General features: G+C 48.4%; 107 protein-coding genes, 5 tRNA genes and 1 pseudogene (1 of these 113 running past the window's edge). 46 read left to right on the top strand and 67 right to left on the bottom strand.

The window, feature by feature from the left end; genetic code table 11:
* A protein-coding gene (locus EJO50_RS16790; protein WP_125976100.1) for an HD-GYP domain-containing protein crosses the window boundary here: on the top strand, positions 1–480 show its final stretch. The gene continues 627 nt to the left of window position 1, outside the view; only the last 480 of its 1,107 coding nucleotides appear in the window; its start codon lies beyond the left edge, outside the window; its stop codon occupies positions 478–480.
* Positions 481–714: 234 nt separating this feature from the next.
* On the opposite strand, the gene gntU is transcribed toward EJO50_RS16790, so the two are convergent.
* The 3 genes from gntU to EJO50_RS16775 all read right to left on the bottom strand — a co-directional run bounded on the left by gntU (position 715) and on the right by EJO50_RS16775 (position 4,004).
* Positions 715–2,052, bottom strand: a complete 1,338-nt coding sequence (gene gntU / locus EJO50_RS16785; RefSeq protein WP_125976099.1) for a gluconate transporter — start codon at positions 2,050–2,052, stop codon at positions 715–717.
* 6 nt (positions 2,053–2,058) lie between these two features.
* Positions 2,059–2,601, bottom strand: coding sequence for a gluconokinase (gntK, locus tag EJO50_RS16780; protein WP_125976097.1), 543 nt, complete (start codon positions 2,599–2,601; stop codon positions 2,059–2,061).
* A 401-nt stretch (positions 2,602–3,002) separates the two neighbouring features.
* The gene (locus tag EJO50_RS16775) at positions 3,003–4,004 is read right to left on the bottom strand and encodes a substrate-binding domain-containing protein (RefSeq protein ID WP_125976095.1); all 1,002 of its coding nucleotides are present in this window, start codon (positions 4,002–4,004) and stop codon (positions 3,003–3,005) included.
* Positions 4,005–4,321: 317 nt separating this feature from the next.
* Between EJO50_RS16775 and dbpA the strand changes: the two genes are divergently transcribed.
* The 4 genes from dbpA to EJO50_RS16755 all read left to right on the top strand — a co-directional run bounded on the left by dbpA (position 4,322) and on the right by EJO50_RS16755 (position 9,847).
* Positions 4,322–5,707 (top strand): ATP-dependent RNA helicase DbpA, encoded by a 1,386-nt coding sequence (dbpA, locus tag EJO50_RS16770; protein WP_125976093.1) that lies wholly within the window; start codon positions 4,322–4,324, stop codon positions 5,705–5,707.
* 439 nt (positions 5,708–6,146) lie between these two features.
* On the top strand, positions 6,147–7,826 hold the full coding sequence (locus tag EJO50_RS16765) for a DEAD/DEAH box helicase (RefSeq protein ID WP_125976091.1): 1,680 nt from the start codon (positions 6,147–6,149) through the stop codon (positions 7,824–7,826).
* Positions 7,827–8,007: 181 nt separating this feature from the next.
* Entirely contained in the window at positions 8,008–8,727 is a 720-nt protein-coding gene (rquA, locus tag EJO50_RS16760) for a rhodoquinone biosynthesis methyltransferase RquA (protein WP_125976089.1), read from the top strand.
* Between the two features lie 763 nt (positions 8,728–9,490).
* A complete protein-coding gene (locus EJO50_RS16755) occupies positions 9,491–9,847 on the top strand; it encodes a glutaredoxin family protein (protein ID WP_125976087.1) in 357 nt (118 codons plus the stop codon).
* A 102-nt stretch (positions 9,848–9,949) separates the two neighbouring features.
* Here the strand turns inward: EJO50_RS16755 and EJO50_RS16750 are convergent, their stop codons facing one another.
* The 7 genes from EJO50_RS16750 to EJO50_RS16720 all read right to left on the bottom strand — a co-directional run bounded on the left by EJO50_RS16750 (position 9,950) and on the right by EJO50_RS16720 (position 17,707).
* Positions 9,950–10,486: a Dabb family protein gene (locus EJO50_RS16750; RefSeq protein WP_125976085.1), complete on the bottom strand. Its 537-nt coding sequence runs from the start codon at positions 10,484–10,486 to the stop codon at positions 9,950–9,952.
* 544 nt (positions 10,487–11,030) lie between these two features.
* Positions 11,031–12,986, bottom strand: coding sequence for a GGDEF domain-containing protein (locus EJO50_RS16745; RefSeq protein WP_125976083.1), 1,956 nt, complete (start codon positions 12,984–12,986; stop codon positions 11,031–11,033).
* Positions 12,987–13,781: 795 nt separating this feature from the next.
* Positions 13,782–14,465 carry a Crp/Fnr family transcriptional regulator gene (locus EJO50_RS16740; RefSeq protein ID WP_125976081.1) on the bottom strand — a complete coding sequence of 228 codons (684 nt, stop codon included), beginning with the start codon at positions 14,463–14,465 and terminating at the stop codon, positions 13,782–13,784.
* Between the two features lie 39 nt (positions 14,466–14,504).
* Complete coding sequence (locus EJO50_RS16735; RefSeq protein WP_125976079.1) at positions 14,505–15,257, bottom strand: hypothetical protein; 753 nt, start codon at positions 15,255–15,257, stop codon at positions 14,505–14,507.
* Positions 15,254–15,682 (bottom strand): DNA polymerase III subunit chi, encoded by a 429-nt coding sequence (locus EJO50_RS16730; protein WP_125976077.1) that lies wholly within the window; start codon positions 15,680–15,682, stop codon positions 15,254–15,256. Before EJO50_RS16730 ends, EJO50_RS16735 begins: the two co-directional genes overlap by 4 nt.
* Positions 15,683–15,957: 275 nt before the next feature.
* Positions 15,958–16,200, bottom strand: coding sequence for a hypothetical protein (locus tag EJO50_RS16725; protein WP_125976075.1), 243 nt, complete (start codon positions 16,198–16,200; stop codon positions 15,958–15,960).
* Between the two features lie 37 nt (positions 16,201–16,237).
* Complete coding sequence (locus tag EJO50_RS16720; RefSeq protein ID WP_125976073.1) at positions 16,238–17,707, bottom strand: leucyl aminopeptidase; 1,470 nt, start codon at positions 17,705–17,707, stop codon at positions 16,238–16,240.
* A 113-nt stretch (positions 17,708–17,820) separates the two neighbouring features.
* On the opposite strand from EJO50_RS16720, the gene lptF reads away from it, so the two are divergent.
* The 3 genes from lptF to galE all read left to right on the top strand — a co-directional run bounded on the left by lptF (position 17,821) and on the right by galE (position 21,025).
* Positions 17,821–18,849: an LPS export ABC transporter permease LptF gene (gene lptF / locus EJO50_RS16715; protein WP_164521546.1), complete on the top strand. Its 1,029-nt coding sequence runs from the start codon at positions 17,821–17,823 to the stop codon at positions 18,847–18,849.
* A 1-nt stretch (position 18,850) separates the two neighbouring features.
* Entirely contained in the window at positions 18,851–19,930 is a 1,080-nt protein-coding gene (gene lptG / locus EJO50_RS16710; RefSeq protein WP_125976070.1) for an LPS export ABC transporter permease LptG, read from the top strand.
* Between the two features lie 75 nt (positions 19,931–20,005).
* Positions 20,006–21,025: a UDP-glucose 4-epimerase GalE gene (gene galE / locus EJO50_RS16705; protein ID WP_125976068.1), complete on the top strand. Its 1,020-nt coding sequence runs from the start codon at positions 20,006–20,008 to the stop codon at positions 21,023–21,025.
* Positions 21,026–21,115: 90 nt separating this feature from the next.
* On the opposite strand, the gene EJO50_RS16700 is transcribed toward galE, so the two are convergent.
* Positions 21,116–22,807, bottom strand: coding sequence for a DUF2813 domain-containing protein (locus EJO50_RS16700; RefSeq protein WP_125976066.1), 1,692 nt, complete (start codon positions 22,805–22,807; stop codon positions 21,116–21,118).
* Positions 22,808–22,963: 156 nt separating this feature from the next.
* Here EJO50_RS16700 and EJO50_RS16695 point away from each other — a divergent pair, with 156 nt between their 5' ends.
* The 6 genes from EJO50_RS16695 (at position 22,964) to EJO50_RS16670 (ending at position 28,485) form a co-directional block, all read left to right on the top strand.
* On the top strand, positions 22,964–24,262 hold the full coding sequence (locus EJO50_RS16695) for an oligosaccharide flippase family protein (RefSeq protein WP_164521545.1): 1,299 nt from the start codon (positions 22,964–22,966) through the stop codon (positions 24,260–24,262).
* A gap of 192 nt (positions 24,263–24,454) precedes the next feature.
* Positions 24,455–25,471 (top strand): glycosyltransferase family 2 protein, encoded by a 1,017-nt coding sequence (locus EJO50_RS16690; RefSeq protein WP_125976062.1) that lies wholly within the window; start codon positions 24,455–24,457, stop codon positions 25,469–25,471.
* A 144-nt stretch (positions 25,472–25,615) separates the two neighbouring features.
* Positions 25,616–26,716: a glycosyltransferase gene (locus tag EJO50_RS16685; protein WP_125976060.1), complete on the top strand. Its 1,101-nt coding sequence runs from the start codon at positions 25,616–25,618 to the stop codon at positions 26,714–26,716.
* Positions 26,717–26,763: 47 nt separating this feature from the next.
* Positions 26,764–27,609, top strand: coding sequence for a 23S rRNA (adenine(2030)-N(6))-methyltransferase RlmJ (locus EJO50_RS16680; protein WP_125976058.1), 846 nt, complete (start codon positions 26,764–26,766; stop codon positions 27,607–27,609).
* 133 nt (positions 27,610–27,742) lie between these two features.
* Positions 27,743–28,312: a sigma-70 family RNA polymerase sigma factor gene (locus tag EJO50_RS16675; RefSeq protein ID WP_125976056.1), complete on the top strand. Its 570-nt coding sequence runs from the start codon at positions 27,743–27,745 to the stop codon at positions 28,310–28,312.
* Complete coding sequence (locus EJO50_RS16670; RefSeq protein ID WP_125976054.1) at positions 28,309–28,485, top strand: zf-HC2 domain-containing protein; 177 nt, start codon at positions 28,309–28,311, stop codon at positions 28,483–28,485. Before EJO50_RS16675 ends, EJO50_RS16670 begins: the two co-directional genes overlap by 4 nt.
* A 199-nt stretch (positions 28,486–28,684) precedes the next feature.
* Here the strand turns inward: EJO50_RS16670 and EJO50_RS16665 are convergent, their stop codons facing one another.
* From EJO50_RS16665 to EJO50_RS16610, 12 genes are all read right to left on the bottom strand, one after another.
* Positions 28,685–28,933 (bottom strand): hypothetical protein, encoded by a 249-nt coding sequence (locus tag EJO50_RS16665; RefSeq protein ID WP_125976052.1) that lies wholly within the window; start codon positions 28,931–28,933, stop codon positions 28,685–28,687.
* Positions 28,934–28,947: 14 nt separating this feature from the next.
* The gene (locus EJO50_RS16660) at positions 28,948–29,136 is read right to left on the bottom strand and encodes a hypothetical protein (protein WP_125976051.1); all 189 of its coding nucleotides are present in this window, start codon (positions 29,134–29,136) and stop codon (positions 28,948–28,950) included.
* Between the two features lie 8 nt (positions 29,137–29,144).
* Positions 29,145–29,921: an MBL fold metallo-hydrolase gene (locus EJO50_RS16655; RefSeq protein WP_125976049.1), complete on the bottom strand. Its 777-nt coding sequence runs from the start codon at positions 29,919–29,921 to the stop codon at positions 29,145–29,147.
* Positions 29,918–30,688, bottom strand: coding sequence for a TatD family hydrolase (locus EJO50_RS16650; RefSeq protein WP_125976047.1), 771 nt, complete (start codon positions 30,686–30,688; stop codon positions 29,918–29,920). Before EJO50_RS16650 ends, EJO50_RS16655 begins: the two co-directional genes overlap by 4 nt.
* Positions 30,689–30,877: 189 nt before the next feature.
* Positions 30,878–31,243 (bottom strand): PilZ domain-containing protein, encoded by a 366-nt coding sequence (locus EJO50_RS16645; RefSeq protein ID WP_125976045.1) that lies wholly within the window; start codon positions 31,241–31,243, stop codon positions 30,878–30,880.
* On the bottom strand, positions 31,240–32,259 hold the full coding sequence (gene holB, locus EJO50_RS16640) for a DNA polymerase III subunit delta' (protein WP_164521544.1): 1,020 nt from the start codon (positions 32,257–32,259) through the stop codon (positions 31,240–31,242). Before holB ends, EJO50_RS16645 begins: the two co-directional genes overlap by 4 nt.
* A gap of 8 nt (positions 32,260–32,267) precedes the next feature.
* A complete protein-coding gene (tmk, locus tag EJO50_RS16635; RefSeq protein WP_125976041.1) occupies positions 32,268–32,906 on the bottom strand; it encodes a dTMP kinase in 639 nt (212 codons plus the stop codon).
* Between the two features lie 114 nt (positions 32,907–33,020).
* Positions 33,021–33,095: transfer RNA gene (locus EJO50_RS16630), tRNA-Glu, on the bottom strand.
* A gap of 9 nt (positions 33,096–33,104) precedes the next feature.
* Positions 33,105–33,181: transfer RNA gene (locus EJO50_RS16625), tRNA-Arg, on the bottom strand.
* A gap of 20 nt (positions 33,182–33,201) precedes the next feature.
* A tRNA-Glu gene (locus EJO50_RS16620) sits at positions 33,202–33,277 on the bottom strand.
* A gap of 47 nt (positions 33,278–33,324) precedes the next feature.
* A tRNA-Ala gene (locus tag EJO50_RS16615) sits at positions 33,325–33,400 on the bottom strand.
* Positions 33,401–33,472: 72 nt separating this feature from the next.
* Positions 33,473–34,276, bottom strand: coding sequence for an outer membrane protein assembly factor BamD (locus EJO50_RS16610; RefSeq protein WP_125976039.1), 804 nt, complete (start codon positions 34,274–34,276; stop codon positions 33,473–33,475).
* On the opposite strand from EJO50_RS16610, the gene rluD reads away from it, so the two are divergent.
* The 5 genes from rluD to EJO50_RS16585 all read left to right on the top strand — a co-directional run bounded on the left by rluD (position 34,275) and on the right by EJO50_RS16585 (position 39,604).
* Positions 34,275–35,324: a 23S rRNA pseudouridine(1911/1915/1917) synthase RluD gene (rluD, locus tag EJO50_RS16605; RefSeq protein ID WP_125976037.1), complete on the top strand. Its 1,050-nt coding sequence runs from the start codon at positions 34,275–34,277 to the stop codon at positions 35,322–35,324. The genes EJO50_RS16610 and rluD overlap by 2 nt on opposite strands.
* A 13-nt stretch (positions 35,325–35,337) precedes the next feature.
* A complete protein-coding gene (gene pgeF / locus EJO50_RS16600; RefSeq protein ID WP_233702297.1) occupies positions 35,338–36,063 on the top strand; it encodes a peptidoglycan editing factor PgeF in 726 nt (241 codons plus the stop codon).
* Between the two features lie 49 nt (positions 36,064–36,112).
* Complete coding sequence (locus tag EJO50_RS16595; protein WP_125976034.1) at positions 36,113–37,042, top strand: ZIP family metal transporter; 930 nt, start codon at positions 36,113–36,115, stop codon at positions 37,040–37,042.
* A 281-nt stretch (positions 37,043–37,323) separates the two neighbouring features.
* A complete protein-coding gene (locus tag EJO50_RS16590) occupies positions 37,324–39,390 on the top strand; it encodes a carbon starvation CstA family protein (RefSeq protein ID WP_125976032.1) in 2,067 nt (688 codons plus the stop codon).
* A complete protein-coding gene (locus EJO50_RS16585) occupies positions 39,383–39,604 on the top strand; it encodes a YbdD/YjiX family protein (protein WP_125976030.1) in 222 nt (73 codons plus the stop codon). Before EJO50_RS16590 ends, EJO50_RS16585 begins: the two co-directional genes overlap by 8 nt.
* Positions 39,605–39,706: 102 nt before the next feature.
* Here EJO50_RS16585 and EJO50_RS16580 read toward each other — a convergent pair whose 3' ends face one another.
* The 10 genes from EJO50_RS16580 to EJO50_RS16535 all read right to left on the bottom strand — a co-directional run bounded on the left by EJO50_RS16580 (position 39,707) and on the right by EJO50_RS16535 (position 46,511).
* Entirely contained in the window at positions 39,707–39,901 is a 195-nt protein-coding gene (locus EJO50_RS16580; protein ID WP_125976028.1) for a hypothetical protein, read from the bottom strand.
* Between the two features lie 58 nt (positions 39,902–39,959).
* Positions 39,960–40,751, bottom strand: a complete 792-nt coding sequence (folE2, locus tag EJO50_RS16575) for a GTP cyclohydrolase FolE2 (RefSeq protein ID WP_125976026.1) — start codon at positions 40,749–40,751, stop codon at positions 39,960–39,962.
* A 129-nt stretch (positions 40,752–40,880) separates the two neighbouring features.
* The gene (fliR, locus tag EJO50_RS16570; protein WP_125976024.1) at positions 40,881–41,678 is read right to left on the bottom strand and encodes a flagellar biosynthetic protein FliR; all 798 of its coding nucleotides are present in this window, start codon (positions 41,676–41,678) and stop codon (positions 40,881–40,883) included.
* Positions 41,678–41,947, bottom strand: coding sequence for a flagellar biosynthesis protein FliQ (fliQ, locus tag EJO50_RS16565; RefSeq protein WP_099398820.1), 270 nt, complete (start codon positions 41,945–41,947; stop codon positions 41,678–41,680). The genes fliR and fliQ overlap by 1 nt, the downstream gene beginning before the upstream one ends.
* A 3-nt stretch (positions 41,948–41,950) precedes the next feature.
* Positions 41,951–42,694, bottom strand: coding sequence for a flagellar type III secretion system pore protein FliP (gene fliP / locus EJO50_RS16560; RefSeq protein WP_125976022.1), 744 nt, complete (start codon positions 42,692–42,694; stop codon positions 41,951–41,953).
* The gene (gene fliO / locus EJO50_RS16555; protein WP_125976020.1) at positions 42,691–43,011 is read right to left on the bottom strand and encodes a flagellar biosynthetic protein FliO; all 321 of its coding nucleotides are present in this window, start codon (positions 43,009–43,011) and stop codon (positions 42,691–42,693) included. The genes fliP and fliO overlap by 4 nt, the downstream gene beginning before the upstream one ends.
* A 103-nt stretch (positions 43,012–43,114) precedes the next feature.
* Entirely contained in the window at positions 43,115–43,528 is a 414-nt protein-coding gene (gene fliN / locus EJO50_RS16550; protein WP_125976018.1) for a flagellar motor switch protein FliN, read from the bottom strand.
* Positions 43,521–44,540, bottom strand: a complete 1,020-nt coding sequence (gene fliM, locus EJO50_RS16545; RefSeq protein ID WP_125976016.1) for a flagellar motor switch protein FliM — start codon at positions 44,538–44,540, stop codon at positions 43,521–43,523. Before fliM ends, fliN begins: the two co-directional genes overlap by 8 nt.
* Before the next feature lie 145 nt (positions 44,541–44,685).
* Entirely contained in the window at positions 44,686–45,219 is a 534-nt protein-coding gene (locus EJO50_RS16540) for a flagellar basal body-associated FliL family protein (protein ID WP_125976014.1), read from the bottom strand.
* Between the two features lie 185 nt (positions 45,220–45,404).
* A complete protein-coding gene (locus tag EJO50_RS16535) occupies positions 45,405–46,511 on the bottom strand; it encodes a flagellar hook-length control protein FliK (RefSeq protein ID WP_125976012.1) in 1,107 nt (368 codons plus the stop codon).
* A 144-nt stretch (positions 46,512–46,655) separates the two neighbouring features.
* On the opposite strand from EJO50_RS16535, the gene flhB reads away from it, so the two are divergent.
* The 11 genes from flhB to rpmG all read left to right on the top strand — a co-directional run bounded on the left by flhB (position 46,656) and on the right by rpmG (position 59,075).
* Entirely contained in the window at positions 46,656–47,792 is a 1,137-nt protein-coding gene (flhB, locus tag EJO50_RS16530) for a flagellar biosynthesis protein FlhB (protein WP_125976010.1), read from the top strand.
* A 64-nt stretch (positions 47,793–47,856) separates the two neighbouring features.
* The gene (flhA, locus tag EJO50_RS16525) at positions 47,857–49,941 is read left to right on the top strand and encodes a flagellar biosynthesis protein FlhA (RefSeq protein WP_125976008.1); all 2,085 of its coding nucleotides are present in this window, start codon (positions 47,857–47,859) and stop codon (positions 49,939–49,941) included.
* A 167-nt stretch (positions 49,942–50,108) separates the two neighbouring features.
* Complete coding sequence (flhF, locus tag EJO50_RS16520) at positions 50,109–51,647, top strand: flagellar biosynthesis GTPase FlhF (protein WP_125976006.1); 1,539 nt, start codon at positions 50,109–50,111, stop codon at positions 51,645–51,647.
* Positions 51,625–52,527 (top strand): MinD/ParA family ATP-binding protein, encoded by a 903-nt coding sequence (locus EJO50_RS16515; RefSeq protein ID WP_125976005.1) that lies wholly within the window; start codon positions 51,625–51,627, stop codon positions 52,525–52,527. Before flhF ends, EJO50_RS16515 begins: the two co-directional genes overlap by 23 nt.
* Positions 52,528–52,742: 215 nt before the next feature.
* A complete protein-coding gene (locus EJO50_RS16510) occupies positions 52,743–53,492 on the top strand; it encodes an IS5 family transposase (RefSeq protein WP_125971449.1) in 750 nt (249 codons plus the stop codon).
* A 337-nt stretch (positions 53,493–53,829) separates the two neighbouring features.
* The gene (locus EJO50_RS16505; protein ID WP_125976002.1) at positions 53,830–54,570 is read left to right on the top strand and encodes an RNA polymerase sigma factor FliA; all 741 of its coding nucleotides are present in this window, start codon (positions 53,830–53,832) and stop codon (positions 54,568–54,570) included.
* Positions 54,571–54,579: 9 nt separating this feature from the next.
* On the top strand, positions 54,580–55,320 hold the full coding sequence (locus EJO50_RS16500) for a flagellar motor protein (protein WP_125976000.1): 741 nt from the start codon (positions 54,580–54,582) through the stop codon (positions 55,318–55,320).
* Positions 55,321–55,525: 205 nt separating this feature from the next.
* Complete coding sequence (locus EJO50_RS17210) at positions 55,526–55,669, top strand: hypothetical protein (protein WP_164521543.1); 144 nt, start codon at positions 55,526–55,528, stop codon at positions 55,667–55,669.
* A gap of 245 nt (positions 55,670–55,914) precedes the next feature.
* On the top strand, positions 55,915–58,254 hold the full coding sequence (locus EJO50_RS16495) for a DNA translocase FtsK (RefSeq protein ID WP_125975998.1): 2,340 nt from the start codon (positions 55,915–55,917) through the stop codon (positions 58,252–58,254).
* Positions 58,255–58,668: 414 nt separating this feature from the next.
* Positions 58,669–58,902, top strand: a complete 234-nt coding sequence (gene rpmB, locus EJO50_RS16490; protein WP_082752868.1) for a 50S ribosomal protein L28 — start codon at positions 58,669–58,671, stop codon at positions 58,900–58,902.
* Between the two features lie 17 nt (positions 58,903–58,919).
* Positions 58,920–59,075, top strand: a complete 156-nt coding sequence (rpmG, locus tag EJO50_RS16485) for a 50S ribosomal protein L33 (protein ID WP_125975996.1) — start codon at positions 58,920–58,922, stop codon at positions 59,073–59,075.
* Between the two features lie 128 nt (positions 59,076–59,203).
* Here rpmG and EJO50_RS16480 read toward each other — a convergent pair whose 3' ends face one another.
* Positions 59,204–60,091, bottom strand: coding sequence for a LysR family transcriptional regulator (locus tag EJO50_RS16480; protein WP_125975994.1), 888 nt, complete (start codon positions 60,089–60,091; stop codon positions 59,204–59,206).
* A 237-nt stretch (positions 60,092–60,328) separates the two neighbouring features.
* Between EJO50_RS16480 and EJO50_RS16475 the strand changes: the two genes are divergently transcribed.
* The 9 genes from EJO50_RS16475 to uvrB all read left to right on the top strand — a co-directional run bounded on the left by EJO50_RS16475 (position 60,329) and on the right by uvrB (position 70,888).
* The gene (locus tag EJO50_RS16475) at positions 60,329–60,637 is read left to right on the top strand and encodes a DUF485 domain-containing protein (RefSeq protein ID WP_125975992.1); all 309 of its coding nucleotides are present in this window, start codon (positions 60,329–60,331) and stop codon (positions 60,635–60,637) included.
* Complete coding sequence (locus EJO50_RS16470) at positions 60,634–62,442, top strand: cation acetate symporter (RefSeq protein ID WP_164521542.1); 1,809 nt, start codon at positions 60,634–60,636, stop codon at positions 62,440–62,442. The genes EJO50_RS16475 and EJO50_RS16470 overlap by 4 nt, the downstream gene beginning before the upstream one ends.
* A 397-nt stretch (positions 62,443–62,839) precedes the next feature.
* Complete coding sequence (locus EJO50_RS16465; RefSeq protein ID WP_125975990.1) at positions 62,840–63,619, top strand: bestrophin-like domain; 780 nt, start codon at positions 62,840–62,842, stop codon at positions 63,617–63,619.
* A 291-nt stretch (positions 63,620–63,910) separates the two neighbouring features.
* Positions 63,911–64,621, top strand: coding sequence for an aspartate/glutamate racemase family protein (locus EJO50_RS16460; protein ID WP_125975988.1), 711 nt, complete (start codon positions 63,911–63,913; stop codon positions 64,619–64,621).
* Positions 64,622–65,048: 427 nt separating this feature from the next.
* Positions 65,049–67,019, top strand: coding sequence for an acetate--CoA ligase (gene acs / locus EJO50_RS16455; protein ID WP_125975986.1), 1,971 nt, complete (start codon positions 65,049–65,051; stop codon positions 67,017–67,019).
* 746 nt (positions 67,020–67,765) lie between these two features.
* Positions 67,766–68,062, top strand: a complete 297-nt coding sequence (locus tag EJO50_RS16450) for a type II toxin-antitoxin system Phd/YefM family antitoxin (protein ID WP_125975984.1) — start codon at positions 67,766–67,768, stop codon at positions 68,060–68,062.
* Positions 68,016–68,324, top strand: a complete 309-nt coding sequence (locus EJO50_RS16445) for a Txe/YoeB family addiction module toxin (protein ID WP_125975982.1) — start codon at positions 68,016–68,018, stop codon at positions 68,322–68,324. The genes EJO50_RS16450 and EJO50_RS16445 overlap by 47 nt, the downstream gene beginning before the upstream one ends.
* A gap of 16 nt (positions 68,325–68,340) precedes the next feature.
* On the top strand, positions 68,341–68,544 hold the full coding sequence (locus EJO50_RS16440) for a hypothetical protein (protein WP_125975980.1): 204 nt from the start codon (positions 68,341–68,343) through the stop codon (positions 68,542–68,544).
* A 328-nt stretch (positions 68,545–68,872) separates the two neighbouring features.
* Positions 68,873–70,888, top strand: a complete 2,016-nt coding sequence (gene uvrB / locus EJO50_RS16435; protein WP_125975978.1) for an excinuclease ABC subunit UvrB — start codon at positions 68,873–68,875, stop codon at positions 70,886–70,888.
* 231 nt (positions 70,889–71,119) lie between these two features.
* On the opposite strand, the gene efp is transcribed toward uvrB, so the two are convergent.
* The 6 genes from efp to ilvB all read right to left on the bottom strand — a co-directional run bounded on the left by efp (position 71,120) and on the right by ilvB (position 78,636).
* A complete protein-coding gene (efp, locus tag EJO50_RS16430) occupies positions 71,120–71,680 on the bottom strand; it encodes an elongation factor P (protein WP_125976591.1) in 561 nt (186 codons plus the stop codon).
* A 51-nt stretch (positions 71,681–71,731) separates the two neighbouring features.
* On the bottom strand, positions 71,732–72,859 hold the full coding sequence (earP, locus tag EJO50_RS16425; RefSeq protein WP_125975976.1) for an elongation factor P maturation arginine rhamnosyltransferase EarP: 1,128 nt from the start codon (positions 72,857–72,859) through the stop codon (positions 71,732–71,734).
* Positions 72,859–74,655: a monovalent cation:proton antiporter-2 (CPA2) family protein gene (locus EJO50_RS16420; protein WP_125975974.1), complete on the bottom strand. Its 1,797-nt coding sequence runs from the start codon at positions 74,653–74,655 to the stop codon at positions 72,859–72,861. The genes earP and EJO50_RS16420 overlap by 1 nt, the downstream gene beginning before the upstream one ends.
* A gap of 636 nt (positions 74,656–75,291) precedes the next feature.
* Positions 75,292–76,308, bottom strand: a complete 1,017-nt coding sequence (gene ilvC / locus EJO50_RS16415) for a ketol-acid reductoisomerase (protein WP_125975972.1) — start codon at positions 76,306–76,308, stop codon at positions 75,292–75,294.
* A 57-nt stretch (positions 76,309–76,365) separates the two neighbouring features.
* Entirely contained in the window at positions 76,366–76,857 is a 492-nt protein-coding gene (ilvN, locus tag EJO50_RS16410; protein ID WP_125975970.1) for an acetolactate synthase small subunit, read from the bottom strand.
* Positions 76,858–76,869: 12 nt separating this feature from the next.
* Complete coding sequence (ilvB, locus tag EJO50_RS16405; protein ID WP_125975968.1) at positions 76,870–78,636, bottom strand: biosynthetic-type acetolactate synthase large subunit; 1,767 nt, start codon at positions 78,634–78,636, stop codon at positions 76,870–76,872.
* Positions 78,637–79,086: 450 nt separating this feature from the next.
* Between ilvB and EJO50_RS16400 the strand changes: the two genes are divergently transcribed.
* Complete coding sequence (locus EJO50_RS16400; RefSeq protein WP_125975966.1) at positions 79,087–79,611, top strand: RDD family protein; 525 nt, start codon at positions 79,087–79,089, stop codon at positions 79,609–79,611.
* 104 nt (positions 79,612–79,715) lie between these two features.
* Here EJO50_RS16400 and lnt read toward each other — a convergent pair whose 3' ends face one another.
* Both lnt and EJO50_RS16390 read right to left on the bottom strand, forming a co-directional pair.
* Positions 79,716–81,194 carry an apolipoprotein N-acyltransferase gene (gene lnt / locus EJO50_RS16395; protein ID WP_125975964.1) on the bottom strand — a complete coding sequence of 493 codons (1,479 nt, stop codon included), beginning with the start codon at positions 81,192–81,194 and terminating at the stop codon, positions 79,716–79,718.
* Between the two features lie 147 nt (positions 81,195–81,341).
* The gene (locus EJO50_RS16390; RefSeq protein WP_125975962.1) at positions 81,342–82,214 is read right to left on the bottom strand and encodes a CorC family transporter; all 873 of its coding nucleotides are present in this window, start codon (positions 82,212–82,214) and stop codon (positions 81,342–81,344) included.
* A gap of 565 nt (positions 82,215–82,779) precedes the next feature.
* Here EJO50_RS16390 and EJO50_RS16385 point away from each other — a divergent pair.
* Positions 82,780–84,177: a diguanylate cyclase gene (locus EJO50_RS16385; RefSeq protein ID WP_125975960.1), complete on the top strand. Its 1,398-nt coding sequence runs from the start codon at positions 82,780–82,782 to the stop codon at positions 84,175–84,177.
* A gap of 9 nt (positions 84,178–84,186) precedes the next feature.
* Here EJO50_RS16385 and EJO50_RS16380 read toward each other — a convergent pair whose 3' ends face one another.
* Positions 84,187–85,230, bottom strand: a complete 1,044-nt coding sequence (locus tag EJO50_RS16380; RefSeq protein WP_125975959.1) for a GGDEF domain-containing protein — start codon at positions 85,228–85,230, stop codon at positions 84,187–84,189.
* Between the two features lie 36 nt (positions 85,231–85,266).
* Here EJO50_RS16380 and mpl point away from each other — a divergent pair, with 36 nt between their 5' ends.
* Together mpl and EJO50_RS16370 are read left to right on the top strand one after the other, a co-directional pair.
* Positions 85,267–86,631, top strand: a complete 1,365-nt coding sequence (mpl, locus tag EJO50_RS16375; RefSeq protein WP_125975957.1) for a UDP-N-acetylmuramate:L-alanyl-gamma-D-glutamyl-meso-diaminopimelate ligase — start codon at positions 85,267–85,269, stop codon at positions 86,629–86,631.
* Positions 86,632–86,787: 156 nt separating this feature from the next.
* Positions 86,788–87,645, top strand: coding sequence for a PIG-L deacetylase family protein (locus EJO50_RS16370; RefSeq protein ID WP_125975955.1), 858 nt, complete (start codon positions 86,788–86,790; stop codon positions 87,643–87,645).
* A gap of 103 nt (positions 87,646–87,748) precedes the next feature.
* Here EJO50_RS16370 and EJO50_RS16365 read toward each other — a convergent pair whose 3' ends face one another.
* Positions 87,749–88,801, bottom strand: coding sequence for a glycoside hydrolase family 18 protein (locus EJO50_RS16365; protein WP_125975953.1), 1,053 nt, complete (start codon positions 88,799–88,801; stop codon positions 87,749–87,751).
* A 265-nt stretch (positions 88,802–89,066) separates the two neighbouring features.
* On the opposite strand from EJO50_RS16365, the gene EJO50_RS16360 reads away from it, so the two are divergent.
* A complete protein-coding gene (locus tag EJO50_RS16360; protein ID WP_125971014.1) occupies positions 89,067–90,050 on the top strand; it encodes an IS110 family RNA-guided transposase in 984 nt (327 codons plus the stop codon).
* A 15-nt stretch (positions 90,051–90,065) separates the two neighbouring features.
* On the opposite strand, the gene EJO50_RS16355 is transcribed toward EJO50_RS16360, so the two are convergent.
* The 21 genes and pseudogenes from EJO50_RS16355 to rpsU all read right to left on the bottom strand — a co-directional run bounded on the left by EJO50_RS16355 (position 90,066) and on the right by rpsU (position 111,347).
* Positions 90,066–90,416: a RidA family protein gene (locus EJO50_RS16355; RefSeq protein WP_125975952.1), complete on the bottom strand. Its 351-nt coding sequence runs from the start codon at positions 90,414–90,416 to the stop codon at positions 90,066–90,068.
* 290 nt (positions 90,417–90,706) lie between these two features.
* The gene (locus EJO50_RS16350) at positions 90,707–91,894 is read right to left on the bottom strand and encodes a DesA family fatty acid desaturase (protein WP_125975950.1); all 1,188 of its coding nucleotides are present in this window, start codon (positions 91,892–91,894) and stop codon (positions 90,707–90,709) included.
* A 72-nt stretch (positions 91,895–91,966) separates the two neighbouring features.
* On the bottom strand, positions 91,967–92,938 hold the full coding sequence (locus tag EJO50_RS16345) for a mechanosensitive ion channel family protein (protein WP_125975948.1): 972 nt from the start codon (positions 92,936–92,938) through the stop codon (positions 91,967–91,969).
* A 116-nt stretch (positions 92,939–93,054) separates the two neighbouring features.
* Entirely contained in the window at positions 93,055–93,255 is a 201-nt protein-coding gene (locus tag EJO50_RS16340; RefSeq protein ID WP_125975946.1) for a hypothetical protein, read from the bottom strand.
* Positions 93,252–93,746: a D-glycero-beta-D-manno-heptose 1-phosphate adenylyltransferase gene (rfaE2, locus tag EJO50_RS16335; RefSeq protein WP_125975945.1), complete on the bottom strand. Its 495-nt coding sequence runs from the start codon at positions 93,744–93,746 to the stop codon at positions 93,252–93,254. The genes EJO50_RS16340 and rfaE2 overlap by 4 nt, the downstream gene beginning before the upstream one ends.
* Before the next feature lie 807 nt (positions 93,747–94,553).
* A complete protein-coding gene (locus EJO50_RS16330; protein WP_125975943.1) occupies positions 94,554–94,901 on the bottom strand; it encodes a hypothetical protein in 348 nt (115 codons plus the stop codon).
* A 247-nt stretch (positions 94,902–95,148) separates the two neighbouring features.
* Complete coding sequence (locus EJO50_RS16325; RefSeq protein WP_125975941.1) at positions 95,149–95,889, bottom strand: hypothetical protein; 741 nt, start codon at positions 95,887–95,889, stop codon at positions 95,149–95,151.
* Between the two features lie 175 nt (positions 95,890–96,064).
* Positions 96,065–96,268: a hypothetical protein gene (locus tag EJO50_RS17855; protein WP_444542842.1), complete on the bottom strand. Its 204-nt coding sequence runs from the start codon at positions 96,266–96,268 to the stop codon at positions 96,065–96,067.
* 337 nt (positions 96,269–96,605) lie between these two features.
* Complete coding sequence (locus EJO50_RS16320) at positions 96,606–96,920, bottom strand: hypothetical protein (protein ID WP_125975939.1); 315 nt, start codon at positions 96,918–96,920, stop codon at positions 96,606–96,608.
* A gap of 380 nt (positions 96,921–97,300) precedes the next feature.
* Entirely contained in the window at positions 97,301–97,618 is a 318-nt protein-coding gene (locus EJO50_RS16315; RefSeq protein ID WP_125975937.1) for a hypothetical protein, read from the bottom strand.
* Positions 97,615–97,803: a hypothetical protein gene (locus tag EJO50_RS16310; RefSeq protein ID WP_125975935.1), complete on the bottom strand. Its 189-nt coding sequence runs from the start codon at positions 97,801–97,803 to the stop codon at positions 97,615–97,617. The genes EJO50_RS16315 and EJO50_RS16310 overlap by 4 nt, the downstream gene beginning before the upstream one ends.
* 207 nt (positions 97,804–98,010) lie before the next feature.
* A protein-coding gene (locus EJO50_RS16305; protein ID WP_373280519.1) for an IS3 family transposase occupies positions 98,011–99,572 on the bottom strand; the annotation gives its coding sequence in 2 pieces (ribosomal slippage) (positions 98,011–99,101 and positions 99,101–99,572; 1,563 coding nt in all).
* Between the two features lie 161 nt (positions 99,573–99,733).
* Positions 99,734–100,225 (bottom strand): M23 family metallopeptidase, encoded by a 492-nt coding sequence (locus EJO50_RS16300; RefSeq protein WP_125975933.1) that lies wholly within the window; start codon positions 100,223–100,225, stop codon positions 99,734–99,736.
* Between the two features lie 19 nt (positions 100,226–100,244).
* Positions 100,245–102,878: a type VI secretion system Vgr family protein gene (locus EJO50_RS16295; RefSeq protein WP_125975931.1), complete on the bottom strand. Its 2,634-nt coding sequence runs from the start codon at positions 102,876–102,878 to the stop codon at positions 100,245–100,247.
* 131 nt (positions 102,879–103,009) lie between these two features.
* Positions 103,010–104,785: a hypothetical protein gene (locus EJO50_RS16290; protein ID WP_164521541.1), complete on the bottom strand. Its 1,776-nt coding sequence runs from the start codon at positions 104,783–104,785 to the stop codon at positions 103,010–103,012.
* 327 nt (positions 104,786–105,112) lie between these two features.
* Positions 105,113–105,865 (bottom strand): annotated as a pseudogene (locus EJO50_RS17580) (site-specific integrase).
* A gap of 388 nt (positions 105,866–106,253) precedes the next feature.
* Positions 106,254–106,330: transfer RNA gene (locus tag EJO50_RS16280), tRNA-Ile, on the bottom strand.
* Between the two features lie 15 nt (positions 106,331–106,345).
* On the bottom strand, positions 106,346–108,298 hold the full coding sequence (rpoD, locus tag EJO50_RS16275; RefSeq protein ID WP_099399841.1) for an RNA polymerase sigma factor RpoD: 1,953 nt from the start codon (positions 108,296–108,298) through the stop codon (positions 106,346–106,348).
* A 201-nt stretch (positions 108,299–108,499) separates the two neighbouring features.
* Positions 108,500–110,455, bottom strand: coding sequence for a DNA primase (dnaG, locus tag EJO50_RS16270; RefSeq protein ID WP_125975927.1), 1,956 nt, complete (start codon positions 110,453–110,455; stop codon positions 108,500–108,502).
* A 72-nt stretch (positions 110,456–110,527) separates the two neighbouring features.
* Complete coding sequence (locus EJO50_RS16265) at positions 110,528–110,971, bottom strand: GatB/YqeY domain-containing protein (RefSeq protein WP_125975925.1); 444 nt, start codon at positions 110,969–110,971, stop codon at positions 110,528–110,530.
* A 163-nt stretch (positions 110,972–111,134) separates the two neighbouring features.
* The gene (gene rpsU, locus EJO50_RS16260) at positions 111,135–111,347 is read right to left on the bottom strand and encodes a 30S ribosomal protein S21 (protein ID WP_046350429.1); all 213 of its coding nucleotides are present in this window, start codon (positions 111,345–111,347) and stop codon (positions 111,135–111,137) included.
* A gap of 175 nt (positions 111,348–111,522) precedes the next feature.
* On the opposite strand from rpsU, the gene tsaD reads away from it, so the two are divergent.
* Positions 111,523–112,536 (top strand): tRNA (adenosine(37)-N6)-threonylcarbamoyltransferase complex transferase subunit TsaD, encoded by a 1,014-nt coding sequence (gene tsaD, locus EJO50_RS16255; RefSeq protein ID WP_125975923.1) that lies wholly within the window; start codon positions 111,523–111,525, stop codon positions 112,534–112,536.
* Positions 112,537–112,598: 62 nt separating this feature from the next.
* Here the strand turns inward: tsaD and EJO50_RS16250 are convergent, their stop codons facing one another.
* Positions 112,599–113,249 (bottom strand): fumarylacetoacetate hydrolase family protein, encoded by a 651-nt coding sequence (locus EJO50_RS16250; protein ID WP_125975921.1) that lies wholly within the window; start codon positions 113,247–113,249, stop codon positions 112,599–112,601.
* A gap of 159 nt (positions 113,250–113,408) precedes the next feature.
* On the bottom strand, positions 113,409–114,335 hold the full coding sequence (locus EJO50_RS16245) for a CobD/CbiB family protein (protein WP_125975919.1): 927 nt from the start codon (positions 114,333–114,335) through the stop codon (positions 113,409–113,411).
* 304 nt (positions 114,336–114,639) lie between these two features.
* On the opposite strand from EJO50_RS16245, the gene EJO50_RS16240 reads away from it, so the two are divergent.
* Complete coding sequence (locus EJO50_RS16240; RefSeq protein WP_125975917.1) at positions 114,640–115,233, top strand: superoxide dismutase; 594 nt, start codon at positions 114,640–114,642, stop codon at positions 115,231–115,233.
* The last annotated feature ends 110 nt before the right edge of the window (positions 115,234–115,343 follow it).

Raw genomic sequence — 115,343 nt, 5'->3', positions numbered from 1 at the left:
GCCTTAGCCACAAATAAAGCGGCTGGTGGTGTAGTTTCAAGCACCCAGCTAGAAGCCGCCGTTTATATGCACGATATCGGCATGATGTTTTTACCCGAATCGCTCTGGTTAAAAGTAGAAAGAATGACGGACAATGAGCGGGCACAGCTGGTTGATCACCCCGCCTGGGCTGCTGGCCTTTTAGCCAGAATGGATGGCTGGCAGGATGCATCAACCATGTGTTTGCAGCACCAAGAAAATATCGAAGGCACGGGCTACCCCAATAAACTCAGCGGTAATGATATTGTGCCGGGTGCAAAAATTCTGGCGCTAGTGGATGCTTTTGAGGCCGTAATGCTCAAACACAGCCATCGTGGTCAGAATAAATCCGTGCTGCGGGCTATTGCCGAGGTCAATGCGTCCGATCAGCAATTTGATCCGGACTGGATCGAGCCATTTAATCGGGTAATACGCACCATGATGGAAAACGGCGGCCTATAAACCGCCATAGTCTCTTCGAACACGCAAGGGTAAAGCGTTATGGCTTAAACCAGGTTTTACTTCCCGGGTAGCAGCTGGGGTAAGTCATTAATGGCTTCTCCGCCACCCCACCCAACATAGCCCAACACTCAAAATCCCGGAGCCAGCTTACCGCCTCCGGGATAAACAACACTTTCCGAACTTGCGAGCAAGCCCTGCCATTAATTCAGGCAGGGCTTTTTTAGTGCCTATTCATTACAGCAGAGTGAACGCCAGCATCCCGACCAACGCACCGGTTGTACCCAAAATGGTTTCCATTACCGACCATGTTTTCAAGGTTTGCAGCTCTGTTGCGCCGGTGAATTTACCAAACAACCAAAAACCAGAGTCATTCACATGGCTCAATACGATAGAACCACCGGCAATACAAATCGACAATGCCGCCAGCTGCGCGCCCGAATAACTTGCCAGCTCGATCACCGGCAGCACCAGACCCACGGTGGTTAAACACGCTACGGTCGCCGAGCCTTGAATGACCCGCACCATCGCAGCCAGTACAAAGCACGCCACAGCAATCGGTAAACCCGCTCCGATCAGGGCATTACCCAGAGCCGGGCCAACGCCCGAATCCACCAGTACTTGTTTAAACACGCCACCGGCACCGGTGACCAGCAGGATAATCCCGGCAGGTTGCAAGGCCGCGCTACAGACTTCCATCACCTTGTCTTTGCTCATCCCACGGCGCAGTGCCAGGCCATAAATCGCCACCAAACAAGCCGCTAAAATAGCAATAAAAGGATGACCAATCAGCTGCAGCCATTGATAGGCCATGCCTGTCGGATCTACAAAACGCGCCACGATGGTTTTCATTCCCACCAAAACCAGCGGAAACAGCACCAATGCCAGACTAAATCCAAACGAAGGCATCTGGCCCTTGCCCAGACTAGGCTCGCTCACATCTGCTGGTAATTCTAAGTGCACATATTTACTGATAAAATTACCGAAAACAGGGCCTGCCAGCAACATGCCGGGAATGGCAGCGGCCAGACCCAGCACGATCATCCAGCCAAAATCAGCCTTCATTTGCGAAGCCAATAGCATGGCAGTGGGCCCTGGCAAAAGAAAAGCAGCCGCTGCGGCCACGCCGGCAAACAGAGGAATCGCCAGCTTAACCACATTGCCACCAGTACGGCGCGCCACGGCAAACACCACACCAATCAACAGCACCACCGCCACATCAAAAAACAAAGGCAGCGTACAAATCAGCCCGGCGATCCCCAACGCATAGTTGGCGCGGCTTTGGCCAAACAGGGCCAGCAACTTAACGGCAATCTGATCCAGCGCACCAGTTTCGTGCAAGATTTTGCCGAACATTGCGCCCAGCGCCACCACGATGGCTAAAAATCCCAAGGTGCCGCCCATGCCTTTTTGCATGGTGTCGGCAATTTTATCCAGCGGCATGCCCGAGCCGATACCGGCCGCAATCGACACCAGCATCAGCGCCACAAAGGCATGCAAACGCGCTTTCATCACCAAAAACAATAGCATCAGCACCGAGCCAATGGCGGTGACCAGTAAGGTTAATGTATCCATGTCTGCTTACTCCTGAGCGGTTTTGGTGCGGATATGTTGCACAGCAGCAGCAACGACTTCTTCCAGGCTTTGGTCGATATCAATATGCACAACATCTGGCTCATCACTGCCCGGCACTTCAAGTGTGGCAAATTGAGAAACCAGCATTTTTGGCTTTTGAAAATGCCCTTGCCGCGCCTTTAAACGAGACTCGATCAGCTCGAATGTGCCACCCAGATAAATAAAGGAGAGATTAGGATTTCCATTACGCAAAATATCGCGGTAGGCTTTTTTTAGGGAGGAACACACAATTACCGAAACCTTCTGAGTGCGTTGCATGGCATAAGCAGCGGTGCTTAATGCGCCTAACCAGGGCGCTCTGTCATCATCATTTAAAGGCTGGCCAGAAGCCATTTTGTCGATATTGGCACGCGGATGCAGAAAATCACCATCCAGAAAACCACAGTCCAGCACGCGGGACACTGCGCTGCCCACTGCAGATTTGCCACTTCCTGAAACACCCATTACAACAAAGACTTGGTGTGGTATAGCTTGATCGACCTGACTCATTGAATCGACTCCTGATTTGTTTTCATCTGGTTTTTTATCTTAAATGTTACTGGTAACATTTTGTAGTCACAGTATCTCTCGCAATAAAAAAACTGCCAAGCAATAAATTTGTTGCAGATCAAAAAAGAGGCGGATGTTACACAAGGAAAACCCAAGTCCGGAACCGCGAAGGCCTCAGAGAGTACGAAGATCAGCGAAGCGCAGCAGACGATGTACCGCATCGTTAAGCAAAGCGCAGTGCACCTTGCGATGAGGGCTTAATGATTGACTATTTTCGGGGGAATGGCGCACTGCGCTTCGCTTCGCTTCGAGGGCGCCTTGCAATGTTCGCGGCGGGAGCACCCTGCAACGATTTATGCTTCGGGTGGGTCTTACAATCAACGCAGATATGCTCTAAGCCTTCACAAACTCTGCCCCAGAAAAATCTCGTAAGACATATCCAGAACCTTATCCGGATAGATCTTTCCTTCCATTCTGCCAATCAAACGCTCGGCGGCAACACGGCCAATCGCCTCACGCGGGGTGATCACACTGGCAAGCTGCGGGGCAAGGGCGTGGCCAATATCAAGAGCGTTAAAGCCAGCCACGCTGATTTGCTCTGGCACACAAAGCCCTAATGCCTGACAGGCAAGCAATGCACCAGCAGCAATGTCATCATTGGTGCAAAATATACCGTCCAGATCTGGCGCAGCCTGCAGAGCATCGCGTAATAGCTGGCCGCCCAAAGTAAAGCTGGAAGGCTGATCGGTATGAATCAGTACCGGTGTCAGCCCTGCCCCGGCCAGTGCAGCCAAGTATCCCGCTTCACGCTGACGGGTACGATGATCCAAACGCGCAGCTAAATAGGCAATCCGCCGCCGCCCCTTGCCAATCATCAGGCCGACCATTTCTTTGGCCGCGACCGCATGATTCAAGCCTACCGCCAGATCAATCGGATGCTCCGGCAACTCCATCACTTCCAGTACAGGGATGGCGGCGGTTTCCAGCATGCGTAAGGTGCGATCGGTATGTTGAGTTTCAGACAAAATCAGCCCGTCTACGTGAAACGACAACAATTGCTCAATCTGTTGCTCTTCCCGCTCCATGCTGTAGCCATAGTGCCCATAGAGTGCATGCAAGCCTGCCGGGCCGCTTACCGATTCGATACCACGCACCACACTGGAGAAAACCTGATTCGACATCGAAGGCAATAACACGCCAATCGCACGGCTTTTGGCATTGGCCAGCATATCCGGCACGCGGTTATGGATATAACCCAGCTCTTCCATCGCGACAGCAATTTTCTTTGCCGTTGCCTCTGCTACCTGCTGCGGCTCGCGCAAATAGCGGCTCACCGTCATTTTGGACGCGCCTACTTTATCCGCCACATCCTGCAAAGTGGGGCGGCGTACTTTGTGATTCATTGGATTCCTTGTGTCTTCAAAATGCGGGGATCGCCCACGGCAGCTATATTACTAGCTGAGGTTACGCAGCGGAAACCTAAATATTGAACCACGGGGCCACAGAAGAACACGAAGTTTCACGGAGAAGAACAAGACTTGAAATAAGCATAAATAAATACGGGGTAACATCCAATACTCACCTAATATGCAGCAACCGTCATCAGCCTGAAAAATTCCCCTGATAGCTTTCCAGGCGGCCCCCTTCTGTAGTGATAGCTGGCTCTAAAGCGCTTCCCCTGTTAGACTACTGCCCCTTTCGGCCAGCGAGTTAAGTCATTGTGAACACTACATCTTTTGCCAATCTCCCCCTCTCGCCGGCCATGCTGCAAAACCTGGATAGCCTGGGTTACCTCGAAATGACGGAAATTCAGGCACAAAGTCTGCCGCTGATTCTGGCGCGGCGCGATCTCATTGCCCAGGCAAAAACCGGCAGCGGCAAGACCGCAGCCTTCGGGATTGGCATGCTGCATAAGCTTAATCCCAGCTATTTTGCGATTCAGGGCCTGGTGATTTGCCCTACGCGCGAGCTGGCCGATCAAGTAGCTAAAGAATTACGCCGTCTGGCCCGCTTTACTGAAAATATCAAAATTTTAACCCTGTGCGGCGGCACACCAATGGGGCCGCAAATCGCTTCTCTGGTGCACGGTGCGCATATTATTGTGGGCACGCCGGGCCGTTTGCGCGATCACCTTGGCCGCGCTTCGATTGATTTATCCACCGTACAAACCTTGGTACTGGACGAAGCCGACCGTATGGTTGATATGGGCTTTTACGACGAGATCGCAGGCATTGTGAGCGCCTGCCCGACGCGCCGCCAAACCCTGCTGTTTTCGGCCACCTATCCCGACAATATTCGTAAAGACAGCGCAAAGTTTCTGAAGCTGCCTGCCGAAGTAAAAGTAGAGGCGCAACATGCTGACAGCCAAATCGAACAACGTTTCTACTCCGTTGCCCACGAGGAACGTAACGCCGCCGTGGCGCAGTTACTCAATCACTACAAGCCCGTTCAGACACTGGCCTTCTGCAATACCAAGATCCACTGCCGCGAACTTGCCGCAGAGCTGCGAGATCAAGGTTTTAGCGCCCTGGCGCTCTACGGCGAGCTAGAGCAACGCGAGCGCGACGAAATCCTGGTGCAGTTTTCCAACCAAAGCTGCTCAATTCTGGTCGCCACCGATGTAGCCGCGCGTGGTCTGGATATTCAAAGTCTGGGTGCAGTTATTAACGTTGATGTATCCAAAGACACCGAAGTGCATATCCACCGCGTTGGGCGCACTGGCCGTGGGCACGACAAGGGCCTGGCGCTAAGTCTGGCCGCACCGAACGAAAAGAAATGGGTCACACTAATTGAGGAATATCAGGGCGGGCCGGTACGCTGGTTTGATCTGGAAAAACTAGAACCTGCCGAAGGCGGCCCTCTGCGCCCGCCGATGGTAACGCTCTGCATTATGGGCGGCAAAAAAGACAAACTACGCCCGGGTGATTTACTTGGCGCGCTCACCGGCGATGCGGGCCTGACCAAAGAGCAGGTTGGCAAAATCAATGTATTTGAATTTTTAACCTATGTTGCCATCGACAGGCGCGTTGCCAGCAAGGCCTTTAACAGCCTAAGCCAGGGTAATATCAAAGGCCGCAGCTTTAAGATGCGATTTATGGGCGAGTAATGAGCCTGAACGGGACATCAAAGCGCCAATACATATCGGCCAAGTGCTTCATCCAGGACAGCAAAACCCGCGTGCAATGCCAGACGCGGGTGCACCTGCAGGAGCACGAAGGCTTCACAAAGACAAAAAAATACCCCTTCCCTGCCAACTGGCAACGGTATTGCGCACTAATTAACGATTGCTTCACACAACACGGCAAGTACACGGGTATAATGCCGCCGGTGAGTGCGTTACCCAGTCTCCGCGCTACACCATCCAAGTACGCCATCAAGCGCCCAAGCTCAATCCGTTGAATATAAATCGCAGCCAGTCTTGGCTGTATGCGGCTGAATGATCTATCTTGATGCCATATCTGGCTAAGGTTTCTAAATACCTACCCCATCTGCCTTTGACTGGCGCCACTCTTGGCGACAGGCCGATACTCGTCTCTGGAGTTTGAATGAGTTTTTCCGCCCTAGGGCTTGCGGACGATATCGTCCGCGCCGTTACTGAACTTGGCTACACCACACCAACCCCTATTCAGCTGCAGGCCATCCCTGCCGTGCTATCCGGTGGTGATCTGCTTGCCGGAGCACAAACCGGTACAGGTAAAACCGCAGGCTTTACTTTACCTTTGCTACACATCCTGAACAGCAAACCTGCAGCCAGCAAAAAAATTCGTGCACTGATTCTGACCCCTACGCGTGAATTGGCTGCTCAGGTTGAAGAAAGCGTGCGCGACTATGGTAAATACCTGCCGCTGAAATCCATGATGATGTTTGGTGGCGTCAGCATTAATCCGCAAATCAAAATGCTGCGTGGCCAGGTTGATATTCTGGTCGCCACTCCGGGCCGTTTGCTTGACCATATCTCACAAAAAACCGTTGATTTAAGCGGCGTTGAAGTGCTGATTCTGGACGAAGCCGATCGCATGCTGGATATGGGCTTTATTCGCGATATCAAAAAAGTGCTGGCCCTGCTGCCGGCTAAGCGTCAGAACTTACTGTTCTCCGCTACTTTTTCTGACGAAATCAAAACACTGGCCGACGGCCTTTTGGATAACCCTGCGCTGATCGAAGTAGCCCGCCGCAATGCAACGGCCGAAATGATTACGCAAAAGGTTTACTTTGTTGATCGTGAGCGTAAACGTGAGCTGCTCACCAAACTCATCAAAGACAAAAACTGGTTCCAGGTGCTGGTGTTTACCCGCACCAAGCATGGCGCAAACCGCCTGGCCGAGCAGCTGACTAAAGACGGCATAAACTCGCTGGCCATTCACGGCAATAAAAGCCAGGCCGCACGCACCCGTGCGCTGGCCGAGTTTAAATCCGGCACACTGCAAGTGCTGTGCGCCACTGATATCGCTGCCCGCGGCATTGATATCGAGGAATTGCCCCATGTAGTGAACTTCGAGCTGCCAAATGTGGCCGAAGATTATGTGCACCGCATTGGCCGCACAGGCCGTGCGGGATCGGAAGGCGAAGCAATTTCACTGGTTTGCGTGGATGAACACAAGCTGCTGAACGATATCGAGCGGCTGATCAAACGTGATATCACCCGTGAAAGCGTAGAAGGCTTTGCTGTTGATCCAAGCATCAAGGCCGAACCGATTTTAAATGGCCGCAATGGTGCGCAGCGCAGGCATGATCCACGCAACCCCAATAGCGGCCGTCCGCCACGCGGGCATAATCGTACAGACCGTGTAACTGGTGATGCACCACGCCCGGCACGAAATCAGGAAGAGCGCACACCACGCAGCAATGAAGAGCGAGCGCCCCGCCCGGCTGCCCGCTTTAACCCAGACGAAGGCCGTTATAATACGCGCGACGAAACACGCAACCCTCGCCCTGCCGGTGAAGGCCGTTTTAATAACAACCCGCGCGGTGAAGCCCGCACGGCAACACCCCGCCCAGCTGGCGAAGGCCGCGCACGACCGGAAGGCCGTAGCGATTCACGCACACCGCAGGGCCGGGCTTCGCAAGATCGCAGCTATTCGGATCGCACACGTAATGATACTCGTAGCAGCTCACCACGCCCGGCGGGCAAACCGCGTGGTGATCAACAACCGCTCAGCAATGAAAATACCCCGGTTGCCGCACTATTTGCACCGATTAAACGCTCTGGTGGTCGCCATCATTAAGTGGTTTTAATTGTTTAACCCAAAACGGTGCTTAGAGTACCGTTTTTTTATGCCTAAACATATGTCTGCAATTACGGGCTTATTCGATTAGTGAATATGTTGTACGTAAATCTTGGCCCAGCTCAAAACAGCTGTCATTCAATGGATTTAAGCTGAAAGCCATTATTCAGGAAGCGCCACTATGACAAAAAATCATCCCAAACTGCCTGAGAACCCTTATTACGAAGGCGTTCCTGACTATATGACCGAAGTCTACGACTGGGCTTATGTCAATCCGGGGCGCGTTGACCAGCTAGACCACAATCTGGTTGTTAAAGTACTGTTGTTTGGTAACGATCAGCGCCTGATGCGCGCCTATTTGGATGAAATCCAGCCCGGCATGAAAGTCTGGCAAGTGGCCCATGTTTATGGTGATTTAGTGCGTAAAGTGGCACAAAAAGTGGGACCGGGCGGCTGCTTTCATCTCACCGATATCACCCCTGCACAAATCGAGCATGGCCAGCGCAAACTTGCCATCTACCCCTGGGCCAAAGTCACCCGCGCAGATGCGGCTACTTATCAGAGCGATAAATCATTTGATCTGATTTGCAGTTTCTTTCTATTGCATGAAGTGCCTGATAATAAAAAACGCATGATTGTTGACCACATGCTGAACAATATGCCCGCGGATGGTAAAGTATTATTTGTTGATTACCACCGGCCATCACTCTGGCAGCCAATTCGCTGGATCCTAAAATGGGTCAATGCCAAATTAGAGCCCTTTGCCGATGCGCTCTGGCAAAATGAAATCAGCCATTACGCCAGCCACTCCGATCCGTACGACTGGCAAAAACGCACAATCTTTGGTGGGGTTTATCAAATTGTGACGGTTAAACATAAAGCCCTTTTACAAGACCTCTAGCAAATCCCTGCACCCAGTTCTACGTGGTCATGTACTCGTTTGGTAAACAATTCCGGTCTATTTTTTTGCTGATGCTTTAACGTCTCAGCCGTTAAAAAGCACCCCGATGCCTTTTGCAGAGACTTTAAGGCTTCAGTAACCTTTTTAAATGTTTTAGCAAGCCAAGCTTGGCTTTATCAACCAGAATGAGCATATTGAGATACTTACTGATGTCAGAATGCGATACCAACTCATATGACAAGCGGCAAGATTGATCATTTTTTGGGGATAATAGTCATGTCCCCAAGGCAAACGGCACAGCTTCTTCACGATGACTTCCTGCTTAAATAATGAGTGTGGTGCGCAAAGTAAGCGGCCTTGATGAGCTCATATTGTTTTTTTGGGATAGCATGCATCAATCAAAAGATATTTTCAGTGCAAACGCAAAGTACTATGCGTACTTAAAAATGGATTTTATTTCTATATCTGGGGTAGCCATCAAATAGCTTAATCAAATGCTGCAGACACCCTTGAAAAGCAGGGAAAAATTACGCATCGGAAGATAATGCCCCAAACCAAAAAAACCATACAAAACTACCCGCCGTAATCAATTAAGAGCATAACAACAAATATAAAATCTCTTTTATGCAAATATACTGTTTGCATAAATTACACCCAAGGCCGTAACATACAAATACTTCAAGCCACCACCTGAAATATTTGTACATCCGGGAATTCGATCGAATTTAATACACGCACAACTTTAAGTACAGGACACAGCCAAATGGCTCGTTTAATTACACTTTTAATCATTGTTGGTGCGCTGCAATTTGCCTGGAAGCATTATTCAAACAATCAAACTGATATCGAATACGAGAATATAAACCAGCTAGCCTCATTAGTAAGGCCAGGTGAAATCACAATGTATTCCACTACAGAATGCATTTACTGCACCAAGGCCAAATACTGGTTAAATAAAAATAACTTTATCTTTACCGAATGCAATATGAGTATTGAGCAGCGCTGCCAGCAAGAATTCAGTGCCTATGGTGCAATGGGCACACCCTTTCTGATTGTGCGGGGATATCAGATGAAAAATGGCTTTGATCCAGATGAATTTTTACGTGCTTTAAAAATATAGCCATTTCTCATCAAAAAAATATCATGTAGAAAATAAAAAACATATAAATACTGGATAAAGGAATACATTGCCAATTAGTAAATAATATAAGATCTATATCTTTTACTTGGTTTTACCGTTTATCACATAATCAAAAACTAAAGCACCTTGAGGGGCAAGCAATGGCCCGACAAACACTTTAAAATCCTGATGTGCCAAATCAAAATACTGGGTATCAGTCACAATAGGCTCCCCTACATAAAAATTGCGGTCCCCTTCCGAATTAAACGTAACCAGAAATGCCTGCTCAAAGCCATGATCAGCGCCCTCGCCACTGTTTTGCAAACCTTCTTCAATAGAAACAATATAAGGTTTATTATTTCTGAGTGATTTACTTAATGCCAAAAAGCGTTTTGACACTTCCTGACGCTGCTCTGCGCTTACGGAAGGCTTGTAACGAAACAAAACAATATGCCGAAGCGGGCCCTTTTTATAATCAGAATGAGTAAAACGCGCAGCGCCCACATTGCCCAAATCCTGTTTCAATTGCTGCTGATTAATCACAGTAGCGCCCTCCAAAGAAGTTGCGCCCAGCACAGGCAGGGAATAACAAGCCGTTATCATAGTGATCAATGATAATATCGGTTTTAAATTTAGCATAAAAACAATTCCTTATTTAAACAAATTTATAACGAATCAAAGTCGCACAAACTAGTCACCAGCAGAACAATAATCGGTTAAATTAGCTGTCAATACAATAAGAAAAATCTCATTTTTATAAAAAATAACAAATTAAAACCAATACAAAAAAAACACACGCAGAGTGCACAAATGCCATTTTATGCAATATCAATTTAACCCAAAAATAAGAATGCGACAGCAACAAACAAGTTTTATTCATCACTTGGCAAACCACCCATAATAGATTATTTTTATAATTTATCACCAACAAACCAAGATTAATATTAACTGAATAGCATTTTATTATAAACTGTATTATTTTATCGATACAATCAGCATTTAGTTCGATAAAAATAATGAATCAAATACAATGAACTATATAGCAGCCCATAAAATACTAACTTCATCAGAATAAGTACTTCCAGCCCAAAACAAATAGCTTTTTATTCCAGCATAGACATAATAACCAGCCAGAGTTTGTTAACACGGGATATTCAAGCCCGCTTTTTAAGGCAAACTTTGCTCAATTTTGCAGTGCAAACACACTCACTTTATTGCCTCCCGAAGCCTTGGCCTGATACATCGCAGCATCAGCGCTTTTTGCCAGCTCTGCCACGTCTGTACCGTGATCCGGAAATAAAGCAATACCGATACAGGATGAAATAGTGAGATGCTTGTCGGCAAGAAAAAATGTTTGTTTCAACGACTCACGTATTTTCTCGGCCACAGCACAGGCATCGTTTACATGATTGATTTCCGGTAGGAGCACCATAAATTCATCACCACCAATTCGGCCCACGGTATCCGAATCCCGCAGACAGCCCGACATCCGTTTGGCTGATTCTTCCAGCAATAAATCGCCAATGGCATGGCCATGAAGATCGTTAATAGGTTTGAATTTATCCAGATCAATAAACAAGATGGCAAGCTTAGTCTGATTACGCTTTGCCCTGCTCAATGCCTGGCTGATTCTTTCGAATAAAAGAATACGATTGGGCAGCTGGGTCAGCATATCGTAATGAGCGGAATGTGCGAGCCGCTGATGAATTTGCTTACGCTCATTAATATCCAGCAACACCGCCACAAAATGAGTGATCGCCCCACTGCCATCCTTTACCGGCCCCACATGAGCCTCTTGCCAATACGGCTCTCCGGACTTACGCCTGGTTACCAGCTCGCCAATCCAGCGCTGGCCGCTAATCAGTGCACTCCACATTTCTGTATATGCTGCGTCATCAACCTCTTCCGCGCGCAAAAAACGGGGTGTTCTACCAAGCACTTCATCCGGTAAATAACCCGTTTCTTCAGAAAACCTGGGGTTTACATACTGAATCACCCGATCCGGGCCGGTAATGAGGACCGGGGTCGGACTTTGCTCAATCGCAGTTGAAAATACTTTCAAACGCTGTTCGGTCAGCGATCCTTCAGCCAGCGCTTTTGCCAGGCGGCCATTCAGATAATGAATATAAAGGGCAATGGCTCCTACCAGGGCCAGCAAACCTAACGCGATACCCAGCAGGCTGTAAATCCAGGAAACATCAGCCTTCGGGTTTGCTTCATACAAAAAACCATCCAAAGAGAAGCCATTGGGCAGCATACCAATCTCGGCATAGGTGTCAGCAATATGCCGCCACCGGCCGGGGTTCATATAACCCACAGCAACAAGATCAGTACGCATCAGTGACGCCATTTGTGCGGCCTCAAACTCAAGCTGGGCCCGGCTTTTGGACTTAGCGTATTTCCTTAAAATCATTTGGATGATTTCATCAGGATTAGCCATTGCATATTCCCAACCACGCAGGCTGGCGGCACGAAATGCTTTTACCCGCTCCGGATGCTGGCTTATTTCACGCTCGCTGGTAAACAGATTATCACCATAAAAATCAATACCCGCAGAGCGCGGGGTATAGGTTTGATACTTAACACCAGCCTGATCAAGAATAAATGGCTCATTGGTCAGATATGCAGAAATCGCATCGACATCGCCCCCCTTCAGCGCGTCTGTTTTAAAGTTATGCGCCACCAGCTTTAACCGGTCCAGCTCGATGCCTTCCCGTTTTAAATAGGCGAGTAATTCTTCCGAGAGCGGCTCAACCATGATCCGCTTATCGTTTAAATGGTGAATACTTTGTAAAGAAGATTTCTCAAGAGCAATCAGTACATAGGGGGAGTGCTGTAAAATAACGGCGAGAACAACAACGGGTTTCCCCAGCTTGCGTGCCAGTAAAAGGCTGCTGGTACCCGTAGCAAAATCAGCCCGGCCAGATACAACCTCCATCATGGCATCAACCCCGGGCTGGGCTGCTTTAATTTCTACGTTCAGGCCCGCCTGCTCGTAAAAACCCATTTCCTTGGCAGCATAGTAGCCAGCAAACTGAAAGGCATGCTCCCACTTTAATTGCAGCGTCACCTTCTCGTTTGCCCACACGGAAGACACAGTAACCAGCAAACTCAGAGAAATCACTAACAGGCATTTCATACGCTATTTCACACTAAAATTTACACAATAAAGAATACTTTAAAAAACAATCCAATCCTGAAATCTAGCCTAATTACAGACAAAAATCATCATAAAAAAACTGACAAATCAATTATCAAATAAATAACAGTAGTCAGATCTGTAAAAAATTAAATTCTAATATTTAAATAACAGGTAAGCTGCTTATTGTACTTTCAACAAATAAATAAAATGAGGCTCCAAGCCGTCATTAACCGGCAATCCAAGATAAATTATTAGCATTAAATAGCAACAAGTCTCTTTTTAAAGGACAAAAAAAACCCGCATCATCGCGGGTTTCAACTTTATCAATTAATATACTCACCCTATTAATTCAAAGTTTTTTACTGCCATAACAAAATCCGGGGGAAAATAAATACACTATTTCTCAGACCTTTTACCCCAAATCCTGGCTGCCAGGTATCATTAGCTATCACAACGCGGCATCCACCACGACCAGGGAATCCGGATCTGTTTTAGATTACAAATCAATTACGTTCCCAAATTTTTGCCCTGTTTTATACCCATTCATAAAAACACTGATTCCCTTTATTTATCAAGTGAGTCAGCCATGGTTTTAACCATTTCTAAAACCATATCCACAGATTTATCTGCTTATTTTTCATGCCATTACATAAGATACAAAAATGCTGTCGTTGCAGCGACAGCAGGCAATAACACCTATGTCTTTAGGTTTCATACATATAAAAGTCAGGCAATATTAAAGGGCATGCAGCCTCAAAGAACAGCCCTTGTGCGATTTCACACATAAAGCGGCTAAAAATGAGCAGGCAAAGGTTTAATAATCCGAAAATGCCCGCGCTCATCCAAAGAGATATACCCCCCCTCCTTCAACCCTGCCAGCATCCGGTTAACCATTTCCCGGGACAAGCCAATACGGGCCGCAATATCCTGCTGACTTAGTTTTAAACCAAACTGGTTCGGGGACATAGCAGCGCGCCTGTCCAGCCAGAGTAATAGAGTGCGTAACTTTTTATAGCCATTTGTATTGGCAAGCAAATTGACAAAATTCAGTAAAAACTTTGTGCCAACGGCCAGCTCTTTTGCACAGATTTTCCATGCAGGCGGATGCTGATCTAAAGCGGCACTGAGCCTGTCCAGTGGAACAAGCAAATAATGGCTATCTTGCAAAGCACTTAAACAAAATTGTGTTTCACTTTCTTCAAATAAAGCATGTAAGCCGGCAATTGACCCTGCGGGCATTAAGCCATACAAAAAAGAGCGTTTTCCCATCTCCGTATTCGACATTGCCGATAAGGCTCCATCAGACAAAAACAATACCGTTTCAATAGGAAACCCTTCATCCCAGATAATATCTCCCTTCAGAGCCAGATGTTGCGAGCCACTCTGAATAAGCGCCGCCCGTACTTCATCCGGCAGAGCACTGAGCAAAGGAAATAAAAATGGCAAAAAAGGAGGAAGCCCGATATCTGTAGTCATAACCGAAAATCTATTAGAAAAAAATGAAATACCATTCACCTACTCATAATGTTTATACAGCTCCTTTTTTACTAGTTCTTCTACTCGCGGCAAAAGCTTCTGCTCGATTTCTATGGTCATATCACTCATCAGGCGTTGCAGCGTATCTTCGTAAAAAGTACTCATTAAACGGGCAAAATGCTGGCGTGTTAGCTGCTCAACCTCAGTGGCAATTTCAACACCAAGCTGCGCTGCAACCGTTGCACTTAATTCTGCAATGGCCTGCTCGCTACGCTCCGGCACTTCCGGCACAGCCTCTAACAGCGCTTCTGCTAACTCCTGCTCTGGCGGACTAAAAAGTGGCTCATCTTCCCAGTCCGCCTCATTATCAACGCTCACCAGTAAAATGGACGTCAGACTTTCATCGGGAGTTTCTTCATCAACCGGTAAATCAGGCGCTTCCCAGCCACCACCCCAGGGGTTTGCCTGTGACAACGCATTTAAGTCAAGTAGCGGTAAATCCAAAAACTCCACCACAGGCGCAGCGGACACTACGGGGGGATCTGGCTCAAAAGGCTGAACTTCTGCTATCTCCTCCTCCTCAGCAAAAAACATTTCGGGAGGAAACATTAAAATATCATCAAAAACGGCAACTTCATCAGAGGCTCCATCCACCGTCTCGGTTAGCACAGGGATATCGTCTGCCTCATCCCTTAAGACAGGAATAGCCCCGGCCGAAGGACCACCACGATGACGCGCCAGCAGCGCGTCCATTTTATCGAATAAAGGACTGGATTCAGACTCGTGGCTCATCCCGCTCTATCCATCATATCGAAAGAAGTAGGCTTAAAGCCCTGTGCCACATAAGCTTTCCAGCGTTCGCGAGCCAATATACGAGCCTCCTCATCAATAGGAACAACTTCAACAACCCGCTGATAACGCTCAAAACCCGCAGGCAAACCATTTGTCCAGTTAAACAGCAATTGCCGGGCAGGCAAAAGCTCGGGGCGGTAATCCAGCACAATCGGGGTGTCTGCCACAATGGCATCATCTGCAGCACAATGCGGTAAGAAACCCGTCTGTGGTACTTCCCACAGCAAGCCATCCAGCGCAGTAGCAGCGGCCTGGCTGTCTGCAAGGATATTGATACTTAAACGCTTTGCCAGAGCCTTACCCACCAGCTGGCAAAGAGCATGCTCACGATTAGGTACATTGAAGTAGAAAGAAATTTCAGTCATTAGGCTTTTAGTAAACCGTATTTTGTATTTAATCCCGGAGGATTAATCTAAATGCTAAAAAAATATCGTTGTAATCAGTCCATACCAGTAAGTATAACAGCCCACTTTTAGCTTTTTATTTAAAAAACCAGCCGCCTGCCTGTGCAAAAAGGCCTTTTCTTTTATCAAAGTACCAGCAATTTGAAGTAAGTAAAGCCCCAAAGTAACAAAGAATACCGCTGCCTTTAGGAAATTTAAAATAAGCCGTGATTTCTTTGGATAGCATTACCGGTTTTTTAATTTTCTCTACTTATCTTAGGCCAGTAACAAATCAATTTGACTTTCTTATCACGAATTGCAAAAGCCGGTTCTCCCTTGATTCTCATCAGATCGCCTGAGCATTTCCCAATCAACTCATAAGCAGGAAACTGAACAGAAATAGCACAGCGGGCTAATACAGCGCTCCACTTTAGCAGCATACGCATCGGCTTTATCGGATCAAAAGATAAATGCAATAAATCACCGGCCCGCTCAGGCATAAATACACCTGAGCGGGCTATTTAACAGCAAACTAAATTATTTCTTTTTAGCTGCGGCGCGCTGAGTTAAAAACTCGACCAGCAATGGCACAGGGCGGCCTGTTGCGCCTTTTGCCGCGCCAGACTTATGCGCCACACCCGCGATATCCAGGTGAGCCCATGTGTATTCCTTGGTAAAGCGGCTAAGAAAAGCAGCAGCAGTGATTGACCCCGCAGCACGGCCACCGATATTGGCCATATCGGCAAAGTTGGATTTCAACTGCTCCTGGTAATCATCCCACAGCGGCATGCGCCATGTTTTGTCACCGGTTTCATTTGAGGCTTTGATTAAATCATCGGCCAGTTGATCATTAGTGGTAAATAAACCGCTGGCGACATTGCCCAGACCAATAATAATGGCACCGGTCAGAGTGGCGATATCAATGACCAGCTCTGGCTCATAACGCGCAACGTAAGTCAGCGCGTCACACAGAATCAGACGGCCTTCAGCATCGGTATTGAGGATTTCAATCGTCTGGCCGCTCATCGAAGTAACAATATCACCCGGTTTTACTGCTTTACCAGAAGGCATGTTTTCGCAAGTCGGGATCACACCAACCACGTTGATCGGCAAGCCTTGCTCGGCAATAGCGCGAATCACGCCCATTACGGTAGCAGCGCCGCACATATCAAACTTCATTTCGTCCATATCAAGGCCGGGCTTGAGCGAGATACCACCCGAATCAAAGGTAATACCTTTACCCACCAGCACCACAGGCTTTTCTGATTTCTTACCGCCCTGGTATTCAAGGCAAATCAGCTTAGGCGGCTCAATGCTACCCTGAGCTACAGATAAGAATGAGCCCATGCCGAGTGCTTCCATTTCTGGCTTTTCCAGCACAGTGCATTTCATTTTGTAGCTGGCCGCCAGTAAATGAGCAGCATTAGCGAGATAAGTCGGTGTGCAAATATTGCCAGGCAAATTGCCCAGATCACGGGTTAGATTCATGCCGTGGCCAAGCGCAACGCCGGCTTGCAGGCCGTGCTCGGCTTTTTCTACTTCGGATTTCTTGCTTACGGCAATATTTACAGCCGTCAAAACAGGAGCAACTTCCGGTTCGGATTTAAACTGCACGAATCGGTAGCTTTCAAAAACCAGAGCCTGAGCGATAATAGCAACCGCATCTTTCAGGCCAAGCGTTTTTGCCGCGGCAATGGCCAGAAAAATATCTGCAGAAGTAGATTTACCCGCAACCAACGCTTTGGCCGCAGCCAGCGCGGCCTTGCGCAGGGCGTCTGCATTCAGCTTTTTTTCGTCGCCAAGCTGTACTAGTAAAACACGGCGGCCAGGCAAGGGAATATATAAAGTGGAGCCAACGCTATCGCCCAATTCATTGCAGGTTTCTGCCAACCAGCCGTCTTTGTCCAGGCCCGCTGCAAGTGTAGAAAGTTGTGTACCAAAAACCGGCAACACCAAACAATCCGCTGCAGTTTTTTCGGGGACAGATAGATTTATGCTAAATTCCATTATTGCTTCCTATTGCTAAGTTTAAAGGCCGCGAAAATTTCGCTCGATTATTTCCTAGTCCCCCCGCAAAGTCAAAAACGCCCATGCTGTTTCGTAAAAGCCTAATTCAGGAAATGTCCTGGGTCGCCCTTGGGACCTTCTTCGTGTTGCTCATGCTGATTATGACAACGCAAATTGTACGCCTGCTCGGCCAGGCCGCCATTGGTGCTCTCGCCAGCTCTGCAGTCTGGGCCATGATGGGTTTTGCTGCTGTGCGCTATTTACCCATTCTTTTGTCGCTCATGTTGTTCTTTTCCATTCTGGCGGTGCTTACCCGGCTTTGGAAAGACCATGAAATGGTCATCTGGTTTGTCAGCGGGCGCTCGATCATGAGCTTTATCCGCCCTATTCTTGAATTTACCATACCTGTGGTGATCCTTATTGCGCTGTTATCTATGGTGCTTTCCCCCTGGGCCCTGGAAAAAGGACAGGAATACAAAGAAAAATCGCTCTCACGTCAGGAAGTTACCCAGGTTGCCCCCGGTGTATTCAGAGAATCTCCTGCGGCTGATCGTGTTTATTTTGTTGAAAACTTCACCGGAGGTAATGGTAACAATGTGTTTGTACAATTACGCCGTGATGAAAAACTAACTGTCATTCTGGCAGAAAAAGGCGGCCTCTACCTCGATAGCGACGGCTCTCGCTGGCTATGGCTTGCCAAAGGCAGATCTTACGAGGGCTTACCCGGTACTGCTGCCTATGAAACACTGGAATTTGAAAATGCCCGGTTGCGTATCGAAGCGGGCGACCCACCCCGCTCCAGCACGTCCACTCGAGCGACCAGCACCATGGCGCTCTGGAACAGCGCACTGCCCGAGCACAAAGCCGAATTAGCCTGGCGCCTGGCGATTCCTGTCTCTGCCCTGATTCTCAGCCTGGCGGCTATTCCACTGGCATTTTTTAACCCCCGGGGCGGGCGGGCTTCCAACTTATTGGTCGCCGTTTTTGCCTATTTCTTTTATTACAACTGCATCAATATTGCACAGGCCTGGCTGAGTGATGGAAAAATCTCGCTCATGCTGGGTATGTGGCCGCTGCACGCGGCAGCACTATTAATTACACTGGGTCTTTTTGCCTGGCGCAGCAAGTTGCGAGGAAGTTGAAATGAGTCTCCTGTCTCGCTATTTAATGCGCGAACTCTCACTTTTTATTCTGTTTGCGCTGATCGGTCTCCTGGGTCTTTATACTTTTTTCGATTTAATTGCCGAGCTTACCGATCTGGGCATAGGTGGCTATCGCCTAAGCGACGCGCTGATTTACGTCGCACTGCGTGCGCCTGCCAATGCCTACGAATTACTCCCCATTGCAGTACTGATTGGTGGCATTTTCGGGCTATCACATTTATCCGGCTCATCAGAGCTTACGGTTATCCGTGCTTCCGGCGTATCACTCAAACGGCTTTTACTCTGGCTTTGTCTGATTGGTGCATTTTATGGTCTCATCACCCTACTTCTGGGCGAATACATTGCGCCTGCGGGCAAACGCATGGCTAATCAGCACCGGCTGGCGGCCACCCAATCCATGCTTGTTGGTGATTTCAGATCTGGAGTCTGGATTAAAGATGGCAAGCAAATTGTAAATATCGCCGAAATGCTGCCCGATTTAACAGTTGTTCATGCACGTATTTATGAATTTGGCAAAACGCTTACCCTGGAAAGAGTGATCGAAGGGCACAACGGCCGTTTCCAGAGCAAGGGGAACTGGACTTTACAAAAAGCCACAGTGACTCGGTTTTTGCCCGAACACGCCGGTGTTGCACTCAGTAAACCCGCCGTTTTCAACTGGCAAACATCAATTTCACCCGCCATGTTAGCCGTACTGCTGGTCGAGCCTGCCCAGATGTCGGCAACCTCTTTACTGAGCTATATCGATCACTTAAAGCGCAATAAACAAAAGACATCCCGCTATGAGCTGGCCCTGTGGGGAAAATTATTTTACCCGCTGGCCTGCTTATCCATGGTCCTGATCGCCCTGCCCTTCGCCCAAAGTCAGCGCCGTAGCAGCAATGCTGGCGTACGGGTCTTTATTGGCATTGCTTGCGGGCTAATATTTCATTTTTCCAACCAGATTGTGGTTTATCTGGGCGATTTATATAACTGGCCTCCACCTGTTGTTGTTTCTATTCCTACTCTGCTTTTTCTGTCTGCAGCCGCCTTTATGTTGTGGCGGCAGGAACGACGCTAAAGCATCAGTTTGTAAGTGGACTTCAACACAATCCATACGTGGGCGTACCATCCTAGACATTAACAGGAGTTTTCCATGCACGTTTTACTGACTGGTGGAGCTGGCTATATTGGCTCACACACCTATATCGAGCTACTTGCCGCGGGCTTTAAACCCGTTATTTTTGATAATTTTTATAACGCCAACCCAGAAGTCCTGAACCGCATCGCCAACATCACCGGGCAGGCCGCCGAATGTGTAACCGGCGATGTGCGCGATGCAGCGGCTTTAAAAGCCGTGTTTCAGCGCTACAACTTTAGCGCCGTGATTCACTTTGCCGGCTTAAAAGCTGTGGGTGAATCCGTTGAAAAACCGCTGATGTATTATGATAACAATGTGGTTGGCACCCAGCGCCTGCTTGAAGCCATGGATGCCGCCGGCGTTAAAAATCTGGTGTTCTCATCCAGCGCCACCGTGTATGGCGACCCGCACGCAGTACCCATTACCGAAGATTTTCCGCTTTCCGCTACCAACCCATATGGCCGCTCCAAGCTGATGGTTGAAGATATCCTCCGTGATATCTTTAAAGCTGACACCAGCTGGAATTTTGCCCTGCTGCGCTATTTCAATCCAGTCGGCGCACATATTTCTGGCCTGATCGGTGAAGACCCACAAGGCATTCCAAACAACCTAATGCCTTTTGTGGCGCAAGTTGCCGTGGGCAAGCGCGAAAAACTATCGGTGTTTGGCAATGACTACCCAACACCCGATGGCACCGGTGTACGCGATTACATCCATGTCGTTGATCTGGCACTCGGCCATGTGAAAGCCCTGCAAAAACTAGCAGGCACCCCCGGCTTAGTGACCGTCAATCTGGGTACAGGTGTTGGTTACTCTGTGCTGGATATGGTTAAAGCCTTTGAAAAAGCCTCCGGCAAAGCCGTTCCATACAAAATTGTGCCACGCCGTGCAGGGGACATCGCAGCCTGCTACGCCAACCCCGCCTCGGCGCTTGCCATACTGGGCTGGAAAGCTGAAAAAACCCTGGATGATATGTGTCAGGACAGCTGGAAATGGCAAAGCCAGAACCCCAATGGGTTTAACGGAGCAATATAGGGCAATCAAGGCTTAGTAAATGAGCAGTATAAAAGCGCATTCAAATGCGCCTTTATTTTTTTGCCTTAAAACAAAGCCAGCACAACAACCTCACTCGCTATAACTTGCCAGCTGCTGCAATGTATCAAACATTTGCTGTAATTCTTGCGGAATAGCCTCAGCACCTGCTATTTCGGCAGCTTCAGCTATTTCCAGGGCCATACCGGGTTTGGAGTGATAACGTAGCGCACGCTGGATGATTTCTTCGTCAGAGCGGGGCGGTGCAGCATCTATTGCAGCCTGGTGCCAATGATTAAGCGGTCCACGGGGTTTGGCCGCATTGCGGTAAGTATCGGCAAAGCCGTTATCCCACAGATAGTGCTCAATGTCACGGCTGGTGATGGCGGTAATATGCAAAGCATCGGGTCTGTCGTTCAGCAAGCTTCTGGCCTTGGCGATATAGCGCTGGCCCGCTTCATCACCATCGGCAATCAGATGCCAGACGATCCCTAAGCGATCGGCAAATTTAATCAGCGGCGTTAAGCCAGCCTGGGCAAATTCGACGCAACGTATGCCCTCCATTGGAAAATTCACACCATAAATCCGCGCCAGCTCGGGCATCAGCCAGAACTCGGTTTCACCCTCCACCAGCAGCCAGACCCGGGCAAACATACTGCTGGCGCGATTGGCGCGAATATGAAATGCCACTTTTCGTGCGTCACTGGCCGATAAAGCCTGTTCCCCAACCTGATAAACATGCACATGCTGATGGCGGCGCACCAGACGGCGTAAAGCCTGATGTGGAAAACTCGCCAGCAGATCACCATGATTGGTAGTAATCAGCTTTTGCAGCGGTAATCGTTCAATCAACCCCCACATCATCGCCAGCTGAATCGGGTGTAAATGGGTTTCCGGATCTTCCATCAACAAAATCGGATGCGCGCCCTGCTGCAAGGGCAAATCACCACGGGCATTAATCAGCGCCCCCAGCAGCATCAATAGCGCCACCCGCCGCTGGCTGGAGCCGGCCCGCCCGGCAATATCGAGCAGGCTATCGTCATCGCGTAAATTAAATGGCGTGCTGGCAATTTGTTTGGCAAGGCGCTGCAAGGGCACGGGCGCTTGCAGCAGCTCTGTGTGCTCAGACAAAAACTGCTCAACGGCATCCAGGCCTTGTGTCAGCTCCTGCGGGTGCAGCTGATGTGGCAGAGTAAGAATCCGCTCGAACACCGCACGCACCGCAGCAGATGCGGGCTGGGGCAGATCATCGCTGCGGCTTTTTTGTGCGAGGCGCGGATGCTCCAGCCAGTCGGTGAGCTGCATATCACGAAAACGCAGCACCGGATGATGACGAATCAGCAATACCGCCAGCGTGTCGCTCTCCGCGTGTTGCCGCTCGGCTCCCTGAGCATCAATAAAATTACGGTGGCTGCGCACCTCACCATGACCATAACGCTCGGCCGAAAAACGCAGCGCCAGCCACTGCCGGCCTTCATCATCCTGCCAGCTTAAATCCTGCAAAGCCGCATCGGGCAACGGCTCGTCGCTTGCACCACAAAAAAACAGCGTGATATTTAAACGCCGTGCAATCGTTGCCCGGGTATTGGCCACGCGGTGAAAATCTTCGTGGGCAAACAGTGAATCCAGTGGCACAGCTTCACTTAAGCAGCGGGTCAGCGCGGTAATCAAGCTGGTCTTACCCCAGTTATTTTCACCAAAGAGCGCAGTGCGTTCCCGCTCCAGACTTAAATCAATCTGGCTAATGCCCCGGAAATTGGTAATTTGTAAGCGTAATAAATGCATTGCCTGCTTCCAATCGATGCTTTTATGAAAGCCTACACCAAGTACACCTCGCTGATTTCAAATATTTATAAGTGTCGTATTGCCATATATGGGCATAGCGCATCCCCTGCCCACAGGTCTGCGGTACAATCTGTGCCCCGCATCCAGAAACAAATCATGTCGCCAGACTCCCGCCTGAAATCCAATATCTTTGCCCTCTATGCCGTGCAGGGGCTCAATTATTTGGTGTCTTTTGTTACCTTTCCTTTTCTGTTGGTACAGCTGGGAACAGAGGGCTTTGGGGTGATGAATTTTGCCTTTGCCTCCATCCAGTACGGCGTTTTGCTAACTGATTTTGGCTTTAATTTATCGGCGGTGCGCGATGTGGCGCAGGCAAGAGATAATCCAAAAGAAGCCGCAAGAATTTTCTGGCGGGTAACCTGGGCAAAGACACTGCTCATGGTGGCATCCAGCCTGATCTTACTGGGGCTGACCTTTGCGCTGGGTAGCTGGCAGCAACACGCCAGTATCTTTTTGTGGAGCCAGCTGTATATCGTCAGCTCGGTGCTCTTTCCGATTTGGTATTTTCAAGGGCAAGAAAAGCTTCAGCTTGCTGCAGGCTTAATGGTGTTTGCCCGCGCCTTAACGCTGGGCTTTTTACTGCTGTGGGTAAGCGGGCCACAAGACCTGGCACTGGCGGTGATTTTGCAAGCCGCACCGCAAATTTTGGCCGGATTATTATGGTGGTTTACCGGCTGGGGCGCGCCAAAACCAGAGTGGGTGCGAGTGCAATGGCGGGAGCTAAAAGGCGCGCTGCGCGCAAGCTGGCCGTTTTTCCTGTCGGCGATTTCCACCAGTCTTTACACCACCTCCACCACCGTTTTACTGGGAATGTTTGCCGCTCCACTGCAAGTGGGCTTATTTGCAGCCGCTAACAAGCTGGTTTATATCGCCCAAGGTTTGATCGGCCCCTTGGTGCAAGCCACTTATCCGCGCATAGCCCAGCTGGCGGTAAACGATAAACCCGCAGCAATCCAACTAATCAAAAAAGCCTTTCGCATTCAGGGCGCAGTCGGCCTGCTGATGACACTGGCGCTGGCACTGTTTTTGCCACTGCTTACCCCGCTTTGTGTACAGCTTTTTGGTGCAGACTTCGGCTTATCGCGTGCATTTTTAGCGTTAAATAACTCGCAAAACGTAATGGTCTGGCTCTCGCCAGTAATTTTGCTCGGTGCTTTATCCTTGGTTTATGGCCAGCAAACGCTGCTGGTATTCGGCTTTGAGCGCTATTTCAGCCGTGTGCTGGTGGCGGCAGGGCTGCTAAATATGGCTTTAATGTGCTGGTGGGTGCCGGGCTCTGCCCAAGGCGGCTTACGCGCAGCACAAAGCGTGCTGACAGTTGAAGCCTTTATTGTGCTGGCATTTTGGTGGCGGGCCCGAAAAATTCATGCGGAGCATGGTGGCTTAAACAAGTAATTTCACAATGAGCAAAACCCAAATCTTGAACCACTTCGATCCCAGAGAACTCGGAGTTTCACGGAGAAAACCTTACTGATTATGCTTTTCTCCGTGGCCCTCTGTATTCTCCTTTTCCTCCGTGGTTAAAGATTTGGATTTGGGTTCTACTCTGGCAACCAATAGTGTACGCATCATTGTATTGAGATAAAAATGAGTCCTTCCCCTAAAGTCAGCTTTGTTCTGCCCTGCTACAACTCAGCGGCCTATTTACAAGAAACACTGGATTCAATCAGCAGCCAGAGTTTTACCAACTTTGAATGCATCGCTACAGACGATGGCTCAAGTGACACCACGCTGGCGATTTTACAGGCGCATGCGGCAAAAGATGCTCGCTTCTCCATTATCACGCGTGAAAATCGTGGCCTGATTGCTACGCTTAACGAAGCGATAGCCCAAGCGCAGGGTGAGTGGATTGCCCGCATAGATGCCGATGATATTTGCGATCCACAGCGGATTGAAAAGCAACTCCAACGGCTAAATGAGACCCAAGCCGATGTATGCGGCAGCTGGATTCGTTTTTTTGGAGGCAAAAGTGGCGAGTGGATGACGCCTTCCACCGATGGTGCCATCAAGGCCATGCTGCTGTTTAATCCGGCCTTTGCCCACCCCAGCGTGATAGCGAGGGCTGCACTATTAAAAGCGCATCCCTATTCACCCCACGCCGTGCATGCCGAAGATTACGCGCTGTGGTGCGAGCTGGCGCAAACAGGTGCCACCTTTACCACCGTGCCGGAAGTACTGCTGAACTACCGTTGCCACGCCGGGCAAATTACCCAAAGTAAAAAAGATGAGCTGCGCACCACCGCACAAATGATCCGCAGCAAATACGTCCGCTTCGCCCTACCCGCCGCCATGCAAAAACATGCGGAACGCTTTGTAGAACTGGCCGAACCCGCCCGCCAGCTCAGCCGTACCGAATTTGACTGGATGTGCGATTTTTATCTGCAACTGGCAGAAAGCTGGCCGACAAGCCATGGCCCGCTGGGTGAAGTTTGGGTCGATACCCTGCAACGCACCACTGGAGTGAATCTGTTTCTGCTGGGCAAAATAAAAACCCTGAGCCAGGCCCTGCCACCGCCGGCCAGCGAAACAGGCAAACTAAAACGCCAGAAAATCCGCTGCTTAATTGGCGATACGGCTTGGCAGTTAATTAAAAAATTTAGATAAGAACCTAAGGTCTGTAGACACAGAGATAAATGAGAATGCAAAGCACACAGAGAAAACCTTAAAAATTGAATCACAACCTAGTTTTATGTTTTCTCCGTGTTCTGCTTTTTCTCTCTGTGTCTACAGATCTTTTTTGAGACCGTCATGAAAATTGTATTTTTTGTCCGCGATCTGGGCCTGGGCGGCGTAGAGCGTTGTGTAGCCCTGGTGTCTGAAGGGCTGATTGCGCGGGGCTGCAAGGTGAGCATTGTGATGCTGGGCGGTAATCGCAATCTGTGGGCGGCGCGTACCGGCACGGCCGAGGTGATCGATTTATCCGGCACTTGGCAGGGCAAAAAACCTTGGACCTGGCTGGCTGGCTGGCGCGCGGCAAGGCAGCAGATTAAAGACGCCGATATATTGATTGCCGCCACTTTTTTAATGCCGCTCTATATGGCCTATGCCGTAAGTCGTGGCTTAAAAACGCGGGTAATTGGATGGGTACATGGGCCGCTGTTTGAGCTGGACCAATTCGCCACAATGAACCCGATTCACCGCAGCGCTTGCCAATATATCTACCGGCGCTTAAATGAATTGGTGTTTGTATCCGAGCACGCAAGGGATTCGCTGGCGCGCTGGCTAAAACAGCCGGTTGGTGATGGCTGGCAGGTTTTACCTAATTTTGTCGATGAAAAAGAAGCCAAAATTTATCCGGAAAAACCAGCTAGCCCAACGCTGCAATTACTGTTTGTAGGCCGCATCGCCGTAGAAAAACAGCCTCATTTGTGGCTAGAAACCTTGGCCAGCCTGAATAAAAAAGGCATACCCGCCAAGCTAACGGTGGTGGGCGATGGCCCGCTGGAAGACAGTCTTAAAAACAGCGCTAAAACGATGAAGCTGGATCATCAAATCAGCTTTGCAGGCCACCAAAGCAATGTAGGGGATTACTTAGCTGCCGCCAATGTGCTGCTATTGACTTCCAGCTTTGAAGGCTGCCCGCTGGTGGTACTGGAGGCCATGCCGCTAGGCTTGGTCGTGGCCTCCACCAATGCAGGCGGTGTGTATGAGCTATTTGGCAAAAGACGTAGCGAGTTTGTGGTCGAAACCGCAAGCGGGGAAGCATTGGCAGAACTCATCTCCACACAACGCCGCCCTGAGCTGTCCATATGGCTGAAACAACGGGCAAAACATTATTCGTCCGGGCAGATACTGCAACAATGGATAAACCTCTGCCTGGGCAGAAAAAACCCAAAAAACGACCTGTAGGGTAGGTTTCACCCTCCCTTTTATGATTTGTTAATAAAGAGATTGTTATGCTTAGCTACCGCCATGCTTTTCACGCAGGCAACCATGCCGATGTGTTGAAGCACTATATTCAAACGCAGATTTTGTCTTACTTTAATCAAAAAGATAAATCCTACTGGTATATCGACACCCATTCCGGCGCGGGGGTTTACTCGCTCACGGAAGGCTATGCCACCAAGAATGCCGAGTTTGAAAGCGGCATCGCCCGCCTGTGGGAGAGGGATGACTTGCCTGAATCCATCGCCGAATATGTGGATGTGGTGAAAGCGCTTAATCCTGATGGCAAGCTCACGCTGTATCCCGGCTCGCCCTATGTGGCCGATCAACTGCTGCGCCCGACCGATCGCTTACGCCTGTTTGAGCTACACAGCTCGGATAGCAAAATCCTGAAAGAAAATTTCGCCGAAGCAGGCCGCCGTGTAGCGGTAATTGCTGGCGATGGCTTTACCGGGATTAAAGCCGTGCTGCCACCACCACCGCGCCGTGGCGTCACGCTGATTGATCCGCCTTACGAAGACAAAAACGATTACGACTACGTGATCGATATGCTGCACGAGGCGCTTAGCCGCTTTGCCACCGGCACCTATGCTGTCTGGTACCCTCAGCTGCAACGTGCGGAATCAAAGCAGCTGCCGGAAGAATTGAAAAAACTGGGCGTCAACAGCTGGCTGCACGTGGCACTAAGCGTGCAAAGCCCGTCTAAAGACGGCTTTGGAATGCACGGCAGCGGCATGTTTATTTTGAATCCCCCCTGGACTCTGGCCAAAACGCTGAGAGAAACCATGCCTTATCTAGTAAAAATTCTTGGGCAGGACAAGGGTGCCAAGTATGTTCTGGAAGAAAAAACAGCCTGATCTATAAAATGGCAAACCGAACATACCCTTGCGCCCACGCATTATCAGCTCGTAAGTGCAAGACAAAACACCTTGCTAGAAAAAAACAGACAAAAACCATATCCAATTAACCCCATATAACAGAGCAATCTTCATGGCCATCCGTATCGAAGACCTAGAGCCGCTCAGAGATTACCTCTACCGTTTTGCGCTCTTTCAATTACAACACAGCAGCAGTGCTGAAGATGTCGTACAGGAAACACTGCTGGCCGCACTGGAAAAACCTGATTCCTTTCATAACCAGTCCTCCCTAAAAACCTGGCTGACTGGTATTTTAAAATTCAAAATTATCGACACCCAGCGCCGCATCTACCGTGATCCGCTACTACTGGTCACAGTGGATGGCGAGGAGGACAGCAGTGATTTTGATGTGCTATTTGATAAAACCGGCCACTGGGGCTCAGATGCGCCAAGGCGCTGGGAAAAACCTGAAGCAAATTTGGAAGACAAGCAATTCTGGGCCGTTTATACGCGGTGCAGCCAATTGATGCCAAAGCGCACCGCCATGGTATTTGCCATGCGTGAAGAATTAGGCTTAGAAATTGAGCAGATTTGTCAGCAATTAGAAATCACTGCGACTAACTGTTCAGCCATGCTCTACCGTGCCCGCATGAGCTTACGCCTCTGCCTAGAAAAGAACTGGTTTGGAAACAACACACCATGATGAACTGCCGCCAAGCATCCATTTTATTATCTTCCCTGCAAGATGGCCCGCTAACACTTAGCCAGCGCTACCGCTTACGGCTGCACCTGGTGTTATGCCGCGACTGCCGGAATTTTAATCATCAGCTGCACTTTATGCGAAAAGCCGCCCGCTCCCCCTCGCACTGGGAGTAAACATGGCTATTGCCTGATATTTCAGCAAGCCACATCTATGTTGAACCTTCGGATTTCAGCCAATTATAAGCCACGACGCAGCCCGTTTTAGAGCGGGCTTGTAAACTAAATTGGTTTGCGCAGATGTGTGACAAGCCTGAAAGACGGCCAGCGCTACGGGTACATCATTACACTGTATACCCGAGAATAATGAACTTTTCTATTTTGATTTAGAGTACTTTGCTGATAAATATTTAGTGATATGCACTTCACCCTCTTCTTTATTTCTTATATCTGCCTCAACAGAGTTTCTGTTTTTTGAAAAAGTAAAATAAACAGGAATACTGATTCTTCCGGCATTTACAGCACACAGCAGCTCACTATCTGCTAACCTCCGGCAATTATAGAGTTTGCTTTCCGAGCGAGACTCTTTAATCACGCCCTCCAGCTCATTATCACTTTCAGGCATCGCCAGGCTTAAAATCAGCGGATCATCTTTTTTTCCCAGAAAAGATTGCCCTTTAATATCAGACCAGCAAAACTCGCAAAATATTCATCTGCTGATTTAAAAATACTTTTAGCAATCCGCTTATTATCTATTGAATCACTGGCGTAAATTGGTGGTTTTAAATTATTAACCAAGCCAGAAAAACAATAGCGGATACCTAGCATTTCAGCGATTAAACCGCTTCGCTAACTAGGCGCATTCCGTCGTACCCCACCACCATGCCTGCGGGTAACTCCTGGGAAAGCGCCTGGTATTCCAGCTCGTGAGTCATATGGATCATCACCGTTTGCTTTGCACCAATTTGCCTGGCGGCGGCAACGGCCTGATCAACAGAAAAATGCGTAGGGTGAGGTACGCGGCGCAGGCAATCCAGAAATACGATATCCAGGCCCTGCAGTTTGGCGATGCTTGTAGCAGGGATCTCGGACACATCAGTCAAATACGCCACATTAGCGATGCGATAACCCAGAATCGGCCACTTTCCGTGCATCAGAGCAATAGGCTCGATCGGGATGCCTGCAAATTCAAAAGCAGCATCACCAACCGTATGCAGGCTAAGCACCGGTTTGTCCCAGAAATTATTAGGCGGAAACAAAGTGTAGGGAAAGCGCTGGCGGATATGGTCGAGCATAAACTCGTTACCAAACACCGAAATAGCTGCTTTTTGCAGCCAGCAAAAAGCGCGAATATCATCAATACCGTTCAAATGATCAGCGTGCGGATGGGTATAAAGCACCGCATCCACATGCAAAAGCTGCTCGCGCAAGGCTTGCTGGCGCAAATCAGGACCGGTATCAATTAAAAATGTTTTACCCCCGGCACGCAACACGGCAGAAGCACGGGTACGGCTGTTTCTGGGATCAGTCGAGGCGCAGGTCGGGCAAGAGCAACCCAGCGCGGGCGAACCACCGCTGGAACCTACACCCAGTAAAAGCGCCTCTACTTTCATACATTGGCCCGGTGAAAGAGCTTAAAAAAGTTAGCACTGCTGGCATCAGCAATCTGATTCACGCTCACGCCGCGTAAATCGGCAATTGCTTCGGCCACATGGCGCACCCAGGCCGGCTGATTCTGCTTGCCACGAAAAGGCATGGGAGCAAGATAGGGCGAATCGGTTTCGATCAGCATGCGATCTAAAGGTACTAAACGCGCTACTTCGTGCAGTTCAATGGCTTTTTTAAACGACACAATCCCAGAGAAAGAGATATAAAACCCCAGCTCCATCGCCGCCTGCGCCACTTCCCAGCTTTCGGTAAAGCAGTGTAAGACGCCACCTACTTCAGCTGCACCTTCTTCTTTAAGAATACGAATCGTATCAATCGCAGAGGAGCGGGTATGAATAATGAGCGGCAAACCGGCTATTTTTGCTGCGCGGATATGCACTCTGAAACGCTGACGCTGCCACTCCAAATCGCCTTGTAAACGATAATAATCCAGCCCTGTTTCACCAATTGCGACTACCTTTTTATGCTTAGCCAACTCAACCAGTTGCTCGACTGAGGGATCCGGTGTGTCTTCATAATCAGGGTGCACGCCAACCGAAGCAAAGATATTTGCATGGGCGTCGGCAAGGGCCAGCACCGAGGGTAGCTCAGGCAAATTTACGGCCACGCACAAAGCATGTGTTACTTTATTTTCCGCCATCTTCGCTAAATGCTGGTCAATATTAACAGCAAGATCGGGGAAATTAATATGACAATGAGAATCAATAAACATAGAGACTTCGGGGAAGTGAATGGTGTTTTACATCATGACTTGAGCACACAGCGCATTTTTATAAACCACAGAACACACGAAGCAGCACAGAGAAATAAATATTTTGCCCCTAAGCACCTTTTCCTGATGCTCTGCTTTTAAACCCGATGCTCTTTCTATGTATGCAGACCTTAGGTTTTTTACAATGACTTACATCGTGTGCGTAGTACGGGCAGATTGCAAATAGCCCCCCAGCAAGCCTTCAATCTTGGTTTTGGCCTGATTACCCGCTTCATTACTGGAGAATTTCACACCAATACCCTGCTGGTGATTATTATTTGCGCCCTGAGGCGTAATCCATACCACATTGCCGGACACCGCAATTTTGGCCGGATCATCCAAAAGAGACAGGAGCATAAAGACTTCGTCACCTAATGCATATGCTTTATTGGTTGGAATAAAAATCCCGCCACCTTTTACAAAAGGCATATATGACGCATATAAAGCGGCTTTTTCTTTAATATTTAGCGATAGCACACCGGGACGGGAAACCGGAGCTTTGATAGGTTCACTCATTTTCTTCCTCTGCTACTTTTGCCACGCAATGCATCTAAATAAGCAAACAATAAAGATTCAAATACCAAACGTTGATTTAAGGGATGATGCGCCAGGCGCATGGCCTCATTCAAACGATCGATATAATGAAAAAATGCGGGCGACTGTGTTGCGATACGGCGTAAATCGCTATCCCAATCAGGATAATAGCGAAGTTTGCCAGTCATTTTTATACTGATTAAATCGTGTACCCATTTTTGTAACCAGCTCACCACCAAAGACATCTCCAGTTTAGCTTTTTCCAACTCTGCGGCCACCGCCAGCACATCTAAAACAACAGGGTTAGCAATATGCTCTAAAAATGCTTTTCGATTGGGCAGCCATTCGGCACTCGCATCGTCCAGAGCGGCCAAAGGCGCACCGCCGGTATGGGCCAGATGCAAAGAGGGATTAACCACCTGCTGCTGGGCTAACCAGCCCGTCGCCGCTGTTTGATCTGGCATTGCCATAGGAAACACGCGGCAACGGCTGCGGATGGTAGGTAACAAACGCCGCCAGTGATTTGAAACCAGGATAAACACGGCACCAGCCGGTGGCTCTTCCAGTGTTTTTAAAAAAGCATTCGCAGCAGCAATATTCAGAGCTTCTGCCGGATGCACCAAAGTAACGCGAATACCCTTTCGATGTGCCGTTAGATTCACAAAATCAGCCAGATCACGAATATCATCAACGCCAATAACCTGTGATTTACGCTTAGGTTTGGCGTCTTCACTCGCCTCAGCATCGGCCTCGCCAGGGGAAACCAAACGAAAATCGAGATGATTTCCTGCCAAAAACCAGCGGCAGCCATCACATACTCCGCATGGCATCGTCGTTTTTGCAGTATCTTCACATAATAATAGCTGAGCCAGATATTCAGCAAAACGCCGCTTCCCTATTCCTTCCTCTCCTGTAATCAGTAAGGCATGTGGCAAGCGATCAATTTCGCGCATCAATTGTGACCAGGGCGCTGCTTGCCAAGGGTAAAGTGTTTTCATCGTGGCACTCATCGCTCTTGGTAAAGTATGGCGCTCAGTATCTGGGCAAGCTCGGTCTGAATCTGCTCCAAAGTGCGGTTAGCATCAATCACTCGAATCCGCTCAGGCTCGCTCGCAGCCCTTTCTAAATAAGCGGCGCGCACTCGTGCATGAAAATCCGCAGCTTCGCGCTCGAACCGATCCAGAGCACGCCCCGCCGACATCCGCTCCTGGCTGATCGCTAAGGGTACATCAAAAATCAACGTTAAATCAGGTTGGATTTTATGTAGACCGCTGCCCTGCACCCATTTTTCCAGAGCAAAAAACTTCTCACGGGATAAACCGCGCCCCCCCCCCTGATAAGCGTAACTGGCGTCACTAAAGCGATCACAAAGCACCCATTCGCCACGCGCTAATGCGGGCAGAATTACCTGCGCCAGGTGCTCACGCCGCCCGGCAAACATCAGCAGCGTTTCTGTTTCCAGGTGCATAGGCTCGGTTAGCAATAATTCGCGCAGCTTTTCGCCCAAGGATGTACCACCCGGCTCGCGCGTTTGAACAAACGCCACACCTTGCTTTGCAAGCCACTCTGCAATCCATGCCAACTGAGTACTTTTACCCGCGCCATCAATGCCCTCTACTGAGAGAAAACGACCTAACGCTGCCATATATGATTGTATTCCTGAAAAAGGAGAACTTCCCGCCAGAATTTTACACGTGAAACCTTGAAACTAAATTTTGCAGACGAAAAAAAACCTGCCACATGAGCAGGTTTTTTTAACTGGCGTTCCCACGGGGAATCGAACCCCGGCCGCCGCCGTGAAAGGGCAGTGTTCTAACCGCTAAACTATGGGAACATAAACTACTGGTGCGGCTGAAGAGATTCGAACTCCTGACCCTCTGGTTCGTAGCCAGATACTCTATCCAACTGAGCTACAGCCGCACGATAAAACTTTTACATTCTGGCGTTCCCACGGGGATTCGAACCCCGGTCGCCGCCGTGAAAGGGCAGTGTCCTAGGCCTCTAGACGATGGGAACATACTTCTTCGATCGTAAGCCATGCTGTTTTATGACTTACTTCAATCTGGTGGAGGTAAGCGGAATCGAACCGCTGACCTCTTGCATGCCATGCAAGCGCTCTACCAACTGAGCTATACCCCCCGAAAGAGATCCGAATATTACAGAGCAAATTTCAGCCTGTAAACCCCGTATCGAAAATAAATTAAATATTTCTTACCAGGGCTTCCACCAGTCCGCATCGAAGAATAAAGTGGATTCATCCAGAACTGTGCTTTTAGGAAAATTCTTAAATAACACCTTTTTTGCATCATCCCGCAACTCGACCAAACCAAGCTTATCGTAAGCCAAAGCCATAATGCCTAAAGCTGGCTCTACCTGCTTGGTACTCGAATACGTTTCTAGTAAATATTTACCACGATTGGCCGCTGCTAGGAACGCACCACGGTTGTAGTAGTACTTGGCCACATGCAATTCATGGCTCGCTAATGCGCCCACCAGATAGCCCATGCGGACAGTTGAATCGGCCGCATACTTACTGTCAGGAAAACGCGTAACAAGCTGGCGAAAGGTATCGAATGATTCACGAGCAGCTTTAGGATCGCGCTCTGACATATCCTGCTTGATCAGGCTGGATAAAAAGCCTTGTGCCTCATTAAAGTTAACCAAACCCTTTAAATAGTAGGCGTAATCAATATTTGGATGTGCCGGATATTGCTTGATAAAGCGATCAATTGCCGCAAATGCCAGCAGGGGCTCCTGGTTTTTATAATGGTTATAAGCAGTTTCAATTTGTGCCTGCTGGGCATGCCGTCCATACGGAAAGCGCGCCTCCAGTTTTTCAAACAGCTTGTTTGAGCGATCAAAATTACGGCTGTCCTGCTCTGCTTTTGCCTCGGTAAAAATCTTCTCGGCCGTCCAGCCACGGGTTTCATCCTGTTCTTCAGGAGCGGATGCGCAAGCGGCCAGTAATCCGGCAAGTACTGCAGAGACGACGAATCGCGGTAGAATCTTATTCATGATGCATTCCGAAAACGAATTAAACGATTATAACGACTTCGAGCAGGCGCGTGTCCTGACCGTGCCATCCGATTTGGCAGGGGAGCGCCTGGACGCTGCTTTAGCCAAGATGCTGCCCGAGTTCTCCCGTAACCGACTATCCACATGGATTAAAGACGGCCTAGTCTTTCTTAACGGCAATCCTGCCGTCCCCAAAACAAAATTATGGGGTGGTGAAACGATTAGTGTCTTACCCCAACCCGAAGCAGACGAAAGTGCCTTTCAGCCTGAAGATATCGAATTAGATATTATTTATGAAGACGCTACCTTGCTTGTACTGAATAAAGCACCGGGCCTGGTTGTGCATCCCGGCACAGGCAACTGGACGGGCACCGTGCTTAACGGCCTGCTCCACCGCTACCCGGAACTTAAAACCATTCCCCGCGCAGGCATCGTACACCGACTGGACAAGGATACCAGTGGCTTAATGGTGATTGCACGCACCTTGATGGCACAAAACAGTCTTGTGCAGCAATTACAGGCACGTACAGTCAAGCGCCACTACATGGCCATTGCACAGGGTCTGCTTTCTAATGATGGCAAAGTAGATGCGCCAATTGGCCGTCATCCTAAAGAAAGAATCAAGATGGCGGTAGTGTATTCAGGCAAACACGCGGTAACGCACTATAAGATTCGCGAGCACTTTACCGCACACACACTTGTTGAATGCCAGCTCGAAACTGGCCGTACGCACCAGATTCGCGTGCATATGGCCCATATCAACCACCCGCTTGCAGCCGACCCGATTTATGGCGGAAAACCCAGAATACACTCGCCAGAAGTCAGTATTACACTCGGTGAATTTGCACGTCAGGCATTGCATGCCCGAAAACTGTCGCTTATTCACCCTGAAACCGGCAAAACCATGACCTGGAAAGCACCATTACCGGAAGATATGGACATGCTGGTTAATGTACTGCGCCTGGACGCTGGCATGCTGGAAGAGGACTGGGATGACGACTGGGATGTCGACGATAGTGATTGCGAAGTCATGTATGTCCGTGAATAAGCCACTCCCGCCAATGTGGATCAGGCCAGACTGGCCTGCGCCTGCCACCGTGCAGGCTATTTCTACCAGCCGCCACGGAGGTGTAAGTTGCGCGCCCTGGGCAAGCCTCAATTTAGGCAACCATGTTGATGACTCGCCCGAGGCCGTAGCCCACAACCGGGCCATTGTTCGCCAGTACCTACCAGCCGACCCGATATGGCTGAGCCAGGTACACGGAGTGCAGGTGGTCGATGCCGCCACCGCCCGGCAAAACGCCGAAGCCGATGCAATAACGGCGCACACTGTAAACGCAGTCTGCGCTGTCATGACCGCAGACTGTCTGCCCGTCTTACTATGCAATCAGGCGGGCACCGTGGTGGGGGCCGCTCATGCTGGCTGGCGCGGCCTTTGTGGCGGCGTAATTGAAGCCGCCATTAAGCAGATGAATATACCTCCCGATACGCTGATGGCCTGGCTAGGCCCTGCCATTGGCCCGAGAGCATTTGAAGTCGGAGCAGAAGTCCGTGCAGCATTTATGGCGCACGATAACACCTCGGCCAGCGCGTTTAAACCAAGTGCAAACACTGGAAAATGGCTGGTTGATATTTATCTGCTGGCAAAGCAAAGGCTTCAAGCCAGCGGTGTACATGCGATTTATGGTGGGGACTATTGCACAGTAACAGACTCTGATCGCTTTTTCTCCTACCGCCGTGATCAGTGCACAGGCCGTATGGCCAGCTTAATTTGGCTGACTGAATGACGACTAAATGATACACTGTTGCATCTACAGATATTTTAAAAGTCTTTAAATGAGTGTTCTTGCCTGGATTATGACCGCCAGCGTAGCGGGCAGCCTGCTGAGTGTGCTTACCGCTGCATGTATTGCCTATGCCGCCCGACCCAGCTGGATTCCCAAATTAGTCAGCTTTGCAGTTGGCTCCCTGCTGGCCGCCGCCTTTCTGGAAATTCTCCCCCATGCTTTTGGTGAGCACGATCATCGGCCCGCCATTGTCCAGACTAGCGCCAGCAGCACGATCGACGAACATGAGCATCCTGGCGGCAATGCAGATATCCATAAAGAACACGGGCACTCTGCAGACAAAAACACAAGCCACGATCACAAAGAGCTCTCTCATTCGGAAAAACCCTCGGCATCAAGCATTTCACTCACCTTACTTGCCGGGATTCTGGTGTTTTTTATTATGGAAAAACTCGTGATCTGGCGGCATTGCCATCATGAAGAATGCGGAGAACTAGAACCGCACGAACACTCGCACGGGCATGGACACGGCCGCGCGGGGCTGATGATTATTGTAGGCGACACCTTCCATAATTTTCTGGACGGCGCGCTGATTGCCGCAGCCTTTATGACCGATATTAATGTGGGGATCGCCACATCACTAGCAATTATCGCTCACGAAGTACCGCAAGAAGTAGGCGATTTTATCGTACTACTGCATTCGGGCTATAGCAAAACCAAAGCTTTGCTGCTCAATGCCATGTCATCGCTCGCCGCATTAATTGGCGCACTACTTGCCTACTGGTCACTGCAGACCGTTACCCACTGGCAACCCTATCTGCTGGCGCTGGGCGCATCCAGCATGATTTATGTCGCCATTGCCGATCTTATCCCCGGCCTGCATAAACGCCCTCAGCTTAAAGACACCGCCCAGCAGGTAGCACTCATTCTGGCAGGCGTAGCTTTTATTGCTGTGCCCCACTTTTTACTCCCTCATTGATTAATGTGCGTTCAGCGTGGCAAAAAAACACTTTAAGCCACGCCTGCACAATTCATAAGTCGCTTGAAAAAGCTCCTCAATAAAACGTAAATAACACCAAAATTACACTTAAATACGCTGTGTATGTTTACTTTTTTGACGCCCCCTGTAAAACAACATTTAAAAAACCTCGATTTTTAACATGGAACTAGGGAAAGCACCTATGTGACGATAAGCGGCATCGTTTCATCATCAAACCTGTACATAAGTTATTCAAAATAAAATGCTTATAAGGGAAGACGATGAATCACTTTAAAAAATGGGGGGTCTGGCTGCTGGTAGCTCTTGGTGGCGCATTCTCCTTCGCCATGCTGGCACTCAGCAGGGGAGAACATGTCAATGCAGTCTGGCTGGTCTTAGCCGCTATCTCCTGCTACAGCATTGCTTACCGCTTCTACTCCAAATTTATCGCCGAAAAAATCTTCGAGCTCGACGATAACCGCCCTACCCCCGCCCAGCGCCGTAATGATGGTCTGGATTATGTGCCGACCAATAAATGGGTTTTATTTGGCCATCACTTTGCTGCAATTGCTGGCGCAGGCCCCCTGGTCGGGCCCATTCTAGCTGCGCAAATGGGCTTTTTACCCGGCACCATCTGGATTTTAGTCGGCGTAATGCTGGCTGGCGCGGTGCAGGATTTCCTGGTTTTATTTATTTCTACCCGCCGCGATGGCAGATCCTTAGGTGAAATGGCCAAGCAGGAGCTGGGGCCATTTGCCGGGGTTATCGTAATGCTGGGCGCGCTGGGCGTGATGATTATCATCTTGTCGGCCTTGGCTCTGGTGGTGGTAAAAGCCTTGGCAGAAAGTCCATGGGGTGTGTTCTCGATTGCTGCAACCATCCCTATTGCGCTTTTTATGGGTATTTATATGCGTTATCTGCGCCCAGGGCATATTGGCGAAATTTCGCTAATTGGCTTTGTGCTGATGATGGCCGCAATTATTTACGGTGGTGATATTGCTGCCAGCCCTGAATGGGGCCCTTTCTTTACTATGCGCGGCACCGAGCTGACCTGGGCACTGATTATTTACGGCTTTGTTGCCTCGGTATTGCCAGTGTGGCTGCTCCTGGCACCACGCGATTATCTGTCTACTTTCCTAAAAATTGGTGTTATTGCAGGCTTGGCAGTGGGGATTGTATTTGCCGCTCCTGAACTAAAAATGCCTGCCGTCAGCCGCTTTATTGATGGCAGCGGCCCCGTTTTTGCCGGCAGTCTGTTCCCGTTTTTGTTTATTACCATTGCTTGCGGCGCAATCTCGGGCTTTCATGCCCTGGTGGCATCTGGCACCACTCCTAAGCTTATCGAAAAAGAAAGCCATATCCGTATGATTGGTTATGGCTCGATGCTAATGGAATCATTTGTAGCACTGATGGCACTCATTTGCGCTTCGGTGCTTGAGCCTGGTGTGTATTTCGCCATGAATTCCCCGGCAGCACTGATTGGCACAACGGTAGAAAGCGCCTCGCAGGTAATCAATGGCTGGGGCTTTGTGATTACCCCAGACTATCTGGCACAGATTGCCAAAGATGTGGGTGAGCATTCAATTCTGTCCCGTGCTGGCGGCGCACCAACCTTTGCCGTAGGCATGGCGCATATCATCAGTACCATCACGGGCAGCACCGCCATGATGGCATTCTGGTACCACTTTGCTATCTTGTTTGAAGCACTATTTATTCTGACTGCAGTTGATGCAGGTACACGCGCTTGCCGCTTTATGGTGCAAGATACCGTTGGTGTCTTTATCCCAAGCCTGGCTAAAAGCCAGTCATGGGTTGGTAACTTAATCGGCACCGCCGTGGCTGTTTCTGGATGGGGATTCTTTGTTTATCAAGGGGTAACCGACCCGCTGGGCGGAATTAACACGCTCTGGCCCCTGTTTGGGATTGGCAACCAGATGCTCGCCACCATGGCTCTTTTACTGGGCACGGTAGTCATCTTCAAGATGAAAAAACAGCGCTATGCCTGGGTAACCATTTTGCCTACGATATGGCTGTTTATCACCTCTATGACGGCTGGCTGGCAAAAGATTTTCCATGAAAATCCTAAAATTGGCTTTTTGGCACAGGCAAAACGCTTTAATACTGCCATTAGCGATGGCACGCTGCTCGCTCCGGCCAAAAGTATTGCGGATATGGAAAGAATTGTGTTCAACAATCAAATTAACACCGTTCTTTGCGCCTTCTTTATGCTGGTTGCTATGACGATGCTGGTTGCTGCTGTTATTCAAATTCGCAAAGCTCTGAGTAATAAAAATGTATCAGTGCATGAAATTAACGGACCATTAGCAAACGAGGCCAGCCATGCTTAAGTTTCTAAAACCAGGCTCAGCGTTCAGAAACAATGCCTATAAACTGGTACAGACCTGCCGCCTGATGGTAGGCGTACATGATTATGAAAACTATCTGGCGCATATGCAGGCGCATCACCCGGAAATCCCTGCTAAAACGCGTAAAGAGTTTTATCAATACTGCCTTGAAGCACGTTTTCCCGGCGCAGGAAAAATCAGTAAATGCCCTTGCTAGCAAAGCTTGCACATCAAAAAAACCAGAGCCGGAACCGGCTCTGGTTTTTTTTCATTCAATAGGCAAGACACGCATGCTAACTTAACCAGGAAAGTGGCGTACTCACTCACCCTGCACGTTTTCTCCTTCCTCCCGCTTGCGCTCTTTCACAATCTGTTTGCCACGTTTAAGCCAGATGAGAATCACAGTGGGCATAAAACCAAAGATAAAGAAAACAACCAGACCTTTGGCGATGCTACCCATGACAATAGAAAACATCATCACCACGTATAAATAACCAATCAAAATAATATACATAGCGCATCCAATCAAAAAAGCCCCGTTTCCGGGGCCTGGATCTGTGTTTACAATCTCATCACGCTTCGCGCTTATCATGCTCAATCAGAGCATAAGCCGAGTGATTATGGATCGATTCAAAGTTTTCGGATTCAACCACATAGGCAGTAATACGAGGATCTGCATGAACACGGGCAGCCACATCGCGCACCATGTCTTCCACAAACTTCGGATTATCGTAAGCACGCTCCGTTACATACTTTTCGTCCGGGCGTTTGAGTAAACCCCATAGCTCGGAAGAAGCTTCTTGTTCGATCAGGGTTACAATTTCCTCAATCCAGACATTCTGGGCAAGCGTTGCCGTTACGGTCACATGCGAGCGCTGATTATGCGCGCCATAGGCCGAGATTTTTTTTGAACACGGGCACAGACTTGTCACAGGAACCAATACTTTGAGCTTTTGCTCAAACACACCATTTTTCAACTCACCCAGCAAGGTGATGTCGTAATCCATCAAGCTTTGCACGCCGGAAACTGGCGCAGTTTTATTAATAAAATACGGGAAACGCATTTCCAGATAGCCAGATTCTGCTTCCAGACGATCACACATTTCACGCAAAATTGTTTCAAAAGAATCCACCGAAATTTCTTTCTCGTGGCTATTTAGTATTTCCACAAAGCGCGACATATGTGTACCTTTAAATTGCTTAGGCAAAAACACATACATATCAAACATGGCGATAGTGTGCTGCACGCCATCGGTACGATCCGCTACTTTAACTGGGTGACGAATGGACTTAATGCCCACTTTGTTGATCGCAATATTGCGGGTATCCACCGTGTTTTGCACGTCGGCAATCGCCATGGTCATGGGGTAATACTCCAAAAGATTCTGATGGGTAAGATTATAACACCGAGAATACCCGAGTAAAGTGCTCGGGAATTATTGTAAAATTCTACACAACTGATAGGCAAAAACTTTAGGCTCCAGGGCAAGCGATCACTTACCGGCAAATGCACCCATCATCCTGGCCGCAAATTTTGCCCCCTCGCTCAACATCATTTCAATATGAGCAGGCATATAGGGCATGGATAAATACATTGCCAGCAGACCGATTCCCATCATCAATGGAAAACCCACAGCAAACACATTTAACTGTGGCGCAGCGCGAGTCATAATCCCGACAGCCAAATTGGTGACCAATAAAGAGCCGATCACAGGCAAAGCTAACAAAACCCCTGCACGAAAAATAAGTGCGCCATAATCAACCAGTAGTTTAAAACCTAAACCCGATATCGGTTCAACCCGAACCGGCAGACTAGTAAAACTATCGAGTAAAGTATGTAATACCATTAGATGGCCATTTAAAGCCAGAAATACCAGAATTGTCATTAGGCTTAAAAACTGCGCCACAATCGGTATACTGGTGGCATGCAGTGGATCATAAAATGAAGCAAATCCCAGCCCCATTTGCAGGCCAGCTAAATGCCCTGCCATTTCCATTGCAGAAAAAATAATCCGCACAATATAACCAATTGCAATGCCAATAAGAAGCTGATTAATTACAATTAGAATTCCAGCCGGTGATACAACAGGGACCTGAGGCATGGCAGGGAGAACAGGGGCAATAATCAAAGAAATAAAAATCGCAACACAAACACGAACCTTGACACTGATTGCTTTACTTGAATAAAACGGATCTGCCAGTAAAAAGCCGAATATGCGGCAAAATGGCCACCAGAAAACAGCCAGCCATAAATCAATCTGTGTCTGGCTAACGGTCCAGATATCATTCATCAGCCAATCAACTGCGGAATGCTTTGAAATAGGCGAATAGTATAATCCATAGCAGTTTCAATCATCCATGGGCCAATCAGAATAAATACTAAGAATGTAATCAGTAATTTGGGAATAAAAGAAAGTGAAGCCTCATTAATCTGGGTGGCCGCTTGAAAAATACTCACCACCAGCCCAACCACCAGCGCGGTCAACAACAACGGGCCTCCCAGGAGCACCATCACTTCCATCGCTCTTTGAATCACCGTTACAACGGTCTCTGGAGTCATTTACTAGCCCGCAATATAAAAGCTTTGTACCAGGGACCCCATCAGCAAAGCCCAGCCATCCACCAGTACAAACAACATTAATTTAAAGGGTAAAGAAATAATCACCGGAGAAACCATCATCATTCCCATTGCCATTAAAATGCTGGCCACCACAAAATCGATAATAATAAAGGGGATAAAAACAATAAAACCAATTTGAAATGCTGTTTTCAGTTCGCTGGTTACAAAAGCAGGCACAAGAGTACGTAAACTCACATCTTCCGGACCATTTGGTTTTTGCGCTCCGGAAATATCAATAAAAAATGCCAGATCTTTTTGCCTTGTTTGCTTTAACATAAAATCTTTTAAAGGTACCACTCCCTTTTCAACCGCCTGATTAAAACCTATTTTTTGTTCTGCATAGGGCTGATAGGCCACTTGATAAATTTTATCAAAAACCGGCGACATCACAAAAAAAGTAAGAAATAAAGACATGCCCACAATCACTTGATTAGGCGGAGCTTGCATTGTGCCAAGAGCCTGACGCAATAAAGACAAAACAATCACAATACGGGTAAATGCCGTCATCATTAATAAAAGAGCAGGTAAAAAACCAAGCGCAGTTAAAAATAATAATGTCTGAATAGACAAACTATATTGGGTACCACCAGTCTGCGTATTAGCAGTCATAAATGGAATACCGGGGTCTGCAGCAAAGGCAGCACCGGCAAACAATATGCCAAGTACAATAATAATGACGCGCTTCAAGGCGCTTTCCTTTGCAGTGCAACAGCTAATCTGGCAGCAAATGAAGAGGCAGCAGCAGGTGCAGGTTCTATCTGCTCGGGGGCATCCATGGTATGCAGTAAATTAACGGCGCTTGCTGTCACACCCAGCACCAGCCAGCGCCCTTCAACCTCCACCACCACGACACGTTCCTTGCCGCCCACCATGACGCCACTCACAACCCTGAGTGCTTGCGCATTATTCATCGGCAGTAAAGACAGGCGTCTTACCAGCCAGGCACTAAATACGATCAAACCAATTACAAAAGCCAGTGCCAGAGCGACTTGAGCAATCGACATCAAGCTTGAAGAAGCAGCTGTCGCGGAGGAAGAAGCGGTGGCATTTGCCCACAGAGGAAGGGCGGACAGAACAAAAAATCGGAAAAAAAACAGCACTCTCAAACTACTTATGCAAGCGGCGGATGCGTTCAGCCGGCGTAATAATATCAGTGAGACGGATACCAAATTTATCATTCACCACCACCACTTCACCCTGAGCAATTAAGCAGCCATTCACCAGTACATCCATTGGCTCACCGGCCATCCCATCTAGCTCTACCACCGAGCCTTGTGCCAATTGCAAAAGGCTGCGAATTGCAATTTTAGTGCGCCCCAGTTCCACAGTAAGAGAAACGGGAATATCCAGAATCATATCGATATTACTTGGCGCATTGGCGATCGGCGCGCTGGCGTCAAAGCGCTGGAAAATATCAGCAGCCTGTACATCCGGCGTGCCCGCAGCCGCAGCATCGGCCACTTCCTGTTCGGCTAAGGCAGCAGCCCAATCATCCATTGCCATTTCATCTTCATCAGCCATTGTCAGTCTCTTCTCCACTTTCTGTCTCGGCGCCGGTTAGTGCTTCGGCAGAACCGAGTACTTTGCTGACCCTTAAGGCATATTGCCCATTCAAAGTGCCATATCTGCACTCAAGCACAGGCACATTATCAACTGCGGCAACAATTGCCTCCGGGATCTCTAAAGAAATGATATCACCCAGCTGCAATTCCAAAATCTCGCCTAATGTGACCTTGGCATTTCCTAAAGTAGCGACCAAATCAACTTCTGCATGCTGAATCTGCTTTTGCATCAGCGTGGTCCAGCGATTATCGACTTCAATCCGGTCGGCCTGCATGGTGCTGTACAAAACATCCCGAATCGGCTCAATCATCGAATAGGGAAAGCAAATATGAAAATCTCCCCCTCCGGCCCCCAGTTCAATTTTAAAGGTATAAGCCACCACAACTTCAGTAGGTGTTGCAATATTGGCAAATTGTGTATTCATTTCCGAGCGAACATAAACAAACTCGCAGGGAAAAACCGGCAGCCATGCTTTTTGATACTCTTCGAAAACGACCTCTAACAGCCGCTGAATAATGCGCTGTTCTGTTGCAGTAAAATCCCGCCCCTCAACCCGCACATGGTAACGGCCATCCGAACCAAATAAATTATCCACCACCAAGAAAACGAAATCAGGGTCAAAAATAAACAGGCCCGTACCGCGCAGGGGCTTCATTTGAATCAGGTTTAAATTGGTAGGAACCACCAGATTACGAATAAATTCGCTGTATTTTTGTACCCGGACAGGGCCAACCGAAATTTCTGCGTTACGGCGCATAAAGTTGAACAAAGCTACCCGCAAATTACGTGCAAAACGCTCGTTCAAAATTTCAAGCGTAGGCATCCGGCCACGAACAATGCGTTCCTGACGGCCGATATCATAATCACGGACAGCAGAAGCATCGACGTCTTCATCGGAAGAATCTTCTTCTCCGGTCACACCGCGCAGTAGCGCGTCGACCTCTTCCTGAGAAAGGATATCGTCTGCCATAATCCTTAGCCCGGATAAACAATTACCCGTTATTAAATAAAGTGACTCAATTAAAACCAGTTACGCGGTTATAAAGCCGCTGCAGCCTGCCCAAGGCTATCCAAAAGCAATACACAGGCGCCTACAACTCAAACAAGTAAATGATTTACTGAACAATAAACGTAGTGAAGTTAACTGAAATAACGCCTTCTTCTTCCGACTCTGCATGCAAAATCTTATTTATTAATTCGCGTATTTCCTTACCCAATTTATCTGTTCCATCCACAGCTTTTACTTCAGATATAGTTTTAGAGCGTAATAACTTATTAACCTGCCCCTGAATTTTTGGCATTTGCCCTTTAATTTTCTCAGCCACCTGCGCATCAGCAATTTCTACAGAAATATCTGTCTGTAAAATACCGTCCCCTTCTTCTGAGTGCAAATTGACGGTGAACTGAGGCAGTTTTTCAAAAATAGCCGCATGCTCTTCTTTCTTTCCTTTCTTTTTTTTCTTTTTCACATCTTCACGAGCAGTGGCCTCGGCAGCCACCTCATCAGCAGCAGGATCGCTACTTTTAGTGAGCAAGAAAGCCGCCACACCTCCTACAATGATCAGCAGCACAACTAATAGGCCAATTACAGCGAACAAAAGAATATTCTTTTTTGCTTTAGGCGCAGCTTCCACTTTGGCATCGGACATCACATCACCTTGAATGGCTTGAAATATTTTATAGAAAAGAGGTATTCGAACCAGAACAAAACGCCCCAATTAAAAGCGAGGGGCGCGGGCTTTGGAGTTAAGTGCGCTGATTATAGCTTAAAAAGTATTAACAAACAGTAAGTAAGCGTCGAGTCCTGTTGTAACACAATAAGAGCGGCTCCAAATTAAACATAAAGATTTAAACCACTGCGCGCCACTGGCAGAGCCATATCAGTCATAACACGGGGCTGCCCTTCTGCATAAGTGTTTGGTAAATCAGCAAAAAACTGTTGCGATCTGGATTGGCGCTGCTGATCCATATACTGACTACTAGCCTGTTGCTGGGCTTGTTGCTGTGTGTGCTGATTTAAAGAATCAGAAGCAACTTGCACATTACTGAGCTGAATACCCTGATCAGCAAGAAGCATAGTTAGTCTGGGGGTTGCTGCAATCAGCGCCTCGCGCACCGATGCATGTTGCGAACTAAATACCACACTCGCCTGCTCGCCCGACATCGTTAGCCGTACTTCCATCGGCCCCAGATGAGGCGGATTAAGCTGCATATCAATTTGCTGATGCTGATCCTGCAGCATCATGGAAACTCTTTGTGCTACAGCATCTCCCCAGCGTGAGCTGCCTACAGGCTCTGCCACCGTATGCTGAATCATGCCCGGCTTGGCCTCAACTACAAGAGGCGTACGCAAAGCTATATGTGGTGCCGCATCTATTTTAGGAAGAATGGCATTCTCCTTAGCAGCGGCCAGCGAAAACTCCTCTACATGTGCCGTAAACTCGCCATGGCCTGCGGCGGGCTTTTGCCGCAAAGAGGCAAATTTTGCCGCATCCTGGCCACCAGGATTATTGATGCTCAACCCAGATTCATCAATAATCGGCAAAGGCGCGCCATCTTTACCATCGCCCTTGGCTAATAAGCTCTGACCCAGCTTGTTTAAATCAACCTCATTCACCTGCGTTTTTAACTCAGCCTGAGCATCTTCAAGTACGGGTGCATTTTGCACCACAACCTGAGCCTGTAACATAGCCAGCCAGGGAGAAACCAGCGGAACATTCACAGCAGCTTGTTTGGCTTCGCTCTCACTATGATGTTCCTCTTGCACAGCCTTCTTATCATCCTGATCTGCCGGCGCACCCTCCTGACGGGCACTGACTTCACGCTCCAGCACTTTGGCAAATGGTTGTGCAGCGGCATCAGCCCCCATGGAAGCGGAGGATTTTGATTCTGCCGAACGACTCATTTGTGCACTGGCTGTAACGGTGAGATTGCTCGCCATGACTTGGCCCTCGATAAAGTTATTCAAACTTAAGCAATTGCAGTGCCAGCCCAATGAAACCGCTATGCTAAACTCAGACCCAGCGGGATTTTAATGAATTTTTTTCGGCATACGGCAGCAAATACCACGCATTAAGGAAAAATAATGGCTGAAGACTCAGATGCAGAACGCACGGAGCCTGCGTCTAGTAAGCGCCTTGAAGAGGCGCGAAATAAAGGGCAAATCCCCAGATCACAAGAATTAGCCACTTTCTCCATTTTAATGGTTGGCATTATTGCGCTCATAAAACTGGGACCGGAGCTGCTTCAGACTTTAAAAATAATTTTCATTACCGAACTCACCTTTAACCGCGCCACCATCGCGGACCCAAACCAAATGTTGCTGCACTTTATGAGCTCAAGCCGTAAAGCCCTGCTGGCCTGCCTGCCTATTATTTTACCCTGTGCCCTCATTGCCATCATTACGCCCGTTTTAGTTGGCGGCTGGCTGTTTACCCTAGATGCTTTGGCTCCCAATTTTTCCCGCATGAATCCACTTAGTGGTCTGGGGAGAATGTTCACACTTAAAAGTGTTGTGAATATGGTTAAAACAATTCTTAAATCCAGCCTCATTGGTGGTGTAGCTGCCTGGGTACTGTGGGATGAAAGAGCGCAATTTTTGCAGCTGATTACCATGCCACTTGATGTAGGCATGCCCTTTATGTGGGACATGGTGCAACACACGCTTTTGCTGGTTGTCAGCTCACTGGCCATTTTGGCGGCAATTGACGCTCCCTATCAGCTTTGGGATTATTACAAAGGCCTGCGGATGACCAAGGAAGAGGTGAAGCAGGAAGGAAAAGATGCCGAAGGCTCGGCAGAAGTAAAAGGTAAGATTCGCCAGCTGCAACACGAAGCGGCCAGAAAGCGCATGATGAGCGAAATTCCGAAGGCCAATGTCATTGTTACCAACCCAACCCACTATGCTGTTGCGCTGCAATATACCGAAGCCATGCGGGCACCCAAGGTCTTGGCCAAGGGGGCTTTTTTGCTGGCAGAGCGAATTATCGAACTTGGCAAAGAACATAAGGTTGCCGTGATCCGCACTCCGCCTTTTGCCCGGGCGCTTTATCATCACGCCGAACTCGGGGCCGAGATCCCCGCTGCACTGTATACTGCGGCAGCTGAAGTACTGGCTTATATCTACCAGCTTAAACACTGGCAAAATTATGGCGGCGATGAGCCTAACCTGGCTGATGAGCTACCTGTCCCCAGTGAGCTAGACCCCGGTGGTGAGGCATAAAGTGTTTATCTTAAAAACAATACAAAACATTAGTCTAATTAATTTACCCAGAGCTTGAAGCCCCATGTGGCGTACATTTAATTACAGCAAATTAGCCGGCCCAGTGCTGGTGCTTATGGTGCTCGGCATGATGGTTCTGCCGCTGCCTGCGCTTGTGCTTGATTTCTTTTTTACATTCAATATTGCAATTTCCATCATTGTGCTGATGGTGGCGCTTTACACCCGTAAGCCACTTGAGTTCTCCAGTTTTCCCACTATTTTGCTGTTTACTACCCTGCTAAGGCTGTCTTTAAATGTCGCCTCAACCAAGCTGGTGCTGACCGAAGGCCACAATGGTGCAGATGCAGCAGGCAAGGTAATCGAGGCTTTTGGCCATGTTTTGATTGGCGAAAATTTAACGGTCGGTGTAATCGGCTTTATTATCCTGACCATTATTAACTTTGTGGTGATTACCAAAGGTGCCGGGCGAATTGCCGAGGTGTCTGCCCGCTTTACACTGGACGCCATGCCCGGTAAGCAAATGGCAATTGATGCAGATTTAAACGCTGGCATGATCGGCGAAGAGGACGCCAGACGCCGCCGCTCAGAAATCTCGCAAGAAGCTAATTTTTTTGGCTCCATGGATGGTGCATCCAAATTTGTACGCGGCGATGCGGTGGCCGGAATTATGGTGATGGTGATCAACATCATCGGCGGCCTGATCGTTGGTATGGCGCAGCATGATCTACCCTTTGCCGAAGCAGGTAAAACCTACACTTTGCTGACTATTGGTGATGGTCTTGTAGCACAAATTCCCTCGCTGATTATCTCGGTAGCCGCAGGTATTGTGGTTTCACGCGTAGGAGATGGTGAAGATTTATCCGAGCAGATTTTGGGACAGATGTTTTCCCAGCCGCAGGTTATGTATGTCACAGCGGGTGTTTTAGGCATTTTAGGTATTATCCCCGGCATGCCGCATACAGCCTTTTTACTGATGGCATCAATCCTGGGGGGGATTGCCTGGCAGCTTGATCAGCGCAATAAAACCAGTGCACTACAAACTGCTGCGGCAGAAAGGGGAGCTGCGGCAGGGCCAGCCTCAGCGGGAGGTGCTCCGGCAGCAGCTCCCTTACAGGAGGTCAGCTGGAATGATGTACAGCCAGTTGATCCGGTAGGGCTGGAAGTAGGCTACCGGCTTATTCCTCTGGTCGATCGCAATCAGGATGGTGAGCTGCTCCGGCGTATTCGGGGTATTCGTAAAAAGATCGCACAGGAGCTGGGCTTTTTAGTGCCCTCCGTACATATCCGCGATAATTTGGAGCTCAAACCCAATCAATATCGCATCCAGCTCAAGGGCGTAGATGTGGGCACAGGTGAAGCCTTCGCTGCCCAGTGGCTGGCAATTAATCCGGGTAACGCAATGGGCCAGCTCCCCGGCACGCCTACCCAAGATCCTACATTTGGCCTGCCCGCTGTCTGGATTGATGCCAGTTTACGCGATCAGGCACAAGCTTTTGGCTATACCGTGGTGGATGCTTCTACCGTAGTTGCCACCCATATTTCAAATATTTTGCAAAGCCATTCTGCCGAGCTGTTAGGCCGCGAAGAAGTCCAGCAATTGCTCGAGCATTTTGGCAAAGAAGCGCCCAAGCTTCTGGAGGACCTTGTTCCCAAAATTATTCCTGTTGGCACATTACAAAAAGTATTACAGAACTTACTTGAAGAAGGGATGCATATCCGCGATTTGCGCAGCATTCTGGAAACCCTGGCCGAACATATTACCCGCACACAAAATATCGATGATCTAACGGCTGCCGTACGCGTTGCGCTAGGCCGGGCGATTGTGCATCAGCTCTTCCCGGGCGAAAACGAATTGCAGGTTGTGACGCTTGAGCCACAACTCGAAAATATTTTACTTTCTTCTGTATCGGGAAATTCACAAGGCGGCCTGGAGCCCGGCCTTGCCGAACGGGTACTCAAACAAGCGTCTGAATTGTCCGAGCAACTGGAGCAGCAAGGTCTAAGCACAGTGCTGATTGCCCCTGCCCAGCTTCGCACGATGCTAAGCCGCTTTTTACGCCGCTCGATCCCAGGATTACGGGTCATTGCCCATACCGAAATTCCAGACAGCAAAACGATTCGGATCGTGGGAATGCTGGGAGCAAATTGAGCGCAAAAAATGAACCACAGAACAAACTAAAGAATAAATACCTCATTGAGCACAGAATGCTTAAGGGTAAACTGACAAAACATACTAAAATACGCACAGCTAAACTGCACTTTTAGGCGAAATAGCTTGCATGAGGATAATCTTTTGTTTTCAGACGGCAACTGAATATGGTCGTGAAAAAGTTCTACGGAGCGACTACCCGTGATGCGCTGCGTCAGGTTCGTGATGAACTTGGCCCCGATGCGCTGATCCTGTCCAACCGCCAGGTGTCTGGCGGTGGCATAGAAATCATGGCTGTCGCAGATGCCGATGTAGCAGCACTGACCAATAATGTTGCTACACAGCCGCGTCCTGCAGCGCAGCAAAACAGCCGAGGGGCGCAAAACGGGGCCAGGCTTTTGCAAAATGCACAGGCTGCTGCACCGATCAGTAAGGCTCTGGCCCGCTCCTACGCCATTCCCGATGATGACGACGAAGAGTCTGGCACCCTATTGCATGACGAGCCTGTTGTCCTGCGCAGCAACCGCACAGCACCACGCCAGCCTGAGCCCGTAGCTGCCGCCATCCCTCTCGACAGCAACCCGGAATATCAGCAGCCCAGGCCCAGCCGGCCCGCTCCACGGCCAAGCGCGCCACCACCGCGTCGCCCGGCCCCGGAACGTGCCTTGCCCACATTCAGCTTTGAAGACGATGAAGCACCTCCTGTACAAAGCCCTGCAGATAAAGAAGCAATGGATGGCATTGCCCGGGAAATTCGCCTATTGCGTGGCTTACTGGAAAGCCAGCTGGCAGGCATGGCCTGGGGCGAATTATCACGCCATGCGCCTGAAAAGCTCGAAGCCTTACGCCAGCTTTTATCCGCCGGATTTTGCCCTGCACTTTCACGCCAGCTAGTTGAAAAAATGCCTGCACAAATGACACTGGATCAGGGCATGCGCTGGGTAAAAGCGGCACTTACACACAACCTTGCTGCAGCCACTACAGATGATGATCTGATCAATCGTGGCGGTATTTATGCTCTGATCGGCCCAACCGGAGTAGGAAAAACCACCACGGTTGCCAAGCTGGCTGCACGCTGCGCGCTCCTGCACGGGCCGGACTCGGTAGCTCTGCTCACGACCGACAGCTACCGGATTGGGGCACACGATCAGCTGCGTATTTACGGCCGCATCATCGGTGTGCCGGTACACGAAGTCAAAGACGAAACCGATTTGCAATTTACCCTTGCCGATCTAAGCGAAAAACATCTGGTACTCATCGATACTGTGGGAATGGGGCAGCGCGATCAGCGGATCAGCGAGCAACTGGCCCTATTTGACGAAGATAATGTATCTACCCTGCTGCTGCTTGCAGCAAACGCCCAGACAGGCACGCTGGACGATGTAGCCCGCCGCTATCGCAACACCCATTTAGCGGGCTGCATTCTGACTAAGCTTGATGAAACCATGAATCTAGGCGGCTGCCTTGATGTAGCGATCCGACATAAACTGCGCCTGCACTTTTTAACCAATGGCCAGCGCGTACCAGAAGACCTGCACCGCGCTAATGTAGCTTATCTGGTTGATCGGGCCTTTCGGGGCGAATCACAAAACAGTGCGTTCACCCTGAAGCCCGATGAGTTCCCGCTATTTATGGGCGCGCAAGGTGGCACCATGGATAGCCCGCTTGATTTCAACATAAACTATGCGAGCCATTCCCGTGGCTAGTCTTTGGTCAGATCAGGCTGCGGGCCTGCGGGCCATGATTGCTCCTACGCCTTGCCGCAGCATTAGCTTAAGCGGGGGGCGCGGCGGCAGCGGCACCACCACGCTGGCAATCAACCTGGCCGCAGCACTGGCCGAACGCAATCGTGAAGTCATCTTATTAGACGAGTTTACCGGCTCAGGCAATGCCGCCCACCGCATGCGGCTGGAACAAAAACACGAGCTGGATCACGTGCTGCGCCGGGAAGTCACACTGGCTGATACCCTGCTTGCTACCGAAGCCGGGTTTTCCATTTTGCCAATCAGTGCTAAAGCTACCGTATTAAGCAGTCTGAACGAGCGGGAGCTAACATGGCTGTCAGCCGAATTTGAACAGCTCACCCAATACGCCGAGTTTTTGCTGCTCGATACCCGCCCATCCGCCAGCCATGGCGTGCCCTGCCTCAGCCTTGCTGCCGATGATGTAATGGTGATTGTGTCCAATAGCGCCGAATCGCTCACCGACGCTTATGCCACCATCAAACTACTCGGCACCGAATACGCAAGGCGGGATTTCCGGGTTTTAGTGAATCGCGTAGATACTATTACTGAGGCCGGATTAATTTTTAATCGCCTCAAAAGCGTAGCCCGGCAGTATTTAGGCGATGCAGTGCAAATGAAGCTGATCGGCTATGTACCTGAAGACGAAAAACTTAAACGCGCGTCCCGCTTGGGCCGCACCGTACTGGATGCTTTTCCGGATGCCGATTCCAGTCATGCTTTTCGCCAGCTGGCTGATGTGATGCTGCGCTGGCGAAAACCATCTCACACCGCAGATAGCACGGGGTTTCTTTACCGCCTGGTAGAATCCAGCCGCCTGCTGACAGAACAACTTCAGCATTAGAGGGCAAGCCAGCTTTTATGATCTGACGCCGCCCCTTGCCCGATGTATTTCAAATCGAAAAACCTCTTTCAAAAACGACCGCGTCTCAAGCTGGCAGGCTCGCCCACAACGCCCCCTCCCCTAGGGTCTGTTGACGTTTCAAGCTAAAGTCATGCAATGACGGATGCAAACCCGCAGAATTCAGGTTCCTACACCATTTCCCCTGCAGGTTTGCGATGCCCCGATTAATGCTCAGTAACGAGCTTTGGTCGAAGCTAGAAAAGATTCTGCTTCAACACACCATTTACAACAAGCCTGATTTACGAATTACCGTCGAAGGAATGTTTTACCGCATGCGCGTTGGCTGCCCGTGGCGGGATTTACCCAGCGCCTTTGGTGAATGGAATTCAGTCTATAAACGCTTTAATGCTTGGTCTGTAGCTGGGAAATGGCTCAATATTTTCAAAGCCTTACTGATCGACCCCGATTTTGAATGGGTATTCATTGATGGTAGCTATGCCAAGGCGCATCAACACAGCGCCGGGGCGGCCAGCGATCAATCTGAAGCGATTGGCAAAAGCCGTGCAGGGAACACCAGCAAAATTCATTTGGCGGTAGATGCTTATGGTTTGCCGATTGCCTTCGAAATTACCGGAGGCGAGATTAATGATTGTACTGCCGCCCCAGAGCTGATTGCCCAACTGCCTTCAGCCGAAGTGATCATCGCAGATAAGGGGTACGATAGTGAGTACCTTCGAGGACTGATTTCTGCGCAGGGTGCGCGATCAGTGATTCCCAGAAAACGTAATTCAATCAAAGGGAATGTGGATCTAGATCGTGGGCTGTATTGCTATCGACATTTGGTCGAGAATGCTTTTGCGCGATTGAAGCATTACCGCGCAGTGGCATTCCGATATGACAAGTTGAAGCGAAATTATGAAAGTGTCATAGCCATGGCGTGCGCATTTTTATGGCTACCGATGTGAAACGTCAACAGACCCTAGCAAAACCCAAGCACTTTTATCAAAGTAGTCAGCAGATTACTGATTCAGTGGCCAAGCTTACTCACCATACCCATCTGCAAGCGAGGCTTACTTATTAGCAAAACTGCATATTCGCTTAAGCTCGGTGAATTCCCCTGTTATACTCGACACCATTCTTACGGCAAATAAGAGCTTAAACAACATAAACACAAATGATATTGCCGAAGGATTAGGCCGAGCTATTGCAAGCACTTTTAAGCAATTAGAAAGCAAACTGATTTTACTCCCAAGTCGCTAGGCTCTCAGCTAAACTGATTTTGCCACTTCAAAGTAGAAACAGATGACAGCGCCACGCGCACTTTCTCTTTATCGTCAGACCCAGGCCGGCAGCGAAGATGATTACGTCACTCACCATGCCTCGCTGGTCAAGCGGATCGCCTATCACATGGTGAGCCGTCTGCCTGCCAGCGTGGAAGTGGACGACCTGATACAGGTAGGCATGATGGGGCTAATGGAAGCTGCAAAAAACTTTGATGCCAATGCAGGTGTGCTGTTTGAGACTTTTGCCTCACAGCGTATTCGCGGCGCAATGCTGGACGAATTAAGAAGCGCCGACTGGATGCCCCGCCAGGCCAGAAAACATATGCGGGATATTGAAACCGCACTGTTAAAACTTGGCCACAGCCTGGGCAGAGCCCCCCTGGAAAGTGAAGTTGCCCATCACCTTCAGGTCAGCCTTGAGCAATACCAGGACATGCTCACCGAGGCGCGCGGCCATCAGCTGGTGCATTTGGACGATTTCGAAGAAGATGAAGAAAATCATCATAGTGAACATAATGTGGCAGATCAGTCACACAATCCGCTCAATCAGCTCTCTGAAACACACTTCAAACAAAAATTAATAGAAGCTATTGATGCGCTGCCCGAAAGGGAAAAGCTCGTGATGGCACTTTACTACGACGAAGAACTCAATCTTAAAGAAATTGGGGCCGTACTCAGTGTCACCGAATCCCGGGTTTGCCAGCTGCACAGCCAGGCCATCGCCCGGCTGCGGGCGCGCCTGGGTGATTGGACAGGTTGATAAGGCGATATGGATAAAATCAGCATATTTGGTATTTTACTTGGCCTAACTGCAGTTGTACTCGGGCAAATTCTGGAGGGCGGACATGTAGCCTCCCTGATGCAGGCCACGGCATTTATGATTGTCACAGGTGGTACGCTAGGCGCAGTCATGTTGCAAACTAGGCAAGATCACTTTGTGGCTGGCCTGAAAATGGTGCGCTGGGTTTTTTTCCCGCCACAGCACGATTTCAAAAAACAGCTGGGTGTACTGGTTAACTGGGGCCAGCAAGCCCGCCGTGGCGGTTTGCTGGCACTGGAAGCCTATGTTCAAAGCGAAAAAGATCCCTTTATCAAACGCGGGCTGCAAATGGTCGTTGATGGTGCTGAGCCCGAAGTCATTCGCCGCGCCCTGGAGCTGGATATTGATGTATTTGAAGACCGGGCCCGCTCTGCTGCCAGAATTTGGGAAGCCGCAGGGGGCTATTCCCCTACTATCGGCATTATCGGTGCGGTGATGGGCCTGATCCACGTCATGGAAAACCTCACAGATCCTTCCAAGCTGGGAGCGGGGATTGCAGTTGCATTTGTGGCCACTATCTACGGCGTCGCCATGGCTAATCTGATTTTTCTGCCTATTTCACATAAATTAAAGCAACATATCCAAACAGAAGTCAGACGCCGCGAAATGCTGGTAGAAGGCCTGGTCACCATTGCCAACGGCGAAAACCCACGGGTTCTGGAAAACAAACTGGCAGGTTTTTTGTCTTAAAAACAGAAATAACATCCTGGTGACACGCACCTTAGAACCCCTACTGTGATGCCTCAGCCAAACAGTCAAACAGTCAAACAGTCAAACAGTCAAAAACACGATGGCTTCGCAACATCAGCTAAATCAATAGGACCGGATTTTTTCAGCCACCCAAACCTCATTCGCAATTGCCCTGAGTAGAGATCAGCATACTCTGGTCTGCCAAATGACTGCGCCTTACCCTTGCCTGGTTTGGTCTCTGTGCCCTTACCCTGCCGATGCTGCTACTTTCACGCCCGCCCGTGGTGCGCCTCCTGTCAGCCTGGTATTAGGCATTGAGCCACTGCCTATGTACAGGCCTTGGGGGTGAAGCTGCGCGTACATCAATTCTGATTGCAGATACCACATATTTAGCCTGCTGCAAGCGAGCCAATTCGAAGATAAAGGGGATTACGCCCGCTAGACCTGTGCGCTTTGTTTAAAATAGCAAAAGCATTTTCTTGAGTGAACCTCCACACCAATCTGCTGGCTTATTACCCAAATGAAACAGCCAACTGCTGTTTGCAGGATGTTGCCGCTATAATTAGCGGCATATTCATAGCAATCAAGCCAAACATGGGCATATTTCGTAAAAAAAACGTTGCAAATGTATCCAGCCGCGCCGCCTTACCACCTCAGATTGCCATTCTTTTGCGCGAATCGTGGTGGTTTATTCTGGTCGTTCTGGTCATTTACCTCGTCCTGGTCCTAAGCACCTACAGCCCCAGCGACCCCGGCTGGTCACACAGCGCCACCCGGCCTGAAATTCATAATCGAGGTGGTGCGGTAGGCGCGTGGATTGCCGATATTTTGCTCTATTTATTCGGGTTTTCAGCCTGGTGGTGGGTAGGCTTTTGCTTTTCAGCTATTTTATGGGGCTACCGGCGCATAGATCATGTCAGTGATAGTGCCCGCCCTACCGTGCTCTTTGCCTGCATTGGCTTCATACTGATCATTCTGGCCAGCTCCAGCTTTGAAGCACTGCGATTACACAGTATTCATGCTGTTTTGCCACAGGCTCCCGGCGGAATCCTGGGCGTCACACTGGGTAGCTGGTTGTACTTAAGCTTCGGTTTTTCCGGTGCTACGCTATTTTTAATTGCCACATTATGCATTGGTATTTCTCTGCTAACAGGTTTGTCCTGGCTACATTTAATGGAAAACCTGGGCACCCTGATTGAGCTAAGCATTCTAAAAATACGTGATGCCATCCAGGCATCACACGACCGCAAAATTGGCCGAGAAGCAAAAGTACAGCGCGGCGAGAAGGTGACATCAGAGAAAAAACGTTTTGATGACAAGCCTCCGGTACGCATAGAAGCCGCTCATACCGAAATGCCCGCTATCGCCGCAAAACTCAGCAAAAAAGCACAGGAAGAGCAGCAAAAAGCCGCACAAGTGCCGCTATTTAATGCAGAAGACCTGCCCGTGATTGCCAGCAACCAGGGCTTGCCACCGATCAAGTTACTCACACCCGCACCACCTGCCAGGGAAACCATCAGCAAAGACACACTGGAATTCACATCAAGGCTAATTGAGAAAAAACTGGCTGACTTCAATGTAGAAGTCAAAGTCATCGCCGCCTACCCGGGGCCAGTGATTACCCGTTACGAGATTGAGCCCGCAATCGGTGTAAAGGGCTCCCAGATTGTCAATCTGATGAAGGACTTATCCCGTGCGCTGGGCCTCGTTTCGATTCGCGTCGTCGAAACCATCCCGGACAAAACCTACATGGGGCTGGAGCTGCCCAACCCGACTCGCCAGATCATTCGCCTGTCGGAGATTCTCTCTTCCGAGCCCTATCACGCCATGGGCAGCAAGCTCACCATTGCACTGGGCAAAGATATTACCGGCAAGCCGATTGTCACCGATCTGGGCAAAGCACCGCATATGCTGGTGGCGGGGACGACCGGCTCGGGTAAATCTGTCGGTGTGAATGCCATGATCCTCAGTCTGGTCTACAAAGCCACGGCAGATGAAGTGCGCTTTATTATGATCGACCCGAAAATGCTTGAGCTGTCTGTTTATGAGGGCATCCCGCATTTGCTGGCCCCTGTAGTCACTGATATGAAGCTGGCCGCCAATGCGCTGAACTGGTGTGTGGCCGAAATGGAAAAACGCTACCGCCTGATGAGTACCTTTGGTGTGCGTAATTTGGCAGGTTTCAATCAGAAGGTTCGTGAAGCCGAAAAAGCAGGAACGCCACTCACGAATCCTTTTACGCTGACACCGGACGATCCTGAACGCCTTGAGCACCTGCCGTTTATTGTGGTGGTGGTAGATGAGTTTGCCGATCTGATTATGGTGGCGGGCAAAAAGATTGAAGAGCTGATCGCAAGGCTTGCGCAAAAAGCCCGCGCTGCCGGTATTCATCTGATTCTGGCCACCCAGCGCCCATCAGTGGATGTAATTACTGGCCTGATCAAGGCCAACATCCCGACTAGGCTGGCATTTCAGGTATCCAGCAAGATCGACAGCCGTACCATTTTGGATCAGATGGGCGCAGAGGCCTTACTTGGCCAGGGAGATATGTTGTTCCTGCCACCGGGCAGCGGCTACCCGCTGCGTGTACACGGCGCCTTTGTGGACGACAATGAAGTGCATCAGGTGGTTGAAAACCTCAAGCAGCAGGGTGAGCCCAACTATATCGATGGTATTTTAAATGGAGGCTTTGAAGCCGAAGCAGCAGCAAACGGCAACAATAGCGATGGAAATAACGAAAGCGATCCGCTTTACGACGAAGCCGTTGCCTTTGTGCTCAAAAGCCGCCGGGCCTCGATCTCATCCGTACAGCGCCAGCTACGCATCGGCTACAACCGCGCTGCAAGGCTAATTGAGCAGATGGAAGCCTCTGGCCTGGTCAGCGGTATGGAAACCAACGGCAATCGCACTGTGCTCGCTCCTGCTGGCGAATAAAGGGCCATAACCCAAGCTCAAGCATGCATAACGCCAACATCTCCCCGGTAAACAGCCGGGGAGCACTTTACAAGATTGCGCCTGCCCTCAGCGAATAGGCCATTTTTCCCTTTTATCCCAGCCTCTTAATTAAGCTTACCTGTAAAACTAAAGCATATTGGCTTGCCGGGTAATCCCAGCCTGCTTTATAAGCCGCTGAGCCCCCAGGGCAGGCACTATTTTCACTTCTCATTTTTATGCGTTTACAAAGATCTGCCAAACCCAGCCTCAAGCCGCACAGCGCCTAGCCATAGAACACAAAACGCCGGCAGAAAAAACCTAATTACCTAAGGGTAAAGTGACATAACTCTTGAAACAAGGCTGGAATCTATGCTATAAATCCGGTTTTTCTCAGAAGTCAGGGAATTACCCACCATGGCACGAGTATGTGAAGTCACCGGCAAGCGTCCAGTGACAGGGAACAACGTTTCCCACGCCAATAACAAGACTAAGCGTCGTTTTCTTCCAAATCTGCACAGCCGCCGTTTCTGGGTAGAAAGTGAAAACCGCTTCGTTCGTCTGCGTGTATCTAACGCAGCACTCCGTACTATCGATAAACTAGGCATCGAAGTCGTCCTCGCGGATCTCCGCGCTCGTGGCGAAGTTTGAGGCTGAGGTAAGAAATCATGCGTGAAAAAATCAAGCTGGAATCCAGCGCAGGTACTGGTCACTTTTACACAACGACCAAGAACAAGCGCACAATGCCAACTAAGCTAGAAATCAAGAAGTTTGATCCCGTGGTTCGTAAACACGTGATCTACAAGGAAACCAAGCTGAAGTAATTCAGTTGTTGTGCGGTGGCCTTCATACTCGAACCCTGCCCATGGCGGGGTTTTTGTATTTTCAGTACCCCAAAAAAAAGCCAGATTTAAATCTGGCTTTTTTCATTAAAAACAATCTTAAGTGATAATCAAAGCAGATCCCACTCTATTTTAAGTGAACCCTTCAGCATACCAATTAACGGGTCCTGCTCTCTGTCTGCCGAATAGATAAACTGCAAAGGCACCCGCACTGCAATCTCCCCGCCCCGCCATAAGGCAATCGAGCCATCGGCAGCAAAGCGTTTTGCTGTGCGCTCAGCCAGAATCGCCACCCCCATTCCCGCTTTAACCAGCTCTACCAAGGTTGCTTCTTCATCAAATTCACCCACAATCTTTGGCGCAATATTCTGGCTGCGCCACAGCTCCAAAGTGATTTCTGCAAGGCTGGTAAATTGAGACAAACCCAGCCACGGAGCTTTACCCAGCGTTTTCCAATCTGCATTGACCAGCTCACCTGCCATGCCAGGAGGCAGCGCAACGCAAAAGCCAATCTCGCTCAGCTGCAGTGTTGTGACATTCTGATAGGGATTGCGGCCCAGATAAAAACCACCATCCAGTACTTTTTTCCGTACATCATTGAGCACGCTCACCGAAATACCATGCGTGGTTTGAGCTGAAATCAGCGGATACCTATCCCGTAAATGGGCCAGCCAAGAGCCTAAACGCAGCCTTGCCGGTACACCAATCGTACCAATTTTGACCTTTCCCTTAGGCTCTCCTGCCAATGCTTTTGCCCGGTTCTGCATACCACGCGCCAGTGCCAAAATCTGCTCGGCATCCGGCTGCAACAACTTTCCCGCCTCGGTGAGCTGCACGCCACCGGGGAAACGCTCGAATAAAGGGAGGCCGAACTCCTCTTCCAAAGCCTTAATCTGCGCCGTTACGGCAGGCTGGGAAAGATGGAGTAATTCTGCGGCCTGAGTTAGATGCCCCTGCTGTGCAACGGCAATAAAAGTGCGAAGCTGGTAAATTTCCATGGCGAAAGTATGCTCAAAAACCCTCACACTGTCAGCTTATTTTGGTAAAAATACCGTAACTTACCCACATGGAATACACAAGAAGAAGTAAGCCTCAAGAAATACGAATGCAATGCAACATCAGTTTTGCTGATTTTGTACATCAGAAATTGCAATTAGCATCAAAAGATCGCTGTCGTTACATTACAGATCGGTTGTCCCTTCCGGGATCCACCTTATTCAAGGAGGAGTCTAAGCATGAGTGAAACGATCATCGAGCGTATTCAGCACAACTCTAAATTTGCTGAGTTAGTCCAGAAAAAAACCAGCCTCTCCTGGCTTTTATCATCAGTAATGCTGCTCATTTACTACGGTTTTATTCTAGTCATCGCATTTTCCCCCAAAACATTGGGGATCCCGCTCTCTGCAGGCAGCATCACCACCATCGGTATTCCGATTGGTATCCTGGTGATTTTATCCGCCTTTGTGCTTACCGGCATTTATGTACGCCGCGCCACTGAATTTGATCAGTTGACCCGTGAAATTATCGAGGAAACAAAGCAATGATGCACAAATTGCAAAAGCAGCTAGGCTGTGGTGCGCTTCTGGCCCTTGCCAGCTTGCCTACATGGGCATCTGGCTCCATTGATGGCCCGGTTACCAAACAAGCGATGAACTGGCACGCCATCATCATGTTCTTCATGTTTGTGGCCTTTACCTTGGGGGTAACCTATTGGGCAGCCAGCCGCACCCGCTCTGCTAAAGATTTTTACTCGGCAGGCGGCGGCATTACCGGCTTTCAGAATGGCCTGGCAATTGCCGGCGACTATATGTCGGCAGCGTCATTTCTGGGGATTTCTGCACTGGTGTTTGATACCGGCTATGACGGGCTGATTTATTCTCTGGGCTTTCTGGTAGGCTGGCCTGTGATCACCTTTCTGGTAGCAGAACGCCTGCGTAACCTGGGTAAATACACTTTTGCCGATGTGGCCTCATACCGCCTGCAACAAGGCCCGGTACGCACCTTTGCTGCAACAGGAACTTTAGTTGTGGTTGCTTTGTATCTGATTGCTCAAATGGTGGGCGCAGGCAAACTGATTCAGCTGCTGTTTGGCATGAATTACAACACGGCCGTGGTACTGGTTGGCGTATTAATGGTCATTTATGTGATCTTTGGCGGCATGCTGGCTACCACCTGGGTACAAATTATTAAAGCCGTACTGCTCTTATCCGGTGCGAGCTTTATGGCCTTTATGGTACTCAAACATGTGAACTTTAGTGTCGAAGGCATGTTTGCCCAGGCCGTGCACGTTAAAGAAGCAGGAGCGCAGCTCTTGGCTGTGAAAGCCACGGCAGCATCTGATGTCGCTGCCCAGGCGGTTGCCAGCAATGCTCCCGATGCAGCCTCACTGGTCGAAAAAGCATCTGATGCGGCAAAGGCCGCAGCAAAAGCGGCTAAAAACATCATGGCCCCCGGTGGCCTGGTATCCAACCCGATTGATGCCATCTCTCTGGGCCTGGCTCTGATGTTTGGTACTGCAGGCTTACCACACATCCTGATGCGCTTTTTTACCGTAAAAGATGCACAGGCTGCACGTAAATCCGTATTTGTAGCCACTGGCTTTATTGGCTACTTCTACATCCTAACCTTCATTATCGGCTTTGGCGCGATCATGCTAGTGTCAACCGATCCATCCTATAAAGACGCAGCGGGCAAACTACTGGGCGGCTCCAATATGGCAGCAGTCCACCTTTCACACGCAGTGGGTGGTGATTTATTTCTGGGCTTTATCTCAGCGGTTGCCTTTGCCACCATTCTGGCCGTGGTTTCCGGGCTGACCCTCTCTGGTGCCTCCGCCGTTTCACATGATTTATACGCCAGCGTCTGGCGCAAAGGCCGTGTAGATGAAGCCACAGAAATCCGCGTCTCTAAATACGCAACCGTGGCCTTAGGGGTAGTGGCTATCTTGCTGGGTATTATGTTCGAGAAGCAAAACATTGCCTTTATGGTAGGCCTGGCATTCTCGATTGCGGCATCTGCCAACTTCCCAGTGCTGTTTTTATCCATGTTCTGGAAAGGCCTGACAACCCGCGGGGCCGTCATTGGTGGCTACTCTGGCCTGATTTGCGCAGTAGTACTGATTATCCTCGGGCCAGCTGTCTGGGTAGACACACTGGGCAATGCCAAGGGCAGCGAATTATTCCCTTACAAAAACCCGGCCATTTTCTCAATGACTTTAGCTTTTGTGATGACTTGGCTATTCTCTATCACAGATAAAAGCACTCAAGCAGATTCTGAACGTGCCGCATTCTTGCCACAATTTATCCGCTCCATGACAGGGGTAGGTGCAGAAGGTGCATCCAAACACTAAGCTTTAAATAGTCATAAAAAAACGCCCTGTATTGTTTACAGGGCGTTTTTTATTTTCAACTATAAAATATATAATCAAATTATTAAAAGTAACATTCTAAAATACAATTTTATTTCAAACGTAATTAAGAAAATATATATATTGAAACATCATCCAAAATATTTTAACAATAAAATATCGAATCATCCCTTCGTAAAAACAGCCCAAGCCTGCTGTTATTTAAATAAATAGTTAATCAACGGTAGTGCCTTATTAATCAAAAGTGCAAGTTTTAAAATATATGTTATTGTAAAATAAGTAATTATCCGATAATTTTATCCTCATGATTACTCAAAAGATATCCGTGCAGACTCGCGGCCTTTGCACTCCGTAGCAACGCTATCTAAAGGGAAATAAAATGACCTTCACCCTCATCGCCTTATTAACAACGGCTTGCATCTTTGCGGGCATCCTCATTTTCTCTGAAATTGGCCGACGGCTGGGTTTAGCTAAATTAAAACGGGATCCGAACGGGCTGGCCAACGGAGTTGGTGCAGCCGAAAGTGCTGTATTTGGTTTACTCGGCCTGGTTATTGCATTTACTTTTTCAGGTGCAGCATCGCGATTTGAAGAGCGCCGCCATTTAATTACCCAGGAAGCCAACGCCATCAGCACGGCCTATCTGCGTGTAGACCTGTTGCCTGCCGATGTTCAGCCCGAAATACGCACACTATTTCGCCGCTATCTTGAATTACGCTCGAACAGCTACCAAAGCACAGAAAATCAAACAGCAACCCGGCAAAAACTGGATGAAACCGCTGCATTACAGATAAAAATATGGCAGAAAGTTTTAACTGCCAGCCGCAAACCTAATGAGCCTGTTTCCAGCGCCACACTGCTTTTACCAGCGCTCAATGACATGATCGATATCACCACCACGCGCGCAATGGCCACTAAAAACCACCCTCCTTTTATCGTATTTCTGCTGCTTGCCGGGCTAAGCTTTGCCGGTGCACTTTTGGTGGGCTACGATATGTCGGATAACAGGGAGCGCAGCCTGCTGCACACCTTTGCCTTTGCTGCGATTATGTCTCTGGCTCTGTATGTCATCATTGATCTGGAATTTCCCCGGCTGGGTTTTATTAATATTGATAAAGCAGATCAGGTTTTTATGGAGCTTCAAAAATCTATGAATTAAGCATGATTTACACACAGAGGCACTCTTATTAAACCCATGATGAGATAAACTTGGCGCAAACAGCATAAAAAACCGAACCATATCAGCAGAACAAAACAGAATAAATACCAGGAAAAAACAGCTATGCCGGAATAAAGCAAGCTGAGCGATATATTGCCCCGCCTGGCCATAACGCACATGGCAATGCTTCACCCAGAAGATTAAAACCACTTAACAGCACAATGGCCAGCCAGCTGGCTATCTCGACATTTTTTTATTACAACTCGCTTTATTAGATTTAAAGGTACAACAATGAAAACAATCGGCATGATAGGCGGCATGAGCTGGGAATCCAGCCAGATTTACTATCAAAGAGCGAATCAATTAATCAAAGAAAAATTAGGCGGCCTGCATTCTGCCAAAGCAATCTTGCTAAGTGTAGATTTTGCAGAAATAGCCGCGCTACAAAGCACCGGGCAATGGGATAAGGCAGGGGAAATCATGGCCCAATCTGCTTATTCTCTGCAATTAGCCGGTGCAGATTTGATTATTTTATGCACCAATACCATGCATAAATTAGCGGCTGAAATTGAAGCTAAAATCCAGATTCCATTTCTGCATATTGCGGATGCTACTGCAGCTGAAATAAAAAAAGCAGGCATTAAAAAAGTTGCTCTATTGGGTACAAAATTCACCATGGAGCACGATTTTTATCGTGGCAGATTAACCAGCCAGCATCAGCTGGAAGTCATTACTCCAAGAGAAGCAGTCCGCAATAGAGTGCACGAGATTATCTATCAGGAACTTTGCCAGGGCATCATTAAGGAATCATCCAGGCAGGAATATATGACGATTATTAATCAGCTTACCGAGCAAGGAGCAGAAGGTATTATTCTGGGCTGCACAGAAATTACCATGCTGATTAAGCAGCAGGATATGGATATCCCTTTATTTGACACCACCGAGCTGCATATACGCTTTGCTATTGATGCAGCATGTACTGATATCCCGCCAAAGTTTTAAAAAACTGAAATTCGTATAAGAAGACGGGCTAAAGGATAACTTTAAATTAAACCCGCAATCATTTACAGATGATTAAATTCTGAAACCACATTAATATTTACTAAAAAGCAACTATATAAAACCCGAAACCCTGAATTATAAAACAGCAATCCACCCGGTATAAAGCATAAGTATTGGCTAATTTCAGGCTAAAAAACCTGTGTACACCAAGCTGCGAATACCCTTTAAATCAATAGAATCGGCAGCTCTCTTTTCATCAAAAAACATACCCGCCTAAGCCCGCCGCCCGCTGCCTCCCACTCAAAAACTCTTGCATCAGTCTTTCTGATTCACCCCATCAAAAAACAAAATTAGCCTTGCGTAAGAGCCGCTGATACTCTTAGTTCAGACCGATTTATCTGACTATCTCTGCAAGAAGGAAGCCTAAATGAGCAGCATTGATTCCGTACTTAAGGAAACCCGTCTGTTTCCACCTTCCAATGATTTTCGCACCAAAGCAAACGTATCCGGCATGGAGGGCTATTACACCCTTTGCGAAAAAGCCAGCAGTGATTATCAAGGCTTTTGGAGTGAGTTAGGCCGCGAGTTAGTCAGCTGGCGCAAGCCTTTCACCAAGGTATTGGACGAATCCAATGCGCCATTTTTCAAGTGGTTTGAAGATGGTGAAATGAATGTGTCCTACAACTGCCTGGACCGTCACCTTGAAAGCAAAGCAAATAAGGTAGCGATTATTTTTGAAGCGGATGATGGCTCGGTATCCCGCGTCACTTACCGCGAGCTGTATCACCGCGTTTGCCAGTTTGCTAACGGCTTAAAAAGCCTGGGCGTGGTCAAGGGTGATCGCGTTGTTATTTATATGCCACACACAGTTGAAGCCATTATCGCCATGCAGGCCTGCGCCCGTATTGGCGCGATTCACTCAGTGGTGTTTGGCGGCTTCTCTGCCGGTGCACTGCGTGATCGCATCCAGGATGCCACGGCCAAGATTGTGATTACCGCCAATGAATCCGTGCGCGGCGGCAAAGCCACGCCACTGAAAGCCATGACCGACGAGGCACTGGGTATTGGCAACTGCGAATCAGTCGAAAAAGTGATTGTGTTTCAGCGTACCGGCACCAAGCCGGATCACTGGAGCGAAAGCAATAATATTTGGTGGCATCAGCTGGTGAAAGGCCTGCCAGATGTATGCGAGCCAGAATGGATGAATGCCGAAGATCCGCTCTTCGTGCTTTATACTTCCGGCTCCACAGGTAAGCCTAAGGGCATCCAGCATTCCAGCGCAGGCTACTTTCTTGGTACACAAGTATCAATGAAATGGGTATTCGATTACAAAGAAGACGATGTGTACTGGTGCACGGCCGATGTGGGCTGGATTACCGGCCACAGCTATATTGCTTACGGCCCGCTGGGCATCGGCGCTACACAGGTGGTATTTGAAGGCGTGCCAACCTATCCGGATGCCGGCCGCTTCTGGGCGATGATAGAAAAACACCAGGTCACCACTTTTTACACCGCGCCGACCGCAATCCGCTCCCTGATCAAACTCGGAGGCGATCTGCCTAAGCAATACGATTTATCCAGCCTGCGCCTCTTGGGCACGGTGGGTGAGCCGATTAATCCTGATGCATGGATGTGGTATCACGAAGTGATCGGCGGCGGACGTTGCCCGATTGTCGATACCTGGTGGCAGACCGAAACCGGCTCCAATATGGTGGCCCCATTACCGGGCGCAGTGGCTACCAAACCTGGCTCTTGCACCCTGCCATTACCGGGCATTATGACCGCCATTGTGGATGAATCCGGCGCGCCGGTAGAGCCAGGCAAAGGTGGGTCTTTAGTGATCACCCGCCCCTTCCCATCCTTGGTTCGCACCATTTATAACGATGCCGCACGCTTTAAGAGCACCTATTTTCCGGATGAATTTAACGGCAAGTTTTATCTGGCGGGCGATTCGGCTCACTACGACGAGCATGGCTATATCTGGATTATGGGCCGCATCGACGATGTGCTGAATGTATCCGGCCACCGCCTTGGCACCATGGAAATCGAATCGGCACTGGCCGCCAACCCGCTGGTTGCTGAAGCTGCCGTAGTGGGTAAACCGCATGAAATTAAAGGTGAATCGGTCGTGGCCTTTGTAGTACTTAAGGGCGATCGCCCTGAAGGCGAAGCGGGCAAACTAATTGCCAAACAGCTACGCGAATGGGTAGCGCACGAGATCGGCAAAATTGCCCAGCCGGATGAAATTCGCTTTGGCGACAATCTGCCTAAAACCCGCTCCGGCAAAATCATGCGCCGCCTGCTCAGAAACATCGCCAAGGGTGAAGAAATCACTCAGGATATTTCCACATTAGAAAATCCAGCGATCCTGGAGCAACTACGGCACAGCGCACTATAAGCAGCGCTGCACTAAAGAACTGCGTCACGGCAGCTTTTATGGCCCCGGAAATTTCTGGGGCCTTTTTTTTTGACCATGTCTGCGTTAATGGTGAAACACTAGAATCAAGGTTTTTAAATAACAAACAACGATAAACGCATTAAACGTGCTCTTGGCATGGGGCTAAAGAATCCCCTTGAAACACGCCGAAGCGAAGAACAAGCGGGCGGCCTGTCTGTGCGAGCAAAGTGAGTGAGTTCCGCAGCCGCCGCTGTCCGCAGATGAGGAGCTTTCGCGCTTATGAGGTTGCAGCTTGGCTCCCTTTCTTGGCAGTTCAAGAAAGGAAGGCCCCGCGGTGGCAACCGCTCCTAAATCAAGGTGCCGCAGGCACTAAAAATATCTTTCTGGCTTTAATTAGCAAGTAAGTTTGGCATATTTTATATGCCAAACACATATCTACTAATAGAAATGTTGGGCTGATAAATCTTTAGCCCAACCGACCGCGCTGGGCGTGAGTCGTAAGTAAACCCAACAGCTGGTGAGCTACAAGGCAAGTTAGGTTGGGAGGCATTAGACATTGACAAAACGTACAATATAACGTACAATATTCAGTACTTGAGGTTGAATCTCAACCAGTCTCAATAAGCACCTTCAATTCTTCATGGCAGGAAAGGCAAATGCAAGCCGAGCCAATAGAAACGATTAGCTTCTTTTAATTGAAAAACACGAAGAATTCGTATTTTTCACCGGATATATCGAGAAAAATCATGAACATCCTAACTTTTAGCGAGGCAAGATCCAGCTTTAAGACTGTGATGGATAACGTATGCAAAGACCATAATCCAACAGTAATCACTCGTGTAAACGGTGACCATGTTGTAATGCTCTCAATGGCGGACTACAGCAGCATGAAGGAAACTCTTTACCTTCTAAGTACTGATGCAAACGCTAACCGCTTACGCTCATCCCTCGCGAATCTTCGAGCTGGTAAAGCCCAATCACGGGAGCTATTTACCAATGAATCACAGCAGCAAACAGAAACAGAAGAACAAGCACGAAGCTAAAATCAGCGCCTACTCGTTTACTCCGGAAGCGTGGGAAGAATACGTTTGGTGGCAAAATAACGATCCAAAAATCGTTGAAGAAATCAACGAACTTCTTAAAGAATGCTCCAGAAATCCCTTCAAAGGTACCGGAAAACCTGAGCCATTAATTGGTGATTTAACAGGGCTTTGGTCAAGAAGAATCACAGATAAACATAGACTTGTTTACCTGCCAGAAGATGGGCAAATCTACATTGTTCAATGTCGCTTTCATTACAAATAAACAATGAAGCATTCTGATGAATAATCAAAACAACATTCATGAAGCAGCATTGCATTTATTTTTATATGAAGCAAAAAACGCAGGGTATGACATTGATGTACTTTTTGAGAAAGTGAAAATTGGAATTTCATATAGCCCTGTACGCCCAGGTATAAGCGTCTACGACGACACCCTTTCCACTCTAAAAAACACAATCAAAGAAGTTAAGGCACATATCTAATTAGTCAGTAAAGCCCTTATCCTTTTTAGAGTATTGGGCTTTTTTTGCCCCTTAAAGGTTAGCCTTGCTTAACGATTAATTCCATTTGATTGGCTATGACCTCATATAAAAAAGGATATTTACGAAGCCTTTTTATATGATAAAGAAACCCTAGCACAGTAGACTTGGCTCACCATGCTTTATGGCATCTACAAGTATTAACGCATTACCCCAAGATTTGCCAGTAGTTGCCCTCCATCACACAAAAGTCCTTCCCCTCCATTAAAGCGCACGAGCGTTCTATTAGGTAGAATAGAGCCATCCACCTCGTCAACACAGGATCTTAGCCATGTTTGTCGATTACCCCGGCAGCCCCTACCGCCTGTTTCAGCCATTTGCGCCTGCTGGCGATCAGCCGACGGCCATTGCTCAGTTGCTTGAGGGGCTGGATGATGGTTTGCAGTATCAGACCCTGCTTGGGGTAACTGGCTCGGGTAAGACTTACACCATAGCCAATGTGATTGCCCAGTCAGGGCGGCCGGCTATTTTGATGGCGCCGAATAAGACACTGGCAGCGCAGCTTTACTCGGAGATGCGTGAATTCTTTCCGCAAAATGCGGTTGAATACTTTGTGTCTTACTACGATTATTACCAGCCCGAAGCCTATGTGCCCAGCCGCGATTTATTTATCGAGAAAGACTCGGCCATTAATGAGCATATCGAGCAGATGCGGCTTTCCGCCACCAAGGCGATTTTAGAGCGGCCGGATTGTATTATTGTGGCCACCGTCAGCGCGATTTACGGGATTGGCGATCCCAGCTCTTACCACCAGATGATTTTGCATCTGAAAGAAGGCGAGCGCGTTGCCCAGCGCGATATGATCAAACGCCTGACCGCCATGCAATACGATAGAAATGACACCGATTTCAGCCGTGGCTGTTTTAGGGTGCGTGGTGATGTAATCGATATCTTCCCCGCCGAATCGGCCGAATTAGCGCTGCGGGTAAACTTATTTGATGATGAGCTGGAAACGCTGCAATTATTCGACCCGCTTACAGGCCATATCAAGCAGCGCGTGGGCCGCTTTACGGTTTTCCCCAGCAGCCATTATGTTACCCCGCGTGAAAAAGTACTGGAAGCAATCGAAACCATCAAGGCAGAGCTGACTGACCGGCTGGCGTTTTATTACAAAGAACACAAACTGGTTGAAGCGCAGCGGCTGGAGCAGCGCACCCGTTTTGATTTAGAAATGCTGATTGAAATGGGCTTTTGTAAGGGCATTGAAAACTACTCACGGCATTTCTCCGGCAAGCCGGCAGGATCGGCCCCGCCAACGCTGATCAACTATATGCCGCCCAATTCGATCATGATTATCGACGAAAGCCACGTGACCATTCCGCAAATTGGCGCGATGTATAAAGGCGATCGATCACGCAAGGAAAATCTGGTCGATTATGGCTTTCGTATGCCCTCCGCGCTCGATAACCGGCCGCTGAAGTTTGAAGAATTCGAGCAACTAATGCCGCAAACGGTGTTTGTCTCCGCCACGCCATCGGACTACGAAGCCAAGCATCAGGGCCAGGTGGTGGAGCAGGTGGTACGCCCGACGGGCCTGGTTGATCCGATTATCGAAGTGCGCCCTGTGGGCACGCAGGTGGATGATTTACTTTCGGAAATCAAGCTGCGCACCGAACAGGGCGAGCGGGTGCTGGTGACCACGCTGACCAAACGCATGAGCGAGCAGCTGACAGATTACCTGAGCGAGCACGGGGTAAAAGTGCGCTATTTACACTCGGATATCGATACCGTAGAGCGCGTCGAAATTCTGCGCGATTTGCGCCTTGGCGTATTTGATGTGCTGATCGGGATTAACTTACTGCGCGAAGGGCTGGATATCCCTGAGGTATCGCTCGTGGCGATTTTAGACGCAGATAAAGAAGGCTTTTTAAGATCAGAGCGCAGCTTAATTCAAACCATTGGCCGCGCCGCGCGTAATTTAAATGGTAAAGCCATTCTTTACGCCGACCGGATTACCAATTCGATGAAAAAAGCCATCGATGAAACAGAGCGCCGCCGCACCAAACAAACCGCCTTTAATCTGGCCAATGGCATTACCCCGCGCAGCGTCGTTAAACGAATTAAAGATATGATTGATGGCGTATATAACGAGGAAGAAGCCGTAGCCGCCCGATTAGAAATAAAACGGCAAAAAATGCTGAATGAATTTGACGAAAAATCCCTCGCCAAAGAATTAAAACGCCTCGAAAAAGAAATGATCGAAGCCGCTAAAAATCTGGAGTTTGAAAAAGCGGCCCAATTGCGTGATCAATTAAAAATGCTGAGAGATCAGGTATTTGGCAGCTAATTAGCGTCAGACGCTATGGCAAAGCATGGCTATAAGTGCATTTTTCAAAATCAGAAAAACCCGCGTGTTTATTTGACTCGCGGTTTTTCCATCGGGCTTAATTTAGCTCCTGACAATCATTTTCCTGTAGGCGAAGCGTTTTTTCTCGATATGAATTTTTCCAGGCTTCAATCATTTTAACAGCCCAAAAAAAAGCCACCTTCGTAAAGGTGGCTGATTTTAAACGGCGATTTAGGCGCGTTTTTTAAATTCGTTAAAGCGTGTATCGATTTCGATTTTGTCGCCGATTTCAATAAATGCAGCAACTGGCAATTCAAAACCATTTACCAGACGTGCTGGCTTCATTACCTTACCCGAAGTATCTCCGCGAACAGCTGGCTCGGTGTAAACCACTTCGCGCACAATGGTGGTAGGCATTTCAACAGAAATGGCTTTACCTTCGTAGAAAGTTACTTCGCACTGATCTTCCATACCATCTTCGATAAAGTTCAGTGTATCGCCCAGATTATCTTTTTCAATTTCATACTGATTAAATTCAGCGTCCATAAATACATACATAGGATCAGCAAAATAAGAATAAGTACATTCTTTACGATCTAATGTAACAACTTCAAATTTTTCATCCGCTTTATAAACGTTTTCTGAAGAAGATGTACCCAGCAAGCTTTTTGCTTTCATCTTTACAACAGAAGAGTTACGACCAGATTTGCTGTATTCGGTTTTTTGAACGACCCAAGGTTGAGCATCAACCATGATTACGTTACCAACGCGAACTTCTTGTGCGGTTTTGATTGCCATTGCGGTGTTTACCTAGAGCTTAAGTGATGGTTAAAATTTAACGCGTCATTTTACCTTGCTATTGACGAATCTGACCAGATTAGTGGCAAGGTCCCCGCGTTTAATCAAATTTTCGTTCCAGGCTATTGCATGGCTTTTCAGAACAGCAAGCTCAGGCAAAAGCTTATTCCATGCGGCTTTAAGATCGCCGCCATGATTCCATACCTGCCAGAAATCATTTAAGTGCTGTGCAGATTTACCGGGACAGGCGGCCAGATAAATCGCCAGAAATGCATCCAGTTTTGAGCGATGCGCATCATCATCCTGCGGATAAATGTGCCAGATCAGGGGCAATGCGGCCCACTGAGCCCGCACAAATGAATCCTCTCCCCGTACAAAATTAAGATCACAGCTCCAAAGCAGCCGGTCGTAATCGTCCTGTGATTGCATCGGCAGCACAGATAAGCGAAGCGCACCACGGCAGATCGTTTTGCCCACCGGCAATGCCAGCCCTAATGCAGCCTCGGCCAAAGGCAGCAATAAGCCTTCAGGCATAAACACCTGCACAGGATAATCTGATTGCTGCCAGACACCCAGCAGATCCGCCAGAGCCCGATTGCCATAAGCAAAAAGAGAAACCTTTAAGCCATTGGCCTCCGGCGACTGCCATTGGCCCAGATACGCATCGCTATCTGCCTGCGACCATGCAGCTCTCGCCAGGCGCTGCGCCCGCTCACCCAGTAAGCCGCCAGTGCCATCCACAAAACCGGGAAAGAAAAAGAATTTAGGCAGGCCCTGAGCAGGCGACGGCAGGCCATGGCAGCCCGGCACCCATTGCTCTGCCGATAAATACTCCAGATTCAGCCAAACCCGCTTGCCAGGCCTGGCTTTCATAGCAGCGATATAGCTTGCAGGCAAGTCGCAGGCAAAGGCCTCGATCACCACATCGGCAGGCTCTGCATCCGGCAAAGGCTGGCACCAGTGCAGCACCTCCACTCCCGAACAAATCTGCACAGGCAAATCGCTATGAATATCTGCCTGAATACGTTGAAAGCTAATTAAATTATCAACCCATAGCCTGACGATAAAACCATACTCACCCGACAATTGCCGTGCCAGACGCCAGCACACGCCAATATCACCGTAATTATCAACCACACGGCAAAAGATATCCCAGTGATTTGTTTTGTTCATTATTCAAATACTTTTTTTTCTTCTGTCGCATAGAGATTTCTATCCGCTACAAATAAATCACTCATTTGCTGACGATTTTCTTTAGCCAGGGCAATTAGCGCATCCATATCATCTTTATGCTCTAATTGCTCTAATAAAGACGCTTCATCATGACGCTGAAAAATATCAATCATGCGCTCAGCATGTGCTGGCGAATATCCCAGGGCCATCAGCGTATGCTCGGCTGCCGTTAAGCTGCTTTCCCATACCTCACGAATCACCACATCCACATCTAAATCCATCAAAGATAAAGCATGGGTACGGTTATGCGCTCTTGCGATAATACGCAGATGCGGAAATTTACGTTTGGCCATTTGAGCCAAATGCAGGGAATCACTGATATTATCAATGGCAATTAATAATACAGAGGCCTGCTTGGCCCCAGCCCTTTTAAGTAAATCATAACGGGTTGCATCACCAAAATAAATCTTATGCCCTACTTTCTTTAAAAATTCAATATGTTCCGGGTCTTTATCCAGCGCAGTAAACTGCATTCCTTTAGCCGATAATAAACGCCCTGTTGCCTGACCAAAACGCCCGAAGCCCGCAATAATCACCTGATTGGTTTCAAATTTCACATTGCTGTAATCAGCTTTCTTTTCTTTACCTTTACGCTGAATTAAACGCTCGAATGTCATCAGCAAAGGCGCATTCAAGGCCATCGACAAACCAACCACAATAATGATTTCTTCGGTAATCTGGCTATCCAGAATATGCAAAGATAAAGCTTGAGCCATCACCACAAAAGCAAATTCACCGCCTTGCGCCAGCATCAGGCCAAGCCTGAAACTATTAAGCTTGGATTGCCCGGTGGTTAAAGTAATTAAAGCAGCAATTACCGAGCTTTTTACCAGTAACAATAATAAAGCACTGGCTAATAAAACCCACGGGTCTGCCAGCAGCATTTTTAAATTGATACTGGTGCCGATCGTAATAAAAAACAAACCTAATAACAAGCCCTTAAATGGCTCGATATCCGCCTCCAGCTGATGCCTGAAGCTGGAATTAGCCAGCATAATCCCCGCAATAAATGCCCCCATTGCCATTGATAAGCCAGCGTAATCAAAACCTAAAGCCGCTCCCAGTACAATAAGTAAAGCCGCCGCCGTCATCACCTCGGAATTACCATACTTGGCAACAATTTTAAGCAGCGGGTTCAATAAATATGTCCCCACAAAGAGCGTAATGATCACTGCGAGTAAACCCAGCCACCAGGGTACGATATGGCCGCTGGGATCAGGAGCCATTGCTTGTAAACTCAGTAATACAGGAATAACAGCCAGATCCTGCATCAGCAAAATAGCAAAGCCAATCCGCCCAATAGGCTGATTAAGCATGCTGCGCTCTTTTAATAGCTGAATAGCAAAGGCAGTAGAAGACAATGCCAGAGTTATACCTATTAATAAAGAAGCTTTAAAATCCAGACTAATTGCCAGCGTTGATAAACCGGCCAAAGCTAAACCACACAATAATAATTGCCCGCCGCCCAGGCCAATAATTTTTTTACGCATCTGCCATAGTGATTGGGGATTCAACTCTAAACCCAATACGAATAACAGCAATACCACACCTATTTCGGCAAAATCCAGCACCGAATGCGGGTCATCAATAAATCCAAAAAAATATGGCCCGACAACCACACCGGCGGCCAGATAGCCCAGAATTGATCCTAAATTAAAACGCTTAAAAATGGGAACTGCAATCACTGCTGCTGCCAATAGAACAACAGAAGTGTGTAATAACTGATTATTCTCCAACGCTTTCTCCTAAGCGACTACATCACCTATAAATCACCTACAGCACTGCTGCATATTTACATGCATGATTCAGGTTTTATCATCCTGTCAGTGCATCACCATTTTCTAATATTTGATCCGTAAAAAGATAGCAATGGTTATAACACTCTGTTGCAATATTCAATTCAAAAAATTTTCAAAAAATTCACAAATTCTAAGTGACCGCCTTATTTTCGATGCTTAAAGCAGCATGGATCATGCTGCCCTTAACACAATTATGATCAAATTAATATCATGGTTTTTTAGTAAAACATGATATTTTCTTAAAAACCCATTTAACAAAATAGTAGTTAAATAAGAAAGTAACACTAAATATTGGATACTGATTTCACAGACAGCTAAATGCTATTGCACCCAGTTTTTTAGCCCTAAATGGGTCGGTTAAATAATTAGGTAATATTCGGGCAGGCAATCTGTACAAAATCAGATATTAAGTAAATTTATCCGTGCATTATAAATAACTGACCTGTAATCATTTTTAAAGCACGGCTTCACGGCATCATGGCTTTGCAGCAAAAATAACATTACCTATATAAAATACTTGTTAAGTTAAAAAAAAAGCCAGCTCGAAAGCTGGCTTGTTTAAATCAGGCACAATTAGTTCTTGGTTTGATCCACGATTTTATTTGCCTGAATCCAAGGCATCATGGCACGCAGCTTGTTACCGACTACTTCAATGCCATGCGCTGCATTGTTGCGGCGATAAGCAGTCATGGATGGGTAGTTGGTTGCACCTTCAACGATGAATTTCTTCGCGTATTCGCCGTTTTGAATGTCTTTCAGGGCTTGACGCATGGCTTTACGGGATTCTTCGTTGATGACCTTAGGGCCAGTCACGTATTCGCCATATTCTGCGTTGTTAGAGATCGAGTAGTTCATATTGGCGATACCGCCTTCGAACATCAGATCAACGATCAGTTTAAGCTCGTGCAAGCACTCGAAGTAAGCCATTTCTGGCTCGTAGCCGGCTTCAACCAGTGTTTCAAAGCCCATTTTAACCAGCTCAACCGCGCCACCACACAATACGGCCTGCTCGCCGAATAAATCGGTTTCGGTTTCGTCTTTGAATGTGGTTTCGATAATACCAGTGCGGCCACCACCCACGCCGGAAGCATAAGACATGGCGATGTCGCGGGCTTTACCCGATGCATTCTGATAAACAGCGATCAAATCAGGTACGCCGCCGCCACGAACGAATTCGGAACGTACAGTGTGGCCCGGTGCTTTTGGCGCGATCATGATCACATCAAGATCTTTGCGTGGCACAACCTGGTTGTAATGAATTGCAAAGCCGTGAGCAAAAGCCAGGGTTGCGCCTTGCTTGATGTTCGGCTCGATTTCGTCTTTATAGAGTTTTGACTGGAATTCATCCGGAGTCAGAATCATCACCACATCGGCAGAGGCAACAGCAGTTGCTACGTCAGTGACTTTTAAGCCGTGGGCTTCAGCTTTAGCAACAGTTGCCGAGCCTTTACGCAGGCCAACGACAACATCAACGCCGGATTCTTTCAAGTTGCAAGCGTGGGCATGACCTTGCGAGCCGTAACCGATGATGGCTACTTTTTTAGATTTGATAATGGAAAGATCACAGTCTTTATCGTAAAAAACTTTCATGGCTACATTCCTGTCTTGGTGTTTGATTTGATCTGAGAGGGGCTACGCCACCCTCAATTAAACTTTTAAAATACGCTCGCCACGGCCGATGCCAGAGGCACCAGTACGTACGGTTTCCAGAATCACGGCCGGATCAAGTGCCTTGATAAAGGCATCCAGCTTTTCGCCTGTTCCGGTTAGCTCTACGGTGTAGGCTTTTTCAGTGACATCGATAATGCGGCCACGGAAAATATCCGCCATCCGTTTCATCTCGTCTCTTTCCTTGCCGGTTGCCCGCACTTTAATCAACATCAATTCACGCTCGATGTGATCGGCCTCGTTCAGGTCGATCACTTTCACCACTTCTACCAGCTTGTTGAGCTGTTTGGTGATTTGTTCGATGACGTCTTCAGAGCCATGGGTGACGATGGTCATCCGGCTCATCGTTGTATCTTCAGTGGTTTGCACTGTTAACGAGTCGATGTTGTAGCCACGCGCTGAAAACAAGCCGGTTACACGGGATAGTGCACCTGCTTCGTTTTCAATCAGTACCGAAAGAATATGTCGCATTTTCATCTCCTCTCAGCACAGATTGCCGTAATCACGATTATTTTCAAATGGAGTTAGCTGCATATCACGCATATGCGGCGGTAAATCCATCTGGCTCAGGCCTTTCCCGTTTTGGACCATCGGGAAGACGTTTACTTCTCTGTCGGTAATAAAATCCATAAATACCAAGCGATCTTTCAGCTTGTCGCTAAAAGCTTCGCGTAGCGCAGGCTCTACATCCGCAGGGGTTTCGATTTTCATACCAACGTGACCATAGGCTTCGGCCAGTTTTACAAAATCAGGCAATGCATCCATATAAGATTCAGAGTAACGATTGCCATAAAAGAAATGTTGCCACTGGCGAACCATGCCCAGATAGCGGTTATTCAGATTAATAATCTTGGTTGGAATATGGTACTGCTTGCAGGTTGAAAGCTCCTGGATATTCATCTGGATCGAGCCTTCGCCGGTAATGCAAGCGACGATGGCATCCGGATTAGCCAGCTGAGCGCCCATGGCTGCAGGCAGGCCAAAGCCCATAGTGCCAAGACCGCCAGAGTTAATCCACTGACGCGGACGTTTAAACGGATAGTACTGCGCGGCAAACATCTGGTGCTGGCCTACGTCAGAAGTAATGATGGCCTCACCACCGGTGACTTCCCACAGTTTTTGCACCACAAATTGCGGTTTGATCACGAGGTCTGATGGCTCATACCAAAGGCTTTGCGGTTTACGCCACTCTTCGATCTGCTGCCACCAGTCTGCTAATGCTTCGGCCTGTGGTTTGATGCCGGTTTCTTTGAGGATACCAATCAGGTCGATCAATACATGTTTTACATCGCCCACAATCGGTACATCAACCCGAACGCGCTTGGCGATAGAGGATGGATCGATGTCGATATGCACAATTTTTTTAGCTTGCGACAGAAAGTGCTCGGGTGACGAAATAACACGATCGTCAAAGCGTGCACCAATCGCAATAATCACGTCACTGTACTGCATCGCCATATTGGCTTCGTAAGTGCCGTGCATGCCCAGCATGCCAAGAAAATGCGGGTCAGAGCCATCCAGTGCGCCAAGGCCCATCAAGGTATTAGTGCAAGGCAGATTCAGCATTTTTACCAGCTCGGTGACTTCGCTACTGGCATTACTTAAAATTGCACCGCCGCCCACATAAATAAATGGCCGCTTGGCTTCACCCAATAACTGAGCTGCTTTCTTAATTTGCCCAGGGTGGCCCTTGGTTGGCGGGGTATAGCTGCGAATCGACACCGATGCCGGATAAATAAACTGACTCGTTTGTGCCGCAATATCTTTAGGCACATCAATCACCACCGGGCCCGGACGGCCAGTGGTTGCAAGGTGGAACGCTTTTTTGATGGTCGGAGCAAGCTCACGAATATCTTTTACCAAAAAGTTGTGCTTCACGATGGGGCGTGAGCAGCCCACCATGTCTACCTCCTGGAAAGCATCCAAGCCAATCGCATCGGTTGCAACCTGGCCGGAAAAAACCACCATTGGAATCGAATCCATATAGGCTGTGGCGATGCCGGTAATAGCATTGGTCGCTCCCGGGCCGGAAGTCACGAGTGCAACGCCTACTTTTTTACTGGAACGCGAGTAAGCATCGGCAGCATGCACGGCAGCCTGTTCATGGCGAACCAGCACATGCTTAAAATAATCTTGTTTGAAGATTGCATCGTAAATAGATAGAACTGCTCCGCCAGGGTAGCCGAAAATAAATTCAACCCCTTCTTCTTGCAAGCAGCGCGTGATAATCTCTGCGCCCGAAATTTCCATGGGTATTCCCTAGGTCAGAACGATAGGTAAATGAATGGAGCCGAGCCATTCATTTGCAAATGATTTACCGGGCCTTCCGCCGTTTCAAACAAGTTTGTGACCTGTATTTGACGACCAGTGTGTGTCCGCTGGCGGTGACCTTTCGGCGCAGGCTAACCATGTAAAGTGCCGCCTGCATTATTGGCTGGATATTGCACTAGAAAGTTACCGCACTGCGATATAAATGGCAAGTTCTTCTAGTTATTACTAGTTATTTTCTTATTGGCTTTGTTAGTATCGAAACCTCAGTTGTTACAGACAGGACATTGATCCGTCTTTAATTCTGTAACAAAGCTTTTTGCCAGAATATTTCAGTTAAATAGTCAGTATGGAGATTTCAAACACGGCATCTGGCTTATCTGAAAAGATGCTGCAGCACTTTCTGTAAACATAATCGTGCAAGGATGATTTGTGAAAATAACAACGGGGCCGGTTGGCTGGTGGCGGCGCATGTTCGCCTTTTTATACGAGCTTTTACTGCTTATTGCAGTCGTTTTGCTGGCAGGCGGAATATCCCAGGGGGTCTTTCAATTATTAACAGGCTTACCTGTTACAGCACTTACCGGGCACCTTGTAGCAAGTACCTTACATTTTATATGGGTGATGTCGGTGGCTTTTGCATATTGCGCATGGTGCTGGCGTGGCGGGCAGACTTTAGCAATGCGCACCTGGAGAATTTGCCTTGTAAAAAGCGATGGCAGCTCACTTGGCTGGCGGGAAGTTGCAATTCGTTTTTCAGTCGTTACGCTTTGCACTCTGCCTTGCGCGCCATTCTGGATTTTTGCCCGTCATCATGCAGATTTGCGTATCGTTGCCTGGCTGCTAACGGGCCTGTTCTTCCTGCCTTTTTTATGGGCATTACTGGATAAAGAGCGCCGGTTTTTGCATGACAGGCTGGCGGGAACACAGCTACTGATTGCTCCGCCCAGGGTATAGGCTGGCGCTTGTCCGTCACTGAAAAGGCTTAGGCGTTAATGCGAAAGCCTCTTCAATACGATGAATCGGGCCAGCCTGCGTATTCCCGAGAGCAAGATGCCCTGTTACTGGCGTCGCTTCAGTAATCCCAAGGCAATTAATAAGCTGCCTAAAGCAATCAGCAGCGGATAATCCCCCCCCCAGGCATAGGGAGGACTCCCGCTGCGATTTTGAGCAGTACCTTCCAAAATCCCCGCTTGCCTTTCAGGCAACACTTTCTTAAACCGGCCTTTCTCATCAATAATCGCCGTCACGCCTGTATTGGTAGCCCGCAGCATATAGCGGCCGGTTTCTAGGGCGCGGGTCTGGCTCATTTGCGCGTGCTGCGCCGCCGCCCAGGAGCCGTCAAACCATGCCAGATTAGACAGATTAACCAGCATGGTGGCCTCGGGCAAAGCGTTGATAATTTCCCGTCCAAATACGTCTTCGTAACAGATGTTGGCGGCAATCTGGCCTGATGCCAGCGAAAACGGGGCTTGTTTCACCGCACCACGACTAAAGCCCGAAAGTGGCATATCCATAAACTGGTAAATCCAGTTAAAGAGCCAGGGCAGTGGAATAAACTCGCCAAAGGGCACCAGATGCTGTTTTTTATACAACGGCAAAGCAGGATCCGACATCACGGTAGCTGCATTGTAATACTCCGCCTCATGCGCACCTAAAACCGGAATCCCCAGAATCAAATCTGCCTTACGGGGCGCGACTGCATCGCGCAGCATCTTCGGATACCAGTCCGGTACGCTGCTAATAAAAGAAGGGATGGCGGTTTCGGGCAAAACAACCAGCTGGCCGCGTGTCTTTTGGGTAAGTTCCAGGTAGTTTTTCAGGCTACCGAGATAAAAAGCATTATCCCATTTGATGTCTTGTGAAATATTGCCCTGCACCAGGCTCACCTTTACCGGCTCGCCTACCTTACTTGTCCATTCCTGCTGGTTAAGCCCCCAGCCAGCCAGCCAGATACCAGCCACAATTCCCCAGCCCTTAAGCCATTTAGGCTTACTGACAATCAGGGCAACGCAGAGACAAAGTAGCCAGCCGATCAGGTATACGCCACCAATAGGCGCGTAGCCTGCAAGTGGTGTCATCGGGCTTTGCGAGTAGCCGATACTGGCCCAGGGAAATCCTGTAAACAGCCAGCCACGCAGCCATTCAGTCAGAATAAAGACGGTAGGAAGGAGTAACACACGCAGCGAAGCCGGGCTGGGAAGCTTCAGAGTAAGCCAGCCGGCCAGCGCGGGAAATAGCGCCATATAAGCTGCCAGTACCAAAACGCCCCCCGCAGCCATCGGAGCAGGCACACCTCCAAAGGTGTTGAGGCTGATAAACACCCAATAGATATTGGCCAGAAAAAACCCGAGCCCAAAGCTAAAACCACGCCACGCAGCAGCTTTAGGAGAAGCGGATTTCTGAATAAAAAAAGTAAGCGCGGCTAAAGAGAGCCACATAAGGGGAAATAAATACAGCGGAGCAAAAGAAAAGACACTGATCGCACCAGACAGGGCGAGCAGGAAGTGGGGTAGAAAGGGCTTAAGTTTTTGAATCATACAACACGGCCTGTTCCGGGGTGGGCGACGTAAAGACCTTAAATCTGTGGATGCAAAGCACACAGAGCCAACAAAGCCTGAGCGGCCTGTTCTCTGCGTGCTTTTTTAACTTTGCGTCTACAGTTTTTTAGCGGCTGATGGCTTATCTCAGCCTGATTCTTCTGCGGGCATATCTGCCAATTTCTCTATCAGCACAGAATAAATCCGGCGACTGTCTGCACGCAGGATCTGGAAGCGGTAGCCATCAAAAGCCACAATCTCGCCGCGTTTTGGCAGGTGGCCAAAATGCTGGGTGATTAAGCCTGCCACCGTGTCGAATTCCAGATCAGAGAATCGAGAGCCAATTTCCTCATTTAAATCTTTAATCTCGGTGAGGCCTTTAACGCGCCAGTTGCCGCGCCGGTCCGGGATAATATTATCTTCAGCTTCGTCGTAATCGAATTCGTCTTCGATATCGCCAACAATCTGCTCCATTACGTCTTCAATGGTCACTAAACCCGCCACGCCACCGTATTCATCAACCACAATCGCCATATGATTGCGATTATTGCGAAAATCCTTAAGTAATACATTCAGACGTTTCGCTTCTGGGATATATACCGCGGGGCGCAGCATATCGCGTACGTCAAAATCCTCGTCGCCAGCATAATAACGCAGCAAATCTTTGGCCAGCAAAACACCAAGTACTTTGTCTTTGTTGCCATCAACCACAGGAAAGCGCGAGTGGGCGGTTTCAATAACATAAGGAATAAATTTGGCAGGCGCATCATTAATATCGATGATGTCCATCTGACTGCGCGGCACCATCACATCGCGCACCTGCATATCGCCTACATTAAGCACGCCCTCAATCATACCTAAGGCATCGGCATCAAGCAGCTGACGCTCAAAAGCAGAGTGGAGAACCTCTACAAGCTGCCCGCGGTCTTCAGGTTCCCGTAACAAAAAATGAGTCAGACGTTCAAGCCAAGATGACTTGGGGATATTCGATTTCGGTGATACCGAGGGGTAATCATCCATTATGGCGTAAAGATCCAGAGACAAAGATGCCCGAATGATACCGGAAGATCACCCTTCCCGGGTTACAGCCATGCTGGTTTATTCAGTAGTTACAACAGCAAAGGCTCTCTGATAACCATTGCTACAAAGGTTGCTACAGACACTGCTACAAAATAAGTGGGCATGATCAACATATTTCAGCGCTCAAAAATGGGTAATTACTACTTCAGGTTCTGGCCACACTGATCAGCCCGTTACCTATTTAATGGTCGCTTTGATGTCTGGAAATCAACAGATACCAACGACAAGAAAAAAGTGCATGTATTGCCACACATTTTATTAACAATCAAACCAGACGGTGACGGTATTAACCAAGAGACGAGGGTGCTCCCGCCTCTTCGGCCTGTACATACTTTGCTTTTGGTGGCCGTCCGGCAGAGATTACTCCCCTGCTGGCTAAACGTAGCTTAAATTAACTAAACAAACCATTTATCCAGGATGAGCGTGGGCTCATCACTTGTAAAAGAAATATGACGGTCAAACAAATAAATTTTTGTTTCAGTAAACACACCTCAAGAGCCCGGCTATGAACAAACCTTTATCTGCTGATAAACAAAAACCAACCGTTTTGATCGTAGATGATATGCCAGATAGTATCGCCATCCTCTCTTCCTGCCTTGCAGACGAATACCAGCTACTCACCACCGATAATGGTCACACCGCTTTAAAACTGGCCCGCCAATACCTGCCCGATTTAATTCTGCTTGATGTCATCATGCCTGAGCTTGACGGCTACAGCGTTTGCGAGCAATTGAAAGCCAACCCCATTACAGCGCAAATCCCACTTATTTTTGTCACCGCTTTATTAAGTGCAGCCGATGAAGAGCGGGGCTTTGCCGCAGGTGCAGTAGACTATGTTAACAAACCCATTAGCCGGCCTATTTTACGTGCACGCGTACGCGCCCATATTGCACAAAGAGAAATGCATCACGTGCTGCTGGCCTTTACGGAAGAGTTAGAACAAAAGGAGCTTGATGCAGAAAAAGCACAGCAGTTACTTAACGCAGTATTAGATGCTATCCCGATCCGGGTTTTCTGGAAAGACCCTGACTCCCGCTATATTGGCTGTAACCGGCATTTTGCCAATGATAACGGGGCTAATTCATCCGAGGAGATTATTGGCAGAACAGATTTTGAGCTGATGCCCGAACGTGCTTCTGACCTCTACTCCTTTGCCCAGACGGTAATCACCACAGGGCAGAGCCTGCTGAACCAGGAAGGTGCAATTACAACCCACGACGGTAAACTTACCCATATCAGCTTAAACCATGTCCCCCTGCTGGAAAGCGATGGTTCAGTCATTGGCATTGTAGGCGCGTATGAAGACATCACCCAGCGTAAACACACATTTGATGCGCTGCAAGATGCAAAGATCAAGCTGGAAACCAAGCTGGAAGAAATTGTTTCTTTACAGGAAAAACTGCTTGAGGCCGCTTTAAGAGACCCGCTAACGGGCTTATATAATCGTCGCTACCTGGCAGAAACACTCGATATTATGCTGGCTCAGGCTACACGTAATAAGATGCCGCTCAGCGCGGTTATGATCGATATTGATCACTTTAAAGCCGTCAATGACACTTACGGCCACCCGGCAGGCGATGAAGTACTCAAATACCTGGCACGTTTTTTAAGTGCTCAGGCGCGCACCAGTGATATCATCTGCCGCCTGGGAGGAGAAGAATTTTTGATCCTGATGATTGGCGCTTCGGCCGAAAACGCCCAGCTTAAAATTGATAAATATCGCGAAGAATTTTCCAACATAAAAATTCATCATCAAAATGATGCAATACAAATTACATTCTCTGCAGGTATCTCGGTTTATCCAGATCACACGGAAAACTCAAAAAAACTACTTGAGTACGCCGATTTAGCACTTTATGCTGCAAAGCACAATGGAAGAAACCAGGTCTCTATTTTTAGCTGAACACGGCGACTATTCAGCCATTTCTATCAGTCCACGGCCATTGCGTTTAGCCACATACAAAGCTTCATCAGCCCGCAGCACAAGAGCACGGCCATTCTCATCGCTACGCAACATGGCAATGCCTGCAGAAAACGTAACATCCAGGCGCTGTTGCCTGTGCATAAAGGGGTTTCGGCGGGCCACTTGCTGTAAACGCTCCAGCACATACAGCGCCCCATGAATATCGGTTTCGGCCAGTAAAATTAAAAACTCTTCGCCACCATAACGCACAAGAATATCTGATTCTCTTAAAACAGATCTTGCCAGCCCTGCTATATGAACCAGTACATTATCGCCCACGGCATGACCAAAGCGATCATTCACCAATTTGAAATCATCCAGATCAAACAACACCACCGACAATTTATGGCCATGACGCTGTGCAAGCTTGGCTTCACGCACCAGACGATTATCAAAACCCTGCCGATTCATCGCCCCTGTAAGTGCATCTTGCTCTAAAATCTGCCGGTTAACTTCCAGATTTTCCTCGATACTGCGCACAGAATCACGAATCGCCAGCAAATCGGTTTTTGATGCCGTCACAGATGAATGCATTTCGGACGTAGAGTTAATAATGGTATTAAGCAGATTCTCTAATTTGCTATGCGTATCATCCGGGCTGGCTCTTTGCTCCAGATGGGCGCGTCTTGTATCTTGCAACAAATCCAGGCTAACCGACATAGCCTCATTACCACCTGCTAAAGCAGTCAGAAGCTGCCCGGTGGTCTCATCCATATCACCAAGCATATCTTCTACCTTGTAAAGCAGCTGCCATGCTTGTAAGGTTTCATTTGATGTTTTGGCATCAGGAGATTTAATCGTGGCAATGGCGTTGTAAAATTTGGTGTAATTTTCAGGCGTTGGGGCTAATCCGCGCTCTGAAAGCTTTTTAAGTGCAATCCGGGCAATTTCTACCGGATTGATAGACGGTGATACATTAGACATAAGATAAACAAGGCCATTGCACGATAGTTTAGAAAAACGATTGTACGCAATCACGAGCGATGAATCCATGACAATACCTTTATTACCTTAGGAATTTAAACTGATATGCATATTCATATTCTCGGAATTTGCGGCACATTTATGGGCGGAATTGCGGCACTCGCCCGCACAGCGGGCCATAAAGTAACAGGCTGCGATGCCAACGTTTATCCACCGATGTCTACCCAGCTGGAAGCACTCGAAATTGAACTAATCGAAGGCTGGGATTTAGACCAGCTGTCTTTAGGTGCAGATCTGTATGTAATCGGGAATGTAGTCACACGTGGCAACCCTTTGATGGAAGAAATCCTCAATCGCGGGCTGCCTTACACCTCTGGCCCGCAGTGGCTGGGGGATAATCTGCTGCGGGATAAATGGGTACTGGCCGTAGCAGGAACGCACGGCAAAACCAGCACTAGCTCGATGCTGGCCTGGATTTTAGAATACGCAGGTTTGGCTCCCGGCTTTTTAATCGGCGGGATTCCGGAAAACTTTGGTATTTCTGCCCGTGCGCCTGGCATTCCACGCCAGGATAGCGCGTCTACCTCACCCTTTTTTGTGCTTGAAGCCGATGAGTACGATACGGCGTTTTTTGATAAACGCAGTAAATTTGTGCATTACCGCCCGCGCACTGCAGTGCTTAATAATCTGGAATTCGATCACGCGGATATTTTTGCTGATCTGGCCGCAATCGAAACCCAGTTCCACCATCTGATCCGCACCGTACCCGGCCTTGGCCGCCTACTGGTCAATGGCAAGGAAGACAGCCTGAAACGTGTACTGGACAAAGGCTGCTGGAGTGAAATGGAATGCTTTGGCGGCACATCCGGCTGGCGTGTTGGCCAATGCTTTGATGACGGCTTTGAAGTGCTGCTGGGTGATCAGTCACAAGGGGAGTTGCACTGGGCACTTATGGGTGAACACAATCAAATGAATGCACTGGCTGCCATTGCCGCCGCCCGCCATGTGGGTGTAACCCCTGCTGTGGCCATTGCCGCGCTTGCCGAATTTAAAAATGTAAAACGCCGCATGGAAATTAAAGGCCATAGCAAAGGCATCACAGTTTACGACGACTTTGCCCACCACCCCACCGCGATTGCCACGACCGTGGCTGGTTTACGCAAAAAAATCGGCAATGCCCGTATCCTGGCCGTGTTGGAGCCACGATCCAACACGATGAAACTGGGCAGCATGAAAGAAGCACTGCCCGGCAGCTTACAAGATGCCGATCTGGTTTTCTGCTACGGAGCCAACCTGGGCTGGAGCAGCAGCGAAGCCCTTGCAGCATTGGGGCAAAAAGCACAAAGCTTTGATGATCTGAGCCAGTTAATTGAGGCTGTACGGCAGGCAGCTCAGACAGGAGACCATATTTTAGTAATGAGTAATGGTGGCTTTGGTGGTGTTCACAGCAAATTATTAGCTGCCTTATAAAAAAGAGAGAAGAGAAGGTAAAACCAGACCTGATCGCTGCACGGCACTAAAAGCTTACATAATCACGATCCAGGTCAAGATCAGCCTCTCCCCTCACTTGCTGCGAAAGCATATAATATGTAAGTATTTTTACTTAACAACTTAGAGAAGACGTTAATGAGCAATCCGTATATCGAGCTGGTTAAGGCCCACGACGCCCTATTACAAAAACATGATGCCCCGCTATTTACAACCTTAGATGGCCTGGCAATTGCAAAAAAGCAAGGCAGCGCATCTTCACCGGTTGCAATGGTCTTCGCCCCCCACCCGGACGATGAATGCATCATCGGCGCCTTGCCGCTACGCCTAGCACGCGAAGACGGCTACCGCGTCATCAATATAGCTGTCACGCTAGGCTCTAATTTACCACGCCAGCCAGAGCGCTTAGCCGAACTGGATCGTGCCTGCCAGGTGCTTGGTTTTGAATTACGGGAAAGCATTCCGGGTGGCCTGATGGCGGTCAATCCTAAGACTCGCGACAGCGATCCTGCCGCATGGGCAGAGAAAGTCGATGCCATTGCCGGACTCATCAAACAATACCAGCCCACTGTATGTGTTGTGCCTAATGATAACGACGGGCATACCGTGCATATCGGCACACATTACCTCTTGCTCGATGCACTGGCCAAGCTGGGCCATGCCTGCTTTGTGGTGCAATCCGAATTCTGGCGTGCAATGGCAACGCCCAATACCCTGATCGAAACCAGTATCACTGACACAGCCGATCTGATTGCCGCGCTGGCTTGCCACGTTGGGGAAGTACAGCGCAATCCTTACCATCTGCGTTTAACCTCATGGATGGCCGATAATGTGCGCCGGGGAGCAGAGGTTGTCGGTGGTGCCGGTGTGGCCGCACCAACCTTCTCTTTTGGCACGATCTACCGTATTGATCACTTTGACGGCAAAGCCTTGCAGGACAATGGACAGAAATACATCTTATCTGCAGAACAGCGGATTGGCAGTTTGTTTCAGTAACAACTCGTTAACCTGATGCCCATGCATTAGAGCTCAGCTGCCGTAATACCTTCCCCCGCAGCCGGGGGAAGGCTTATTCCCCTCCCCCTAGCAATGAAGCCGCCTACTCATACTGCAAACCCTCCCAGAGCGCATCCATCAAGATGCCATCCCGGTCTTCCGAGTACTCCCAGAAAAACGCCCCTGCCAGACCGTGTTGCTTCACAAAAGCCATTTTATGTGCGATGGATATTTCGTCTTCATAGCTCACAAAGCGCTCTCCTGCCGTCAACCATGGAGCTTTAGCCTCATCATCCCAATGACGCACCGCTCCGGCAGGAATCAGCTCGTGAACAATCTGGCTATAGCTGGCACTGCCATTACTCTTTGCAATCCCTGCCTCAGCCAAAGCCGGTGCAATGAGGCTGCGGCCATAAAAAGCACAGCCCAAAACCAGTTTATTTGCCGGCAAGCCATTGGCCACAAATAGTGCCACCGACTTAGCACAGCTATCGCCGTCCGGATCTGTCGGGGTATTAAACAGATTGCTGTGATGACCCGCGTGCGTCGCCCAGCCATTATAAAAATCATAAGTCATCAAATTAACAAAATCGCATAACTCGGCCACCGCAGGCATCTCTGCACCATCAAGATAATATTGGCCTGCACCCGCTGCAATAGTCAGTAAATAGGTTTCGCCATGCGTTTTGGATTCTGCATTCAGCTGGCGGCGCAGCTCGGCCAGTAGCAGCGTAAAATTGCACTTATCTTGCGCCCTAGCCTTAATCCCCGCCATATCATTAGCCGGGTACTCCCAATCCAGATCTATGCCATCAAAACCATGCAAATGCATAAAGCGAATTGCCGAGGCTGCAAATTGTTCACGGGAGCGGACAGTTAAAGCTGCATCCGAAAACCCGTCTGCTCCCCAGCCACCAATTGAAATCAGCAGCTTCAGATGAGGATGCCGGGAGCGCAGACCGCGCAAATGGGCGATGCCTTCCACAGCACGAGGCTGGCTTTGATCTTTGCTCTGCTCGGTAAACAGCAGCACTTCACCATCCTCAATATTGGCAAAGGCATAGCAAATATGCGTAAGCCTTGCGGCGTCCCGCTCCAGTGGCAAGCCGGACCAATCTGTCCAGCCTGCGATATAGCCCAGTAAAATATGCTTCATAGCGCCCTCATCTATGCTCAACCATGCCTATCGCCAAGCGATATAAGCCGCCCAGCCTTGTATCTTGTTCCCTGTGGTGGTTAGCTACTACCACACGAGGCAAAGTGAGTTTGGGCCCAACCTTAAGGCATTGACCTTCTCTTGTAGATCAAACCCTTCGCCTCTCTTCTTTCGCCAAATCAGACACTGAACGGTAGCCAAGGGCGCTGACCCTGTATGCACAAGGCAAGTGGGCGAATTAGGCTTTTTTACAGGAAGAGTTCTCATGTTTTATCTTGGTATGGATGTGGCTAAAGCTAAACTCGATTGTTATTTGCTAACCCAGCTTGACCCGCTCAAAGGCAAAGCCAAAGTCGTTACCAATACCGCCAAAGGTCTCGCCGATTTACTGGCCTGGCTGACTAAAAATCACATCCCTCATGATCAGTTGCACGTCACCATGGAAGCCACTGGCGTGTATCACGAATTAGCCGCTACGCTGCTACATGATGCTGGCGTGTGCGTCTCGATTGCCAATCCCGCACAGGTCAAACATTTTGGCCAAGGCCTCGCTGTTCGCACCAAAACCGATGGCGTTGATAGCCAAGTGCTGGCACGTTACTGCGCCATGATTAACCCTGCCGCGTGGCTGCCTCCGCCGCCCGAAGCCCGCATTTTGAAAGGGTTTCTTGCCCGCCGCGAAGCGATTCTGCAAGACTTGCTGCGCGAACAAAATCGCCAAGAAAAAGCACAGTCGACTGTTACACCAGAGCTGATTCATCAGTCGATTAACGACAGCATCGCCTTTCTAAACGCGCAACTCAAAAAGCTGCAAAGCCAAATCGACGATCACATCGACCGCCATCCAGGACTGAAAAATGACCTGGATTTACTACAAAGCATCCCTGCAATTGGACCGCAAAGTGGGACACAATTGTTGGCTGTGATGCACATGCATCAGTTCAATACAGCCGAACAACTATCGGCCTATTTGGGCTTGGTGCCGGTCGAGCGACAATCAGGTTCGTCACTATTAGGTCGCGCTAAACTGTCCAAAGCTGGCCCTTCGCAAATACGTGCAGTACTTTATATGGCCGCTATTGTTGCCACAAAATACAACCCCCACGTCAAAGCCTTATTTGAACGTTTGCTTGCCCGAGGCAAGAGCAAAATGTCTGCCTTGGGCGCTTGCATGCGCAAACTGGTACACCTGAGCTTCGGCGTGCTGAAAACACAGAAAAAGTATCAAGCTGAGTATCAAAATGCTTGACCGGCAAGACGGTATCTACAAGGCCGCGATCACGGACATTTCCACTTTGTAACGCGGATCTGCCAAACGGGCCTCAACTGTAGCCCGGCAAGGAGTATGACCGGCAGGCACCCATTCCGACCAAGCGATATTCATCGCATCGTAATCGGCCATATCAGCCAGATAAATTGTCACCGAAAGAATCTTTTGTTTATCCGAGCCAATTTCACCCAATAATTTATCAATAAAGCCTAATATTTCAACGGTTTGGCTTTTTGCATCAGCTTCCAGATTTTCTGCAATTTGCCCGGCCAGATAAACCGTATTATTGTGCACCACAATTTCAGATAAACGCGGGCCAACGTGATAGCGTTGAATTGAAGACATTTAAAACTCCCTTTGAATTGAAGGAAAACTAAAAAGATCTGTAAACACAAAGATAAATAAAAACACAGAGCTCACGGAGAAAAACAGAATGAATATAAAATTTTTATTTTGAATAAGTTGCACGGTTTATATTATTTAAGCACTTCAGCATAACTCATCAGATATTTACCTAAATAGCAAACCATATTCTTAAACTATAAATTAATTTATTTTTTCTCTGTGTCTACAGATCTTTTTTCAAGTATATAGAAAACACAAAAAAGGCGAACCATCGTTCGCCTTTTTTACCATCAAACGACTGTGCGCAGCCGGAATGAGAAGTCTTGCAGCGCGGCGATACCGCTGGCTTCGGCTCTGTTGCACCAATCTTGTAACAGCTTTACCAGCTCCGGGCGGGATAAGGTAGAGCGCTCCCACAAACGAGTTAATTCCTGGCGCATCTGGTAAATTTGCTCCAGCACCGTGCTTTCTGCCAGCACCTTTGCCAGGATTTTCTGATCCTGCTCCGGCGTGTCTTTAGCATCTTGCTTTAACCAGATTTTCATTTGCCGCACCGGATCAAAATCAATTTGCGACAATTTAGCACTATTACGCATACGCTCAATTTCTTCGCCAACCGTTCCTTTTAATGTCCGCGCATAATTAGCGGCAATGGCATAACGATTTGCAATAATTGCCTGTAAAGAAGCCTCGTCCAATTCGCGTTTTACCGCTGCAGATAAAGTCATCCTGGGTGCAATTTTACGCACCTTTGCCAGCCCCATTGCCTGCAAACTGCGGATATACATCCAGCCAATATCAAATTCAAACCATTTATAAGACAACTTGGCAGATGTGCCAAAGGTGTGGTGATTATTGTGCAATTCTTCACCGCCAATAATAATCCCCCAGGGGACAATATTGGTTGAAGCATCTTCGCATTCAAAATTGCGATAACCCCAATAATGCCCGATTCCATTAATAATGCCAGCGGCAGTCAAGGGGATCCAGATCATTTGCACCGCCCAGATCCAGATCCCATTTGCACCAAATAAACAGAAATTAATCAGCAGCATCAGCACAGGGCCAAGCGTATTGTGCTTGCTGTAAAGATGGCGCTCTAAAAAGTCATCGGGCGTGCCGTGGCCATATTTTTGCATCGTTTCTTTATTGGCAGCTTCTGCACGATACAACTCATAGCCTTCCCAGAAGACTTTTTTAATGCCGTAAATTTGCGGGCTGTGCGGATCTTCCGCCGTCTCGCATTTGGCATGGTGCTTGCGGTGAATAGACGCCCACTCTTTGGTAATCTGCCCTGTCGTTAACCAAAGCCAGAAGCGAAAAAAATGGCTGGCAATCGCATGTAAATCCAGTGCACGATGCGCCTGATGACGGTGTAAAAAAATCGTTACCGACGCAATCGTAATATGTGTCAACACCAAGGCTACCAGAATGTAAGCCCACCAAGGCAGATCAATCAACCCATTAAGCCAGGTCATTTTTTTATCTCCACACAGGCTTGCAGCCTGCTTTATTTTTTGTAAGCACAGATTCTACGCAAGACTTGCCCATCAAGTTGCAGAGTTAAGCAAAGTGACTTCGCGACGGGGGTAAGGAATTTCAATATTGTGCTCTTGAAATGCACGCCAGATCTTTAGATTTAGACTAGATCGCAAAGAAAGCTGGCCATTTTCAGGATCGGCCAGCCAAAAGCCCAGAAGCAGGTTGATGCCACTATCTGCAAAAGCTGAAACAAGGGCATTAGGTGCCGGATCTTTTAAAATGCGCTCTTCACCCTCGGTGGTTGAACGCAATAATTCTAATACAAAATCTAAATCAGTCCCGTAGGCCACCTGAATCGGCAAGGAAACCCAGACCGATTTATCGTTATATGACTGATTCACCACGGTGGAAGTAATCAGCGTGTCATTTGGCACCAAAGCCTCGGTGCCATCTGCAGATTTTAAAACGACATAACGCGCCGTAATACTGCTGATGGTACCCAACCGATTATCAATCTGAACTAAATCGCCTATTTTGATAGAACGATCGAGCAAAATAATAAAGCCTGATAAATAGTTAGATGCAATTTTTTGCAAACCAAAGCCCAGGCCCACACCCACCGCACCACCAAAAACCGATAATACGGTTAGATCAATCCCCACCAGTGGCAGAGCGATCACAATAGCAATAATCAGCAGTAAAACACTGGATATTTTGGACAGCACCACGCGAACATTCATATCCATCATCTGGCTGGACATCAGGCGCCGCTCCAGCTCGCGCCCCATCCACATGGCAATCAGTAAGGTTGCAGCAACAGACAGCAGGCCCTGTCCGATGGTTAACACCGAAATATGCGCTTTGCCCAGCGGCAGGCTAATACTATCAAGCATTTCAGCCACTTCTGGCAAGATCCCTAAAACGTGCAGGGCATAAACAAACCAGATAATCCCCGCAATATATTTTTCCCAGCGCATCACCCAGGATGCACCATCAAAAACGCGGCGAATCACATAAACCAGAATGCGAATATTGGCCATCGCCAGAAGAAGCACACTTGCTAGGGCAATTAGCTTAAAAGGCGGCACAAACCAAATTTTAAGAATAACGCCCGATAAAATAACCAATAAATAGGCATTTAAAGGGAAAAAGGCCCTCAGTAATCCTTCCCCCCCATACGCCAGAGCCAGCTGTTCTGATCGGGGCTTACTCGGCGCTTTACGCTGCGATTCACCCACCAGGCAAATGCCAGGGCAAACAAAAGCATGCCCAGCTGGGCAAAAAACGGCGGGTGTAAATACCCCTGCCCGCCCAGATCATTTACAAAATCAACCAATAAATTATTTTGGATACTCATGATTTTTGACGAATCCGCTTAATAGTTTCAGTGGTGGAAGTTGCAAACAGGAAAGGAATAGAATGCACACTGCCACCCCACTCCAGAACCTGATTACTACCTACAATATGCTCGGGTGCCCAGTCGCCACCTTTAACCAGAACATCAGGGCGGATGGCCAGAATAACATCCAGCGGGGTATCGGCATCGAACCATGTTACCAGGCTCACGCATTCCAGAGCCGCCAGCACCGCAGCGCGCTGCTCGGTATGATTCACCGGCCTGTCATCCCCCTTGCCAAGGCGCTTTACCGAGGCATCAGTATTAATCGCAACCACCAGCCCCGCCCCCAAAGCGCGTGCCTGCGCCAGACACGTCACGTGACCACGGTGCAAAATATCAAAGCAGCCATTGGTAAAAACTAAAGGACGTGGCAAGCCGGCCAGCCTTGCGGCCAATTCTTCGGGCGGACAAATTTTTTGTTCAAATGAAGGGCTGGGATATGTAGACATATTCAACTGTGAAGACAGAAAGGATTGATCATAAACAAGGGATCTATAAGGATCAAAGCATTATTTTTATCTTACGGCCCGGCCAGGCAAAACCCATGCAATTTCACCATGCCTTATGCATATAAAACCAATCATTGCGATAATAAAATCCATGGTAAAAACTACTGGATTACTTCGCAGCCAAAGCCTCCCATATTAAATAAAAGCCTTTGCGCTGCAGATGACTGCAATTGTGAATTAAATATCAACAGAGCCTGGTATAAAAATCAAAGCAATCACGGCGATCGAAGATAATCGTATTCTTAATCAGTGAACTAAATTGATCTCCGGGATAATTGAACAATAACAATTCACAGATGGCCCCGATCCGAATGCAGCACTAAACTCGAGGATGGTTTACAGGCTGCGATGGGCATCTTCAAGGCGCGGCAAACCAGATCCGCTGGCATCGTCGGATGCCTGCCCGGCCAATGATTTTGCGCAAGATTCCCCCCAACACCATGGCCAAATACAGCCAGCCCGAACGCGTGCGGATATAGGTGGTATCTGATGCCCATGCGACATTCGGCGCCGCAGGGTTAAATTGACGACGACCAAAGGTTTACTGACTTTCGGCAAACGCTGCTTATCAAATGTCTGCTTGCAACACAAATCATCTGCTGTTTAGCGCGTTGCTGAGCGGCGTAATAGCCCGCTCGCCTGATATTCAATAAATGACATGCTTGAGTCTCTGACGCCTCATTTTTCCTCTGGGTCACAACGGTGTGACTTATTTTCTATTCACGGGCAAAGGAGACAGATGCTCTTTTAAAAAATCGTTATCCGAACGAAGCTGACGATTTTTAGACTCAAGCTGGCGGATAAGCAATGCCAGCCGCGCTCGGTAGCCAATGCCTGCATGGCCTTAAGTGCTTTTTTGCTGCGACTATTACAAACGGAGCAAAAATGCCCGGATAAAATCATCGCTGGCGTTTTTTCCCATTGATGCCCTTTGCTACAACTAAACGATAGATGCGTCTGGATACCCGAATACTCTTCAGATAAGCACGCTCCACCCCAGGCATGAGCAATACGCTGCATCATGAGTAACTGAATTTCTCGCTGCTCAGGGCCGGGATGAACGCCTGCAGGGCCAGAGTTAAATTGTAAAATCACTTCTTGCACCTCAGGCGCAAGAGTAGAAAACGCGGGTTTACACTTCCTGCTATTGCCACCAATCACAAAGACCTCGCTTTATTCATATGAAATATGATGCCAAATATCAGGAGTAACCAATGTTGCTTTTTTCATAGATTGGTTTATTGGACGGATACGAATCGTTTTTAAAATTGCTTTATAAAATTAAAAAACACACCCATGATCAAAATCATCGAAGAGGATTACCATAATCCATATTGCCGCATCACTTAAAAATATCACTACATTTCAAAGCACGAGTATTTTCATCCAGCCCATCAAAAGATACTTTTTCTTTTATTTCAATATCCCAAACTTCACCTAAAAAAGGGCTACAGGTCACTCCAACTGGTGCTATATACTTTCCATCATCAGAAATGAAATTAACCTTTAACGTAGAGACCGCATCTTCTCTATTATCCATTGGAGTTGGTGGAACAAACCCCTTATTTAACAATTCGGAATTTAATTCGGAGCGGTAAATGTATTTATACTCATTTTTAAGAGGGCTAAAAGGAAAGATTATTGGCTGCAAATCTTTATACCTCCACACACTAATAAGCCATCTCCCATCAATATTATTTACAGCACCTGTTTTATACAAATAATAGCTTTTTGTGATCAAAATATTTGATTTTTTATTTACATCAACTATTAATTCATACTTTGGAGCAGGATTTATCCCCAATTTAAGTCCACTACTACAATTTTCATATGCCGACAATAAATCAACAAAACCTGATTGAATAGTATTTTTATAGTCTGCCTCAAGAGAGTAAAAAATTAAAAACTGCCCATCATTTGAATAATTAAAATTTTTATATCTGAATTTCGTCTTGCATAAAAAAGACTTACCTTCTTTTGAAAAAGATAAAGAACTTTCCGAAGTTCTGGAAGCTATAATATTTTCAGCACCAACATAGTCAAAAACAAACACAAAAAGTAGTAGATAGTCTTTAATCCCCATGTTAAAAATCCAATAAAATATCTTTTGCTGCATGAGTCGATTTCAGGCCACCTTTCCAATTTATAAAAACCCCTATTTAATTATGGAACATTTCAACTTTTTGTCGACCATTGCACGTAAAAATTACCTCAAAATCCACTGTATTTACTATATTCACAAAAAGAAATTTATTCAATCATTTAAAATTCATTTTACATGTTTTTGGTTCAAAATTAGAATAGTAAGTACTCCACAATTGTTTGCTTTTCAAGATTATTTTTAAGTTAATAAATTCATCTCCGCATTTAGGAGTTAACTGTTCAAATTTTTTATTTTTATAATCAAAAACATACACGTTATATATTTTGTAGGTTCCCATACCTAAGTCAGTGTAAGAAATTGAAAAATCTTTATATCCATCAAAATTATAATCCTTTACTTGAAAATCAAGTGCTGCTTCATTTTCAATAGAAAAACTTTGCAGTACCTCTGCATCATTAAATGTAGCAGTAACATGAAGAGTGTCATTTTTTTATTTACAACTACAAAGACATTATTCATTGGGCTAAATCTATTCATAAGCTCATTAGAAAAAGCTAAAAGCGAAGCAATCAACAATGAAAAACAAACTAAACATTTACTCATTTTATTTTTCATATTAAAAATATACACCACCTAAATTTTAATACAAATAAAAAATTGCTATGAATCAATGATTTATACGTGAGTTTATTAATTCAAATCTTTGTAAACAGGTTCCATATCTTTTTAACGTCACTGGCAGAAAAAACATTCTTTTTACTGGCATCTTGTTTCATCACCAAAAAACCATATAAGAAATTGCCATTATCTAGCTTTGACAGTCCCACATGACATGTTGAAGTCCCTCTGTAAATCAAACCATTATCTAAATCACAATCAATTTTGGCGGCATAAGCCCCTTGAAAGTTAATATCAAATTGTTCCATTGGGTAATATGAAGCCCCTGTAGTGACAACCAAACCTGAAGCAGGCTTCTCACCTCTGCTTGCAATATCAGGATATGTTCCCATACGGCACAATACCCACCGAAGATAAGTCATTGTTTCTAGATAAAAAACAGAATTCGCCTATGAATTTCTTGCCAACTTTAGATTTAACATCAAAACAGCTACCTTTATCTTCATCTAGTTTTCTCACGTGGCCAATTATAAATTTAGCATTCGTTGGGATATTAAGCTGCACTCCCTCACTAGCAAACTCAATTTTTGAGTTTGAAAAAGAAAATGCGCTTGGAACCAGCAAGAATAACAATCGAAATAAATTAAAATACGAATATTTTTTCATTTATATTTCATCTATTAGCATGTGAACGAGATCAGGTCTAATTTTCAAAAATTTTTGTTGGAATATTAGAGCCGACCCTGTTCTTTCCTTTTCGTTTTTTTGTGAATCAAAACAATTCGGTACAATTTACAACTTTATTTTTATTAACCTGCTTGCATGTAATTGGAGAGTATTTTTCTGTACTTTTATTTAATTCAAAAACTATTGTTTTTTGATCAAAACCAAATGAAGGCGTATCAGAAGCAATTACTCTATTGGGAAGCCCACCCTTCGATCCGAGCTTGAAATCATTAGTGCTCATTTCTGGAATAATCAACAAATGGCACACTTCATCATCTTGTTTTTTAACCAACAGATTTCGCGTTACATTAATGGAGGGTGTAACATCCAAAACCCAAAAATATTTACTTTCTAAATTTTTCATGAAAGTAATTTTTTTATTACAATATTTTCATCATCTTTATAGCTACCTCCATATTCTGTCCTTAAAAATTCATCTTGATTTCTATAGCAACGTAAAGATTCAGCGTCATACCATTTTTTATCACCTGCATAAGCAGATTCACTAAATAGAATACAAATATATAGAAATTTAATAAAATTTTTCATCTATTTTGTCTGCCGTAAATAATTAACTGTTTTCTTACCGCGTTGACATTTTACAATTGCCTTTTTCAAAACGCATTGAGATAAATAGTGGTGTCGTGGAGATATAGGCTGGCGTGCCAGCCCCTGTTTGTGAATTTGCACTAGGCTGTGCCCCATAAAATGTTGCTCCCGCGGCAATTGTCAAAGTAGTTGAGATGTTTTTGCGATTTAAGCGACCTGTAATTCCTCGCTTGTTTTAGGCTCAATGGCCCGGTCCGGGTTCAATTGCACTTCGTTTTGCCAGCTCCAGTTCCGGGTCGTGTTGCGCCACCGTTCCGGCCGCGCCAAACGGGCGGTTTGGTAAACCGCATGGCGCTTTTCTAACAGCGCTTTGTCCTGCCCTTGATGCCGCTGTGATGGCGTGACAAATTGAATGCCGCTGTGCCGGTGCGTATGGCTGTACCAATCCACAAAGCGCCTCACCCATTGCCTTGCTTCATCCAGACTGGCAAAGCCTTTATGCGGCCAGGCAGGCCAGTATTTCAGCGTGCGGAACAAAGATTCTGCGTACGGATTGTCCTTGCTGACGTGGGGGCGGCTAAATGAGGAGGCGATCCCCAGCATCTCCAGCTTGGCTTTCAGGGTATAGCTTTTCATTGGCGCACCATTGTCTGAATGCAATACCAGTGGATTCATACTGCAACGCTGGGCCAGTACGCTGCGTTGCAGCAGCTCAGCGGCCAGTTCTCCTGTTTCTTCTGCGTGCACTTCCCAGCCCACCGGATAGCGGCTGAACAGGTCTTCAATCATATACAGCTTGTAATACTTGCCTTTTATCGGTCCCAGTAACCAGGTGATATCCCACATCCAGACTTGATTCGGGCCGGTGGCGGTGAAGCTGGTCGGTTTGGCTTTACGTACCGCCTTGGCGGCCCGACCGCGATGCTGTAGTTGATTGGCTTGCCGCAGTACGCGGTACATTGTGGATTCAGAAGCTAAATAATGCCCTTCGTCGCTGAGGATGGGCACGATCTGGCTGGGCGGGACGCTGTTAAAACGCGGGCTGTTACACACCGATAAAATCGCCTGGCGCTCCGTTTCGCTGAGTTTATTCACCGGATCATTCCGTTTAACCAAGGGTCGCTGATCCGCAGTCACCTTACCCGCCGCTTGCCAGCGATACCAGCTATGCACCGAAATACCGATGGTTTCGCAAGCGCGATATAAGCTCACACCGGCATGGCACGCCTGTTTGATCCATGCGGTAAGCCGCTCCCGTTGCTCCAGTGAGGTTAATCTTCCTCTGGTTCGCCCCAAAGGGCGCGCACCTTTTTTTGCAGAATCAGCAACGCTGCCGCCTCCGCCAGTGCCTTATCTTTACGCAGAATTTCCCGTTCCAGTTGCTTGTTTTGCTTACGCAGCGCTTTGTTTTCCTGCGCCTGCTCCGGCGTGCTGATTTCAGCCAGGCCCTGGGCCTGAATGGAGAGATTGCGCCACTGCTTAACTTGCTCCGGGAATAAACCCTTGGCACGACAATATTCGCTCAGTTCGATTTCTGACATAGCAATGGTTTCAACAACCACGGCAAAGCGGGTTTGGGCAGACCAGTTTTCACTGCTGCGATGATGTTCGGGCACGGGGCGGCCCTCCTGACGAAGTTGATTTCGCCAATTGTACAACGTGGCTTCGGAGAGGTTTTCTTGCAATGCTAACTGCCGGATGCTGACCGGGTAAGGAGCAAGCATTTTGCTTAAAATGGCATCTTTACGAGCCTTGGGAATACGCGACATGATCAGTAACCAGCCCCCTAAATAAGTTGGAATCCCTGAAAAGGGAGTATCTCAACTATCCTGACACAAGGGGCCCGCAGGAAGATAAAAGTGTATATCCCCATAAACAACATCCATACGGCCATCTTTACTTAAATCTAGGTCACCTTCTTCACGACCAACTATTTTTTTAAATTAGCGTCATCACAAATGATTTCCATATGCATGGCATTGTTGCCATTACACTGGCCGACAGAGCCCAATTCAGTTTTACGATATACGGGTTGATTCTTTTGAACAAACACCTGTTTCAGATGCATATAGATGGAGTAATACTCCACTTGCCCCTCCGGGCCTTCTCCAATTTCAGTGTTGTGTTTAATAATGACACAGCCATCACTACTACCACCATTAATCGCGAGATCAGGCTTTGCATTTTCTCCCGTTAAAGGCGAAGGCTTGCGGGCAAACATCACTTTACCATCTGCAATTGCACGTACAGGCTCGCCCCTTGTTCCCGTATCCGTGTGCTCAATATGTTGGCCACCGTGCCAAGCTAATAAGCTGCTAATTGGATAATTGCCCTTGGATTCAAAAGGCATCAGCCCTTTTAACCAGTCCTCATCGGATTGATTACCCTGGGCTGTTTTAAGTAAAGGAGGACTAATGATCATGGATATTTGCCAGTATTAATTATTCAGAAAATGGGAGTGAATTGGGCGGAGTGAATTTACTCTTAGGCATGTTTGGCAGAGCCAGTTTCAAGCTGGTTGGCCCGCTCATATCATGGCTCGCCCCTTTAATACTTACCTTCCCCGGGCAGTGAATTTCGATGTTGCCGCCTTTTAGCCGGATATAGCCGCCACCTGCAGTCATCAGAATTTCGTCTTTGGCCACCACCGTAATGCTTTCTTTGCAGGCGGTGATTTTGACGTTTTTGTCGCCGGTGATTTCAATATCGTCACTCTGCGCCTGCAGCTGAATTTTGCCTTTGGCTGCGATTAGTTTAAGGGCGACTTGGTCTTTTACCCCGGCTACAAACAGGCTGATGTGTTGACCCACGTTATGAATCCAGCGGCGGCCAGAGGTCTGGTTGCTGTCTCTTTGCGCGACCAGATCCAGGTTGGTGCCTGCGGTGAGTGTCTGGCTTTGCGGGCTGGTGATGGCGACGCCGTCCTCACCGTGCAGCAGGATGATGTTTTGTTGCCCTGCCTGCTCTTTGGATTTGGTTTTGCCATCTTGATCGGCATTGCTGCCTGCCTCGAAGCTTTTGCTGGCGTGCACATGATGGTACAGATGGCCGGTGCTGGCACTGTTGCCTGCGCTGTTATCTGGCTTAACCGTTTTATCGCCATCACCGGTTTCAATCGTATCGGCAAGCTGATTCGTTGCCGTTTCACCCAGGCTTTGGGCTAACGCTAAAGCTGACTCAAGTTGGCTTTGCGCGGGGCTGTGATCGAGTTGCTTACCGCTTGCACCGCCTTTGGCTTCCGTACTGATCAGCAAGCCGCTGGCGCGAATAGCACCTTGTTTGTCGCTGCGCAGCTCAAAGCCTTCGCCGCGTGGCTCACCCTTGCCGTCAGTTCTTGGGTGAATTAAGTAACCAAGGTTAAGCTGGGTTTTACCGTGCTCGCTGGATAGTTTGGTGCGCACTTCGCCTTTGGTATCATCAAACAGCAGCTCGCCGTATTGGCCGCCCTCGTGCTCTTTGGTTTTGATACCAGATAATGTTTTATTGGCGGGCAGAGCGCCAGCGCCGCTGAATGTTGGCACAGGATGGCTGCCGTTATGGACCACGCCGGTGACAATCGGGCGGTCGATGTCGCCTTCGATAAAATCAACTAAAACTTCCTGACCGATGCGCGGGATGAACTGGTGGCCCCAGCCCGCGCCCGCTGATGGATAGGCAACACGTATCCAGCAGGATGACTTGTCATCCAGGTTTGCACCAAACTCAGGGTGCTCAGCCGTACGCTGCCAGTGGAATTCTATTTTTATGCGCCCTTGCTCATCGGTGTGGACTTCTGATCCGGCAGGGCCCACCACGGTGGCGGTTTGCACGCCAAAGCTTTTGGGCTTGCTGTGTTCGATATGGGCAAAAGCGGGCACGGTCGGCTGGCCGCGCCTTTGGGCAGTAAAATCGGCTCGATAAGGGAGGGTATTTTCGGCTAAAGCCGCTCCTGCGAATAAGCCGGGGGCGACTAAGCTAAGTTGCTGGGTTAAATCAGCAGGCAAATTATTATTGGCGGTAAATTTTAGCTCGGTCACGGCAAATTCACGCTGCTCGGCGCTATCCCATTCATGCGCGGGGTGATCTTCCAGGCGGAACCACTGCCCGGCCTGCAGGCTGCGTAAAGTACCAGAGCCGGTAAAGGATTTCTTTTTGGCATCCAATGCCTGCTGACGCAAGTTAGCATAGTGGCTTAAGCCTTCCGCGTCGCTGGCGTAATAGAGCGATTGCGGGTCATAATCTTCGAAACTTACCTGCAGCTGCTGGCCGCCATCACCCTGATCGATGCTACTTTCATCAAAACTTTCGTTGGTGCTGGTGGCTTTGTAATCAAAGCTGGCAAGCGATACACTGCTGCTGCCGATTTGCCGCTGGCTCTGCCATTCAGTCAGAGTATCGCTCTCTTCCGTGGCGTCAGCTCTGTGAAATCTAACAAATGGATCTGTCGCTTCTGCAATTGCAAAAGCATCATCAAACACAAACAACTGAACCTGAGGGCTATTGCCCGGCAAATGATTAAATAACCAGGCTAAGCCTTCCTCTGCTAATAATCGTGTCAGAAAATCGAAATCGGATTCGCGGTATTGTAAGCAATAGGATCGCGGTGAATGCGTGCCGGAGAGCTTGAAATCCAGCATTTGCACCGAGGCAAACACCGGATTTTTGTCCTGATGCTCAGCCAGTACCTGTTTCACAATATCGGGGACGGATAAATCCTGGAACACGCGGGAAGTGCGGCGGTAGCGAAGTAAGGCAAACGGCGGTTCTACCGTCAGCGCATATTTGGCAAAGCCGCCATCCGAGCCGAGTAATTGCGCCTGGCAAATGACCCCGCAACGCTCAATCTCACCCCCATCCGCATCAGCTACCGATAAAACAACGGCCAAACCAAGCAAGGATTTAAGCTCTATAACGCCATCAGGAGATAAGCAATCTATCTGATAGCAGTAAGCTTGATTAAGCCCTTCTTTTCCGCTGATTGTTTGTGGTAATAGCTGCTCGCCCCAAGCCGCCCCATCACCCAGTTGCAGACTAATAAGGCGATTACTTTGGCCAAAAGCTGCCGCAAATGAGGCGAGGAGATCTTGAGGGTTCATTAAGAGGAAGCTATTGTGATAATGGCGAGTATATTAAACAAAAATTCTTATAACCTACTGTTATATTTATCATAAGCTTGCATTGCGAATAAGCACATCACGCTATTGACTAAAGCAACCAAGCAACCCGATTAAATAAATAGCGGGACACGCACATTTTTCTTCTTTTTTCGCCAATCTGCGCGTGATTTAATTCTGGAGATGAGCAAACATTCTGGACACCAACTCTTGCTATGTTTAATCCTCGTCAGCGACGCATCCCAGGTATGCCCAAATTCACACTGCCATGATAATTTGTGGTGGCAGTCTATATATTCTGTACTCAGGCACTTGCCCCCCTTGTTTGCTGCCTGCAGATGGGCGCTGTCTATCGTTAGACGAGATCCCGAGCAAACTGGGCACCAGTGTTTATTCACCGCAATCGCATTAGAAGTCCACTGATGCCCCTCAGCACAGCGCCATTGGATAGGGGCTTTGCTTGATACATAGCTTGTTGATAAGCACTTCCCCCCTTTTGCGATGGCAAGCGCCTTTAAGCGCTTGAGGGCTTGTGCTTTCCTTTCTACTTTTTTACACTTTACACACCAAAACCCAACTTGCACCTGCACAGGCGCAGCCTCCCAACGATGCCCCTTTTTACATTGCCATTTTAGCTTTACTGAATTATTGGTATAGCGTTTTGATAAGCACTTCCCGCCATTGTTAGCAGCTAAAGCATGCATGACCTTAATACCCAGCATTTTTTGCGTCACAGCGCACACTGGACACCAAGCCCCCTGTGCAACCACGCCATAGGTCGTTTTCCATTCATGCCCTTCGGCACAGCGCCAATGCATAGGGGTAAAACGATCGACAAACGTCGACAAGCATTCTCCACCTCGTTCTACAGCCAATGCCTGTGCATCCACTGTGCTCGTCCTAAGGCAATGCGGGCACCAACGCCCCGCTAAGATATTTGTTGAACTTGCCATCCACTCATGCCCATTAGCACATTGCCATACAAGATGGGCACGGCTATTTACATAGTCGGCGCTCAGGCAAGCACCTCCACGCTCTATCGCCGTCGCTTGCAACTTATGCAGCGACTTCTGCCGCCTATTGGTAGTGAGAGAGCTTAAAACAGGCTCACCTCCTTCCACCTCAATCAAGGTATAGCCAGCGCATAAAGCGCACCACTGCCCCTTTTTGATTGAAGCACCCGTTGCCACCCATTCATGCCCCTCCTCGCAGCGCCAACGAAAATCTTCCTTCATGTTTTCATACGTTTCAGACAGGCAATCCCCGCCCAGCTCCCTAGCCAGATCCACCAGACTAGCAAACAGTCGATCTTTTTTGTGCTGCATATCACATTGCCTACAACCATGCCCACCAAGCACAGCGGCGTAAACGGCTGCTTTGCTGTGGCCATTTTTGCATTGCCACAATAGTCGAGTCCTATCATTAACATACCGATGCGATAAGCAAACTTCACCGAGCTTGTGCGCTATCTGATGCAGGGCTTCAATTTTATTGCTCGTTTTCTGCAATACGCACTGCTGACACCACACTCCTTTTTCCACCATATGGGGTAATGAGCTCCAGCAATGGCCCTCGGCACAGCGCCAAGTCAGAAACGTTGCTTCGTCCACATAGCTCGATTTGCACTCGCCGCCATACTTGGCAGCCAATGCGGTCATGGCAATGGCTCGGTCTGCTTTGTAACAAATGGGGCACCAATCACCCGTTTTAATATCAAAGCCTTTCGCGCGCCACTGATGCCCTTCCCCGCATTGCCAATCCATGATCGTGTTACTGTTTTTATATTGCTCTGTTAAGCAAATCCCGCCACGCGCTATAGCTATCTCATTAAGCTGAGCCAAGATCGTCTGTTGTTGCAATGGATTTAATTCTGTTTTTGTTTTTTGCATTTTTGTAATCAAAACTTATCCTTAAGTGCTAATAGCAAGCTATAACACATTCCATATACAGACTTGGGCTAAAATCCAGCATCAATCCTGGAGTTCAGCATGTTCTTAGTAATGAAGTGTTGTTCAGAGTCTACTTGCCACGCTAAATCGTTTGATCAATACAACTTCCCCATATCGAGGGGTAATCTCGACGATATAACCCCTAAGCCAGAGGAGTGAGCCCCTCAAAAAAGCTCTATCGTAACAAGCAATAGGAGGCCGTTTCATTTTTTCGCCAAACTTTCATTACTACACATGACGTTGGTTTAAGTTGATGCGTATAGCCAATCACCCTTTACCCCCAGCAATCAGATCCAATTTAGCCACCAAATCTTCAGCACGTAAATGCGTATAGCGCTTAAGCATTTGCATTGATTTGTGCCTGCTAATTGCCGAGACCTCTTGATCGCTCAAGCCAGCCTCAACAAACCGACTGACCGCTTCATGCCGTAAATCGTGAAAATGCAAATCAGGCAATCCCGCTTTACCCCGTACTTCGGACCAGACTTTCGTAAAGGAATAAGCACGCCGCAATCCATCCCTACCTAGTTCACCAAAAAAAATCAAAGGGCATGCGGCAGGGCGGGCTGGATTTTCAATTGCCAGATTTAATATATTGGTTGCTAATTTACTTCATGGAACGGTCCTTGCACTATCATTTCTAGTATCAACTAAACGAATAATACGGCGCTTTATATCAACCTGATTCATTTTCAAATTAGCAATTTCAGAAGAGCGCATTCCGGTTTCAATAGCCATTCGCACAATCCACCCCAGCATTGGATTGCTATGTTTATCGACTTCTTCCATTAATTTAATTTGCTCAGCTTGATTAAGCCTTCGATTACGACCTTCACCCGGGCTCGGCTTCCGTATATTTGCCACGGAGTTATGGATAAAGCCCATACCCCATTCTTGAATGGCAACCGTAAACAGATGCCCAATCAATGCCAATTCAAGGCATACCGTATTATTTGATAGTCCAGCAGACAAACGCTCATCGCGATATTTAGCAACTAGTTCACTATTAATTGCAGCCATTGAATATTGGCCAAAATAAGCACGCACTGAGCGAGACTTACTTTCTTCTCCTCTTTGAGTCGTTAATTTTTTTGTAGTTGTAACTTCTTTCAGATAACGATCCAGCGCTTTTTCAAAGAGTAAGCGCTCGGATGCGCTGCGCTGAATAAACACGCCACGAACCATTTCATCTTCAGTTCTTCTGGACCAGTCTTCAGCATCACGTTTAGTGCGGAAATTTTTTGAAGTTGTCGGCCAACCCTTCATGCGAATCATCGCTTTCCAGGTCCCTGCGGGGGTCTTCGTAATGGTAGCCATTTGAGTCTTGCGGATTGTACTGAAAATGTACTTTTTCTGATCCACAAAATCAAACGGCCTACGCATAGATCGCGTAAGCCGTTGATTTTATTGGTGGGCCTGCTCGGACTTGAACCGAGGACCAAAGGATTATGAGTCCTCTGCTCTAACCAACTGAGCTACAGGCCCATGAGAGGCGCTATATTAACCTTCACTGGCCTGACTTTCAACAAAACTTTTCAGTCTTTCTGAACGAGTCGGGTGGCGAAGCTTACGTAAAGCCTTGGCTTCGATCTGACGAATACGCTCGCGCGTAACATCAAACTGCTTACCCACTTCTTCCAGCGTGTGATCGGTATTCATATCAATACCAAAGCGCATACGCAGCACCTTGGCTTCACGCGGTGTCAGGGTATCCAGCACTTCCTTGGTCGCTTCACGCAAGCCTGCGTAGATAGCGGCTTCAGCAGGAGCCAGATTGTTTGAGTCTTCGATGAAATCACCCAAATGGGAATCGTCGTCGTCACCGATCGGCGTTTCCATCGAGATCGGCTCTTTTGCGATCTTAAGGATTTTGCGGATCTTGTCTTCCGGCATTTCCATTTTATCTGCAAGCTCGTCAGGAGTCGGCTCAATACCGGTTTCCTGCAAGATTTGCCGTTGAATACGGTTCATCTTGTTGATTGTTTCGATCATGTGTACCGGAATACGAATGGTACGGGCCTGATCGGCAATCGAACGGGTAATCGCCTGGCGAATCCACCATGTTGCGTAAGTCGAAAACTTGTAACCACGGCGATATTCAAACTTATCTACCGCTTTCATCAGGCCGATATTGCCTTCCTGAATCAGGTCAAGGAACTGCAAACCACGGTTGGTGTATTTCTTAGCAATCGAAATAACCAGACGCAAGTTAGCTTCAATCATTTCGCGCTTGGCGCGGCGGGCCTTGGCTTCACCCGTCGACATCTGACGGTTGATTTCCTTGAGGTCCTTAATCTGAATCATTGCGTTAACTTGCAACTGAGCCAGAGTTTGTTGCTTTTCCATAATGGCGTGCTGGTAGCGCGCAAGAATGGCGGAATACTTATGACCGTAGTTGATCTCATCCACTACCCACGCCGTATCTGTTTCACGGCCAGGGAAGGTTTTGATAAAGTGATCGCGCGGCATTTTTACCCGGACAGTACAGATGTCCATGATTTCACGCTCGCAGCTGCGGATTTCATCCACCATGCCACGCAGTTGATCGCAAAGCGATTCAACCTGGCGGGCAGAGAAGCGGGTAATCAGAAAAATGCCAGCAATGGCCTGCTGATGTTCCAGATAACTTTTGCCATGTGCGCCTTCTTTAGCCAGCGCTTTGATCATTTTGTCAAAGTGCTCGCGCACGATGTCAAAATGCTCGCGCACCTGAACTTTTAACAGTTCAAGATTAGCTTTAGCGGCTGCACTGCCGTCATCTTCTTCGCCGTCTTCCTCGTCTACCGCATCGTCTGCATCCTCGGCTTCCGCTTCAATCACTTCGATTGGCGGTGGGGTGTTTTCGTCTGCGTTAGGGTCGATAAAGCCATCAATCACATCATCAATGCGAATCTCGTCAGCCAAGCCTTTTTCTACCAGGCCCAGAATATAGGCAACGGTAGTCGGGCAGGCTGAGATCGCCTGGATCATGTGCTTAAGACCATCCTCAATCCGCTTGGCGATTTCAATTTCGCCTTCGCGGGTTAAGAGCTCTACCGTCCCCATTTCACGCATATACATGCGCACCGGATCGGTAGTACGACCAAACTCTGCGTCAACGGAAGATAGAGCAGCTTCAGCTTCTTCAGCAGCGTCTTCATCAGGTACGGACGGCGCCGCATCGGACATAAGCAGGTCTTCTGCGTCCGGTGCTTCGTCGTACACCTGAATGCCCATATTGCTGATCATGCTGATGATGCCTTCGATTTGCTCGGCATCCAGCATGTCATCTGGCAGGTGGTCGTTGATCTCGGCGTAGGTTAGATAGCCGCGCTCCTTACCGAGCACGATCAGCGTTTTAAACTTCGCTTTACGTTGTTCGGGGTCGGCCTTCTGCTCAGCAGATGGCCGATTGACCTCACGGAAATCAGTCCGCGCTTGGTCGTCGTTGTCGATTTCTTGATCTGCCGCCATGACTCTCGAGTTCAGGTATGTTCGGGAAAACCGAAGATTATATCACAAATCTGTGACAATTCTCCGGCATAAGTAAACCCACCGCATCAATCATTAGCCAACAATGCCGATACTGCCGTGACGATAAGTCACCCTAGTCCTCGTTTACACTGTAAACACAGGCTACTTGGACAGCAATCGCTACAATTTGTTGCTAATTCATTACCGGCGAGATACGAGTGCTGCAAACTCCAGTTTTTCTGCCTCCGTTAGTCCACCATTTGCTTGCTTATAGGTCAGAGCATAAAACCGCTCTTGCATCATAGGGCGAATCACACTGACTTCCACCGCTTTTAGCGTGGCAGCCAGTTGCTCATCCAACTCGGCCTCAGAGGCCTTGTCAAAATACTCCCCGCCGGAAATGAGCAAACGATGCAATACATCGTAGTCAAGCATGCCCTGCCATGATTCAACGATTTGCAAACTGGATAAATCCGGATAGCTGCAAATCTTTTGAAGCAATTCCTGCGCCAGACCCATCGCTTCGGTCTCTGGCCACGATAACCACACCGGCTCGCTACGGCGTACCAGATCCGGGTGCGCCAAAACCAGCTGAATTAATTTATGCACCGGCCCGGTCGGAGCCGCCCTAGGTGCTGGTCTTGGCATCATATGCACGGGAATCCGTTCACCTGCGCGCCCCTTCCATTTACTTTTGGGCTGCCAGTTAGACTTCCATGCAGACCGATTACTCTGCCTTGCATATTGTGTGCCGGGCGAATTTTGCTGCTGCCAGTCACCCGACCAACCCTGCCCTTCCTGCCAGGACTCAGGGGCAGATTCACCCTGATAGCTTTCACTTGGCACATATTCGGGCACATATCTTACAGGGCTGCCATCCAAAACGGTGCTTAATTCGCTCATTTCCAAACGGGCCAGCTCTGCCAAACGCTTTCTGATCATCATGCCAAAGGCTGGTGCCCTGACCAGATTCAGCATCGGAGCCGCCAGAGAAATCAGCTTTGCCCTGCCTTCTTCGCTTTCCAGCTCTACCTGAGCTGACAACTCCTTCAGCAGAAATTGCGCAAGCGGTACAGAGTCCTGCAACAGTGCATTTTCAAACTGTGCCTGACCAAACTCCTGCACATAAGAATCAGGATCATGCTCGGCGGGCAAAAACAGAAATGCTAACTTTTTACCATCAACCAGCTGCTCTAAACTATTTTCCAGAGCCCGCCACGCGGCTTTTTTACCAGCCTTATCGCCATCAAAGCAAAAATAAACTTCATCAGCCAGTTTCAATAATTTACGGATGTGCTCAGGCGTGCAGGCTGTTCCCAAAGAAGCAACAGCGTATTCCACGCCATGCTGGTTCAGCATCACCACATCCATATAACCTTCCACTACCAGCACACGCCCACGATCACGAATCGCGGCTCTGGCTTGCGGCAGACCATACAGCTCTTTGCCTTTCTCAAATACGGGCGTTTCTGGTGAATTCAAGTACTTAGGCGCACCATTACCCATAATCCGGCCGCCAAAACCAATCACCTGGCTGCGCTGATTTAAAATTGGGAATAACACCCGTGAGCGAAACCGGTCATAGCGCCTGAGCGTGTTTTCTTCTTCAGCCACCAGGCCAGCGTCTTTAATCACCGGGTTTTTATCGTAATCAGCAAATACGGTTTTCAGCGATTGCCCTGCGCTTGGCGCAAAACCCAGACCAAAGCGTGCGGCAATTCTGCCCTCCACACCCCGGCTTTTCAGGTATTCGATAGCGGCCGGTGCCGTTTTAAGCTGGGCACGGTAATAATTCATGGCGGTTTTTAACACGTCATAAATACCCGGTGCCGCTTTTGCTTTTTCACTGATAGGCGCGTCGCTCACCGGCACCTGCATACCTACTGACTCAGCCAGCATCCGTACCGCATCAGGAAAACTCATCCCCTGATGCTCCATCACAAAACCCACCGCCGAACCATGTGCACCACAACCAAAACAGTGATAAAACTGCTTAGTCTGGCTTACCGTAAATGAAGGTGATTTTTCTTTATGAAACGGGCAGCAGGCACTGTAATTCTGACCCGCTTTTTTAAGCGGCAGATAGCGCTCAACGACGTCGACAATGTCGACGCGATTAAGGAGATCTTGAATAAAATCGTCAGGTATTTTTGCCATCTTGTGCTGTTTTTTGCCTTAATAAGATGGACTCGGCTCCAGGGTGGCGGGTTTCACCCGCCTTTACACAACTTAAGCTGCCATCCCCGCTTTAACCAGCTTGGATACTTCGCTCATATCAGCCCGGCCAGACAAAGCAGCCTTCAGATCGGCCATAATTTTACCCATTGCTGCAGGTGTCTTGCCATGCGCGGCAATCGCGGCAGCAACTGCTGCTGCAATCTCTTCCGGCGAGCACTGTTGCGGCATATAGGCGGCCAGCACCACGACTTCCAGTTTCTCTTTGTCGGCTAAATCCTGGCGATTTGCTGCCTCAAACTGCTGAATACTATCTTTGCGCTGCTTAAGCATTTTTTCAATTACGGCGGTGACCGCAGCATCATCCAGCTCAATTCGCTCATCTACTTCACGCTGTTTAATCGCCGCCAGCAAAAGACGAATCGTACCAAGGCGATCGGCCTCTTTCGCTTTCATTGCAGTTTTCATGTCGTTCTGAATTTGCAGTCTGAGAGTCATGGTCATTCCCTGTGATTAAATCAGATCGACGCAGGTTTATATGCAACGTCAGGCCCAGCATAAAGCCTGCCCGACTCTTCCGGAGCCTGCGGCAATCCAATTAAGTAGAAATGCTAAAAGGCCGCTCTAGGCGACCTTCCGGCATGCGCTGCTACAAAAACTCTTAGTAAAGTTTTGGTGGCAGTGTTTGGCTACGCAGACGCTTGTGCTGACGCTTTACAGCAGCAGCTTGTTTGCGTTTACGTTCAGCCGTTGGCTTTTCGTAGAATTCGCGTGAGCGAAGGTCTGTCAGCAGGCCAGTTTTTTCAACAGCACGCTTGAAGCGACGCATCGCAACTTCAAACGGTTCATTTTCTTTTACGCGTACGTTAGGCATCGAGCAATCCTGTTTTACGATGATCTGAAAGACCGAATCGTTTACATCAATCAAGGCGTAGCATTATCCATAAACTATTGTCACCTGTCAAAGCCCAATCGACTAACAGTGCTTTATAGATCTGCAACAGCCCGCTAATATAGCGCATTACCTTCCTTTTTTATAGAGTATCGGCATGCTGGTATTAGGCATTGAATCTTCTTGTGACGAAACCGGTATTGCGCTATACGACACCGAAGCGGGCTTGCTTGCGCATCAAATCCACTCGCAAATCGCCATGCATACCGAATATGGCGGAGTTGTGCCCGAGCTCGCTTCGCGTGATCACATTCGCCGCGCGCTCCCTCTTACTTCAGCCTGTTTGGCAGAATCAGGCAAAACACTGGCAGATATTGATGCAGTGGCCTACACCGCAGGCCCCGGGCTTGCCGGTGCGCTACTGGTAGGCGCTTCTGTTGCCAATGCTCTCGCATTTTCTCTGGGCAAGCCAGTAGTTGCCATACACCACCTGGAAGGGCATTTGCTTTCTCCGCTACTGGCAGACCCCGCCCCGCAGTTTCCCTTTATTGCTCTGCTGGTTTCCGGCGGACACACGCAGCTAATGGCCGTGCGCGGCATTGGCCAGTACGAAATTCTGGGCGAAACAGTGGATGATGCAGCGGGCGAAGCATTTGATAAATCCGCCAAATTATTAGGCTTGGGTTATCCCGGAGGCCCGGCACTCTCTAAATTGGCCGAGCTGGGTGACGCCAAACGTTTTAACTTGCCCCGCCCGATGTTGCATTCTAGCAACCTGGACTTTAGCTTTAGCGGCCTAAAAACAGCCGTACTGCAATTGGTAAGCAAACAGGACGAGCTTGACGTGCAAACACAAGCCGATATTTGCGCCGCATTTCAAGAGGCAGTGGTAGAAGTGCTCAGTAAAAAATGCCTGGCAGCACTGAAGCAAACTGGAATGAACCGCCTGGTGATTGCCGGCGGCGTGGGTGCAAATAAGCAGCTGCGTGCAGGGCTTGATGCTGCAGCCAAAAAACGCCGCTTTGAAGTCTTTTACCCGCCACTGGAGCTATGCACCGACAATGGCGCGATGATTGCCTTTGCAGGTGCACAGCGCTTGAAATTTGCCACACCGGCAGGCAGCTATGCCGTACAACCCCGCTGGGATTTATCCAGCCTGCCTGCGGTTTAAATTGAAAGCGGCGTGTAAAAAGGACTTTTGCACGCCGCATACATTGTTTTCAAAGCCCCCCCTCAAGCCACGACAAACTTCTCTTCGATTAGATCGCCCAGCGTCAGCCTTAGCTGATCACCCGAATGAAGCTGCCCGACCCCTTCTGGCGTGCCGGTATAAATTAAATCTCCAGCCTGCAGCGTAAACCGGCTGGAAATCCACGAAATCAGGGTAGCCACATCAAAGGCCATTAACCGCGTATCAGCATGCTGCTTGCTTTTGCCATTGATTTCTAAGGTGAACTCTAATTCAAACGGATTGCTAATCACGCTGGCAGGCACAAACTGCGTCAGCACCGCAGCACCGTCAAAGCCTTTGGCCAAAGTCCACGGCATACCTTTTTTCTTGGCTTCTGCCTGTATATCGCGGGCGGTTAAATCCAGCCCCAGCGCATAAGCTGCAACATGTTCCAGTGCGTTTTCCCTGCGGATATTTTTACCTCCACGACCAATCGCTACGACGAGTTCAGCTTCATGATGCACATCTTCAGACCATTCGGGTAGCTGCAATGCCTGGCCAGATTGCAGCACAGCAGAATTGGGCTTAATAAATACCACCGGCTCGCTGCCAATGCTGGCCCCCATTTCTGCAGCATGGGCAACATAATTGCGGGCAACACAAAAGATATTGTTCACGCGAAGGTCGGTTTGATCGATTCTGATACTAGGCACTGACAAATTCCTCAGAGAGTGGGCAAATGCCCGCTTTTAAATGAGCTCAAAATATGGCTAGAAACAGGCTACCGAAGCAACTTAGCGCATCAGCCCGTCATATTCGCATCGTTTTACCGGAGATGATCATGTTTCGAAAACAGAAGACTGCTCAACGATTTAAACGCTTCCCAACCATGAACCAAGGCTAAATAGTAAGACCAGTGCAATCCACAAAATAGCCGTGCGCCAGATCAGGCCCACAGCACTTGCCAGATAGTCTGGTGTAGCAGCCTCGCCTACCCCGAGTTCAGGGCGAAATTTCACGGTGTGATCCTGATGCAGCGTGTCACCCAGGCGCACACCAATTGCACCAGCACCACTCGATAACAAAATGCCATCAATATAATCCGACCAGCTTTGAGCCTGCGTGCGCCAGCAATAAACGGCATCTTCAAAATTGCCCATAATTGCAAAACTGGCTGCGGTCAGACGCACCGGCAGATAATCAAGCACTTCCAGCGCCAGTACCGAGAAGCGGCCAAACGAGCCCGAGCTGCGCCCCCACTTTTGCGCAAGTAAACTGGCTGAACGATAAAGCAGCGCCCCGGCCGGGCCGGCAAACCAGGCCAGCACCACAAACCAGAATAATGTACCAAATACATAACGATAAGAATCCGCAAGGCCCTGCTCGATAGCCATTCTGGAGACCTCATCCGCACTCATTTCGGAAGTATGCTGCCCGCTCCAATCTGCAAGCAAAACACGGGCGGTTTCCAGATCGTCAGCCTGCAAAGCTTTAGAAATCCCTGAAAAAGCATGGCTGAACTGGCGAAAACCCATCGTCAAATAGAGGATGGCGACATCCCAAAGCAGGGCAAACCCCACATTTACACGGCAAAGCAACATGTAAATGACGAGTGATACAATCAGCAGGGGCAACACCAGCAACAACCAGGCCCCCATACCATTACGAAGCTCACCTGCGTTCAAACCACGTTCCAGCTGGTTGGCAAGGCGTACAAAAGCCAGCGTAAACAGATTACGATTAGATAAAGGCCGGAACTGCTCCAGAGCCAGTGCAATAATAAGTGCAAGAATAGTCATTTTTAAATTCCCGAAGCCGGTCTTACCGACAACTTTTGCAGACGGCGAAAGATACCACAGCCAGCTGCTTGCCCCAAAACCGAGTGTTTTTACCACCTGGCACAACGCCTTTGCCCTGTTACTGCAACCATAGCGTAAGCATAAGTGGCTTAATGATCATTTGGCACAGATTAACGACTTAATTTAGCGAAAAGCTGGCAAAATACCGACACTCACTCAGTCGAACGCTTGAAATAAGATCGCTAAGTCCCAACATTTACTCAAGCTGTTTTACGCCTAAAAACATACCCCATCGGAGATCACAATGGAACACAAGCTACCTCAATTGCCTTACGCACAAGATGCACTTGCTCCATTTATGTCAGCTGAAACGCTGTCGTACCACTATGGCAAGCATCACCAAACTTACATTACCAATCTGAATAATCTAATCAAGGGCACTGATAACGAATCATTGTCACTTGAAGACATCGTTAAAAAAGCACCTGCTGGCGGCCTGTTCAATAATGCGGCGCAAGTTTGGAACCATACTTTCTTCTGGCTGGGCTTTAAACCAAATGCAGAGGCCGCCGATCGTGCTCCTGCTGGCGCTCTGGCTGCTGCCATTGATGCTAAGTGGGGCTCATTTGCCAAGTTTCAGGACGCTTTCAATGCTTCTGCCGCCGGTAACTTTGGCTCTGGCTGGACCTGGCTGGTTAAAAAAGCAGATGGCTCGCTCGATATTGTAAATACTTCAGCGGCGGCAACTCCACTGACAACGGCTGACACAGCACTGCTAACCTGTGACGTTTGGGAACATGCTTACTACATCGACTACCGCAACAGCCGTCCTAACTACCTGACAGGCTTCTGGAAACTGGTTGACTGGGATGTAGTAGCTGCACGCTTAGCGGCCTAACTGATCACCACGCAGGGATCTGTTATTTTTTGTAGAAATAGCGGCCCCCTTCCCTGCACCAGCATCAGCCTATCTATAAGCGTCTGGCGCTTACATACAACAGTATGTGA

It is taken from the genome of Iodobacter ciconiae, from assembly GCF_003952345.1.
GTDB classification, from domain to species: Bacteria; Pseudomonadota; Gammaproteobacteria; order Burkholderiales; family Chitinibacteraceae; genus Iodobacter; species Iodobacter ciconiae.
The sequence above is the reverse complement of the archived record's forward strand: the minus strand, read 5'-3'. Positions and strand labels throughout refer to the sequence as shown.

What these genes read in the sequence shown, in the direction of transcription:
- gntU (WP_125976099.1), bottom strand. Translation starts at nt 2,052, where the DNA reads ATGGATACATTAACCTTACTGGTCACCGCCATTGGCTCGGTGCTGATG.
- gntK (WP_125976097.1), bottom strand. Translation starts at nt 2,601, where the DNA reads ATGAGTCAGGTCGATCAAGCTATACCACACCAAGTCTTTGTTGTAATG.
- EJO50_RS16775 (WP_125976095.1), bottom strand. Translation starts at nt 4,004, where the DNA reads ATGAATCACAAAGTACGCCGCCCCACTTTGCAGGATGTGGCGGATAAA.
- EJO50_RS16765 (WP_125976091.1), top strand. Translation starts at nt 6,147, where the DNA reads ATGAGTTTTTCCGCCCTAGGGCTTGCGGACGATATCGTCCGCGCCGTT.
- rquA (WP_125976089.1), top strand. Translation starts at nt 8,008, where the DNA reads ATGACAAAAAATCATCCCAAACTGCCTGAGAACCCTTATTACGAAGGC.
- EJO50_RS16755 (WP_125976087.1), top strand. Translation starts at nt 9,491, where the DNA reads ATGGCTCGTTTAATTACACTTTTAATCATTGTTGGTGCGCTGCAATTT.
- EJO50_RS16750 (WP_125976085.1), bottom strand. Translation starts at nt 10,486, where the DNA reads ATGCTAAATTTAAAACCGATATTATCATTGATCACTATGATAACGGCT.
- EJO50_RS16745 (WP_125976083.1), bottom strand. Translation starts at nt 12,986, where the DNA reads ATGAAATGCCTGTTAGTGATTTCTCTGAGTTTGCTGGTTACTGTGTCT.
- EJO50_RS16740 (WP_125976081.1), bottom strand. Translation starts at nt 14,465, where the DNA reads ATGACTACAGATATCGGGCTTCCTCCTTTTTTGCCATTTTTATTTCCT.
- EJO50_RS16735 (WP_125976079.1), bottom strand. Translation starts at nt 15,257, where the DNA reads ATGAGCCACGAGTCTGAATCCAGTCCTTTATTCGATAAAATGGACGCG.
- EJO50_RS16730 (WP_125976077.1), bottom strand. Translation starts at nt 15,682, where the DNA reads ATGACTGAAATTTCTTTCTACTTCAATGTACCTAATCGTGAGCATGCT.
- EJO50_RS16725 (WP_125976075.1), bottom strand. Translation starts at nt 16,200, where the DNA reads ATGCCTGAGCGGGCCGGTGATTTATTGCATTTATCTTTTGATCCGATA.
- EJO50_RS16720 (WP_125976073.1), bottom strand. Translation starts at nt 17,707, where the DNA reads ATGGAATTTAGCATAAATCTATCTGTCCCCGAAAAAACTGCAGCGGAT.
- lptF (WP_164521546.1), top strand. Translation starts at nt 17,821, where the DNA reads ATGTCCTGGGTCGCCCTTGGGACCTTCTTCGTGTTGCTCATGCTGATT.
- lptG (WP_125976070.1), top strand. Translation starts at nt 18,851, where the DNA reads ATGAGTCTCCTGTCTCGCTATTTAATGCGCGAACTCTCACTTTTTATT.
- galE (WP_125976068.1), top strand. Translation starts at nt 20,006, where the DNA reads ATGCACGTTTTACTGACTGGTGGAGCTGGCTATATTGGCTCACACACC.
- EJO50_RS16700 (WP_125976066.1), bottom strand. Translation starts at nt 22,807, where the DNA reads ATGCATTTATTACGCTTACAAATTACCAATTTCCGGGGCATTAGCCAG.
- EJO50_RS16695 (WP_164521545.1), top strand. Translation starts at nt 22,964, where the DNA reads ATGTCGCCAGACTCCCGCCTGAAATCCAATATCTTTGCCCTCTATGCC.
- EJO50_RS16690 (WP_125976062.1), top strand. Translation starts at nt 24,455, where the DNA reads ATGAGTCCTTCCCCTAAAGTCAGCTTTGTTCTGCCCTGCTACAACTCA.
- EJO50_RS16685 (WP_125976060.1), top strand. Translation starts at nt 25,616, where the DNA reads ATGAAAATTGTATTTTTTGTCCGCGATCTGGGCCTGGGCGGCGTAGAG.
- EJO50_RS16680 (WP_125976058.1), top strand. Translation starts at nt 26,764, where the DNA reads ATGCTTAGCTACCGCCATGCTTTTCACGCAGGCAACCATGCCGATGTG.
- EJO50_RS16675 (WP_125976056.1), top strand. Translation starts at nt 27,743, where the DNA reads ATGGCCATCCGTATCGAAGACCTAGAGCCGCTCAGAGATTACCTCTAC.
- EJO50_RS16670 (WP_125976054.1), top strand. Translation starts at nt 28,309, where the DNA reads ATGATGAACTGCCGCCAAGCATCCATTTTATTATCTTCCCTGCAAGAT.
- EJO50_RS16665 (WP_125976052.1), bottom strand. Translation starts at nt 28,933, where the DNA reads ATGCCTGAAAGTGATAATGAGCTGGAGGGCGTGATTAAAGAGTCTCGC.
- EJO50_RS16660 (WP_125976051.1), bottom strand. Translation starts at nt 29,136, where the DNA reads ATGCTAGGTATCCGCTATTGTTTTTCTGGCTTGGTTAATAATTTAAAA.
- EJO50_RS16655 (WP_125976049.1), bottom strand. Translation starts at nt 29,921, where the DNA reads ATGAAAGTAGAGGCGCTTTTACTGGGTGTAGGTTCCAGCGGTGGTTCG.
- EJO50_RS16650 (WP_125976047.1), bottom strand. Translation starts at nt 30,688, where the DNA reads ATGTTTATTGATTCTCATTGTCATATTAATTTCCCCGATCTTGCTGTT.
- EJO50_RS16645 (WP_125976045.1), bottom strand. Translation starts at nt 31,243, where the DNA reads ATGAGTGAACCTATCAAAGCTCCGGTTTCCCGTCCCGGTGTGCTATCG.
- holB (WP_164521544.1), bottom strand. Translation starts at nt 32,259, where the DNA reads ATGAAAACACTTTACCCTTGGCAAGCAGCGCCCTGGTCACAATTGATG.
- tmk (WP_125976041.1), bottom strand. Translation starts at nt 32,906, where the DNA reads ATGGCAGCGTTAGGTCGTTTTCTCTCAGTAGAGGGCATTGATGGCGCG.
- rluD (WP_125976037.1), top strand. Translation starts at nt 34,275, where the DNA reads ATGATGCATTCCGAAAACGAATTAAACGATTATAACGACTTCGAGCAG.
- EJO50_RS16610 (WP_125976039.1), bottom strand. Translation starts at nt 34,276, where the DNA reads ATGAATAAGATTCTACCGCGATTCGTCGTCTCTGCAGTACTTGCCGGA.
- pgeF (WP_233702297.1), top strand. Translation starts at nt 35,338, where the DNA reads ATGTGGATCAGGCCAGACTGGCCTGCGCCTGCCACCGTGCAGGCTATT.
- EJO50_RS16595 (WP_125976034.1), top strand. Translation starts at nt 36,113, where the DNA reads ATGAGTGTTCTTGCCTGGATTATGACCGCCAGCGTAGCGGGCAGCCTG.
- EJO50_RS16590 (WP_125976032.1), top strand. Translation starts at nt 37,324, where the DNA reads ATGAATCACTTTAAAAAATGGGGGGTCTGGCTGCTGGTAGCTCTTGGT.
- EJO50_RS16585 (WP_125976030.1), top strand. Translation starts at nt 39,383, where the DNA reads ATGCTTAAGTTTCTAAAACCAGGCTCAGCGTTCAGAAACAATGCCTAT.
- EJO50_RS16580 (WP_125976028.1), bottom strand. Translation starts at nt 39,901, where the DNA reads ATGTATATTATTTTGATTGGTTATTTATACGTGGTGATGATGTTTTCT.
- folE2 (WP_125976026.1), bottom strand. Translation starts at nt 40,751, where the DNA reads ATGACCATGGCGATTGCCGACGTGCAAAACACGGTGGATACCCGCAAT.
- fliR (WP_125976024.1), bottom strand. Translation starts at nt 41,678, where the DNA reads ATGAATGATATCTGGACCGTTAGCCAGACACAGATTGATTTATGGCTG.
- fliQ (WP_099398820.1), bottom strand. Translation starts at nt 41,947, where the DNA reads ATGACTCCAGAGACCGTTGTAACGGTGATTCAAAGAGCGATGGAAGTG.
- fliO (WP_125976020.1), bottom strand. Translation starts at nt 43,011, where the DNA reads ATGTCGATTGCTCAAGTCGCTCTGGCACTGGCTTTTGTAATTGGTTTG.
- fliN (WP_125976018.1), bottom strand. Translation starts at nt 43,528, where the DNA reads ATGGCTGATGAAGATGAAATGGCAATGGATGATTGGGCTGCTGCCTTA.
- fliM (WP_125976016.1), bottom strand. Translation starts at nt 44,540, where the DNA reads ATGGCAGACGATATCCTTTCTCAGGAAGAGGTCGACGCGCTACTGCGC.
- EJO50_RS16540 (WP_125976014.1), bottom strand. Translation starts at nt 45,219, where the DNA reads ATGTCCGATGCCAAAGTGGAAGCTGCGCCTAAAGCAAAAAAGAATATT.
- EJO50_RS16535 (WP_125976012.1), bottom strand. Translation starts at nt 46,511, where the DNA reads ATGGCGAGCAATCTCACCGTTACAGCCAGTGCACAAATGAGTCGTTCG.
- flhB (WP_125976010.1), top strand. Translation starts at nt 46,656, where the DNA reads ATGGCTGAAGACTCAGATGCAGAACGCACGGAGCCTGCGTCTAGTAAG.
- flhA (WP_125976008.1), top strand. Translation starts at nt 47,857, where the DNA reads ATGTGGCGTACATTTAATTACAGCAAATTAGCCGGCCCAGTGCTGGTG.
- flhF (WP_125976006.1), top strand. Translation starts at nt 50,109, where the DNA reads ATGGTCGTGAAAAAGTTCTACGGAGCGACTACCCGTGATGCGCTGCGT.
- EJO50_RS16515 (WP_125976005.1), top strand. Translation starts at nt 51,625, where the DNA reads ATGCGAGCCATTCCCGTGGCTAGTCTTTGGTCAGATCAGGCTGCGGGC.
- EJO50_RS16510 (WP_125971449.1), top strand. Translation starts at nt 52,743, where the DNA reads ATGCCCCGATTAATGCTCAGTAACGAGCTTTGGTCGAAGCTAGAAAAG.
- EJO50_RS16505 (WP_125976002.1), top strand. Translation starts at nt 53,830, where the DNA reads ATGACAGCGCCACGCGCACTTTCTCTTTATCGTCAGACCCAGGCCGGC.
- EJO50_RS16500 (WP_125976000.1), top strand. Translation starts at nt 54,580, where the DNA reads ATGGATAAAATCAGCATATTTGGTATTTTACTTGGCCTAACTGCAGTT.
- EJO50_RS17210 (WP_164521543.1), top strand. Translation starts at nt 55,526, where the DNA reads ATGACTGCGCCTTACCCTTGCCTGGTTTGGTCTCTGTGCCCTTACCCT.
- EJO50_RS16495 (WP_125975998.1), top strand. Translation starts at nt 55,915, where the DNA reads ATGGGCATATTTCGTAAAAAAAACGTTGCAAATGTATCCAGCCGCGCC.
- rpmB (WP_082752868.1), top strand. Translation starts at nt 58,669, where the DNA reads ATGGCACGAGTATGTGAAGTCACCGGCAAGCGTCCAGTGACAGGGAAC.
- rpmG (WP_125975996.1), top strand. Translation starts at nt 58,920, where the DNA reads ATGCGTGAAAAAATCAAGCTGGAATCCAGCGCAGGTACTGGTCACTTT.
- EJO50_RS16480 (WP_125975994.1), bottom strand. Translation starts at nt 60,091, where the DNA reads ATGGAAATTTACCAGCTTCGCACTTTTATTGCCGTTGCACAGCAGGGG.
- EJO50_RS16475 (WP_125975992.1), top strand. Translation starts at nt 60,329, where the DNA reads ATGAGTGAAACGATCATCGAGCGTATTCAGCACAACTCTAAATTTGCT.
- EJO50_RS16470 (WP_164521542.1), top strand. Translation starts at nt 60,634, where the DNA reads ATGATGCACAAATTGCAAAAGCAGCTAGGCTGTGGTGCGCTTCTGGCC.
- EJO50_RS16465 (WP_125975990.1), top strand. Translation starts at nt 62,840, where the DNA reads ATGACCTTCACCCTCATCGCCTTATTAACAACGGCTTGCATCTTTGCG.
- EJO50_RS16460 (WP_125975988.1), top strand. Translation starts at nt 63,911, where the DNA reads ATGAAAACAATCGGCATGATAGGCGGCATGAGCTGGGAATCCAGCCAG.
- acs (WP_125975986.1), top strand. Translation starts at nt 65,049, where the DNA reads ATGAGCAGCATTGATTCCGTACTTAAGGAAACCCGTCTGTTTCCACCT.
- EJO50_RS16450 (WP_125975984.1), top strand. Translation starts at nt 67,766, where the DNA reads ATGAACATCCTAACTTTTAGCGAGGCAAGATCCAGCTTTAAGACTGTG.
- EJO50_RS16445 (WP_125975982.1), top strand. Translation starts at nt 68,016, where the DNA reads ATGAATCACAGCAGCAAACAGAAACAGAAGAACAAGCACGAAGCTAAA.
- EJO50_RS16440 (WP_125975980.1), top strand. Translation starts at nt 68,341, where the DNA reads ATGAATAATCAAAACAACATTCATGAAGCAGCATTGCATTTATTTTTA.
- uvrB (WP_125975978.1), top strand. Translation starts at nt 68,873, where the DNA reads ATGTTTGTCGATTACCCCGGCAGCCCCTACCGCCTGTTTCAGCCATTT.
- earP (WP_125975976.1), bottom strand. Translation starts at nt 72,859, where the DNA reads ATGAACAAAACAAATCACTGGGATATCTTTTGCCGTGTGGTTGATAAT.
- ilvC (WP_125975972.1), bottom strand. Translation starts at nt 76,308, where the DNA reads ATGAAAGTTTTTTACGATAAAGACTGTGATCTTTCCATTATCAAATCT.
- ilvN (WP_125975970.1), bottom strand. Translation starts at nt 76,857, where the DNA reads ATGCGACATATTCTTTCGGTACTGATTGAAAACGAAGCAGGTGCACTA.
- ilvB (WP_125975968.1), bottom strand. Translation starts at nt 78,636, where the DNA reads ATGGAAATTTCGGGCGCAGAGATTATCACGCGCTGCTTGCAAGAAGAA.
- lnt (WP_125975964.1), bottom strand. Translation starts at nt 81,194, where the DNA reads ATGATTCAAAAACTTAAGCCCTTTCTACCCCACTTCCTGCTCGCCCTG.
- EJO50_RS16390 (WP_125975962.1), bottom strand. Translation starts at nt 82,214, where the DNA reads ATGGATGATTACCCCTCGGTATCACCGAAATCGAATATCCCCAAGTCA.
- EJO50_RS16385 (WP_125975960.1), top strand. Translation starts at nt 82,780, where the DNA reads ATGAACAAACCTTTATCTGCTGATAAACAAAAACCAACCGTTTTGATC.
- EJO50_RS16380 (WP_125975959.1), bottom strand. Translation starts at nt 85,230, where the DNA reads ATGGATTCATCGCTCGTGATTGCGTACAATCGTTTTTCTAAACTATCG.
- mpl (WP_125975957.1), top strand. Translation starts at nt 85,267, where the DNA reads ATGCATATTCATATTCTCGGAATTTGCGGCACATTTATGGGCGGAATT.
- EJO50_RS16370 (WP_125975955.1), top strand. Translation starts at nt 86,788, where the DNA reads ATGAGCAATCCGTATATCGAGCTGGTTAAGGCCCACGACGCCCTATTA.
- EJO50_RS16365 (WP_125975953.1), bottom strand. Translation starts at nt 88,801, where the DNA reads ATGAAGCATATTTTACTGGGCTATATCGCAGGCTGGACAGATTGGTCC.
- EJO50_RS16360 (WP_125971014.1), top strand. Translation starts at nt 89,067, where the DNA reads ATGTTTTATCTTGGTATGGATGTGGCTAAAGCTAAACTCGATTGTTAT.
- EJO50_RS16355 (WP_125975952.1), bottom strand. Translation starts at nt 90,416, where the DNA reads ATGTCTTCAATTCAACGCTATCACGTTGGCCCGCGTTTATCTGAAATT.
- EJO50_RS16350 (WP_125975950.1), bottom strand. Translation starts at nt 91,894, where the DNA reads ATGACCTGGCTTAATGGGTTGATTGATCTGCCTTGGTGGGCTTACATT.
- EJO50_RS16345 (WP_125975948.1), bottom strand. Translation starts at nt 92,938, where the DNA reads ATGGCCAATATTCGCATTCTGGTTTATGTGATTCGCCGCGTTTTTGAT.
- EJO50_RS16340 (WP_125975946.1), bottom strand. Translation starts at nt 93,255, where the DNA reads ATGAGTATCCAAAATAATTTATTGGTTGATTTTGTAAATGATCTGGGC.
- rfaE2 (WP_125975945.1), bottom strand. Translation starts at nt 93,746, where the DNA reads ATGTCTACATATCCCAGCCCTTCATTTGAACAAAAAATTTGTCCGCCC.
- EJO50_RS16325 (WP_125975941.1), bottom strand. Translation starts at nt 95,889, where the DNA reads ATGGGGATTAAAGACTATCTACTACTTTTTGTGTTTGTTTTTGACTAT.
- EJO50_RS16320 (WP_125975939.1), bottom strand. Translation starts at nt 96,920, where the DNA reads ATGGGAACATATCCTGATATTGCAAGCAGAGGTGAGAAGCCTGCTTCA.
- EJO50_RS16315 (WP_125975937.1), bottom strand. Translation starts at nt 97,618, where the DNA reads ATGAAAAATTTAGAAAGTAAATATTTTTGGGTTTTGGATGTTACACCC.
- EJO50_RS16310 (WP_125975935.1), bottom strand. Translation starts at nt 97,803, where the DNA reads ATGAAAAATTTTATTAAATTTCTATATATTTGTATTCTATTTAGTGAA.
- EJO50_RS16300 (WP_125975933.1), bottom strand. Translation starts at nt 100,225, where the DNA reads ATGATCATTAGTCCTCCTTTACTTAAAACAGCCCAGGGTAATCAATCC.
- EJO50_RS16295 (WP_125975931.1), bottom strand. Translation starts at nt 102,878, where the DNA reads ATGAACCCTCAAGATCTCCTCGCCTCATTTGCGGCAGCTTTTGGCCAA.
- EJO50_RS16290 (WP_164521541.1), bottom strand. Translation starts at nt 104,785, where the DNA reads ATGCAAAAAACAAAAACAGAATTAAATCCATTGCAACAACAGACGATC.
- rpoD (WP_099399841.1), bottom strand. Translation starts at nt 108,298, where the DNA reads ATGGCGGCAGATCAAGAAATCGACAACGACGACCAAGCGCGGACTGAT.
- dnaG (WP_125975927.1), bottom strand. Translation starts at nt 110,455, where the DNA reads ATGGCAAAAATACCTGACGATTTTATTCAAGATCTCCTTAATCGCGTC.
- EJO50_RS16265 (WP_125975925.1), bottom strand. Translation starts at nt 110,971, where the DNA reads ATGACTCTCAGACTGCAAATTCAGAACGACATGAAAACTGCAATGAAA.
- rpsU (WP_046350429.1), bottom strand. Translation starts at nt 111,347, where the DNA reads ATGCCTAACGTACGCGTAAAAGAAAATGAACCGTTTGAAGTTGCGATG.
- tsaD (WP_125975923.1), top strand. Translation starts at nt 111,523, where the DNA reads ATGCTGGTATTAGGCATTGAATCTTCTTGTGACGAAACCGGTATTGCG.
- EJO50_RS16245 (WP_125975919.1), bottom strand. Translation starts at nt 114,335, where the DNA reads ATGACTATTCTTGCACTTATTATTGCACTGGCTCTGGAGCAGTTCCGG.
- EJO50_RS16240 (WP_125975917.1), top strand. Translation starts at nt 114,640, where the DNA reads ATGGAACACAAGCTACCTCAATTGCCTTACGCACAAGATGCACTTGCT.